The sequence below is a fragment of the Burkholderia anthina genome, assembly GCF_902498995.1.
Lineage (GTDB): Bacteria > Pseudomonadota > Gammaproteobacteria > Burkholderiales > Burkholderiaceae > Burkholderia > Burkholderia anthina.
The window spans coordinates 115,344-230,686 of record NZ_CABVLY010000005.1 but is presented as its reverse complement, the minus strand read 5'-3'; the positions used below and the strand labels follow the sequence as shown (position 1 = coordinate 230,686).

Sequence of the window (115,343 nt, the reverse complement as noted above, 5' to 3'; positions counted from 1 at the left end):
GACGACGAAAAGGCGGGGGCCGCGCAGACGATCCAGAAGGCCTGGTCCGAACTGACGGCCAAGGTGATCGACGAGTTTCGCATCAACGGCTTCAGCGAACGGGACGTGATCCTGCGGCCGGGCTTCCGGATGCAGTACATGGGCCAGCTCAACGATCTCGAGATCGAATCGCCGATCGCGAGCGCGTCCGGTGCGGACGACTGGGACAAGATCGTGACCGCCTTCGAAGACACCTACGGCCGCGTGTATGCGAGTTCCGCGCGCTCGCCGGAACTGGGTTTCTCGGTCACGGGCGCGATCATGCGCGGGATGGTCATCACGCAGAAGCCGGTCTTGCCGGAAGACCCCGTTGCCGGGCCGACGCCGCCGGCGGACGCCCGCGGCGGCACGCGGCGTCTGTACCGCAACAAGCGGTGGCACGACGCGGTGATCTGGCGGATGGAGTCGCTCAAGCCGGGCAACGAGATTACCGGCCCCGCGATCATCGAATCCGACGCGACGACGTTCGTCGTCCCCGAGGGCTTCGCCACCACGCTCGACAAGCACCGCCTCTTCCACCTCAGGGAAGTCAAGTAAGGAGACATGCGATGAACATGATGTCCAGCCAGGAAGTCGGTTTCGCCGATCTGCTGAAGAACGGCCAGACGCTCAAGCAGTTCCGCGACGGCATTCTCGAGCGCACCGAGCGAACCGGCCACTACAACGGGCTCGAGCGGCTCGAGCTGCGCGAGCGCGATCCGATCCGCTACGAGAAGATGTTCTCGAAGCTGCGCGGCGGCCTCGTGCATGCGCGCGAAACGGCCAAGAAGATCGCCGCGAGCCCGATCGTCGAGCAGGAAGGCGAGCTGTGCTTCACGCTTTACAACGCGGCGGGCGACTGCGTGCTCACGTCGACCGGGATCATCATCCACGTCGGCACGATGGGCGCGGCGATCAAGTACATGATCGAGAACAACTGGGAAGCCAACCCGGGCATTCAGCCCGGCGACATGTTCACCAACAACGACTGCTCGATCGGCAACGTCCACCCGTGCGACATCGCGACGATCGTGCCGATTTTTGCGCACGGCAAGCTGGTCGGCTGGGTCGGCGGCGTCACGCACGTGATCGATACCGGCGCGGTGACGCCGGGCTCGATGTCGACGGGCCAGGTGCAGCGCTTCGGCGACGGCTACATGATCACGTGCCGCAAGACGGGCGTGAACGATACGCCGCTGCGCGACTGGCTGCACGAGAGCCAGCGCTCGGTTCGCACGCCGAAGTACTGGATTCTCGACGAGCGCACGCGCATCGCCGGTTGCCACATGATCCGCGACCTGATCGAGGAAGTGATCGCCGAGGAAGGCCTCGACGCATACGAGGAATTCAGCTACGAGGTGATCGAGGAAGGGCGCCGCGGCCTGCAGACGCGCATCAAGGCGATGACGCTGCCGGGCAAGTATCGCAAGGTCGCGTTCGTCGACGTGCCGTACAACCATCCGGACGTGCAGACGTCGTCGGCATTCGCGAAGCTCGACTCGATCATGCATTCGCCGGTCGAGATGGAGATCCGCAAGGACGGTTCGTGGCGGCTCGATTTCGAGGGCGCGAGCCGTTGGGGCTGGCACTCGTACAACGCGCATCAGGTCGCGTTCACGAGCGGCATCTGGGTGATGATGACGCAGACGCTGGTGCCGACGCAGCGCATCAACGACGGCGCGTATTTCGGCACCGAATTCCATCTGCCCAAGGGCGCGTGGATGAACCCGGACGACCGCCGCACCGGGCACGCCTACGCGTGGCACTTCCTGGTGTCGGGCTGGAGCGCGATGTGGCGCGGCCTGTCGCAGGCGTACTTCAGCCGCGGCTATCTGGAGGAAGTCAACGCGGGGAACGCCAACACGTCGAACTGGCTGCAGGGCGGCGGGATCAACCAGGACGGCGACATCCATGCGGTGAACAGCTTCGAGGCCTCGTCGTGCGGCACCGGCGCGTGCGCGATCAAGGACGGCCTGAATCACGCGGCCGCGATCTGGAACCCCGAAGGCGACATGGGCGACATCGAGATCTGGGAGATGGCCGAGCCGCTGCTGTACCTCGGCCGCAACGTGAAGTCGAATTCCGGCGGCTACGGCAAGTACCGCGGCGGCTGCGGATTCGAGACGCTGCGCATGGTCTGGAAGGCGCAGGACTGGACGATGTTCTTCATGGGCAACGGCTACATGAACAGCGACTGGGGGCTGATGGGCGGCTACCCGCCCGCCACCGGCTATCGCTTCGAAGCGCATCGCACGGGCCTCGAGGAACGCATCGCGCGGGGCGAGAGCCTGCCGCTCGGCGGCGATACGAATCCGGACCTGCCGGACTACGAAAGCCACCTGAACGCCGGCGCGCTCGTCAAGCGCGACCAGCAGTGCATGACCACGGAGGACTGCTACAGCAACTACGATCTCTACCTGAACTACCTGCGCGGCGGCCCCGGCTTCGGCGATCCGCTCGACCGGGAAATCGACGCGATCGAACGCGATCTCAACAATGCGGTGCTGCTGCCCGAATACGCGCAGAAGGTCTACGGGGCGGTCGCGACACGGGATGCCAACGGCATCTGGACGGTCGACCCGCAGGCGAGCGCGCTGCAGCGCATCGAGATCCGCAACGCGCGTCTCGCGCGCTCGCAACCGACCCGCGAATGGATGAAGGGCGAGCGCGAACGGATCCTGCTCAAGCACGCGTCGACGCAGGTGCAGCATATGTTCGCGACGAGCTTCGGCCTGTCGGAGAAATTCGAGCAGCAGTTCCGCACGTTCTGGGAGCTGCCGGACACGTGGACGCTCACCGAGGACGAACTCGACGTGCCGACCTACGGTTCGAAATTCCGCATGGACCTGTCGAAGATGCCCGACGTCAATACGGTGGTGCTGGTCGAGGAGTGAACCAGGCGCCCCCAAGCACTATCATCCACATGGAGAACCGAGGATGTCTACCTACACCAAGGAACAGATCAGGAACATGGTCGACGGCAAGCTCGACTGGGACACGACGTTGCGCATGCTGTCGATGCCGAAGGACGGCGAGCGCTTCCGGATGTATGTCGAGGCGCTGCAGCAGAAGCTCGGCTGGAAGGACCGCATCGTGTTGCCGCTCGGCCCGCACCTGTACATCGTGCAGCAATGGGCGACCAAGCACTGGGTCACGCAGTGCGACTGCGGCCACGTGTTCTGCGATTACCGCGAAAACTGGAAGCTGCACGCGAACGTCTTCGTGCGCGAATCCGACGAGGCGATGGACGAGGTCTATCCCCGCCTGATGGCGCCCGATACGCAATGGCAGGTCTATCGCGAATACTACTGTCCGACCTGCGCGGCGATGCACGACGTCGAGGCGCCCACGCCGTGGTACCCGGTCATTCACGACTTCGAACCCGACATCGATGCGTTCTACGCGGAATGGGTGCATCTGCCGGTTCCGGAGCGTGCGCAATGATCTGACAGGCGAGTCCGTTCGCAGGGCCCGGCATGCGCCGGCCCTGTCGGCCCGGCTCGCGCCAGGCGTTCGATTTCCGGCCGTTCGATTTTCGAACGGCCGGTTTCTTTTCGGTCGCCGGTTTCCGGCGGCGCACCGCGCCATATGACGGCCTGCGGGCCACCGCCGGCTGGCGCGCGCATTGCTTGCAGTGGCGTGTATCCGGACGGCCGCCCAAGCGCCGTAACGGAGTACGATAGTCCCCACGCCCACCGCCGGTTGCGGTCGGGCACCCCGCAAAGTCGACAAAAAGGGCCGCTACGACGGCCTTGCGGTTCGTGTCATGACGAAACCGCCAGGAGACAGACATGCAACAGAGAGGCACGCCGATGGACTGGTTTCCCAGTCCACACCACGACGCGAGCATCATGGCCGCATGGGAGCATCTGCTGACCGGCAGCGAATGGCGTTCGCCCGACGTACGCGGCGTGGTCGACGATTCGTGGCAGCGCTGTCTCGTCAGCCATGTCGATCCCGGCGTCGATCGCGCGCCGCCGCCGCTCGACGAAGACGGGCTCGTGCAGCGGCGCAGGTCGAACGGCCGCCTCGTCGACGCCAGCCTGCCGCTGATGCAGCAGACCCGGGATTTTCTGGCGCAGACGGGCACGGTGATGCTGCTGGCCGATCCGAGCGGAATGATCCTCCAGCACGAAGGCGACATGCGGATCGTCGAGCCGGCGCGCGAGGTCGGCCTCATTCCCGGCTGCGAGTGGACCGAGCTGAATTGCGGCACCAATGCGATCGGCACCGCGCTCGCGCTCCGGGAGCCGGTCCAGATCCATGGCGCGGAGCATTTCTGCGCGGGCATCAAGCGCTGGACCTGCTCGGCGACCGTCATCCAGGATCCCCGCGACGGGCACGTCCTGGGCGTGATCGACATTTCGGGGCTCGCGCAGACCTACAACCCTTACAGCCTTGCGCTCGCGGTATCGCTCGCGGGCCGGATCGAAAGCCGGCTCGCGAAGGAGGGCATGGCGCGCCGCCTGAGCCTGCTGGACCGCTGCGCGTCCCGCTTCGGCGCGTCGTCCGCCGATGCGGTGATCGTCGTCGACGAACGCGGCCGCCTCGTCAAGGCCAATGCGCAGGTCGTCGCGGTGCTGCGCCGGCTCGGATTCGACATCCGGTGCGATGCGGCGTTCGCGGTGCCGGAACTCGAGCGCTACGCGGACGACGGCCGGCTGCCGGCGAGCGCGCCGGCCTGGCTGTCGAGCAGCCACGTCGAAACCGTGCGCGACGGCGCGGACGTGCTGGGCTACATGATCGTGACGCCGGGTATCGCGAATCCTCGCGGCGCCGTGCCGATCGCGCGCGGACGGGAACGGCATGGCGGCGAGCCGCGCGGGTTCGAGCGCATCGTCGGCGATAGCGCCGCGCTGCGGGAGGCCGTGAATCGCGCGCGCCAGCTCGCGCCGTCCCGGGTGCCGGTGCTGCTGCTCGGCGACACCGGCGTCGGCAAGGAACTGTTCGCGCAGGGTATCCACCGGGCGAGCGATCGCGCCGACGCGCCGTTCGTCGCGCTCAACTGCGGCGGGTTGTCGAGAGACCTCCTCGCCAGCGAGTTGTTCGGCTACGCGGAAGGGGCCTTTACCGGCGCGCGCAAGTCCGGCGCCGCGGGCAAGATCGAAGCGGCCGACGGCGGCACGCTGTTTCTCGACGAGATCGGGGAAATGCCGCTCGACATCCAGCCGCATCTGCTGCGGGTGCTGGAGGAGAGCGAAATCTACCGCCTCGGCGAGAACACGCCGCGCAGGGTGAATTTCCGGCTGGTCGCGGCGACGCACCGCGATCTGAAGGATGCCGTCGCGAAAGGCCGGTTCCGGATGGATCTGTACTACCGGATCGCGGTCACGACCGTGTCGATTCCGAGCTTGCGCGAGCGCGGCGAGGATCTGCCGGCACTGATCGCGCATTGGCTCGGACATCTGTGCGAATCCTATGGACTGTCCCCGCGCGCGTTCGACGACGACGCGTACGAGCGGCTGCTGCGCTACGCGTGGCCCGGCAACGTGCGTGAACTGCGGAACGCGATCGAGGGGGCGCTGCTGCTGTCGGACTGCCCCGTGATCACGGCCGACAAGCTGCCTGCCGAGATCGGCATGGCGGCCTCGATCGATGTCGATGCGTATGCCGCGCGGCCCGTCGATGCGCTCGTGCCGGACCCCGGCGAGTCGTTGCGGAAGGCCGAGGCGGAATCCATCCGGCGCGCGCTCGCGCGTCATGCCGGCAATCTGACGAAGGCGGCGAGTCAGCTCGGCATCGCGAAGAGTACGCTCTACGAAAAGATCCGCAAGTATCGCTTGCTCGACGCGGTGAGCGACGTCCGCCGGAGTCGCGCGAAGTCGGTCGCGGCAGGCCGCTGACCGCTGACCGCGCGGATAAACCAGGTTCCTCGCCCGGATTTCCCGTCCTCCCGGGCCGCACGAATCGTCATTTTGCAAAGAATGACGATGTCGCCGGCCTGATTGCCCGCTCCATGCTTCATAATTTTTACGATAAGACGTCGGCGCCGGCAAAGCAGCGCGTGTGCCAGCCTGTCATCCGGGTGCCGCGTCCGTCATGTGTCGACAGGCCCGCGCGGTAGCGCGGGCCGACCGGGCCGCGCCGTGCGAGCGCGAGCCGGCGGACCGGAATCAATCGCCTGGCGGGGGCTGTCCCGTCGGCGCAACGACAAGAAAGGGAGGGGCCGGCAATGAGGCTGGACGACGAAAGAGAAAGCGTGAACGTGGAGGATCGCCGCGGCGGCGGCGGTTTCGTGGGCGGACGCGGCGCGACGATCGGCATCGGTACGATCGTGGTCGCGTTTGCCGCCTCGTATTTCTTCGGGATCGACCCGCGCGTGATTCTGGAGGGCGCGTCGGCGCTGCAAGGTGGGCAGCAGCAGGCGCAGCCCGCGCCCGCGCAGCGCCAGGGCGCGCCGGCGAACGATCCCGGCGCGGTGTTCACGCGCAAGGTGCTCGGCAATATCGAGCGCACGTGGACGAGCGTCTTCAATAGCCAGTTGCACGCGCAATACGAGCCGCCGAAGCTCGTGATGTTCACGAACTCGACGCCGACCGCGTGCGGCACCGGCCAGACCGCGATGGGGCCATTCTACTGTCCGGCCGACCGCAAGGTGTATATCGATCTCGGCTTCTACGACGAGCTGCGCAAGCGGTTCGGCGCGGGCGGCGATTTCGCGCAGGCCTATGTGATCGCGCACGAAGTCGGCCACCACGTGCAGAACCTGCTCGGCATTTCCGACAAGGTCGACGCCGCGCGCCGGCGTTCGAGCGAGGCGCGCTCGAACGCGCTGTCGGTGCGGATGGAACTGCAGGCCGACTGCTTCGCCGGCGTGTGGGCGAACAATGCGCAGCGCGCGAACCAGCAGCTCATGGAGCCGGGCGATTTCGAACAGGGGCTGAAGGCGGCCGCCGCGATCGGCGACGATCGGCTGCAGCAGCAAGGGCAGGGCTACGTCGTGCCGGAGAGCTTCACGCACGGCACCAGCGAGCAGCGCGTGTACTGGCTGCGGCGCGGAATGGAGTCGGGCGAGGTGAGCGCCTGCGATACGTTCGCCGCGAACGCGCACTGATGTAGCGCCGCGCCGGTGTTGCAAGCCGGCGCGCGCGTCTCGATCGAGGCCGGCCCGATCGTTCCGATCGGATGCCATCGGTGCATGCGACGGTTTGCGCCCCATTCGGCGTTCGTCGTCGATGGCGCGATGCCGCCGCGCGGTTTCCGCCGCAGATTCCCTCGTCGCGACACGGCAGGCGGCTTTTCCCTCCGCCGCCCGAAGCCGATTTGCCGATTTGCGCTCACCGGCGCATTTCGGCGCCGGTAGGCTGGCCCGAACTTCGACGCGTCCGGCCGCCCGCCGATTCCTCCATGCCGACCTCATCCGTTCCCGCCGATCACGAAGCCGCCGACTGGCAACGCGCACTGCGCGCGTGCGTCGACGCGTTCGACGCATTCGCGAGCCCGTCCGCGATCGTGTTCTATCGGCTCGACCAGAGCGGCGAGCCGGCCGATTTCGAGCTGTTCGGCATGCCGGAATCGATGCATCGCACCTACATCGCGCGCTACCGAATGCTCGATCCGCTGCATCCGTCGCGCTGCGCGGCGGGCGTTCGCGCGGTCGTGACGCTCGCCTCCCAATTGCCTGACGAAAGACGCGAGGCGTCCGCGTACTGGACCCGCTTTCTGCGGCGGCACGATGTGGCCGATGTCGTTGAAATCTGGCTGCGCGACGAAGCGGGGCGGACGGTCGGCGCGTTTTCGCTGCTGCGCTTCGGGAACGGCGATGCCCACGGCAGCAGCACGGCCGGACGGTTCGCGCCGGGCGAGATCGATGCGCTGGCGCGGCTGCAGCCGGTTGCCGAGGCCGCGCTGGGCCCGCTGCTGCGCGCGCGGCGCGGGATTCACCGGATCGGCTGCGAGGCGCGGCTGACCTACCGCGAGGAACAGATCGCGCGGCTCGTGCGCGACGGCTGTTCGAACAAGGAGATCGCGCGCGATCTCGCGCTCGGCCAGCCGACCATCAAGACCCATCTGATGCGCATGTATCGCAAGCTCGGCGTGTCGAATCGCACCGAGCTGGTCGGCGCGCTGTTCCTGTGATCAGGCGGATAACTTCGGTCCGGACATCGACCCTTTCGGGATCGCAGATTCATGAATACCAAATCGCTTCTGGCTAGGCTGTTCGTCTTGCCCGGTTTCTTCTCTTCGGCCTTTGCGCAGGCGGGCGACTGCGAGCGCGATGGGAGGCTCGACTTCCTTCTGGTATTCGAAAGCGAAGTGGCGCCGGTTCCTGCAGTTTCCGTCGGGCCGGGCCGACGGCAAGGAACTGGCCGACCGTCCGGTGTGCAGGTGACCTGCCCTCGGTTTTAGTCCGGACTGTAGTTAGAGTCCAAGGTTAAAAACTGCTGCTTTGCCTCGTGCGCCAAGGCGAACTGCACTGGCGTCAGATAGCCGAGTGAGCTATGAGGCCGCTCGGTGTTGTACTCGATACGCCATTCCTCAATCAGCCGCTTGGCGTGGCGCATTGAGACGAACCAGTGCTCGTTCAGACATTCGTAACGGCATCGCCCGTTGAAGCTCTCGATATAGGCATTCTCCACCGGCTTGCCAGGCCGAATGAACGACAGCGTGACACCGGTTTCGTAGGCCCATGCATCCAGCACCTTACCAGCGAACTCCGGCCCATTGTCGACCGTGATGGATGCGGGTAAGCCTCGCATCTCCTTGAGCCGCTCAAGCGCTTGCTGCACGCGTAGGCCCGGCAATGAAGTATCGACCTCGATGGCCAGGCACTCGCGCGTATAGTCGTCGACCACGTTCAGGCATCGAAACCGCCGACCATAGGCCAGTCCGTCAGAAACGAAGTCCATCGACCAGCTCTGATTCGGGCCTGTTGGTAACGGCAGCGGCGTGCGCTCGACAGCCGCAATACGCTTGTGTCGTCGCTTGCGCACGCTCAGCCCCGCCTTGCTGTACAGGCGCCAGATGCGCTTGTGGTTGGAAGCAGCCATCCCGCTGCAACAACACGTGAATCCGGCGATAGCCGTAACGGCGCTTCTGCGCGGCGATGGCCATCATCCGGCCAGTCAGCGCTTCGTCGTCAACTCGGCGGCGTGATTCGTAGTGGAACAGCGAGCGCGAAATCCCTACCAGCCCGCAGGCCCGGGTAACACCCATGGCGCGTTCGGTCATCAAGGTTCGGACCGCTTCGCGCTTGGCCCGCGGGCTTGCTACTTTCGGGCCAACAGGTCCTTCAGCGCGGCGTTGTCGAGCATTGATTCGGCCAACAGGCGCTTGAGCTTGTTGTTCTCCTGCTCCAGTTCCTTCAAACGCTGCGCTTCGGAGACCGTCATCCCGCCGAACTTCGCTTTCCAGTTGTAGTAGGTCGCTTCCGAGAATAAAACGTCGCGTCGCCGATCCCCATCTTGCGGCAGACCTCCGCGATCGGCGTGCCCAGCTCGGCCTGCTTCAACGCGTATGCGATCTGCTCATCGATGAACTTGCTCTTCTTCACGGCATGACCTTCTGATCTCGATTACAACGTCATGCCGGAATTTTCCACTTCCAAGTGGGACAGTTTTGTGGGCTAGGGTCACCACGTTGTGTTCTCGAAGTCGTCGCCGTTATCCGATCGTGCGTCGTTGTGGTAGTGCATGCCACCTGAATATATGAGAAATCTAAATAAAATTAATACGGGGCATCATATATATGATTTTGGTGCAAACCCTTATTCAAAAATTTAATTTTGCGACGCAAACTTGTATATACAAATTAAGGCATTCGGCGGTGAGATAGTTTGTGTGTGCGGGGTTCTATTTTTTATTTCTGAAGGATGGGTATGGCTCATCCGATTTTAATATCGATGTTTTTATGTCGTGAGGTGCTGCGTGGCTGAGTGCCTGTATTTATTGCTTTGATTTATATTTTCGCTGATTTATGTTTGCGCATTGGGAGCGCAAAATTATCAAGAGGGAGGGTATATGAAATTGTTTATGGTGTATGTTGGCGGAGCTTGCGCAAATTCAAATGTCGAATTGCACGATGTTCGTTTTACGATCGGTGAGTCGATCGAGGATTGTTATGACGATCTGCGCAAGCAATGGTGGGGCGATCCTAGCCGGTTGCATCTGGACTGCTGGGGAGAAGTAGAGCAAGCAGACGGTTACGAGGTGACGATTGCCGCGCAAGGAGCGCATGAGAGCCCAGGAACGCTGTTTCTTGTCAATCTCGGTGGATACGATCCCGAGCAATTCACCGAACTTCACCAGAACGTGTTCGTGATTGCTCCAGACTGGAAAACGGCGGCGCGACGAGCGCTTACGCTAGTTGGACATTGGAAACTCCCGCATCGCGATAACGTTTTCGAGGTTGAAAAAGTGATCAACGTCAGCGACACGGTCCGCGAGCGTGGCCAAGCGATCGTCATGACGAAGGCAACGAGTGAAAAGCCGTTTCGGTTTACTTGCGATTATCGACCTATCGGGGAACACCGCGACGAAATGATTTGATCGAATTGGTTTAAGCGTGATATGGATAGGTGTGCGTGCCCAGGAAGTTCGGGCGTGCCATGACAAAAACCAGCGGGAACTTGAATTTTGGGCGCAACATCAGATCGGGAAATTGATCGCGTCATCTACTTATGAATGAGTAAGTCAGTTTTTTGTGGGGCATTATTTCCCTGATCCGTATGGGCAACCGGTGGCGAACGCGCGCCTTCTCGCGGTAAGGGTAGCGTTCGCGCCAATGTTTCATTCACTACTACTTTTCCTGAATCATCCTATTTCTGTGATTAAGTTTGGAGTTATCAATGAGGGAAAATGACGCCGGTGCAGATCGCGAGATCGACGGAAGTATCAATGCCGGTCTCTTTAAATTAGGGATGCGTAGGCTCGCGGCCAGTGTATGTCTCATTACTGCCGGTAAAAGCGAAGAGGAGCGCGTCGGACTGACCGCTACTGCGGTTTGTTCTGTTTCAGCCGACCCTCCGACCGTTCTCTGCTGCGTGAACCGGTCAAGCGCGTCGTACGGCACCATATTGAAGACGGGAGCCTTTGCCGTGAATGTTCTGACCCTGGCGGATCAAGGGTTGGCGGACAGATTCTCGAGCGGCATTCCCGCAAAGGAGAAGTTCACGGGTGGGTCATGGATTCAAGGCCTGTCGCCGACCCTGGAAACTGCGTTTGTGAGCTTTGACTGTCGAATCGACAGTCACGTAGAAATCGGTACGCACGGGATCTTGTTTGGTCGAGTTGAGAGGCTTTCGCTTCTGACTGATGGAGGACAGTCGTTGCTGTATGCCCACGGCCGATATGGCTCTTTTGCTATCCCGAAAGCAACTTGACGCGGTGACGTGGCGAGAGAGGTGCGACCGTGTGTGGTAATCGGCTATTTTCGCTGACCGGAGAGCGGGGCGCGTTTGTCTGAGCGACTGCTCTGGTGGAGCGAGGCTGCTGAGCCAGATTTAGGGTGACGCAAGGTGAGTTCATCGATAGCACAGAGATCGAAAACTCGCTTGCTGTTTTTCGACAGCTGCCGTACGTTGGGAAATGGCGCGATATGAAGCGGCCGAAAATTATTTGTATGATTAATTCTGGTGGATAATGTAATCGCGGATTTCGCATGAAGACAATTGTTCCTCCACTCTCTCAATTGTTGGCTTTTGAGGCAGTTGCCCGAACGCTCAGTTTTACTGTTGCGGCGCAAGAGTTAAGCGTGACGCAAGGCGCGATTAGTCGGCAAATCAGTGATCTGGAAGAAAGTTTAGGGGTGCTTCTTTTTTATCGTACTACGCGTCGATTGGCAATCACATTGGATGGGGAGCGGTACGTGTCAATCGTTCGCTCCGCCTTACAAGATCTCACGGACGCGACTAAATCACTGAAGGAAGGAGGGGGGCAAGAGGTTCGTGTCGCGGTGGCAACGGCTTTTGCCATTCACTGGATTTATCCGCGATTCGCTTCATTGAAAAGTCAGCATCCGAATCTGAAGGTGCAGTTGCTTCATTATCTTGGCGAAGCGTCTGCGCTTGAGAACTGCGTGCAAGCACATTGCGCAATCTATCTTGGAAACGGATCGTGGGAAAAGCAGATGGCAGACTATCTGGGGGGCGATGACTTTGTTATTGCTTGCAGCCCGGAGTATTGGGTTTCCCGACTTGTCGATCCGAAACACCTGCCCCGATGTGATCTTTTGCACCATCAGTTTGTACAAGACATATGGATGCATGTTTTTCGTGCTCTAGATCTGAGTTACGAATTGCCATCAAATCGCGTTTGTCTAGAGAGCTTTGCATTGCTCGAACAGGCGGCGATTGCGGGGCAAGGGGTTGTGGCTGCTCCCGTGGAGGTGTTGACTCAGTCATTGAAAGCTGGGGTTCTTGTAAATGTGCTTGGTTATGAGATTAAGCTTCCGATAGGATATTACCTGATCTATAGCGAAAGTTTTCTGAGGCATTTGCCATTTTCAATATTTAGAAATTGGCTTTTGAGTATTCGGGCGAGTGCTGACTCATGATTGAGGTGGTTGGTGTGAGTGCAGGGGTGTGATGTGTATTTCGTTGATTAATTTATTTTCGGATTGCTGTTGATGTGATTGTGCGATGCCGGATAATTGAAAGTTGCCGAATGAGCAATATTATTTTAATCAGCCTGTTGCAATTTTCTGCCGAAAAGCTTCTTTGGGGTGATGACATGGTTTCATGTTTTAAGAAGATTATTTTTTTGTTCGCATTCTGATCGATTAATTTATAAGGGAATGTCATGAAGAAGCTGATATTGAGTCTTGCCCTCGCCTGTGCGACCCTCGGGGCATATGCCAATAATTGGTCGACTATTCGGTTCGGCACTGATCCCAACTATCCCCCGTTCGAGGTCAAAGGACCGGATGGAAAAGTTTCCGGGTTCGATGTTGATCTTGGTAACGAAATCTGTCGCCGTCTCAATGCGGCGTGCGTATGGGTTGAAAACAGCTTCGACGGCATGATCCCGGCCTTGCGTTCTCGCAAGTTCGACGGTGTGCTTTCGTCGATGACGATGACGCCAGCGCGGGCACAGGTTATTTCGTTTTCGGAAAAAATCTATAACACGCCGACACGGCTGGTTGTTAGAAAGGGTTCAGGCGTAATATCGGATGCAAATGGAGTCCGTAACAAGCGTATCGGCGTTGATCAAGGATCGATCCAGGAAGCGTTCGCGAAGGCCAATTGGGCGCCTGTCGGCGCGACTATTGTTCCATATCAAAACCAGGAACTCGTTTACCAAGATTTGATCTCGGGTCGGCTCGATGGCGCGCTAACCGACGCCGTGCAGGCGGAGATTGGCTTTCTCAAAAGGCCGCGCGGTGCAAACTTTCAGTTTGCGGATGGATATGTATCGGATCCGAAGACGCTTGGCGACGGTGCTGGTATCGGGTTGCGCAAGGAAGATACGGATCTGAAGGCAAAGATCGATAAAGCAATCTCCGATATGCGTAAGGACGGCACCTATGACAGGATCGCAAAGAAGTATTTTTCGTTTGACGTGTACGGGAAGTAACTGAGGCTAGCCCCAGCGACCTTGCCAGGGACTGGGACGTCACCCTGATCGAGCAGCATTGCTGACGCTGCGACCAGATCGTCTAGGTCGAGCTGCTTGCGGGTCTCGTCGAACGCTACCAGGCGAATACGTCGACAGGGCGCAGATTGTGCCTGATACCGTAGGTGTATCGGTTTTCACTCATTCGTTTTTTCTTCTGATCCAGCAAGGGCGCTGCTCTCCCAGCGAGTGTCCGCCTGCAAAGGCGGCACTTTATCGCATCGCCTGGAACAGCCCGGCCGGCAACGCTGACCGGTCCCAACTGTATATGATCAGTTCGCCGCGCGAGGTATCGCGGCCGCGCTTGCCGACTGTGTAGCTCAGGCTAGTTTCTTCCATCTCGAACCCATCGAATACGCGTCGGATGCCCGGTAAGCCATGCCAACTGTTGGTGTGCGATGCTCTTCATGCAGAAGGCAGCATGATGAAATGCTCGCGACCGATCCGCAGTCGGCGCTAGGAGTTCAAGCTGAAGACTGTATGGGGCGCGGCCACGGTCACGCTGTTGTCGCTCCTGCAACTCGAAGTGCTTCCCCTGTCCCAGTTCGCCAAATCCAGCCAACGGCCGACGGAATCCCTGATTTATCGCACCAATCTCCTTGAATTTTTCTCACTCCCCATCATCTCACGGTGGGAAGTCTGGTTGCACCCGTCACCCGCTCCGCGGGGTTCGAACTCGCCGCTACCCCAGCGCGCTCACGCGCTGCCAATTTGCGCTCACCCGGCGCGTTCCCCCGTCGATACAGTGGCCTGAAGCCCGCATGCCCGAGCGCATGCGGCCAGCCACGACAACTATCGAGACGCCCATGAGCAACACGAACTTCGTCGCCGTCAGCGACACCGTGCGCACTTTCGTCGCGCGCGACTTCGGCCTTTTCATCGACGGTGGCATGCAGCCCGCGCACTCGCCGGCCCGGCTCGACGTGTACGACCCGGCGACGGGCGAACGGCTCGCGACGGTCGCCGATGCCGACGCGCACGACGTCGACCGCGCGGTCGCCAGCGCGAAGCACGCATTCGATTCGCGCGTCTGGCGCGGGCTGCGTCCGGCCGACCGCGAGCGCATCCTGCTGAAGCTCGCCGACCTGATCGAAGCCGACGCCGAAACGCTCGCGCAGCTCGAAACGCTGAACCAGGGCAAGTCGATCCACGTGTCGCGCGCGGTCGAAGTGGGCGCGAGCGTCGAATACGTGCGCTACATGGCCGGCTGGGCGACCAAGATCACCGGCCAGACGCTCGACGTGTCGATTCCGTTTCCGCCCGGCGCGCGCTATACGGCCTATACGCGCAAGGAGCCGGTCGGCGTGGTCGCCGCGATCGCGCCGTGGAATTTCCCGCTGATGATCGCCGTGTGGAAGCTGATTCCCGCGCTCGCGGCCGGCTGCACGATCGTGCTGAAGCCGTCGCCGGAAACGCCGCTCACCGCGCTGCGCCTGGCCGAACTGGCCCGCGACGCCGGCGTGCCGCCGGGCGTGTTCAACGTCGTCACCGGCGGCCGCGCCTGCGGCGCCGCGCTGTCGGGCCACCCGTCGATCGCGAAGATCTCGTTTACCGGCTCGACCGCGACCGGCAAGCTGGTCGGCGCGGCGGCCGTGCAGAACATGACGCGCTTCTCGCTCGAGCTCGGCGGCAAGAACCCGATCGTGATGCTCGACGACGTCGACGTCGCGCAGGCGCTCGACGGCGTCGCCGCCGGCGCGTTCTTCAACCAGGGGCAGGTGTGCGCGGCCGCATCGCGCATCTACGTGCACCGCAGCAAGTTCGCGCAGCTCGCCGACGGCCTCGCGGGCGTCGCGCAGTCGATGAAGCTCGGCGCGGGCCTCGACACGACCGCGCAGATCAACCCGCTCGTCTCCGCGCACCATCGCGACAAGGTCGTCGAGCACATCGAAGGCGCGCGCCGCGCGGGCCTCACGTTCCTCGCGGGCGGCACGCCGGCCGACGACTTGCCCGGCTACTACGTGAAGCCGGCGGTGATCGCCGATCCGCATCCGGACAGCGCGATCGTGCACGACGAAGTGTTCGGCCCGGTGATCGTCGTCGTGCCGTTCGACGATGCGGCCGACGCGGTCCGTCTCGCGAACGCGTCGCCGTACGGCCTTGCGGCGAGCATCTGGAGCAACGACCTGAAACGCGTGATGAATCTCGTCCCGCAGATCGAGGCCGGCACCGTCTGGGTGAACTGCCATATCCCGCTCGATCCGTCGATGCCGTTCGGCGGCTACAAGCAATCGGGCATCGGCCGCGAGTTCGGCCAGTACGCGATCGAAGGCTTCACCGAAACCAAATCCGTCTGCATCGCGCACTGACGCGCGGCGCCCATTCCGAACACCTGAACACCCTCAAGACCTCGACCCGGAGCGATCGAGGTTCAAACGATCCGAAAGTGGAGACTGCAATGAGCTACAACGAAGCGAAGTTCTGGCACCCGATGCTGCACCCGAACGAAATGAAACAGCGCAAGCCGATCCGCATCGTGCGCGGCGACGGCTGCTACGTGTTCGACGAAGCGGGCAAGCAGCTCGTCGACGGCGTCGCGGGCCTGTGGAACGTGAACGTCGGGCACAACCGCCAGGAAGTGAAGGACGCGATCGTGCGCCAGCTCGACGAGCTCGAATACTTCCAGCTGTTCGACGGCATCTCGCATCCGCGCGCGGAAGAACTGTCGAAGAAGCTGATCGACATGATGGAGCCGGAAGGCATGCGCCGTGTGCTGTACAGCTCGGGCGGCTCCGATTCGATCGAGACCGCGCTGAAGATCGCGCGCCAGTACTGGAAGGTGCGCGGCCAGGCCGATCGCACGAAGTTCATCTCGCTGAAGCAGGGCTATCACGGCACGCACTTCGGCGGCGCGTCGGTGAACGGCAACACGGTGTTCCGCCGCAACTACGAGCCGAACCTGCCCGGCTGCTTCCACGTCGAGACGCCGTGGCTGTACCGCAACCCGTTCACGCAGGATCCGGAGGAACTCGGCCGCATCTGCGCGGAAATGCTCGAGCGCGAGATCCAGTTCCAGAGCCCCGACACGGTCGCCGCGTTCATCGCGGAACCGGTGCAGGGCGCGGGCGGCGTGATCGTGCCGCCGGCCAACTACTGGCCGCTCGTGCGCGAGGTGTGCGACCGCTACGGCGTGCTGCTGATCGCCGACGAAGTCGTGACCGGTTTCGGCCGCAGCGGCAGCCTGTTCGGCAGCCGCGGCTGGGGCGTGCGCCCGGACATCATGTGTCTCGCGAAGGGCATCTCGTCCGGCTACGTGCCGCTCGGCGCGACGGCCGTGAATGCGCGCATCGAGGACGCGTTCGCCGCGAACGCGGATTTCGGCGGCGCGATCATGCACGGCTACACGTACGCGGGGCACCCGGTCGCCTGCGCGGCCGCGATCGCGAGCCTCGACATCGTCGTGAAGGAAGACCTGCCGGCGAATGCGGCGAAGCAGGGCGCGTATCTGCTCGAAGCGCTGCAGTCGTTCCCGGAGCGCTTCGCGGCGGTCGGCGAGGTGCGCGGCAAGGGGCTGATGCTCGCGCTGGATCTCGTCGCGAACAAGACGACGCGCGAGCCGATCGATCCGCTGTCCGGCTACGCGAACGCGGTCGCGGAAGTCGCGCGCGAGCACGGCGTGCTGGTGCGTCCGGTCGGCACGAAGATCATCCTGTCGCCGCCGCTCGTGATCCAGCGCGAGCAGCTCGACCGGATCGTCGACGCGCTCGCGGCGGGCTTCGAGGCCGTGCCGTTCGCGTGAGCGCCTGACGGCACGCTCGCGTGACGACGAACCGGCGGCGGGCAGCGAGGCTGCCGCCGCCGGTTTGCCGATTTGGGCTATGACCGGATTATTTTGCCTGCGTATTTTTTCGACATCGGATCGAGTTTGAATGGACAGGGGCCGGGGTGCCGAAGCGCTGAAGCGCCGGCCCGGGCGCGACCGCGAAGCAACGAACCGGAGCGGGCGCCGAAGCGCCGCCGCCGGTCGACAAAGGAAGGAGACGACGATGTCCGGATGGTCTGGAGTGACCGGCGCCGCGGGCGATACGCCCGCCGGCACGCCGGTGGAGGCGGGCGGCGGCACGGTGCTGACGGCAGGCGCGGTCGGCTTTCCGACCGCGCTGGCGAGCGCCGTCGGCCTCATCATGGCGAGCCCGGTGATCCTCACCGCGACGTCGGGTTTCGGGATGGGCGGCTGGGCGTTCGCGGTCGCGATGATCATCGCGTTCGTGATGATGCAGGCGCAGGCGACCACCTTCTCCGAAGCCGCGGCGATGCTGCCGACGGCGGGCTCGGTTTACGATTACCTGTCGTGCGGGCTCGGCCGCTTCTGGGCGATCACCGGCACGATTTCCGCGTATTTCCTCGTGCACGTGTTCGCCGGCACGGCGGAGACGATCCTGAGCGGCATCATGGCGCTCGTGAACTTCGAGTCGCTGAACGCCGCGTTCGAGAAGCACAACAGCTCGTGGCTCGTCGGCGTCGGTCTCGTGGTCACGTTCGCGATCACCAACATCATCGGCATCAAGGTGTTCAGCAAGCTGGAGATCGTGCTGACGGCCGGCATGTGGCTGTCGCTGATGATCTTCGGGATCCTCGGGCTCGCGGCCGCGCCGGCCGTGCACCTCGACGGCTGGTTCGGCGGCTCGGAAGTCGGCACGTCGGTGTCGGCCGTGCTGTCGCTGGTCGGGATGGCGATGTTCATGTTCGTCGGCTGCGAGTTCGTCACGCCGCTCGCGCCGGAAATGAAGGCGCCGGGCCGCACGATTCCGCGCGCGATGGCGCTCGGCCTCGTCGGCGTCGCGATCTGCATGTTCCTGTACGGCGCGGCGATCCGCCGCCAGGTCGCGAACGTGCCGGTGAGCCCGGACGGCCTCACGCATCTGCTCGACACGCCGGGCGCAATCCCCGCGTTCGCGCTGCAGGTGCTGGGGCCGTTCGGGCGCGTATGGTTCGGCGTCGCATTCCTGTGCGCGGGCGCCGCGACCATCAACACGCTGATGGCCGGGCTGCCGCGCATCCTGTACGGGATGGCGATCGACGGCGCGCTGCCGCGCTGCTTCGGGTATCTGCATCCGCGCTTCAAGACGCCGGTGGTCGGCATCGTCGCGGCGGCGATCGTGCCGATCTTCCATGCGTGGCTGATCAACGGCAATCTCGACAGCATCCTGCACCTCGTGCTCGCCGCGACCTGCGCGTGGGGCACCGCATATCTGCTCGTCACCGCGTCGGTCGTGATGCTGCGCATCCGCCGCCCGGACCTGCCGCGCCCGTACCGCTCGCCGCTGTTCCCGCTGCCGCAGATCGTGTCGAGCGCCGGCATCGTGCTCGCGATCTGGTACATCACGCCGCCCGGCATGAACGCACGCGACATCTACGTGCCGTTCGGCGCGATGCTCGGGCTCACCGCGCTGTACGCGCTGTTCTGGACGGTCGTCGTGCAGCGCCGGCATCCGTTCAAGCCGGTGCCGGTGGAAGAAGTGCTGCGCAACGAGCATGTCGCATCGTGAGGGCCGCGCTCGCCCGCTGGCGCGCGGCGCCCGATACGCCGCCGCCCGGCCATCGGCCCGGTGCGATCGCCGCCCGCGTGCTCGCCGACCTGGGCGCCGCGCGCGATGCGCACGGCACGGCCGGCGACACGACGGCGCGGCTGCCGAACGGCGTGCGCGTGCGCGTCGACGAGCGGGTCGACCGGCAATTCCTGATGCATACGGTCAGCGTGGCGGTCGCGGTGGCCGCGCGCGGGCCGGCCGCCGAGGGCAGCGCCCGCGTGCTGCAGACCGGCTGGCTGCGGCGCACCGGCGTCGCGGCCGAACCCGCGCCGGGATGTGCCCCCGAATTCGTGCGGACGGTGGCCGCGCTCGTCGCGGAACCGTCGCTCGCCGACGCGCTGCGCCCGCTGCACCTGACCGACTGCACGATCGCCGCGCGCGACGGGCGCTGGACGCTCGCCATCGTGCCGTTCGGTGGCAGCGAAGTCGTGAACCGGATGCCGTCGTTTCGCCGCTACGTCCGGCTGACCGGCGAGCAGGCCGCCGCGCTGTCGGCGGCCTGTCTTGCATTCGAAACCGCACTACGCGGAATTTTGCGGGGGTAAGCTGTGACGTCGCGCGCCGTGCGAACCCGGCGGGCGCGATGAAGAGTCAGGGTTTTACCGGAGATGCCGATGCTGTTCCAGTCACGCTCACACGAAGACGTGCACGACCACGGGCTCGCGATCGCGGGCTGGCATCAGGTCTACCGCCAGATGACGCCGGGCCGGTTCAAGGGCACCGTCACCCAGGTGCTGTACGACGACTTCCATTTCTTCCGCGAGACGACCAACCGCCGCGTCGCGCAAACCGGCCTCGCGCCGGGCGGGCGCACGTCGCTCGCGGTGCCGCTGTCGGTGCCGCTCGCCGGCACGTTCCAGGGCCAGCCGATCGACGGCTATGCGCTGCTCGCACTGCGCGCCGGTGAAGATTTCGAATTCCATACGCCGGAAGGGATGGGGCTCGTCGGGATCAGCGCCGCATCCGACATGGTCGATGAGTTGTGCGAAGCGGAGTTCGGCGCGGCCGGCGCGCGCAAGCTGCGCCATGTCACGCGGCTGTCCGACGCGCAGGGCGTCGCGCTCGGCGCGCGGTTGTCGGCGCTGATCGACGACGCGCAGCGCAATCCGGCCTGCCTCGAATACGCGGCCACCCGCAAGATGTTCCGCGACGCGATGCTCGGCATGTTCCTCGATGCGCTCGACCAGGGCATCGGCGTCGAGCGGCGCGACATCACGCATGCCACTTACAGCGATATCGTCAGCCGCTGCGAGAAGCATCTGCGCGAGCGGCCCGAGGAGCCCGTCACCGTGCTCGAGCTGTGCCGCGCGCTGCGCTGCAGCCGCCGCACGCTGCAGACGAGCTTCCAGCGCGTCGCCGACGTCACGCCCGTCGGCTATCTGCGCACCATCCGGCTGAACGCGGTGCGGCGCCTGCTGCGCACGACGTCCGCGCAGCAGCTCGGCGTCGGCGAGGCCGCCGCGAGCTGGGGCTTCACGCATCTCGGTTATTTCGCCCGCGAGTATCGCGACCTGTTCGGCGAGTTGCCGTCGCAAACCTTGCGGCCCGAGTGATGTACGAACCGTCGCGACGGCGTCGTCGAGCGCCGTCGCGACCCGTCTGCTTCACCATTTGCTGATTTGGGATAGAGGTCCCGAATTTTCGCTGGATAGAGTCCTGTCACCCATATCGACAACTCCATCGGTCTGCACTGCGAATCGATGACAACAGAGGGCGGGACATGAAGATCGGACGACGACTGGCCGCGGCGGCGGCTACGCTGGGTTGCATGCACGCACACGCACAGACCGCCGGCAGCGTCACGCTGTACGGCACGGTGGACACCGGCATCATCTATTCGACGAACCAGCAGTTCACGCGCGCCGACGGCAGCACGAGCGGCGGGCATGCGTGGCAGATGGGCGGCGGCAACCTCGTGCCGTCGCGCTTCGGCTTCCAGGGTGACGAGCCGCTCGGCGGCGGCCTCAGCGCGGTGTTCTCGCTCGAGCAGCAGTTCCTGTCGGGGAACGGGCAGGCGCTGCAGGGCGGCACCGCGTTCAGCCGGCAGGCGTGGGTCGGGCTGCGCAAGGACACGATCGGCACGCTCGGCCTCGGCCGGCAATACGACTCGTACACCGACATGCTCGGCGCGTATGCATCGAGCAACAACTGGGCGACGCCGTACGGCTCGCATCTCGGCGACGTCGACAACCTGAATGCCGCGTTCAACTTCAACAACGCGGTGAAGTTCACCAGCGCCGACTTCAACGGCCTGACGGTCGGCGGCACGTTCAGCTTCGGCGGGCAGGCCGGCGACTTTTCCGCGAAGCGCGGCTATTCGGTCGCGGCGACCTACAACCGCGCGCCGGTCGCGTTCTCGGTCGGCTATCTCGACCTGCACCAGCCGCTCGACGCGGCGCTCGGCGGCGCGAGCGGCTATATCGGCGACTTCGCGTGCAGCAACCCCGGTGCGATGTACTGCCTGCTACAGGACGCCGGCTCGATGCGCGCGTTCGGCGCGGGCGGCTCGGTGACGCTCGGCGCGGCGACGCTCGCGCTGACCTACACGCACACGCGGCTCGGCGACAGCCGCTACTTCTCGACCGACGCGCAGCCGCGCACGCAGGCGTTCACGTTCGACATCGGCGAGCTGAACGTCACGTACATGTTCACGCCGGCGCTGCAGGGCGGCGTCGCATACATCTTCAACGCCGCGCATACCGACGGGCGCGGCACCACGCGTTTCCACCAGGTGAACATCGGCACGAACTACAGCCTGTCGAAGCGCACCGCGCTGTATGCGGTCGCGATCGGCCAGATCGCGAGCGGCACGGGGCTCGGCACCGATGCGGACGGCAACGCGGTGAACTACGCGCAGATTCCGGTGCTCGCGAACAGCAATTCGAGCCGCCAGCTCGCGGTGATGGCGGGCATTCGCGTGAACTTCTGACCGGGAACGGCGGGGCGGCGGCATGCCGGTCGCGTGTCGCCGTCGACGTCTCATGTACAGGGGGCGGCACCGGTCAATTGATGGAAAGCCATGCTTGAAAAAAATCGTCCGTATGCTTAACTGAACGGGCTGGATGGACAGAAACTGAATATGGCAGGCAATGGCGCGAAGGATCGGGGACGGTCTTTCCGCCATTTTCATCAGGAACCGGATCGTTGCGCCCGATGCGGTATCGGGCGCAAGGGACGCGTGCCTTGTGGCATCCGGCTTGCCGCTTGCCACAATACCTTCACGGTCTGCGTGAACAATGGCGACGCTTCAGGCGACCCGAAGTGTGGCCGGCGTTGCACACGTGTGCAACGCATGGCCGTTCCGCTACATCCGTCGATCGAGAGAGACCTCATGACCCTGCTGAGCCGCCTGCGCGCGCTGTCCGCCGCCGTTGCGCTGTCCTTCGCCGCCTCGCACGCCTTCGCGGCGGATCTCGTCATCGCTGGCCGCGACGACATCTACGGCAAGGGGCTGGCCGACGCCGTCGCCGGTTTCAACAAGCTGCATCCCGGCACCGACATCGAGCTGCTCAAGCTGCCGAACGCGAACCTGTACCAGAAGCTGAAGCTGTCGATGCGCGAAAGCACCGGCACCTACGACCTCGTGATGATGGACGACACGTGGGCGCCCGAATTCATCGGCAACGGCTGGCTGAAGCCGCTGCCGGCGTCGCTGGCGGACGCCGATCTCGTGCCGTCCACGGTCGCGCTCGGCCGCAACGCGGCGGGCGCGCTGTACGCGCTGCCGATCGTCGGCAACGTCGAGATGTTCGCGTACCGCAAGGACCTGCTCGCGAAATACAAGCTGCAGCCGCCGCGCAACTGGGACGACGTGCTGAAGATCGCGCAGACCGTCGGCGGGGCGGACAAGGGCATGTCGGGCGTGGTGTTCCGCGGCACGAAGGGCAACCCGATCGTGACCGGCTTCCTGCCGATCCTGTGGGCATACGGCGGCGACGTGTTCGACCGTGCCGGCAACGTGACGATCGACTCGCGCGAGTCGCAGGCCGCGCTGAAGACTTTCCTGGCGCTGAAGGCGTCCGCGCCGAAGGACGTCGACGTATACGGCGCGGCCGAAGTGCGCGATGCGCTGCAGCGCGGCACGGCCGCGCAATCGATCGAGGTGTGGCCTGCGTGGATTCCGGCGCTCGACGATCCGAAGCAGTCGCGCGTGGTCGGGCAGATCGCGCTGCAGCCGCCGCCCGGGCAGACCGCCGGCCCGGCGCCGATGCTCGGCATCTGGCAGATGGGCATCCCGAAGGACGCGCCGCACGCGAAGCTCGCGCAGGACTTCCTCGCGTACCTGACCGCGCGCGATACGCAAACGCGCCTGGCCGGCATCGGCATTCCGCCGACGCGCCGCAGCGTGTTTGCCGATCCTGCGCTGGTCCGCCAGTACCGCTGGTATCCCGATCAGTTGAAGGCGCTCGAGGCCGGCCGTGCGCGGCCGCGCGTGAAGGACTGGCAGCAGGTCGAGAGCATTCTCGGCGACCAGCTGCAGCTCGCGCTGACCGGGCAGGCCGCGCCCGACGCCGCGCTGCGTCAGGCGCAACAGAAGATCACGCAGGCGATGGCCGCGGCCGGCAAGTGACGGCCCGCCGTCACGCATCGTCCGGAATCCGCGCATGAAATCGCTCGGCCGCGGCCTGCCGTTCGTCGCATTGCTCGGCCCCGCGCTGCTGGTGCTGGCCGCGCTCGCGCTGTATCCGGTCGCGCAGGTGCTGATCGATTCGTTCTGCCGGGTCGACTATGCGGCCGGTCATCGTGCGTTTGCCGGGCTCGCGAACTATCGCGCGGTGCTCGGCGACGACGCGTTCACGGCCGGCTTCGGCAACACGCTGCGCTTCACGATCGTCGCGTCGCTCGTCGAGGTCGCGCTCGGCTTCGGCCTCGCGCTGCTGTTCGTGCGCGCATTCCCGGGGCGGCGCATCGCGCTGCCGCTCGCGATCCTGCCGATGATGCTGTCCACGCTCGTGTGCTCGGCGATCTGGCGCAACTGGCTGAACTTCGACGGCTTCCTGAACGCGCTGCTGGCGACCTTCGGCATCGAAGGCGTGCGCTGGCTGTCCGATCCGCATCTCGCGCTGTGGTCGCTCGCGCTCGTCGACGTGTGGCAGTGGGCGCCGATGGCGTTCCTGATCGTGCTCGCCGGGCTGCAGTCGATCCCGCAGGAGCTGTACGAAGCCGCGCGCACCGACGGCGCGAGCGAGTGGCAGTGCCTGCGCGACATCACGTTGCCGCTCGCGGCGCCGCAGATCGGCCTCGCGATGCTGCTGCGTTCGATCGACACCTTCAAGCTGTTCGACAAGGTCTATGCGCTGACGGGCGGCGGCCCCGGCAACGCGACGCAGACGCTGTCGACCTATATCTACGACACGGGCTTCCGCTTCTTCAACGTCGGGCCGGCGAGCGCCGCGTCGGTGCTGATGCTCGCGGCGTCCGCGCTGCTGGTTTCGGGATACGTATGGCAGACGGTTCGCAAGCGGCGCGCATGACGGGCGCCGCATTCGGTCGCACGGTGCCGTGGGCGCTGCGCGTCGTCGCGCTCGCGCTGTTGCTGCTGCCGTGCCTGTGGATGGCCGGCGCGGCCTTCATGCCGACGCTCGAACGCCTCGATCATCCGCTGCGGCTCTGGCCGGCCGCGCCGACGTTCGAGCATTTCGCGTCGGTGTGGTCGAACGGCATCGGCGCGCCGCTCGCCAATTCGCTGCTGGTCGGGTTTGGCACGACGCTGCTCGCGCTGGCGCTCGCGTTTCCGGCCGCGTATGCGCTCGTGCGGCTGCGCTTTCCGGCGCGGCTCGACCTGCTGTTCCTGATGCTCGTGCTGGCATTGAAGCTGATGCCGCCGATCACGATCGCGGTGCCGCTGTTCGCGCTCGCGAAGCGGCTGCATCTGCTCGATTCGACGTTCGGCCTGATGCTCGCCTACCAGATCTACGCGCTCCCGATGGCGATCTGGATGCTGCTCGCATTCGTGCGCGACGTGCCGGTCGAATATGAAGAGGCCGCGTGCATCGACGGCGCGGGGCTCGCCCGGCGGCTCGTGCAGATCGTGCTGCCGCTGTGCGCGCCGGGGCTGATCGCGACCGCGATCTTCGTGTTCATCGCCGCATGGAACGAGTTCCTGATCGCGCTGCTGTTCGTGTCGACGCCGAGCCGCTTCACGCTGCCGCTCGCGATTGCCGGCTACGTGACGGAGAACGGCATCGACTGGGGCGACCTGATGAGCGCGGGGCTGCTGGCGTCGCTGCCGACGCTCGCGGTGGCCGGCTACGTGCAGCGCTACCTGTTGCGCGGATTCGCGGGCGGACTCAAGTGATGCGGCGCGTCATGCGCAGCTATGCCGCACCACGTGCGTAACCGGCACCACGCGCGTGCGCGACGCGCCGTCGAACGTCTGGATCCGCTCGGCGAGCATGTCGACGGCCGCGTGCGCGAGGCCCTGCGTGTCCTGGCGCAGCGTCGTGAGGCGGTACGCGTCGTATTCGGCGGCGGGAATGTCGTCGAAGCCGATCACGCGCAGGTCGTCGGGCACGCGCAAGCCGAAGGCGTTGCGCGCGGCGTCGATCACGCCGAGCGCGAGCAGGTCGGACGAGCAGAACACGCCGTCCGGGCGGTCGCCGGACGCGAACAGTTGCCGTGCGGCATCGAGCCCGCATGCGTGGGTGTCGGATTGCGTGTCGAGCACGCGCACGAGCGTTGCATCGAACGCGTCGCCTTGCTTCAGCGCGTGTGCGAACGCTTGCGCGCGCGAGCGTGCGCTGTAGCTCGCCGTGCGCGGCCCGACGAACGCGAGCCGGCGCGCGCCGGCCCGCACCAGCCGCTGCGCGGCGTGGGCCGCGCCCGCCGCGTTGTCGCTGACCACGACATCCGCGCCCGGCAGGTTCGCCGCGCGGTTGATCATCACGACGGGAATCCGGTGTTCCAGATACTGCCGCGCGACCGACAGCGGCGGCGACGCGGACGTCATCACGAGCCCCGCGATCCGGTAGCTCAGCAGCCGTTCGAGCGATTGCCGGACCTGGCGCGGATCTTCCGCATTGGTCACGAGCGGCGTGAACGCGCGCTGCCCGAGCGCGGCCATCAGGTCCGACAGCAGCCGCGCGCGGAACGGATTCTCGAAGCCGGCCGTCACGACGCCGATCATGCTGCTGCGCTGCGTGATCATGTCGCGTGCGATCAGGTTGACCTGGTAGCCCAGCGCACGCGCGGCCACCATCACGCGTTCGCGCGTTTCAGGGGCGATGCTCGCCGTCGGCGAGAATGCGCGCGACACCGCGGAGCGCGACACGCCGGCCCGCACCGCGACATCCGACGCGGTCACCCACGTTTTTCTTTCCTTGTCCGTCATCGACTCATGATTCCTTCGCGACACGAAGCACACACGCCGCTGGCCGACTGGATGTCGGCGCTCGACGACACGCGGCCGCTGCATACGCTGACCCTACCGGGCAGCCATGACACCTGTGCGTATACCGTCGACGATACGCTCGTGCGCACCCAGCGTGCGCCGCTCGCCGCGCAGCTCGAGCACGGCGTGCGGCTGCTCGACATCCGCTGCCGGCACCGGCGCGATACGTTCGACATCCACCACGGCGGGATCGCGCTCGGGATGACGTTCGACGACGTGCTTGCAGACTGTACGCGCTTTCTCGATGCGCATCCGCGCGAATGCATCGTGATGTCGGTGAAGGACGAGTGGCCCGCGCACGCGTGCACGCGCAGCTTCGATGCGACGTTCGACGCGCATCGTGCACGGCATCCGCGGCTGCGCTGGCATGCGGGCGGCGCGCTGCCGGCGCTCGGCGACGTGCGCGGCGCGGTGGTGTTGCTGCGGCGGTTTCGCAGCAGCCGGCCGCTCGGCATCGATTTGACCGCGTGGCCCGACAACGCGACGTTCGCGATCGATCATCCCGATGCGGCGTTCGTGATCCAGGATGAATACCGGGTGCCGGTGGCCGGGTCGATTGCGTACAAGTGGCGGGTGATCGATGCGCTGCTGAGCGCCATGCCGTCGCCGCCCAGCGGCCGCTGGGCGATCAATTTCTGCAGCGGCACGGGGATGGGCGCGAATCCGTCGGTGGTCGCGCACGGCGACGGCAGGGTGGAGGGGATTCACGCGCGGCTCGCCGAACGGTTGCGCGAGCAGCCCGGGCCGTGCGGCGCGATGCTGCTCGATTTCTGCGATGACGATGACTGGGCGCTGGTGCGGGCATTGGTGGGGTGTAATGAGCATGCGCCGGGGGCGGGCGGCTGGCGCAGACCGACGGGGTGCTAGTGCAAGGGCAGGTCAAGCATGGCGCCAATACCGGCTCGCTGTTCGTCACGTCGACTGCTTCCTGACGCAGCGGAGCGACGTCACGCTCGTGCGCGGACAGTCTCGTACGCATCACGAAGCCGTTTGACGCCTTCTTTCATGTTCGCGACAGGCGGCGCTGCGAACGAAAGATGCAGTGTCCTTGTGTCGGGATCATCCGCGCGAAACCCCGCGCCCGGTACGAAAGTCACCTTGTGCGCGATGGATGCCTTCAGCAGTTCAGCCGCTGTGAGATCGCCGTTGAGTTTCGCCCGGATGCGACGCCTCGAGAGGCCATGAGGCGAATGATCTCCTGTTTCATTTTGGCGATCCCTTCCGTACCGCCGTACCGCAGGCACGACAGGCTAGCCCGCTGGCCCACTTGGAAGTGGAAAATTCCGGCATGACGTTGTCATCGAGACCAGGAGGTCATGCCGTGAAGAAGAGCACGTTCACCGATGAGCAGATCGCACGTGGGTTGAAGCAGGCCGGCCTTATCCACCCGCGCATCCGAAATTCATCAGACGAAAATCCGGCGACAGCGCGTTGTTGCGGCCCGTGGATAGCGTTTGCCTTGGCTGGATAACGCTTCCTTCGCCACCGATCTATCTTTGAATTACCTCGATGACATCGAGGATTTCAGCGGCCCGACCAAACGATGAAGCCATTCACGTTTTCATTCCCGGGTTGCGGCGGAGTTGGCGATGAGCATGGTCAAGAGCGGTATGGACGATCTCGGTGGCGCGACAGGTGCGCTGCGATCCGTCGTGGAAAAGTGGCTTGGCGCGAGTGGCGCTGCAGATATGCAAATCACGGGCGGCGGCGGAACCGGAAGGTATCCGGGACGGTATGTCCGCATCGAATCACCGTGCCGAAATGACGGAGCCGCGATGTCGACGCACTTGTTCGCTGCGTGAATCGATTGAAATACCTGGAGCATGAGCCATGGACGTCCTGAGTATCGCCCAGCACTGCGGAATGCAATTGACGCTTGATGCGCGAATAGGCCGAGAAGAGTGTCGAAGCGCGCACGGCTCGGTGGAAGCGCTCGAGCGATTTGCCGAAGCACTCGTCGCCTCGCTCGGCTGCGGCGAATCGGGACGTGCCGGACTGGCCGAGCGTGGAGCGCCACACACCCGCCGCGCGTAACCGTTGCCGCGTCACTTTCTTCGTTTCCGGGATGTCGATTGCCTGAACCGGATTTCCAATGAAATTGTGACCCCCGACGATATGGACAAACAAGGGGGCGGCAGCCACGCGTCACGATGACCGATGCTGCTGCATACGGACGTACAGAAGAGGAGCGATGCTATGAAGGACAACAGCCGGAGTGTGGCGATCGAGGATCATGCGCTTGAGCGCGTACCGGACAGCGAACGAAAGGGGTGGCTTGCGTTGTCGTGGAACACGGCGGGGATCGTGACGACCCTCGTTCAGCTATTCCTCGGCGCGCTGGTCACTTTCGTCGCGGGATTCAAGATCGCGATTCTCGCGGGAGCGACCGTCACGATCGCCGGCGGACTGCTCGGCTGGGCGTGCGGTCACGTTGCATACCGGTCCGGGCTGTCCAGTACCGTCATGTCCCGTTACTTCGGCTTCGGGCAGAAAGGATCGATCATTTCGTCGTTGATCTTCGCTTTCATGATCATCGGCTTTCTCGCGCTGGAAAACGCGTTGCTGTATCGCGGTTTCATCTTCTATTTCGGCATCGCCGACACGACGCTTGCCCGAATCGTCATCTACGGCCTGCTCAGCGCGGCATGGGTGCTGTTGACCGCTTACGGATTCGCGTTGGTCGCACGGGTATCGTCGATCACGCTGGTCCTGTTTCTGGCCGTACTTGCTTACATCGCACACGACGTCATTTCGGGTACGGGCCTTGCCGCCACGGATCTCTTCTCGTTCGGCTCGCAGTTTCCGGCGAGCGTTCTTCAGTCGATGGGCGTGGAAAGCGATCTGCAAAAATTCATCTTTGCCGTCAACGTGCTCGTCGGGTCGGCCGGTGCGCTCGCGCTCGTGGATGCCGATCTCGGCCGCTATGCGCGCAGATCGCGCGATATCGGGTATGCGGCGCTGATTGGCAACCTGATGATGGATGTCCTGATGCTGGGGCTCGGCGGCATCATCATGTATGCGGGGATCCCGGCGCTCGTGCAATTCTATATGCACACCGCCGGCATGACGCATGAAGCGGCCATGCATGCGTCCCTGCAGAGTCCCGACAGCGTCACCGCTGCATTCGTCGTGTTTGGCGGTGCGCTCGGCGCTTTGCTGATGGTCCTTGCGCAAAGCAAGGCACAGGTCATCAATACTTATAGCGCGTCGCTGTCCCTGTCCAATCTTTTCGATGCGATCAACGTGCGGCCAGGGCGCCTGACATTCGTCATCGTGGCCAACGTCATCGGCCTGCTGATGCTCTACGGGAAGATCCTCGCGCTGGTCAATTCATGGATCACGATTCTCGGCGTTCTGACGACGGCATTCGCAGGCATTATCGTCGCGGATTTCTTCATCGTCCGCCGCTTCTCGCGCGAACTCGATACGAATCTGAACGAACCCGCGGAAGCGGTCAACTGGGCGGGTGTCATCACGTCGATCGCGGCGGTGGTTGCTTCCCACTACTTCCTCGGGCGCTTCGTGCCGGTGGAAGCGATCGCCACGATGGGAATCTGTGTCGTGCTGTATCCGGCGCTGCGTCTCACGGTGTTCAGACCCGCCCGAACCGGGCGAGCGGTTTCCGCAGGCCTGTGAGGCGACTGTCCGCACGACACGAACGAAGGGGCGAATGCGGCGTGCCCCTTCGGCATGAACCACATCGGATCGGAGAATCGAGAATGACACGCAAGAGTTTGCCGGGCGTGATGCACGTCGACCATGTCGCATTGACCGTACCGAACCTGGATGCCGCGGTTCACTTCTATGGCGAGGTGCTGGGTGCGATCGAACTTTACCGGATGGGCCCGTTCGATGCCGAGGCGTTGCCTGCGATGCCGGACGGCACTGACTGGACGGCAGCGCATCTGAACATCGCCGGGGCACGACTGAATTTCGTGATGATGGCGCTCGGCAGGAACCTGATGCTGGAACTGTTCCGCTATGAGCGGCCGGACGACGCAAGACAGATACCGCCCCGCAATTGTGACATCGGCGCGAGCCACATCGCGTTAAAGGTCGAGAATCTCGACGACGCGCTCGCCTTTCTTCGGGAGCGTGGCGTGAAGGTGATGGCGGGACCGATTGTGATCGACAGTGGCCCGTGTGCCGGGCTGCGGGTGAATTACTTCCTCGATCCGTTCGGGAATCAGCTGGAACTGGTCGAGTACAAGCACCTGCCGTTCATGGATGAGACCGACGCGCCGTTGTACGCCCGTCGATCGTAGTGCAACAGAGAGAGCTATCAGATGCAAGAAGATACCGACGTCGTCATCGTTGGGAGCGGGATGAATTCGTTGGTCTGCGCCGCAATATTGTCGAAGCGCGGGAAGCACGTCACGGTGATCGAGCGCAATACCGAACTGGGCGGATGTATTCGCAGCCAGGAGCTGTTTCCGGGCTATACGCACGATGTGCTTTCTTCGTGGTATCCGCTCTTCGTCGGGAGTCCTGCATACGCGGAACTCAAGAGCGATCTCGAAGCGGCGGGACTCGCGTTCGCGCAGTGTGACTACGCCACCGGCGTCGTGACGCCGGATGGGCGCGCGATGGCGTTCCGGCAGAATCTGGAAGATACGGTGCGCCGTCTGGATGCGGCCTGTGCGGGAGACGGCGCGGCGTTCGGCGCCATGGCGCAGCGCCTGTTCGGCGAGGATGCCGGCCTCACCTTCGGCTTGCTCGGGGAGAATCCGTATGGCTGGAACATGGTCAAGCTGATGTGGCGCGAATGGCGCCGGCGGGGGACGGACGGGCTTGTCGCGTTCGTCGGCGGAGCGCTTGAAAACTTCCGACGCTGGGGCAACCGCACGCTCGGCTCCGATCTGGCGCGCGCGGCGATCGCTCCATGGGCGTTGCATACCGGGCTTGGGCCGGACGATGCCTGCTCCGCGTTGATCGGCAAGCTTACGTTCGCGGCCGTGATCGCCGGTGGCATGCCGGTCGTGAAGGGTGGCAGCGGCAACATCGTCAAGGCATTCAGGACGATCATCGAGCGCAGAGGCGGGACGTTCGTGACCGGCGTGGATGTCGAGCGGATCGTCCTGGAGCGGGGGCGAGCCGTCGGCGTGAGCGCCGGCGGCCGAACGTGGCATGCCCGGGAGGCAGTGGTGTGCAACGTCACGCCGAAACAGCTGTACGGCCGTTTGTTGCCTGACGCACCCGAGCCGTGGCGCGAGCGCGCCGACGGCTATTTCTTCGGCCGTGGCGATATGCAGATCCACTTCGCACTTTCGTCGCCTCCCGACTGGTGCGATGCTGAGCTTGGACGTGTCCCGCTCGTGCATTTGACGGAGAGCATGGAGACGGTTTGCCTGTCCGTTACGCAAGCCAACAATGGCCTGATTCCGGCGCAGCCGACGATCGCCATCGGCCAGCCGACAGTTGTCGATCCGAGCCGCGCACCTGCGGGTGGCGCGATACTTTGGCTCCAGATGCAGGAGATGCCGTCGAGATTGCGCGGCGATGCGCTTGGCGAGATCGCCGTACCGGCCGATGGCCGGTGGACCGACGCCGTGCGCGAAAAGGTTGCCGATCGGGTGCAACGTCGCCTGGAAACGGCGATGCCGGGCCTGTCGAACAAAGTGGTCGGGCGTCGAGCCTACTCGCCGGCCGATCTGGAGGCGCTCAACTGCAACCTGGTCGGCGGGGATCCCTATTCCGGCGTTTGCTCGCCCGATCAGTTTTTCTGGCTGCGGCCGATCGCGGGGTCCAAGGGGCGCCGAGGTCACGAAACCCCATTTCGCAACCTGTACCAGATCGGTGCATCGACGCATCCCGGGCCGGGGCTTGGCGGCGCATCCGGCTGGATGATGGCCAACCGGCTAAGTTGAGTCGCGATTCCGACGAGACGGGCAGGGCTCAAGCCGACGGATCGCTGAGCGTGTGTACGACGAGGTTTCTGAGCCATCGATTGGCCGCGCGGTCGTCGGCGTCGGCATGCCAGTGCACGGTCACGGTAACGTCCGGAATGTCGATCGGCAAGTCGTAGACGGCGAATGCGCCGTCCGGATTGAGCCATTGGACGGTGCGCCGTGGTACCGTCACGATCCAGTCCGTTCTCGCCAGAATGTGCGGCACGACCGTGAAGTGCGGGACACGCAATGCGATCTGCCGGTGGATGCTCTTTTCCCGGAATTGCGTCTCGATCTGATGATGCGCGCTCTCGAGCGAGCCGACCAGGATATGGGGCAGTGCAAGGTATTGAGCGAGCGTCAGTTCGGCTCCCGGCAAGGTATCGCGCCGCCGGGTCATGCAGACGTAGTCCTCGTGAAACAGCGGCTGATAGCGAGTACGGCCGATCAACGACGGTAGATTGCCGATTGCAAGATCCAGCTTGCCTACCCGGAGCGCGTCCTCGATGTGCGTGACAAGCACCGATTGAATGTCCAGCCGCACGTGCGGCGCACATTGCTCCAGTGCGGCACACAGCGGGGGCAGGAATGCCAGCTCACCGATGTCGGACATGGAGATGCGGAAGACCCGCGTGCTGGTCGACGGATCGAAGGGCCCCATCATCTGGATTGCGTGTTCGGCCGCCGCCATCGCCTGCTGCAGCGGTTCGCGCAGTTCCAGTGCCGCTGACGTGGGTTGCATTTCGTTGCCGGCACGGACAAACAGCGGATCGTCGAGCAGTGCGCGCAGTCGACCCAGGGAATAGCTGACCGCGGGCTGGGACAGGCAGAGCCGGCCGGCGGCGAGTGTCAGGTTCCGCTCTTCCAGAATGGCATGGAAGACGCGCAGGAGGTTCAGGTCGATGCGGGCGGTGTCCATGGAAAGCACGTGTAGGTTGGGCGTGTCGGGTTGCAATGGCCGGTCATTGCGACGCCATCCGCCACGATAAGCCATTTTATTCGGTCGCAGGATATTGATCGATTCGGATAATCGATCCCCTGTCGTTACACTGCATCGTGCCATTAGTACTGCGTCGCGTGAAGGCGTGAAGATATGAACACTCATCCCCAGTTCTTCGACGGCACGCCGGATGCGTTCCGTCATTTCCATGTCGAATTCCAGGGCAGCCGGATGGATCCCGACCATGTCATCGACGGGGTAGGGCGAGCATTCAAGCCGCACCGAATGTCGGTGACCGGCGCGGATCAGTCGCTCGACGCTGCATTCCGTTCGTTGAAGATCGGGAATCTGCAGATCTTTTACCTGCAATATGGCGCGGAAGTCCGCGTCGATCCTGGCGAGCTGGGTGACTTCACGCTCGTCCAGATGCCGATTCGCGGTGCGGGACACTACACCTGCGGCGCACATCATGTGTCGGGGGGGCGAGGGGTGGCCGCAGTGCTGTCGCCGCAAGAATCGACCCAAATGGCGTTCTCGAACGAACTCCGGCAGATCATCGTTCGCATCGAACAGGCGGCCATCGACCGCGCCTGTGTCGAACATATCGAGCTGCTTCCGGAAAAAGGCCTGCGCTTTCAACCCGAACTGGATCTCAACAGTCCTGCGGGACGTGCATGGTGCGGCGCATTGACCTATATTCTCGAGGGCAGCGTCGCGTTCTCCGAGCTGCTTCGCACGCGTGCATACGCGGAGCATTGCGAGCGCATGCTGATCGATACTCTTCTTTTTTCGCACGCCAGCAACTGCTCCGAAGCGCTCGCGGCGATGCCGATGCGCAAGGCAGTCAGGCCGGCCTATGTGAAGCGGGCCGAGGACTACATGCGTGCACATCTTCCCGATGTCACGTCGGTCGAGGAGATTGCCCGCACGGTCGGCGTCAGCCCGCGAGCGTTGTTCTACGCATTCCGGCAGACCTACGATCAGACGCCGATGGCGTACCTGCGGGAGTTGCGTCTCAAGGCGGTACATGCCGAACTCAAGACCGGCGATCCGACGATGCGCCTGACGGATGTCGCGATGCGCTGGGGATTCGCGCATTACGGCCATTTTGCATCCCATTACCGACGCCGGTTCGGCGTGCGACCGCAAGACACGCTGAATGCGTCGTGCGCCTGATGGCCTCGATGTAGCCGCGTAAGAACTAGAACGTACTCCTCTTCGTCAATCGGACGAGCGCTGCAGGAATCGGATAGCCGGACGACTTTTGGACTTCGATGATCCAGTCGTGCTGACTGACATTCGCGAGGATGTCGGACGCAAGGTGAAAGCGGTTCAATTCAGCGTGAGGAGATCAGGTATGAAGGGGGGGAACGTAAAGCGCCGGTCGGCTGTGCCGATTGTATGCGCGGCCGTATCGTTGGCGTGTTGCGCGGTTGCCGCGCATGCGCAAAGCAGTGTCACGATGTATGGGGTGATCGACTCGGGCATCGACTATGTGACGAATGTAGGCGGGAAGCGTCAGGTGTCGCTCGGAACCGGCGTTCTGGCGCCGAACCTTTTCGGTTTTCGAGGAAAGGAAGATCTGGGTGCGGGTCTTGCCGCCATCTTCGTGCTCGAAGGGCAGTTCAACGCCGGCAACGGTGCGTCGATCGGCAATCTTTTCGGTCGCCAGGCATATGTCGGATTGTCCGACAGCAAGTGGGGAACGCTGACCGCCGGAAATCAGTATGACTTCATGTTCACGTCGCTGGCCGTCAAGCGTTATGGACCCGAGTTCCCGTTCATTTCGCTCCAGAACCTGAGGCAAGGCCCGTTCAATGCGCTCGGCATTCCGAATCAACCGAGTGGCGGGTTCGATTTCGACCGTGTTGCAGGGGAGCACATTTCGAATTCGGTCAAATACGAGAGCCCGAACTTCAACGGCTTGAGCTTCGGCGGGATGTATGGGTTTGGTGGCGTGGCGGGCGCTATTTCGCAGAACAGCGCCCAGAGTTTTGCGATCGATTACGGCAACCAGCTGTTCAATATCGACGCTGCGTATACCTACGTGCGCTATCCGGGCATCAACGGCGGGAATGCCGGGATCCGCAACTTTGGCATCGGTGGCGGTGTGTTTCTCGGCCCGGCGTATGTCGACGCACTTTATACCTCCACGAGAAACACCTTCACGGGCGGGCGAGTGGACGTCTATGAAGTGGGTGGCATGTATCGATTCAACCCCGCGTTCCGTGCCGCCGCCGCCTATCAGTTCATGGACGGCAATGCCGCGCTCGACGGTAACAAGGCGCACCAGGTCAACCTGACGCTCGATTACTCGCTGTCGAAGCGTACGGACGTCTATACGAGCGTCACGTACCAGCGCACGAGCGGCAACGGCGCGCAGGCTCAGGTTGTCTTGTTCGAGCCGTCGAACGGCCGGAATCAGATGGTATTGCGCGCCGGTCTCCGACATCTCTTCTGAACCCCGCAGCGATCTCGGCATGCGCCGCTCCGATGGGGCGCATGCCGCGCACTTCGGGCCGCGGTGGACGCGCGGCTCCGGATTCTCCCGGCGCGCCGTGGAATTGGCCCGGCGAGCGTTTGAACGCGAGCGGGTTCATGCTCCGACGCGCACGGTCATGTATGCAATGCGTTAACTGAAGGTGAAACGATGAGACGAATCCTGTCCTCAAGCGACTTTATTCTCGGCACATTCGCGACGAACTGCTCGGGCGGCATGTCGGTCACGAAAATTCCGGAGCGCTGGAACAATTCGTGGGAGAACAACGAGAAACTCGCCATCATGCTCGACGAGGCGGGCATCGACTTCATGCTGCCGATTGCACGATGGATCGGTTATGGCGGCGAGACGGACTTTCACGGTTCCGTGCTCGAAACGACAACCTGGGCCGCCGGTATCCTCGCGAAGACGCAGCACCTGACCGTCTTCGCCACAGTGCACACCGCCGCAAACAACCCTGTCGTTGTCGCGAAGCAGATTGCCACGCTCGATCAGATCGGCCGCGGTCGGGCCGGACTGAATATCGTCGCCGGATGGAACCGGCCGGAGTACGAGGCACTCGGTCTTGCACTGTCCGATCGTCACGACACGCGCTATGCGTACGCGCAGGAATGGTTCGACATCGTCGGCAAGCTTTGGAGCAGCGACGGTGCGTTCGATTGGCGAGGCGACGCATTCTCGTTGAAAGGCGCATATGGCCTGCCGGCGCCATGGGGCGGCGACCGTCCGCCGATCCTGAACGCGGCGGGGTCGGGAGAGGGGCGCGAATTCGCCGTCCGCAACGCGGATTTCCTTTTTACGCCTGCGATCGATCTGGAGCGTTCTCGTACCGAAGTGGCCGAGATCAAGGCGCGCGGTCGACAGAGCGGGCGAGATGTGCAGGTGTTGACGTTTTCGCACGTCGTCTGCCGACCTACCGAACAGGAAGCGCGCGATTACCTGCGGCATTTCGCACAGACGAATGCGGACTGGGAGGCGGTCGACAACCTTGTCGCGCTGCAATTCGCCAATGCCCAGTCGTTCCCGCACGATTTGCTGTCGATGATCCGCGACCGCATGGCCGCCGGTCACGGTGGATTCCCGCTCGTCGGTACGCCGCAGCAAGTGGCCGATGGCATCCAGGCTTTGGCCGAGGCCGGTTTCAAGGGCACGACGCTGTCGTTCGTGGACTACATCAAGGAGTTTCCGTATTTCCGCGATGAAGTGCTGCCGTTGCTGGAAGCGCGCGGATTGCGAAGCGCGTCCCGTCTGGTGAGTGTCGTATGAGAAAAACGCACGTCGACGCCAGACGTCGAGCCTGATCGGACGAACCGGAAGCCCGGCTTCCGGCAACCGCAAGGAGACCACCGCGCATGAGTGAGATACGAGGAACGGGGTTTGCCGCCGTACGCGGGCATACACGGTCGGATGCACCGGAAATGCCGCATTGGGTGACGGTGCGCGTGATTGCCCTATGTTTCTTCGCCATTCTTGCCGAAGGGTACGACGTCGGCATCTACGGTGCCGTGTTGCCGGCCCTGGTCGACGAGCGGGCATGGGGGCTCACACCCACGCAGTTTGGTGTGCTGGGTAGCTATGCGTTGATCGGAATGCTGGTGGGAGCCGTGCTGGTCGGCGCCTTATCCGATGTGAGTGGCCGAAAGAAGACGCTGATTGCATGTATCGGGGTTTTTTCAATCACGATGGCCTGGGCATCCTTGGCGCGGACGCCAGCCGAGTTCGGGTGGTGCCGATTCATTGGCGGCCTGGGGCTGGGCGGGGTGATACCGACGGCTTCGGCGCTCACGATCGAGTATTCGCCCGTTCGTCGTCGGTCGTTCAACTACGCGCTGATGTATTCGGGCTATGCATTGGGAGGGGTCCTCATCGCGTTGCTCTCGCTCTGGTTTGTGCAGGAATCCGGCTGGCGCGCGCTGTTCCGGATTGGGGCGTTCCCGCTTCTCGCGATACCCGTGATGGTGTGGGGCTTGCCCGAGTCGATCACCTTTCTGCGCAGCCGGGGACGAATGCGGGAAGCCGACGAACTTGCGGCGCGTCTCGGCATTGTCGTGCTTGATCAGGATTCCGGCGCTTCGGTATCGAGAGCGCCGCGGCTGATTGAAAGGATCGGTAGTCTGTTCGGGCCGTTCAGCATCCGCGCCACGCTGTTGTTCTGGATTGCGTTCTTCATGGGTTTGCTGCTGATCTATGGGCTCAATACCTGGCTGCCGCAGATGATGCGCAGCGCGGGCTATCCACTCGGTTCGAGCCTGGCGCTGCTTCTCGCGCTCAACCTGGCCGCGGCGATCGGCTCGCTGGTATCGGGTGCCGCTGCCGACCGCTGGGGATCGCGGCGCGTGATCGGAATCTCGTATCTGATCGCGGCGTGCAGCATCGCGCTGCTCGCGACCCGCCCGGGCACGCTTTTCACCTATGCCCTGGTCGGAATGGCGGGCGTCGGTTCCATTTCGACCACGCTGGTGATGAACGCTTACGTGGCGAAGTATTTCCCTCCGGGAGTGCGTGCCACGGCGCTTGGCCTCGCGCTCGGATTCGGCCGGCTGGGCGCGATTGCCGGACCGCTGCTCGGCGGCGTCCTGGTCAGCCATCACGTCAGCGTGGCGTCCTGCTTTCACGTGTTCGCAGCGGCGGGAGTCATCGCCGCACTGGCCGTTTTTCTGATCCGGGATCGCGCCTGACCACGTGGCGATCGGCGTCGCTCAATACCCGCAGACTGCGGATAACCATTGCGCGATGCGGATACACCCAGGTCGATTTGGCGAGCCATTATCGAATCAAGCATACGGATGTTCATGGAGGCTGTTTCATGCTCGATCCGACGGCGGCGCTGACTTGATGTCCTGCAGCCCGCGACGTCTGAACCGTCGAGCGATTCTCGTGTCCGTTGCAAAAAAAGTGTCATTTCCTCGAGCAAGGTGGACTCACATGAAAGATCTTGAAGGCAAGGTAGCCATCGTCACGGGTGGCGCGACGATTATCGGGGCGGCCGTGGTCGACGTGCTCCGCAGCTACGGCGTCAAGGTAGCGGTGTTCGACATCGATGCGGCGGGAGGCGCGCGCGTGACGTCGACCGATCCGCTGCACACGCGCTTCTGGCAGGTCGACATCGTCAATGACGAGCAACTCGAACAGGGGATCGCCGCCGTGGCGGAGCATTTCGGCCGCGTGGATTTTCTCGTCAACCTGGCGGCAACCTACCTCGACGACGGCGTGCAATCGGGACGCCGCGACTGGCTGACGGCGCTCGACGTGAACGTGGTCAGTGCGGTGATGGCGGCGCGCGCGGTCAAGCCGTACATGGTGCAGGCCGGCGGCGGCGCGATCGTCAATTTCACGAGTATTTCGTCCAAGGTCGCCCAGACGGGACGTTGGCTGTATCCGGTGTCGAAGGCTGCGCTCGTCCAGCTTACGCGGAACATGGCCATGGATTTCGCGACGGACGGCATTCGCGTGAACTCGGTATCGCCGGGCTGGACCTGGTCGCGCGTCATGGACGAGTTGACCCATGGCGATCGCGAGAAGACGGATCGGGTGGCCGCGGATTATCACCTGCTCGGGCGCGTCGCCGACCCGTCCGAGGTAGCCGATGTCGTCGCGTTCCTGTTGTCGGGTCATGCGTCGTTCGTCACCGGTGCCGACTATGCGGTCGATGGCGGCTATTCGACGATGGGTCCGGAGCAGGCACGGCCTGCCATTCCGCGGCTCGCGGAATAAGCGGCATCCCGGAACCAGTCCGATATTCATCAAGGAGAACTTCGATGCGTCGAATCGCAATCGTGGGTGGAGGCCAGGCAGGTTTGCCGTTGGCAATCGCACTGCTGGACAAGGGTTATGAAGTCACCGTCGTCACCAACCGTACGCCGGACGATATTCGTCGCGGCAAGGTGATGTCGAGCCAATGCATGTTCGATCCGGCGCTTCAGATCGAGCGGGACCTCGGCCTCGATCAATGGGCAGACGCGTGCCCGCCCGTCGAAGGTATCGGCTTCGCGGTGTGTCATCCGGAACCGGCGGGGGCGAAGGTCGTCGACTGGCGCGCACGACTGGACCTTCCGGCACAGTCGGTCGATCAGCGTGTCAAGATGCCTGTCTGGCTCGAGCTGTTCGAGTCGCGCGGCGGGCGGGTACTGATTCAGGATGCGGGCATTGCCGAGCTGGAAGCGCTTGCAGACGATCACGACCTCGTCGTCCTGGCTGCGGGCAAGGGCGAAGTCGTCCGCCTGTTCGAGCGCGACGCTGCGCGCTCGCCGTTCGACAAGCCGCAGCGCGCGCTTGCACTGACCTACGTGCATGGCCTCGAAAAAACGTCTGACTATTCGCGCGTGTCGTTCAATCTGATTCCCGGCGTAGGCGAGTATTTCGTGTTCCCGGCGCTGACGCTCTCCGGTCCATGCGACATCATGGTGTTCGAGGGGGTGCCGGGCGGCCCGCTGGATTTCTGGCGAGACATTCGTACTCCGGCCGAGCACCTGGCGGTAAGCAAGGGATTCCTCGAGTCGTACCTGCCGTGGGAAGCCGACCGCGCGCGGCATGTCGAACTGACCGACGACAACGGCATCCTGGCCGGCGCGTTCGCGCCGACGGTCCGCAAGCCGGTGATGACGCTGCCGTCCGGCCGGCTCGTGTTCGGGCTCGGCGATGCAGTCGTGACTAACGACCCGATTACGGGGCAAGGCGCCAACAATGCGACCAAGGCCTGCAAGGTTTATCTCGATGCGATTCTGGCCCACGGTGAGCAGCCCTATACACGCAAGTGGATGGAGCAAACCTTCGAGCAATTCTGGGATTACGCGCAATGGGTCGTCCGGTGGACGAATTCGTTGCTTACGCCGCCGCCGCCGCACGTATTGAAGCTGATCGGCGCAGCGGCCGGTTTGCCGTCGCTGGCAAGTGTCATTGCCGACGGTTTCAACCATCCGCCGTCCTATTTCCCGTGGTGGGCGGACGCGCAAGCGTGCGAGCACTTCCTGTCGCGCCACGAAGCCGTCTCGGCGATGTCGTAAGGAGAACGATATGTCTCAGTGTATTGCGTCCCCGGGCGCCGGTTCCGCCGAGGCTCCCGTATGGGGAAGCCTCGATCTGCAGCCCCGGACGCTGCGTAATCTGCTCGGCAGCTATCCGACCGGCGTCGCGATCGTCACGACGCGCGCGCCGGGCGGCCGGCCGGTCGGATTGACGATCAATTCCTTCGCGGCGCTTTCGCTGGACCCTCCGCTGATCTTGTGGAGCCTGGTCGACCATTCGCCCAACCTGGCCGCCTTCCGTGACAGCAGCCACTTCGCGATCAATATTCTGGCCAGCCAGCACGAGGAACTGGCACGTCGTTTCGCCACGTCAGGAATGCCCGACAAGTTCGCGGATGTCGCATGCCAGGACACGCCTGAAGGCGTGCCGGCACTCGACGGCGCGATGACGACGCTGATTTGCGCCCATGATCACAGTCGACACGCAGGCGACCATCTGTTGTTGATCGGGCGCGTGGTACGAACCGCGAGCCGACCGGGTACCCCGCTGGTGTTCCACGCCGGGCGATTCACGTCCGTGCACGCGACCTCGTAGCCCGTCGTCGCTTCCAATCAAATCGCTGAGGAGCCTTTTCATGGCACATACGAATCCATCATTGCTGCCGACTCTGGTCGAGCGGCTGGCGCACGGAACCATTCGCGTCGTCGATCTCACACAGACGCTGTCGCCGTCATTCCCGGCACTGCAGCTGCCGCCGCAGTTCGGCCAGGTCAAGCCGTTCACCGTCGAGCGCATTTCCCACTATGACGAGGCCGGCCCTGCCTGGTACTGGAATAATTTCACCTGCGGCGAGCATACGGGCACGCATTTCGATGCACCGGTCCATTGGGTGACGGGCCGCGATTATCCGCGTAACAGTGTCGACACGATCGAACCGGAGCACTTCGTTGCCCCAGCCGTCGTGCTGGACGCGAGCGCCGAGGTGGCTCGTAACGACGACTGGCTGTTGACGGTGGATTTTCTGGAAGCGTGGGAGCAGCGGCATGGCCGCATTCCAGCGGGTGCGTGGGTGCTGCTTCGCACGGACTGGTCGTTGCGCGTGAACGACGCGAACGCGTTTCTCAACTTGCGGGATGACGGGGCGCACACGCCGGGCCCGACTCGGGAAGCGGTCGAGTGGCTGATCCATCAACGCGCGGTGCATGGCTTCGGTGTGGAAACGATCAATACCGATGCCGGGCAGTCCTATGCATGGCCGCTTCCATACCCATGCCATACCCTGATGCACGGTGCGAACCGCTACGGATTGCAGTGTCTGAAGAACCTGGACCAGTTGCCTGCCCAGGGCGCGCTGATCCTGTCGGCACCTTTGAAGATCGAGGGGGGATCCGGAAGCCCGCTGCGCGTGCTCGCATTGGTGGAGTGATTCGGCCGCGAGGTGCGCGGAGCAAGCCGTTTGAACGCCGCCGGTATCGAAGCTTCATGCTTCGACCGGCGACTTTCGTGTGCCGGTATGAGAAGGCGAACGGACGCTTTTCGTTCGATGCCGTCGTGATGGCCGTCAGCGTCGCCGCAACGTCTGGCTCGGCGACTCGCCGTAGCGCTGCTTGTAGTCGTTGCTGAAACGACCCATATGCGCGAAACCCCAGCGTAGCGCGACGCCGGCAACGTTGCTGGCCTCGCCGGTCATCAACTCGGTGCGCGCACACTCCATGCGCAGATCGCGCAGATACTGCATCGGGCTGACACCCAGATACTCCTTGAAGCCGGCGTAAAGGCTGCGCATGCTGACGCCGGCAACCTGCGCGAGCTGATCTGCCGAAATGGGTTCGTGCGCGTGGGCCTTCACGTAGTCCTTCGCGCGCCGGATGTGGCGCGGCAGGATCGTACCGCGGCGCGCGGGCGGGGCATCACTGTAGTTGTGTCGTTGCGTGGAAAGCAGCGTGGACGCGACCAGTTGCTCGATGTGGTTGACAACGAGCTTGTGTTCGCCCAGAGCTGGGCACTGCACTGAGCAATCCATCAGATAATTCAGCAGGCATTGCCAGAGCGGGGTGTCTCGCCAGCGGAAACCGAGCTCGAAGTGCAACGGACTTTCAAGGGGATGATTCAGCTGGCCTACCAGTGTCCGTTCCAGCAACGACCGCGAAATACGCAGCATGAGCTGGTCGTTTCCGGTAGCCCATCTCATGACCGTTTCATCGTCGGGACTGAGGACGGACGCTAGCTCCGGGAACGAGTCGATATGCTGCGCTCCGCTGTCGATCGCCGCACTTCCGATCAGGGGCATCTGCACCAAAAAGAAATCTTCGAGCGGACCGGGGTCGATCTCCACGGCAGAGCCGTAGCGCAGCCGGCTCACGGATACGTCGCCCAACGGCATGAAATGCATACGCGCATCCAGCCGCTCGCTGCCGCCGGTGATCTTGAGGCTGTGCGGTTTCATGACGCGCCCCACCATCGACCGAACCTCGTCGATGTCTCCGGACGCGAACAGCAACCGGCCTGGGTCATTCAGGCCGCGTTCCAGCGGCGCGCCCGGCCGGGAAGGGGACGAGGTGGACGTGACGTGCAACATAACGGATACCTTTTCGAGAGCCGGCATGTCGACAAGCGCAGGTCGTTTCGCTGAACCGTGATCTTGTCGGGGGCGGACCGGAATATGCTTGCCGACTCGCATGAAATGTCATGCAAGAACCGCTTCCCATCCCGATGTTGCAAGCGCCGCGGCGGCCGTTCGTTGCACCCGAAGATCGAAGTCCGGAACGGGCGCGTCACGATCGCGTGACGCCATCGGGAATGGGCTGTCAGAAGAATAGTACTTCCACCTATACGCTGCCGAAACGCAGGAAAACCCCGCCCTGAAATGCGTCGGATATCCCGTTTCTGCAATGGATATCCGGGGCCTGCGGAAAGTGAAAGTACATGATTATTCATGTATTGACGGAGGGGGTGTGGCGAACGAAAGTGAGGTCCATGGGCACTGCGTGCCGTACGAACCACATTGAGGAAGGCAATGGCCGAGCGATCGTTTGTGCAAGAGGTGAAGAAGTTGCGTCTGGGTGCGGGCGAGCTGTTCAGCGGCGAGGGGATTCTCGCCGTGACCAAGGCGCTGCTGGAATCGGGTGTCGGGTACGTGGCGGGCTACCAGGGAGCGCCGATCTCGCATCTGATGGACGTCCTTGCCGATGCGCAGGATATTCTCGGTGAGTACGGGATCCGCTTCGAGAACAGCGCGAGCGAAGCCACGGCCGCCGCGACGCTGGCTGCGTCCGTCAACTACCCGCTGCGCGGCGCCGTTACGTTCAAGGCGACGGTCGGTACCAACGTCGCGTCGGATGCGCTCGCCAACCTGGCGTCCGGCGGCGTGCTGGGCGGTGCGCTCATCATCGTCGGCGAAGACTATGGCGAAGGTTCGTCGATCATGCAGGAGCGCAGCCATGCATTTGCGATGAAGTCGCAAATGTGGTTGCTCGATCCGCGCCCGAACCTGCCGTGCATCGTGCAGGCGGTCAAGGACGGATTCGATCTGTCGGAAGCGAGCAGCACGCCGGTCATGTTGCAGATGCGGATCCGCTCGTGTCACGTGCATGGTCAGTTCGTCACATCGGAAAATCGCCGCCCCGCATTTACGGTCAAGGATGCACTCGACAATCCCACACGCGATCTCAGCCGTATCGTCCTGCCGCCGGCCAGCTTTTTGCACGAAAAGGAAAAAGTGGAGGCACGCTGGCCCGCCGCGATCCGTTTCATCCAGGAGCGTCAGCTCAACGAATTTTTCGCTGATGGCGCGGCCGACGTCGGGATCGCGCTGCAAGGCGGCAACTACAACACGCTGATCCGTGCGCTCGAGAAGCTCGGCCTGGCCGACGTCTATGGCGAATCGAAGATCCCGCTGTACGTGATGAACGTCGCTTATCCGCTCGTCGACGCGGAATTCGAGCGGTTCTGCCAAGGCAAGCGCGCCATTCTGGTGCTTGAGGAAGGGCAGCCGAACTTCGTCGAGCAGAACGTGGCGAACATCCTGCGTCAACTTGGCGTCGATACCGCGCTGCACGGCAAGGACCTGCTGCCGATGGCCGGCGAATACAACACGGCGACGGTGCTCGCGGGTGTGCGTGCGTTCCTCGAGCGATACGGGGTCGTCGAGCCGAAGCCGGTTCAGGTACCGGTGCGGCGTGTCATCCCGCTTGTGCCGGCGCCGGTGGATTCACCGTCCGATGCGAAGGCGGTTGCGCTTGCGGACACGGCCGACGGAAGCGACGTCGACGAGCCGGGTGCGCTGGATCGCGAGGTTCACGCTCGTCCCCCGGGGTTTTGTACCGGTTGTCCCGAGCGGCCGATCTTTACCGCGATGAAGCTCGTCGAACGCGAATTGGGCCCGCACCACGTCAGCGCCGATATCGGATGCCATCTCTTTTCGATCTTGCCACCGTTCAACCTCGGCAATACGACGATGGGATATGGCCTGGGCGGTGCGGGCGCCGCCGCGCTGAACGCGCCGTCCGGCAAGCGCGCGATTTCGGTGATGGGCGATGGCGGCTTCTGGCACAACGGCCTCACCAGCGGCGTCGCGAATTCGGTTTTCAACCGCAGCGACAACCTGACCGTCATCATCGACAACAGCTACACGTCCGCGACCGGCGGACAGGACATCCTGTCGTCAGCCGCGCTCAATCCGACCCGAAGCACCGGGCATGCGATCGAGAAGGCCGTCAAAGGCGTCGGGGTCGAGTGGGTTCGCACCATCAAGCGCACTTATGACCTGAAAGCGATGACCGCGACGTTGCGGGAGGCGCTCACCACAACGGTCAAGGGGCCGAAGGTGCTGATCGCGCAAAGCGAATGCATGCTCAACAAGCAGCGCCGCGAGAAGCCGAAAGTGCGCAAGGCCATCGCGGCCGGCGAGCGCGTGGTGCGGGAGCGGTTTGGTGTCGATCCTGATACCTGCACCGGCGACCATTCGTGTATTCGCCTGTCGGGCTGCCCGTCGCTGTCGATCCGCGAGAATCCGGACCCGTTGCGACGCGATCCTGTCGCGACCGTGATGGACAGCTGCGTCGGATGCGGTCTGTGCGGCGAGGTTTCGCATGCGGCAGTGCTTTGCCCGTCGTTCTACCGAGCGGAGATCGTCAGTAATCCGACCCGTATGGATCGCTTGCGTCAACGGGTGCGCGGCGCGGTGATCGGCTGGCTGCAGAACGGCGACGCGCGGCGTCGTGCCCGATATGCGTTCTGACCCGTCGCCGTCAGTGCAATGGCCCTGCAAGGCGGGCTACACACGAGTCAGGCGGGTGCCGGCACCCGTCGTTGCTTCAAGAGGAAATCAGGAATGAATGCTGAGCCGATCAAGATCGCCATTCTCGCCATGGGCGGTGAGGGCGGCGGCGTGCTTGCCGACTGGATCGTCGATCTGGGAGAGGCAAATGGCTATTTCGCCCAGACAACGTCGGTGCCCGGCGTGGCGCAGCGCACCGGCGCGACGATCTACTACGTCGAGATGTTTCCGGGTGCAGACGCTGCGGTGCCGCGTACGCCGGTCCTTGCGCTGATGCCGATGCCGGGCGACGTCGACATCGTGCTGGCCTCGGAACTGATGGAAGCGGGGCGTGCGGTGCAGCGCGGCATCGTGACGGCGGACCGGACGACGCTCGTCGCATCGAGCCATCGCGTCTACTCGATCGGGGAGAAGGCTGCGATGGGAGACGGTCGCGTCGACAGCGATACTCTCGTGCGTCAATCCCGGCGCGCGGCGAAGCGATTCGTGCATTTCAACATGGCCGACGTGGCCGAGCGAACCGGCAGCGTCATTAGCGCCGTGCTGTTCGGTGCGCTGTGTGCTGCCGACGTGCTGCCGTTTTCGCGCGAACAGTTCGAGGCGACCATTGAGCGTGGCGGGGTGGGCGTCAAGCCCAGCCTCAAGGCATTCGATGCCGGTTTCAAGCGGGCTCGGCAGGACCACGCGGAGGCACCGCCGGCCGTCTCCCCGGCGGCAGCCGAACTCGCAACTCCCCGTCACCAGGCGGTTGCGGCGCTGGTCGAACGGGCGCGCCGTTACCCCTGCGATGCATCGACGCTCGCGATCGAAGGCGTTCGCCGCCTGATCGACTATCAGGATGTCGCGTACGCCGGGTTGTACCTGGATCGTCTCGATACGCTGCGCGCAACGTCTGGCGGAAGCGATACCAAGCTGTTGGGAGAAGCGGCGCGGCATCTGGCGCTCTGGATGTCATACGAGGACACGATTCGCGTGGCCGACCTGAAGACGCGTGCCAGTCGTTTCGAGCGTGTACGCGGCGAAGTGCGGGCGAAGACGGATCAGATTCTGCAAATCAACGAGTTCATGCACCCGCGCGTCGAGGAAATCGCCGAGACACTGCCGGCCGCGCTGGGTCGATGGTTGTTGCGCCCGCACGCGATGCACCGTTTCGTCGGGCGGTTCGCCCGGGAAGGGCGTGTGGTCAGCACGAGTTCGCTCGGCGGGTTCCTGATGTTGTATCTGCTGGCGCGCTGGCGTCGCTGGCGTCGCGTCACGCTGCGCTTCGCACTCGAGAACCAGCGTATCGAGACGTGGCTCGCGCGCGTTCGCGCGTTGGCGGCAACTGACCCGGCGCTCGCGCTCGAAACGGCGCAGTGCCAGCGGTTGGTGAAGGGGTATGGCGATACGCATGCAAGGGGGCTGCGCAACTACGAGACCTTGATGGCGGTCGTCGATCGTCATTCGGCTTCGATGAAGCCGGCCACGTTGCGCGAACTCCGCGACGCGGCACTGGCAGACGAACACGGCAACGCGCTGCGCGCGTGCATCGAGCGTCACGCACTTTCTACCGGAGGACAGACACGATGAATCCGCGCAAGCTGACACAAAAGCATCGAATCCGCTTTGCCGAATGCGATCCGGCCGGCATCGTGTTCTATCCGCAGTATTTCGTGATGTTCAACAACTTGCTTGAGGCGTGGATCGATGGTCTGCTGCCGGAGGGGTTCGCGGGATATATCGGCAAGCAGCGTTTCGGTTTGCCCACCGTTCGTCTCGAAGCAGATTTTCGCGCGATCAGCCGCATGGGAGACGATGTCGAGCTAAGCCTCGAAGTGCTGCGGCTTGGCGGAAAGTCGCTGACGTTGTCGCTCGCTTGTATCGGCAGCGAAGGCGAAATTCGAATGAGCGTGACGCAGGTGCTGGTTTCGACCTCGCTCGACACGCATCAGGCGATCGACATTCCAGACATGCTGCGTCGGGCACTGAGCTCGGAGCCCGTCAACGAGTAAAGGAGACAATTGTGAAAATCGTCTGTATCGGCGGGGGACCCGCTGGATTGTATTTTGGTCTGCTTATGAAATTGCAGGATCCGGACAACGAAGTCGTCGTGATCGAACGGAACCGTCCGTACGACACGTTCGGATGGGGTGTCGTTTTCTCGGATGCGACGCTGGACAATCTTCGCGAAGCCGATCCGGTATCCGCGCAGAAAATCGCCGACGAGTTCAGTCGCTGGGACGACATCGATATCCACGTCAAGGACCAGGTGGTCCGTAGCGGCGGGCACGGCTTCATCGGGATCGGCCGCAAGAAGCTCCTCAACATCCTGCAAGCCCGGTGCGAGGAGGTGGGCGTACGGCTGGTCTTCGAAACCGAGATCAAGGATGATCAAGCCGTCGCGAAGGAGTACGGCGCGGATCTCGTGATTGCGTCGGACGGGATCAACAGCCCGATCCGAACACGCTATGCGGACACGTATCGGCCCGACATCGACCAACGTCGCTGCCGCTTCGTCTGGCTCGGAACGAGCAAGATCTTCGACGCGTTCACGTTCATCTTCGTTCAGACCGAATACGGATGGTTTCAGGCACATGCATACCGTTTCGAGGAAGGCCGCTCGACGTTCATCGTCGAGACGACCGACGAGGCATGGCACGCGGCCGGCATCGACGAGATGTCCCAGGTAGAGGGGATTGCGTTCTGCGAACGGATTTTTGCACCGTGGCTGCAGGGAGAGCGGTTGATTTCGAATGCGTCGCACCTGCGCGGCTCGGCGATCTGGATTCGATTCCCGCGTGTGATCTGCGAAAAGTGGGTTCAGTGGAGCAAACCGGACGGCGAAGCAGGGCGTGACGTCCCGGTCGTGCTGATGGGCGATGCCGCGCATACCGCGCACTTTTCGATTGGCTCCGGCACGAAACTCGCGCTCGAAGACGCCATCGAATTGTGCAACACGCTGAAGGGCAGGTATGGCGATCTTCGCGAGGGGCTGGCGCACTATGAGGATGTGCGCGGCGTCGAAGTGCTGAAGATCCAGAACGCAGCGCGCAATTCGACGGAATGGTTCGAGAACGTGGCGCGCTACGCGGCGCTCGAGCCCGAGCAGTTCGCCTATTCGCTGCTTACCCGTTCGCAGCGCATTTCTCACGAAAACCTGCGGTTGCGCGATCCGGAGTGGCTTGCCCAATACGAGAACTGGCTCGCGGCGCGCGCGGGTGCACCGACCGCGCCAGGCAACCTGCCGCGCCCGCCGTTGCTTGCGCCGTATGCCGTGCGCGGGGTGACGCTGAAGAATCGTGTCGTCGTGTCGCCGACGCTGCTGTATATGAGCCGCGATGGCATCCCCGACGCGTTTCACATGGTTCACCTCGGCAGCCGCGCACTCGGCGGCGCGGGGCTGCTGTTCACGGAGGCCACCGCGGTGTCGGCGGACGGGCGCATGACGCCGGGATGCCCGGGCTTGTGGAATGACGGGCAGGTTCAGGCATGGAAGCGCATTACCGAATTCGTGCATGCGCACAGCGATGCGCGAATCGGTGTCCAGTTGAATCACGCGGGCCGGCGAGGCTCGACTCAACTGGGTTGGGAAGAGCCGGACCGTCCGCTCGTCGCAGGCAACTGGCCGCTCGTTTCCGCAAGCGCGCTTCCTTACTTGCCTGGCATATCGCACGTTCCGAGTGAGGCCAGCCGCGACGATCTGATTCGAATTCGGGATCAGTTCGCGGATGCGGCGCGCCGCGCCGCGGTGGCCGGCTTTGACTGGATCGAGATCCAGGCGGCTCATGGCTGTTTGCTGTCCAGCTTCATCTCGCCGCTGACGAATCGCCGCGACGACGAATATGGCGGCTCACTCGACAATCGCCTGCGCTTTCCGCTGGAAGTCCTGGCTGCGGTGCGCGACGCATGGCCGGCGGATCTGCCGATTTCCGTGCGCATTTCTAGCACCGATTGGGCGGAAGGCGGAACGACGGTCGACGAGGCCGTGGAAATCGCGAAGCGCCTGCATCTTGGCGGTGCGGATCTGATCGATGTGTCGTCGGGTGAAGTCACGCCGGATCAGAAGCCGGTGTATGGGCGGATGTATCAGACACCGATGGCCGATCGTATCCGCAACGAAGCCGGTGTGCCGACGATCGCGGTGGGTGCGATCACCGAGGCGGACCAGATCAACGGAATCGTCGCGTCCGGGCGCGCGGATCTCTGTGCGCTGTCGCGCGCCTACCTGGCGAACCCGGCCTGGCTGCTGCATGAATGTGCGAAGCAAGGATGGAGCAACGTTGACTGGCCGGCCGCCTATCTGACAGGCAAGGACCAGCTCGAGCGCAGTCATGCGCGCAACCGGACCTGATATCGGACGCCCATCCGATCGAGACAAGGAGATCATGTCGTGACAAAGACCGTATATGACCAGCATCGCGAACATACCGCCGGACGCGCCGACGTCGAGGACACGCCGGAGCTTGTCGCCTACTACCAGCAACTGGCCAGCATGAAAACGGGCGCGTTGTGGACCGTGGCCAACAAGATCGAGCCGTGGCAGCCGAAGTCGGAGTCGCTGCCGGTGCTCTGGCGCTACCGCGACTTGCGGGAACATGTGCTTCGCTCGGTGGAACTCGTGACGCCGGAAAAGGCGGGGCGACGTGTCATTTACCTCGATAACCCGGGACGCCAGGATGTCTCGGCGGCCGTGGGCTGGCTGTATTCGGGGCTGCAGGTGATGCATCCGGGCGAGATCGCGTCCGCGCACGCCCATTCTTCGTCCGCGCTTCGTTTCATCATGGAAGGCGCCGGCGCTTACACGATCGTCGACGGCCACAAGATGACCCTCGGAGCCAACGATTTCGTGCTGACACCGAACGGCACGTGGCACGAGCACGGCGTGGAGTCGGACGGGCTGCCTTGCATCTGGCAGGACGGTCTCGATATTCCGCTCGTCAATGCACTCGAAGCGGGCTTTTATGCCGTCCATCCGGACCTCCACCAGGCGATTACCTATCCCGTAGACGACTCCGTTGCCCTGTGGGGCGCACCCGGCTTGCGTCCCCAGGACGCTGGCTGGCGCAAACCCTACTCGCCGCTTTTCAAGTATCAGTGGGAGCCGACCTACGAGGCATTGCAGCGCTATGCGAAGGTCAGCGACGGGAGTCCGTTCGACGGGCTGCTGATGCACTACACCAATCCGGTGACTGGCGGTCATGTCATGTCGACGATCGGCGCGAGCATGCAGCTATTGCGTCCGGGATTCGTCGGTAAAGCACATCGACACACCGGCAGCTTTCTCTATCAGGTTGCCAAGGGCCAGGGGTACTCGATCATCAATGGACACCGGTTCGACTGGAACGAGCGCGATATTTTCTGCGTGCCGTCGTGGTCGTGGCACGAGCACGTCAATACCAGCACGACCGAAGACACGTGTCTGTTCTGCTTCAGCGATCTGCCGGTGATGGAGAAACTCGGACTGTATCGAGAGGAGGCGCTGGCCGAGAACGGCGGTCACCAACCGGTGAACTGAGCGGATATCACTGCGGCAACTCGCAACGACCTTACATCTTTCTGGAATCTGGATTATGAAACTCGTTACCTATCGTGCAAACGTGAATGCGGCATCCCGTCTCGGGGCCATCGTCGGCGATACCGTGATTGATCTGGCGCATTTTGGCGCACATGTCGGCCATGCGCTGCCGGACAACATGCTCGATTTCATCGACCTCGGGCCGCATGCCGTGACGTTGACGACTTCGCTGCTTGACGAATTCGAAGGCAATTGGCCGCTCGGCAGTGCCGCGCCGCTCGCGAACGTCAAGCTGCTCGCGCCGATTCCGCGCCCGCGGAAAAACATCTTCGGCATCGGTCTGAACTACGTCGAGCATGTCGCGGAATCGAGCCGCACGCTGGACACCTCCAAGGAATTGCCGAAGCAACCGGTCATCTTCAGCAAGCCGCCGACCACGGTGATCGGGCCGGACGATGCGATCGAGCATAACGAGGCCATTACGAAGCAACTCGACTGGGAAGTCGAACTCGCGGTGATTATCGGTACTCGCGCAAAGCGTGTCGATGAACGTGACGCGTTGGACTACGTGTTCGGCTACAGCCTGCTGATCGACATGAGCGCGCGCGATTGCCGTCGTGCGGGGCAGTGGATCTACTCGAAGGGGCAGGACACCTACGCGCCTTTCGGGCCGGTCATCGTCACGGCGGACGAAATTCCGGATCCGCACGTGCTCGATCTCGGCCTGACGGTCAACGGGGTGACCAAACAGAGCTCGAATACCCGCCACATGCTGTTCAAGGTGCCTGCGTTGATCGCGGACATCAGCGCAGGCATTACGCTGGAACCGGGCGACATCATCGCGACCGGCACGCCGGAAGGCGTGGGTGCAGGCCGCAATCCGCAGGAATGGGTCTGGCCTGGCGACATCATCGAAGCCCGTCTGGAGAAAATCGGCGAGCTGCGGCACCCGGTGGTGGCAGTCGGCGGTGTACCGCGGGCCCGCAAGGTTCAGGGCGAGTGAGTCGACGGAAGACGGAAATCGGAGGGATTCGAAAATGCTTGAACTTCCTAAATTCAAGGTCGCCGCGGTGCAAGCGGCACCGGTCTTTCTGGAAACGGACGCAACCGTTGCAAAAGTATGTCGGCTGATCGAGGAAGTGGCCGACAACGGCGCGCGCCTGGTGGCCTTTCCGGAGGTTTTCGTCGCGGGCTACCCTTACTGGAGCTGGATCATGAATCCGGTCGAGGGCAGTCCGTGGTTCGAGAAACTGGCACGCTCGGCGATCGAATTGCCGGGGCCCGAGATCGCGAAAATCGCGCAGACCGCGGCACGGCATCGCATCAACGTCGTGATTGGCGTCAACGAGCGCAACCGGTACGGCATCGGGACGCTGTACAACACGGTCGTGACCATTGGCGATGATGGCCGCATTCTCGGTCGTCATCGCAAGCTCGTACCCACCTGGGCCGAGAAGCTGACCTGGGCGCCGGGTGACGGCGCCGGGCTCCGCGTGCACGAGACAAGTATCGGCCCGCTCGGCGCGCTCGCATGCGGCGAGAACACGAACACGCTCGCACGTTTCGCGTTGCTGGCGCAAGGCGAACTCGTGCATGTCGCGAGCTACATTTCGCTACCGGTTGCACCGGCCGATTACGACATGGCCGAAGCGATCAAGGTCCGTTCCGCGGCGCATTGCTTCGAGGGCAAACTGTTCACGATCGTCTCGTGCTCGACGATTTCGGAGGAGATCATCGAAGCGATGGCTGCGTCTCATCCGCAGGCGCGCGAGATGCTGTCGCGCCGGAACAGCGCGTTCTCGGGCGTTCTCGGACCGGACGGTCGCGTGATCGGCGAGCCGCTCATCGACGACGAGGGCATCGTGTACGCGGATATCGATCTGTCACGCTGCATTCAACCGCGCCAGATGCACGACATTACCGGCCACTACAACCGGTTCGACGTATTTGACCTGCACGTCGATCGTCGTCCATTGCAGGCCGCGCGCTTCGACGATCTGCCGGCGACGGACCCGACCGCGGTTCCCGTTGAAACGGCAATCGAACTGAATCAGGAGACACAGTCTTGAGTAACAATCGACCATATCGCGTTGGCCAGATCGTGCCGTCGTCGAACACGACGATGGAAACGGAGATTCCTGCGATTCTGCGCGCACGCGAGGCATTTCAGCCGGAGCGGTTCACGTTCCATTCCAGCCGGATGCGGATGAAGCACGTGACCAAGGAGGAACTGGCCGCCATGGATGCGGACAGCGACCGCTGCGCGCTGGAACTGTCGGACGCGCAGGTCGATGTCCTGGGTTATGCCTGCCTCGTCGCGATCATGAGCATGGGGCATGGATACCACCGGGTATCGGAGCACCGCTTGCATGGACGTACCGTCGAGAACGGCGCGCCGGCACCGGTCGTGACGAGTGCCGGCGCCCTGGTGGACGGCCTGCACGCGATCGGTGCGAAGAAGGTTTCGATTCTTGCGCCGTACATGAAGCCGTTGACGCGACTGGTGATCGACTACATCGAGAGCGAGGGCATTGAAGTCGTCGACAGCATCTCGTTGGAGATTCCCGACAATCTGGAGGTCGGACGCCAGGATCCGCTGGCCCCCGCCGAAATCACGAAGCGGTTGAAGACGACGGGAGTCGACGCTGTCGTGGCATCGGCATGCGTGCAGATGCCGTCGCTGGGATCCATTCAGCTCATCGAGGACCGGGTCGGTCTGCCGGTCGTATCCTCATCGGTGGCAACCACGTTCATGATGCTGAAGCGCCTCCGGCTGAATACCGCCGTGCCGGGCTTCGGTTCGTTACTTTCGGGCAAGTTCTGATCGTGCGGGGCTGGGCCGGCGATCCCTCTTCGCCTTCGGAGAGCGAGGTAGAATCCTTGCTGTTTCTTGAAGACGAAGAGGCGGCAAGGGGAATGACGAAGACCAAAGCGTTTGTCGACAACTACTTGCCGGCCCTGTTGGGCCAGGCGTGGCACCTTGTCTCGACGGAGTTCCATGCCGTGGTGGAACGGCATGGCCTTTCCGTACTCGAATGGCGGGTGTTGTCCACGCTCGCGAGCAACGGTCCGATGACCATCTCGGCCTTGGCGCAAACGACGGTCAGCAAGCAGCCTACGGTAACGCGGCTGTTGCTGCGCCTCGAGGCGCAAGGGCACGTGGAGCGTTCGACCAGCCGTGACGACCGGCGATATACCCTCGTCAAGGTCACCCGCAATGGGCGGCGGCTCGTGACGGGTCTGATCGCTCAGGCCGAAGCGCATGAGCGCGCGTTGCTGAAGCCCTTCAGTGTGCAGAAGATCGATTCCCTCAAGGAAATCCTCCGCGAGCTGATCGACCGGCATCGTCCGCCGGTCTGATCCCTGTCGACACGCTCATTTAGGGCGATACATCGAAAATTTCCCGGCGGGAAGGACTTCGAAATAGTCCGCCGGCCCGCCGCCGCGCAAGATCGGTTGCGCGAGCGCGGTATCGTAGATGCCGTCGCGCAGCAACGCGCGATCGATATGAACGGCGACGACTTCTCCTATTACCATCCACGTGTCCAGAAGCCCGGAGTCGATGGACGAGAGTTGCTGCACGTGCGTGACCACACATTCGAGTGCGACCGGGCTTTCGGCCACGCGCGGGGCCGCCACGATCATTGATGGCGCAGGCGTGAGACCCGCCAGTTCGAATTCGTCGATATGCGGCAACGCTTCGATGCTCGTGTGATTGACTTTCTCCGCCAATTTGCGCGTAGCCAGGTTATAGACGAATTCCCCCATTGTTTCCGCATTTCTGACCGTGTCTTTCTTGCCGACACTCGAAAACGCCACCAGCGGCGGTCGATAGTTGAAGATATTGAAGAAGCTGTATGGCGCGAGATTCAGCTTGTCATGCGCGTCCTGAGTGGAGATCCAGCCGATCGGACGAGGCCCGAGAATGGCGGGAATGGGATCGTGCGGCAGGCCATGGCCGTCGGTCTGCCGATAACTATGAATGTTGTCCGGGATCATCGTCGTCATCGAAGCGTGGTTTTAGTGACTGAAACGAGATTACCGCCGGCAGTCGGTACCTGGAATCCCGCCCCCTCAATTTCTGGCGCTTGCCGGATGCCATACGCAGGAACCGGATAGTGTGGCTGGCTCGGCGAAGATCGGGAGCGAATGACTTGCCGACAATGCGAGCGGCGCGGACTTCGACCGTAGTTGCAGTAACCGGACGACGAATGCAGGAACCGGCTGCAGAAGCGGTCACGGCAACCCGTTAAGCATGGTGACTTGCGGTGAACCTTTTGAACGATCTGCAAGGGCGGATGTGCCGGCGGCGCCTCATCGAGCGAGGCCGGTGCAACGACTGCGACCGGACTTGTCCGTTGGTCCGGGCCGTCTCATGGAAACAATGGAATATATCGACCGAGGCAAGCTCATGAAAATCGGCAGGTTGAAGATGCGTACGCGCCTGACATTGGCGTTTGGTGCGCTGATGATGTTGTTTGTGACAGGAGGACTCGTATCCTTGAGCCAGCTCAGAGAAGCGAACGCCAGGATCAGCGAGCTCGTGGATGACGGAGACGTCAAGCTCGCGTTGGCTGAGAATCTGTCACGTCAGGTCTATATCGGCGTGGATTCCATAAAGACGGTATTGCTGGTGACGGATGGCGATGCGATAGAGGCGTTGGTCAAGCGCGGTTATGCGGCAAAACAGCAATTCATGCGCGATCGCGAAACGCTGCGCGTGCTGAATCGAGGTTCGGCCGAAGCGAGTAAGCTGGTCGACGCCATATTCGAGACGAACGACAAACGCACCGTCGCCGACTTCGACCAGTTCGTTACGCTCGCGAAGCAGGGGCAGCACGAAGCCGCGGGGCAGTGGCTGGTCAGCCGGGCGGCCCCATCCATGCAGGCACTGCAGGACACGATCTCGCGTTTCATCGAGTTCCAGCGCGCACGCAATGCTGAGCTGAAGTCGAGCAGCGCAGCAGACTTCGAGCGATCGAAGCTCGTGTTGGCGGCGGTTCTGATGATGTGCCTCATCGCCATCGCGGGGATCGGCGTTGTGTTGACGCGTAGTTTGCGGCGTGAGTTGGGCGTGGAGCCGTCGGAGGCCCGTGATGTTACAAGTGCGGTCGCGCAAGGCGATTTGTCGTGCCCGGTGCCGGTTCGAGGTGCGCCCGCCGGCAGCCTCATTGTCTCGATGGGCGAAATGCAGGCGGGCTTGCGGCGCGTGATTGAAAGCGTTCGCCACCATGCCGAAAGCGTGACCTTTACCAGTCGCGAGATCGCCCTGGGCAACAACGAATTATCGGCCCGCACCGAGGAGCAGGCTGCGTCTCTCGAAGAGACGGCCGCGAGCATGGCTCAACTCACGGAGACCGTGAAGCAGAATGCGGACAACGCACGGCAGGCCAATTCGCTCGCGCTCCACGCGTCCGGGCTGGCCGATTCGGGTAACGAGGCGGTAGCGGAAATGATCCGTATCATCAAGGAGATAAATAAGCAATCGGTGCAGATGTCGGAGATAACCAGCTTGATTGAAGGCGTCGCGTTTCAGACCAATCTCCTTGCGCTCAACGCGGCAGTAGAGGCAGCGCGAGCGGGTAGCCAAGGTCGCGGTTTCGCTGTCGTAGCGAGCGAAGTGCGCGGCCTGGCACAACGCGCTGCGACTGCCGCGAAGGAAATCAAGGCACTGATCCTGTCGTCCGTTGCGATGGTTCAGGACGGCGTAAAGCAGGCCGGCGATGTCGGGGGGACGATGAGCGATGTGGGCACGGCCATCAAGCGGGTGTCGGATATCGTCGGCGAAATATCCGCTGCGTCTGACGAGCAAAGCCGTGGTATCGAGCAAGTTCATCAGGCGGTCTCGCAACTGGACGAGGTAACGCAGCATAACGCGGCGCTCGTCGAGCAGGCGGCCGCAGCGGCGCAGTCGCTCGATGAGCAGGCGTCAAATCTGAAAGTGGCAGTGTCGGTCTTTCGACTCGAAGCAAGAGTCGATTGTTCGATCTGATCCCTCGTCTTCTCGATCTTCCTCCGGGTCGCATGCTCCGCCCTGAAGGGCGCTGCACGGGCCGGAACCGTCACCCAGGTGATCGCGAGGGCAACTTTGGACGCACGTTGCCGGGAATTTGCCCGGAGGTCGCTTTGCCGGCAAGGCATTGAGGCCAATATTGGATTGCAGCCGGACAAGTATGGGTAGGATCGTGGGTCGGAAGCCATCTACGATCGAGGGAGTCTTGCCTGGCGCGTCTCCGCGAGCGGTGGTTGGAGTTGGCTGCCTTCCGCCACAAGGCTTTCTTTCGGCTTGTGCCCGAGAAACGGCGCCTCAACCGACTCACCGCGTCGCGATCGCCACCGCCGCACCGGCCATCGCGGTCGCGCTCGTGCGGTTCGCGATCCGTTTCGCACGCGCCGACGTCAGAAAAGCCCGCGCGCGCACGGCGAGCAGCGACCAGAAGCAGTCGGCGAGAATCAGAACGGCGAGCATCGTGCCGACCAGCTCGGCCCATGCGAGCACGCCGACATGCGTCAGATCGACGATCGTCGGCAGCAGCGCCAGATAGAACAGCATGATCTTCGGGTTGCCGAGCGTGACCAGCGTGCCCGCGACGAACATGCGCCACGGCGACTGGCCGCGCGGCAGGTCGTCGGCCTGCGTGTCGGTCGGCGCGGTCCACATCTTCCACGCGAGGAACAGCAGGTACGCGACGCCGAGCAATTTCAGCACGAGCAGGCCCGTCTCGAACGTGCGCGCGAACGCGGACAGCCCGGCCACCGCCAGCGTGAGCCACAGCGCTTCGCCGATCCACATCGCGGCGAGGAACGGCAGCACGTCTCGCACGCCGTTCGTCAGCACGCGCGCGACGAGCGCGGCGACGCTCGGGCCGGGCGTGCCGGCGGTGACGAGCAGGGCGATGGCGAACACGGCGAGCGCGGACAGCGTCATGGCGAACCTCGTGGAAGGGGCGTTCGAAAGATATGAAGTTTCGATTATAGTGACGGCCGTTCCCGCCTGCCTACCTCTACCTCGTCGTGATGACAGCATCGATCCGGATTCGCCGCGCCACGCGCGAAGACGCGGCCGCCATGGCCGCAGTGGAAGTCGCCGCCGCACAGCGCTTTCGCGACATCGGCATGGCCGACATCGCCGACGGCGAGCCGACCGATGCGGCCGACGTGCTCGTGCGCATCGACGGCGGCCGCGCGTATGTCGCAACCGATGAAGCGGGCGTGTGCGTCGGCTTCGCGTTCTACCGGCTGCTCGATGCGCAGCGGCTGTATCTCGAGGAACTGGATGTCGCGCCGTCGCATGCCGGGCAGCGGATCGGCGCACGCCTGATCGAGCAGATCGTCGCGCGCGCGGCGCAGGACGGCATCGCGCAGATCGTGCTGTCGACGTTTCGCGACGCACCGTGGAATGCGCCGTACTACGCGCGCCTCGGCTTTCGCATCGTCGACGATGCATCGCTCGACGACACGCTGCGCGCGATCCGCGCGCACCACGTTGCCCGCGGGCTCGACGAGACGCAGCGCGTGTTCATGCGCGCGGACGTGCGCGCATGAACGGGGGGCCGGCCGTCAGGCCGCGTCGCTGAGCGCCGGGTAATCGGTGTAGCCCGTTTCGCCTTCCGCGTAGAACGTCTCCGGCACCGGCTTGTTCAGCGGTGCGTCGAGTTCGAGGCGGCGCGGCAGGTCGGGGTTCGCGATGAACAGCTTGCCCCACGCGATCGCGTCGGCGTTGCCGCTCGCGAGCGTTGCCTGCGCGGATTCCAGCGTGAACTGCTCGTTCGCGATCAGCGGGCCGCCGAACGCTTCCTTCAGACGCGGGCTCAGATGGTCGCCAGAATACGATTCGCGCGTGAAGATGAACGCGATCTTGCGGCGGCCGAGCTCGCGCGCGACATAACCGAACGTCGCGGCCGGATCGGAATCGCCCATCGTATGCGCGTCGCCGCGCGGTGCGAGGTGCACGCCGACACGGCCCGCGCCCCACACGTCGATGGCCGCGTCGACCACTTCGAGCAGCAGGCGCGCGCGATTTTCGATCGGGCCGCCGTATGCGTCGGTGCGGTGGTTGGTGCTGTCCTGCAGGAACTGGTCGAGCAGGTAGCCGTTCGCACCGTGGATCTCGACGCCGTCGAAGCCGGCCTGCTTTGCGTTCTCCGCGCCCTTGCGGTATGCGGCGACGATGCCCGGAATTTCATCGAGTTCGAGCGCGCGCGGCGTCACGAACGGACGCGGCGGGCGCACGAGGCTCACGTTGCCGCCCGCGGCGATCGCGCTCGGCGCGACCGGCAGGTCGCCGTCCAGGAACACCGGGTCGGAAATCCGGCCGACGTGCCAGAGCTGCAGCACGATGCGGCCGCCGGCCGCGTGCACGGCTTGCGTCACGCGCTTCCAGCCTTCGACCTGCTCGTCGGACCAGATGCCCGGCGTGTCCGCGTAGCCGACGCCCTGCGGCGTGACCGACGTCGCTTCGCTGATGATGAGGCCGGCCGACGCGCGTTCGGCGTAATAGCGGGCCATCAGGTCGTTCGGGACGCGCCCGGCGCTTGCGCGGGCACGGGTGAGCGGCGCCATCACGACGCGGTTCGGCAGGTTCAGGTCGCCGAGGGTAACGGGATCGAACAGGGTGGGCATGGCAGATAACCTCTTCACGAAAAACGGGAGAGCCGGTGCCGGGCACACGGCCGATACCCGTATGGCCGATTCGGCCGGTGGCTAGAGTTCGCGGCGCAGCGCGTCGTGAAATGCGTCGATGACGGCCTCGTTGCGCCGGAAGAACGCCCACTGCCCGATCCGCGTCGACGTCACGAGCCCCGCGCGCTGCAGCGTCGCGAGGTGCGCGGAGACGGTCGACTGCGACAGCCCGCAGCGCGCGTCGATCTGGCCCGCGCAGACGCCGTGGTCGTACGGCAGCGTCTGCGCCGGGAAATGCGCGTCGGGCGTTTTCAGCCAGACGAGGATTTCCCGGCGCACGGGGTTCGAGAGCGCTTTCAGGATCGCGTCGATGTCGAGTTCGGTCGGCATGGAAAGGGCGGGTGGTCGGGCGTTCGGTCAGGTGAGCCGGTGCTGGCGAGGTATCGTCGATGGTCGAATCATATATCGGAAATTTACGATATTCATGGAAGGCACTGACGCCAATGGGGTTGATAGGCGCTGCCTTATGGAAGGGAAGGCAGTATTTCGGGGCCGGATGGTTTCCGGAGCGCTTCCGGCATGCTCGCCCGTCACAGTCAATTTATCTTCCGACCGTAAGTAATCTTTCCGTTCAAATCGAATACGGCGTTCTGCCGTGCTGACCGCGCATGCCCGCCGGACAAGGGTTCGCGGGTTAGTTGAAGCTTGGCACGGGCTTTGCAGTACTAGAGCGCAAATGAACCGGAGGAGTCCGCCCGATGCCAGCGAAACGTGCGACGGTCTCGAAAGCGATGGAGACGCCGCAGCCACGCGAGCGTTGTCGCCGCGGCGCAGCGCCGTGCGATCCCGACGTGCTGTCCATGTCCGCCTTGATGGGCCTCGTGGAAGCCGCATGCGTCGACGCGATGTGCGACCGAGTGCGGAGCGATGAGTGGTCGATCGGCCGCATGACGCATTTCACGCATCTGGTGCCGACGCGATCGGACGTCCCGGTTTTCGTCACCGCGACGTTCCGGACGTTCGACGGCGAACGGTACTGGTTCGATGTCGTGGCGACCGATGCGGCCGGTCCGGTGGCGAGCGCGAGCCACGCGCGCTCGATCGTGGAGCGTTCCGCACTCGAGTTTCAGTGTGCAAGCCGTCGCGGCCGTGCCGGCGATATGGATTCGTCATGCTAAAGGAAACGAGAACATGAAAGTGGAGTCGTCAATCAACGCAAACAACGCGCTTTTCGACGAGGCATTCGAAACCCTGCCGCCCGGGCAGGTGCGCCGGCATCAGGACGGGCTATGGTCGCCCCAGTGGGACTACATCCGTTCGATGTCGACGTTCTATCGCGGGAAACTGTCGCGCTGGATCGACCGGGAAGTGACGCTGGATTCGCTGCAGGAGCTGCCTTTCACCGAGAAGGACGAGCTCCGGATCAGCCAGGAGGCGGCTTCTCCATTCGGCGACTACGTGGCTTGCGGCGAGGCGGGCGTGTCCCGCCTTCATCGCACCTCCGGGACGACCGGGCGCCCGTTGATTCTGGCGAACAGCGCGGCCGATGCGTACCGGGTCGCCCGGGTCGGCGCGCGGTCGATGTGGGCCGCCGGGTTGCGGCCGACGGATCGCGTGGTTCACTGCCTGAACTACTGCATGTGGACCGGCGGCTTCACCGATCACACGATTCTCGAGGCGACCGGCGCGACGGTCGTGCCGTTCGGCGTGGGCAATACGCGTCTGCTGATCGATTCGATCGTCAATCTCGGCATCAACGCGATTTCGTGCACGCCGTCGTATCCGGGGCTCATCGAGCAGATCCTGCGTGAATCGACCGATCTTCGCCCCCGCGACCTGAAGCTGACGTTGGGCCTGTTCGGCGGCGAGGCCGGGCTCGACAACCTGGATCTGCGCAACGCGATGGAAGAGAAGTGGGGTTTCAAGATCCGCAACGCCAACTTCGGTCTGTCGGAAGTACTGAGCATTCTCGGCGGACAAACCGACTGGACCAACGATTTGCTGTATCACGCGAGCGACGTCGTCTTTGCCGAAATCGTCGATCCCGCCACGTTGCAACGCCTGCCGATCGAGGCGGGGACCGTCGGTGAACTGGTCTGTACGCACTTGCAGAAGGAATGCCAGCCGCTCGTGCGCTACCGCACGCGAGACGTCGTCACCGTGACCGGCGTCGATCGCGGGCCGGACGGCCGCACGGCGTGGCGATTCCGTGTCACCGGCCGCACCGACGACATGTTCAACGTGCGCGGCATCAACGTGTTCCCGAGCGCCGTTCGCGTGGCCGTCGAATCGCTGCCGCAATGGGCGTCGGGAATCTTCCGGATCGTGCTGAAGGGGGACGGGCCGTACGACCGGATCACGATGACGGTCGAAGCCGCGCAGGGATTGCCGGCCGCCGACTGGCCGAAGGCCAGGGAGCAGGTCGAGGCGGCGATCCGCACGCGGGTCGGTTCGACGGCAGACGTGACGATGGTGCCGTTCGAACATTTCCCGCGCACCGAAGGAAAAACCCGCTGGGTCGAAAAGGAGGCGTGATGAGCTACGCAAGAATCGAGAAATCGGGAGCCGTGTCGACGGTGATCCTCAATCGCCCGGAGCGGCTGAACGCGATCAGCGGCGACCTGCTGGACGATCTTCATCGGGCGCTGGTGGAGGTCAATGCCGATGACGGCTGCAATGCGATCGTATTCACGGGCGCGGGACGGGCCTTCTGCGCGGGCGACGATCTGAAGGAGTTCGACAAGCAGACCGAGAGCGATGCCAGCATCCGCAGTCACGTCGAACGCATCCAGCAGATCACGCGCGACCTGATGTTCAACGGCAAGCCGGTCATCGGCGCGGTGCACGGGTTTGCCGTCGGCGGCGGATTCGAGTGGCTGCTCAACTGCGATCTGGTCGTGGCGTCGGACGACCTGGTGTGCTTTTTCCCCGAAATGGAGTGGGGGCAGTTCGTCACCGGGGGCGTGACGCAGCTCCTGCCGCAGAGCGTCGGCCATCAGCGCGCGATGGAGCTGTGGCTGCTGGGCGAGCGCCAGTCGGCTCGGCAACTGCATGCGCTGGGTCTCGTCAATCGCGTCGTCGAACCGGGGAAGGTCGTCGACACCGCGCTGGAGCTCGCCGCGCGTGTCGCCGAACGTTCGGTCTTCTCCGTATCGAGACTGAAGCGTCTGCTGACGATGGAGCTGTCGACCGAGTTGACCCGCAGTCTCGAGCTCGAGCAGTCCGCAACCGTGGCGGCGTTTGCGACACCCGACGCCGCCCGCCGTGTCCAGGCCTTTGCCGCGAGGAAATGACCATGACTATCAAAGCACTGACGTTCGACTATTTCGGCACGCTGGTGGATGTCGACAAGGGGGGCATGGCGGGGATTGCCGAAGTCATGCGCATTCTCGGCGTCGCTTCTTCGCGCCCGGTATTCGACGTGTACCTCGACTGGGACATGCGCAACGTGCAGACCTATCGCGGCGGCGCGTACCGCAGCTATCGCGCGGTCGCGCAGGACGCACTGACCGGCTGCCTCGACACGCTGTTCCCGAACGCGCTCGACGGCCACGACGTCGAGGCGCTCACCGACGTGCTGCTCACGCACCTCGTCGAGTCGTCGCCGCCGCACGCGGATGCGCTCGAGTTTCTCGACTGGGCCGGGGCGCGCTATCCGCTGATGCCGATCACGAACATGGACAGCGATCTCTGGCGCAGAAGCCAGCTCACGCGCTATTTCGAGCATGTCACGACGGCCGAGATGGCCAAGGCGTACAAGCCTTCGCATCTGATATTCAGCCTCGCGCTGGATCGCCTCGGGCTGGACGCGCACGACGTGCTGCACTGTTCGCTCGCCAGCTGGGCGGATATCGACGGCGCGAAGCCGCTCGGCATGCACGTGGCATGGATCAACCGCGCCGCGGACACGCTCGGCCCGTGGCAGCCGCGTCCCGATTTCGAGTTCGAGACGCTGTCGCCCGTTCGCGATGTCCTGACCCAGTCGCAGTCCGCCACTTCGGGGGAATTGAAATGAAACGCACGATCCTGATGTTTGCCGTCACCGTCGTCGGTGTCGGCGTGACCGGATTTTCGTCCGGTGCGAGCGCCGATACCGTCGTCAAGATCGGCGCGGCCGGCCCGCTGACGGGCAGCTCGGCCCAGAGCGGCAAGGACGACGAACGCGGCGTGCAGCTGGCCATCAACGAGCTGAATGCCCGCAAGCTGGTGATCGGCGGACAGCCGGTCAAGTTTCAACTGGTGTCGGTCGACGATCAGGGCGACCCGAAGGTGGGCGTGAACGTCGCGCAGAAGCTGGTCGACGGCGGCGTGGCGGCCGTGATCGGACATTACAACTCCGGCGTGAGCATTCCGGCCGCGCGGATATACAACGATGCGCACGTCGTGATGATCACGGGCGCGTCGTCGAACCCGGAGCTGACCCGGCTGGGATTTCCGTACGTGTATCGTCTCGCGACGAACGACAACGTGATGGGCCGGCGCATGGCCGATTACTCGGCCAACGTGCTGAAGCTCAAGCGCGCGGCCGTGGTCGACGACCGGACCGCGTACGGCACCGGCGTGGCGGACGTGTTCGTGAAAACCGCGGAGAAGGACGGCATGACCGTCGTCGCGCGTGAATACAGCACGGACAAGACGACGGACTTCAAGGGCATCCTTACGCACATCAAGGCGACCAATCCGCAGGTCGTGTTCTACGGCGGCTATTACGCGCAGGCGGCGCTGCTTGCGCGCCAGATGGTCGATCTCGGCATCAACGCGGTGCTGGTCGGTGGCGACGGCATCTGTTCGCCGGAGTTCAGCAAGCTGTCGAACAACGTTCTCGACAACAAGATGTTCTGCGCGCAGGGCGGCGCGCCGCTCGACAGCCTGCCCGACGGCAAGCGTTTCAGGAGCCGGTTCAAGAGCACGTTCGGCGCCGACGTGGATACCTATGCGCCGAGCTTCTATGCGGCGACGCTCGTCGTGGCCGATGCGATGCAAAAGGCCAATTCGACGTCGCCCGAGGTGTATTCGAAGGTGATGCGCGAGCAATCGTTCACCAGCATGCTCGGGCCGGTGAAGTTCGACGCGCAGGGCGACTGGGTCGATGCGCCGGTGACCGTCTACAAGCTGTCGGGCGGCACCCTGACGCCGGTCGGCGTGCAGTAGCGAACGCGGCGTCGAAGCCCGGTTCGAGGCGGCGCCGTGGTCGCGCCGGGCCGGGCATCGATGCCTGGATGAACGGCCCGACGCCGTTGCGATTCAGCCGCGCGGCATCGGCATCGCGGCAATGATTTGACCGACAAGGAGATTTCATGATCCATTCCGGAGCGACGGCGACCCTGACGCGTCGGGTCGCCGTGCAGGACCTGGCTTCCGCCTTCGGCAACGATTCGGATGAAGCGTATCCGGACGTGATGTCGACGCCCGCGATGCTCGGTCTCATGGAGCGGGCATGCGCGGAAATCATGCGCGGCGAACTGGAGAACGGGCAGTTGTCGGTCGGCGTCACGACGCAGCTGACGCACTCGGCGCCCACGCCGGTCGATGCGCAAGTGAGCGCCACGGCCAGCTTCCGCGGGCGGGAAGGCAGCCTGTTCGTATTCGATGTCGTCGTGCACGATCCCAAAGGGCAAGTCGGCAGCGGAACACATGCGCGCGCGATCGTCGATCGCGCCGCCATCGAGAAGAAGGCCGCGTCGCGCCGTTGATCGCGGCAATGGCCGGCCGTGGCCGGCAGTGGCGCGAGCGTTCGTCGCACGGGCGGCAGCGGGGTTCAACATGAACGGTTTTTGCGCTGGTAAGCTGGGCGGATCTGCCACCGTGCTGCGAACGATAATGGACGAGCGAAGTCTGGGCGCTGCCGACCGATCCGGCGATCTCCGGTCGGCGATCGATACGGCTTGCTGGCGCGATGCAAGACGTGTTGCGGCGCAGCGGTTCGGCGCATACGTGCTGACGTTGGACGACGACGCGGTTCCGCTCGAAGCGGCGGACGACGCTGCGCGCGCGCTGGCCGCGCAGTGCGGCATCGACGTCGGCGCGCTGGCGCTCGACCGGCTGCTGCGCGACGTCCGCGATGCGTTGCGGGAAGGCGGCGCGACGGTCGATGTGCCGCTCGCCGCCGTGGACGGCCTGCACTGCGCCGCGACCTGCGTGCCGGCCGGATCCGCCAGGGTCTACCTGCTCGCATTGCGGCGAGCGGAACGCGACGCGCGATCGCTGCACGACATGCTCGCGCTGCTCGACATCACGCTGGGCGTCTCGCTGAAAAGTCATTTCGACCTCGTCGCGCACCAGACGCTGGTGGAGGAGCAGAAGGCGATCATCGACCACATCGGCGACGGGCTGATGGTGCTCGGTCGAGGCGGCATCGTGCGTCATGCGAGTACCGTCGCGGGACGGATTCTCGGGATCGATCCGGTGGCCAGCATCGGGCGGCCGCTCGAGGCGCTGATCGACTTCGAGCCGATCATTGCGCCGATCTTCACGACCGGCGTGGGCTACGTCGATCGCGAACTCATCATCGACTCGCCCGCCCGTCACCTGCACCTGATCGACACGGCGATTCCCGTCAAGAACAGCTGCGGGCAGGTGGTTTCCGTCGTCAACACGTTCCGCGAGATCAAGCGCGTGCGCAGCATCGCCGGCAAGTATGCGGGCAACTACGCGCGCTATACGTTCGAGAACATCGTCGGGCAGAGCGACAGCCTGCTCGACGCGATCGGCGCCGCCCGCAAGGCGGCGCACGGTTCGGCGAATCTGCTGCTCAGCGGCGAAAGCGGCGTCGGCAAGGAGGTTTTCGCGCAGTCGATCCACAACGCGAGCGCACGCCAGGCCCAGCCGTTCATTGCGATCAACTGCGCCGCGCTGCCGCACGACCTGATCGAAAGCGAACTGTTCGGGCACGCGCCGGGCAGTTTCACCGGGGCGACCAAGGAAGGGCGGCCGGGGAAATTCGAGTCCGCCGACGGGGGCACCGTCTTTCTCGATGAAATTTCGGAGCTTCCGATCGATGTGCAGGCGAAGCTTCTGCGCGTACTCCAGGAACGCGAAGTGACCCGGCTCGGAGATACCAAGGGGATCCCGATCGACGTGCGCATCATCTGTGCGAGCAACCGCGATCTGGAAGCGATGGTGGCGGCGAAGGAGTTCCGGGAGGATCTGTACTATCGCTGCAACGTCATCGAGATCTCGATTCCGCCGTTGCGATCGCGCAAGGCCGACATCACGGCGACCGCGAACTTTTTCCTGAGCAAGTACGCGACGCTGCTGAACAAGAAGATATTCGGGTTCAGCAAACGGGCGCTCGATCAGATGCATGCCTACGCATGGCCGGGCAATGTCCGGGAGCTGGAGAATCTCGTCGAGCGCACCGTGAACCTGAGCGACGAAGGCATCATCGACGACGTGTCGGCTTTGTTGCGGCCGCCGCGCGGCGCGGGCGGCATGTCCGATCCGATACCGGCACCCGGCATGCAGCGAAAGCCCGGCACGCAGGGCGATCAGGCGATTCAATCGCTGAGGGACGTCGAGCGCGACGCGATCCATCATGCGCTGGCCGCGTGCCGATTCAACGTGACGCGTTGCGCGGCCCTGCTCGAAATCTCGAAGCCGGCGTTGTATGCAAAGGTGAAGCGATACAACATCAAGCTCGAACGGCCGTTGCATTAGCCGGCTCCGGCCATTCGGCGCGTGGATCGCTGCCGACGCCGGTGCCGATCGGCGCGGCTGGTCGAGCCGGGGTGGGCCGCCGCCATGCCATGGCGGCGTGAGTGCGAGTGCGAGTGCGTGTGCGTGTACGCGCGTGCCTTCGATGCTGCGCGACGGGCGATCCGCGCGGCGATACCGCGCGCCGCATCGGCATCAGCCATGCCGCTCCCCGATCCGGTTCTCGTCCGGGCTCCACACGCTCAATCCTTCCGTCGGCGCCATCGGAATCTCCCACGGCCGCGCGGCGATCGTCTGCATCGTCGCCTCGAACCCCGCCTGCCGGCGCGCCGCAATCCCGGCCGGCGTGAAATCGATGTCCTTCCACTGGTCGTCGCCGTCGAGCCGCGGCGCCGCGAGCTTGATCACGCGCATCGTCGTCTGGCAGCCCCACGCGGCGAGCGCCTGCACGTCGGCCGACGTGCGCTCCGCTTCCGGCAGCCGCGTGACCAGTTCCTGGATCACGTGCCGCAGCCGGTGAATCTGCTGTTGCCGCGCGATATGGCTGTCGGTGCGGCTCGCGTACTGGATGTCCTTCTGCCGCTCCGACACCTGCCAGATGCTTTTCGGCTCGGGTCCGACCGGATTCCACATCTGCACCGAGAAGATGATCGAGCTGCGGCGCGGCGCGTCGTCCAGCACGACCTCGACCGGCGTATTCGAATAGATGCCGCCGTCCCAGTACGGCGCGCCGTCGATCCGCACGGCCGGAAACGCGGGCGGCAGCGCGCCCGAACTCATCACGTGCTCGATGCCGAGCGGCAGGTCGCGCGAATCGAAATAGCGCATCGCGCCGGTGCACGCATCGACCGCGCCGACGGTCACGCGCGGCCGGCCCGCGTTCAGCCGGTCGAAATCGACGAGCGAGGCGAGCGTGGCACGCAGCGGATCGACCACGTAGTACGACGCGTGCTCGACGCCGACGTGCGCGAGCGGCCCGAGCCACGCGGCCGGGTTCGGCCGGAAAAATCCCGGGATGCCCGCGCCGATGACGCCGAGCTCGGCGCCGATCTTGTCCCAGCTCGTCGGGAAGCCCGGCACGTCGAGCGCGGGCTGTCCGGTGACGCGGCGCCAGAACTCGGCCATCCGTTGCGCGCGATGTCCCGGCGCATTGCCGGCGATCAGCGCCGCGTTGATCGCGCCGATCGACGTGCCGATGATCCAGTCGGGCTGGATGCCGGCCGCATCGAGCGCCTCGTAGACGCCGAGCTGGTACGCGCCCAGCGCGCCGCCGCCCTGGAGGACGAGCACGACTTGCCCGGGCAGTTTCGCAGGTGCGGATTGATTCGCCGTCATCGCTGGCCTCGTGGTCGGTCACGGCCGGAGGCGCCGGCCGGATGGAATCAGTGTAGGCGATCGGCGGACGGTTCTCGTGCGGGAATCGGGCGTTGCGGGCCGCGTGCATCCATGCCGGTTATCGGTTATCGAGCGCGAGCCGGCGCGGATTCGGGTGCGGCACGGCGTGCCGATCCGGCCGCGTTCGCGGCCGGCGTTGCGACCAGGCGCACAGCCCGCGCGCCGCGTATCGGCATGTGCCGCACGCTCATTCGACGGTGATCGTCTCCTTCATATAAGGATGGATCCCACAGAACACCTTGTATACGCCCGGCTTGTCGAAGCGGAACGAATAGGTTTCGTCCTGGTCGAGCGCCTTCGAATGAAAGATCCCCGCGTCGTTGACGACGGTATGCGGTTCGGCGTCGAGATTCTTCCACGTGATCGTCGTGCCGGCCTTGATCGTGGTCGACATCGGCGAAAACATGAAATTGCGGATCGTCACGAGCGAGTCGGCCGGGCCCTGCGCGAACGCGGCGAGCGGTGTGCCGCCGATCGCCGCACACAGGAACAGCGCGGCCGGCAGCGCCGGTTTCCCGAAGCGGTTCATGTCGGTCTCCCGGTACGTCATGCGAGCGTCGCGTCATGCAGCGACGATGCGAGCGGATGGCCCGAGAAGTCGACCGTCGTGACGCCGAGCATCGCGGGCAGCCGGTCGCGCGGCACCGTGAGCGGCACCGGGCCCGGCCCGTTGCCGGCCGTCGGCTGCGGGAACGCGGTGGAGCGCGCGGTATGGAACGTCACGTTGCCCTCGACCTTCGACACGATCTGGTGGATGTGTCCGTTCAGCACGGTGACGGAACCGAAGCGGCGCAGCAGCGCCATCGTCTGCGGCGCGTCGCCGGTGCCCCAGCCCCACGGTTCGTAGATGGTCCACATCGGCATGTGCGAGAACACGACGATCGGCGTGCTCGACGACTGTCCCTTCAGGTCTTGCGCGAGCCATGCAAGCTGATCGTCGCCGAAGCTGCCGAGCCCGTTCGGTTTGAAGTGCATCACGTTGACGAGCGCGACGAAGTGCACGCCCGCGTGATCGAAGCTGTAGTAGCCGCGGTTGTTCGACGCGCTGCCGAACCGGCTGAAGTACTCGGCGCCCGACCCGTCGGTGACGTCGTGTTCGCCGGGCACCGTGTGCAGCTCCGGCACGCGCAGCGCGGACAGCAGTTGCGACGCGCGGTCGAATTCCTCCGGTTTGGACAGGTGCGTGATGTCGCCGGTGTGGATGGCCAGCGCGGGCGCGGCGGACATGCCGTTGACGAGATCGATGGTCTGCCGCAGCGTCGCCGCGACGTCGGGATTCGCGTCCTTGTTGAAGCCGATGTGCGTGTCGCTGATCTGCACGAACAACGGCCGGCCCGCATCGGCGGAGGGGCGCTCGCCGTTTTGCGCGAGCGCGAGGTCGAACGGCGTCAGGATGCCGCCCGACAGCGTAAACAGCGTACCGAGGCCGCCGAACGCCATGCATTGCAGGGCTTTGCGGCGCGACGGGCGGGTGGGAGTCGATGAAGACATGTGAGCCTCGCAATCGTATGACGGAACCGGACGGCCGGATCGTCCGGAAATAAACCGGCGTCGTTCGCTTGCGATACCGATGCGGCGGCGGATTTATTCCCGCGTGTTACGAGGCGGAACCCCGGTGCTCGCGGCTTGCGAGCCGAGACGGGGTCATAGCAGGATGACCTGTCAATGTCCTGTAAGTGACATGTCACATTTGCGTCATGGCCGCCCGATAGCCTGCGACACCGAATCACCTCTCCGGAGCCCCTCATGCCGAATCTCGCGGCAACGGAAACCAGCGGTGCCGCCAGCCATCGCACACGCACCATCAGCCTCGCGCTGTTTTTTCTGATCATTGCCTGCGGTATCGTCTACGTGGGCGTTCACCTGAGCGCGGATCTCGGCCCGGTCAAGGAAAGCTCGATCCTGCCGTTCCTGCTGCTCATCGTCGCGCTGCTGATCGCGCTCGGCTTCGAATTCGTGAACGGTTTTCACGACACCGCGAACGCGGTCGCGACCGTCATCTATACGCATTCGCTCGATCCGCACCTGGCGGTGGTGTGGTCGGGGCTGTGGAACCTGTGCGGCGTGCTCGTCTCGAGCGGCGCCGTCGCGTTCGGCATCCTGCAGTTGCTGCCGGTCGAACTGATCCTGCAGGTCGGCAGCGGGTCGGGCTTCGCGATGGTGTTCGCGCTGCTGATCGCGGCCGTCACGTGGAACCTCGCGACCTGGTATTTCGGCCTGCCGTCGTCGAGCTCGCATACGCTCGTCGGCTCGATCATCGGCGTCGGGCTGATGAACCAGATCGTCAGCGGCCCGTCGGGCACGAGCGGCGTCGACTGGAACCAGGCGCTCGGCGTCGGCAAGGCGCTGCTGTTCTCGCCGCTGGTCGGCTTCGTGCTATCCGCGCTCGTGTTGCTGCTGCTGAAGGCGCTCGTGCGCGTGCCGGCGCTGTATCAGGAGCCGAAGGGCAACAAGCCGCCGCCGTTCTGGATCCGCCTGCTGCTGATCCTCACCTGCACCGGCGTGTCGTTCGCGCACGGGTCGAACGACGGGCAGAAGGGCATGGGTCTCATCATGCTGATCCTGATCGGCGTGATGCCGACCGCCTATGCGCTGAACAAGGCCGTGACGCCCGACCAGACGAGCACGTTCGTCGCGGTCGCGCGCCATGCATCGACGACGCTCGTGAAGTACGCGGACCCCGCCGCGCAGTCGGGCGACGCGCGCGCCGACGTCGAGGCCTACGTGCGCACCCACAAGCTGGCACCCGCGACGATTCCCGCGCTGCGCAAGCTCACCGACACGATCGCCGACCAGGTCGCGCAGGCCGGCGGCATTGCGAGCGTGCCGCAGAACCTCGTCGACAACGTGCGCAACAACATGTACGTCGCGTCCGAGGCGATCCGGCTGATGGAAAAGGCGAAGGCGCCGGCGTTCTCCGCCGAGGATGCGAGCGCGCTCGACGCGTTCAAGCAGCAGATGGACCGCGCGACGAAGTTCATCCCCACGTGGGTGAAGGTCGCCGTCGCGATCGCGCTCGGTCTCGGCACGATGGTCGGCTGGAAGCGGATCGTCGTGACGGTCGGCGAGAAGATCGGCAAGTCGCACCTCACGTACGGGCAGGGCGCGTCCGCCGAAGCCGTCGCGATGCTGACGATCGGGATGGCCGACGCATACGGGTTGCCGGTGTCGACGACGCACGTGCTCGCGTCCGGCGTGGCCGGCACGATGACCGCGAGCGGCGCGGGGCTGCGCTGGGACACGGTGCGCAACCTCGTGCTCGCGTGGGTGCTCACGTTGCCCGCGTCGATCGCGCTGTCCGCCGTCCTGTACTGGGCGCTGCACGGCCTGTTCTGAACCGCGTCGGCTGATGCCGCGCCCGGCCGCGCGTCATGCGGCCGGCCCCATCGATTTTCAATTCGACCAAGACGCTACCGATGGATATCAGTTTCGATCCGAACCGCACCGCGAACGCCTCGGCGTGGCGCGTGCTCCCCAACCGCTGGGATGCCGTCGCGTTTCCGCTGATCATCTGCCTGCTCGCGATGGCGATCGTCGGTTTCCATCAGACGATGGCGCCGATCGGCGTGCTGCAGACGCAGAAGATCTCGCTCGATCCGTCGAACCTGCCTGAATACGCGCTGCGCACCACGCTGCGGATGCTCGCCGCGATGGTCGCGTCGCTCGTATTTACGCTCGTCTACGGCACGCTCGCCGCGAAAAGCCGCCGCGCGGGCATGGTGCTGATCCCGATCCTCGACATCCTGCAGTCGGTGCCGGTGCTCGGCTATATCTCGTTTACGGTCACGTTCTTTCTCGCGCTGTTTCCGGGGCGCGTGCTCGGCGCCGAACTCGCGGCGATCTTCGCGATCTTCACGAGCCAGGCATGGAACATGACGTTCAGCTTCTACCAGTCGCTGCGCACCGTGCCGCGCGACCTGAGCGAAGTGTCGCGCGGCTTCCACCTGACGTCGTGGCAGCGCTTCTGGAAGCTCGAGGTGCCGTTCTCGATGCCGGGCCTGATCTGGAACATGATGATGTCGATGTCGGGCGGCTGGTTCTTCGTCGTCGCATCGGAGGCCATCACCGTCGGCAACCAGATCATCACGCTGCCGGGCATCGGCGCGTATCTCGCGCAGGCCATCTCGGACAAGAACCTCGGTGCGGTGGGCTGGGTGATCGTCGCGATGTCGGTCGTGATCCTCGCGTACGACCAGTTCCTGTTCCGTCCGCTCGTCGCGTGGGCCGACAAGTTCCGGATGGAGAACACCGCGTCGGGCGATGCGCCGCAGTCGTGGCTGCTCGACATGCTGCGCCGTACGCACCTGATCCATCAGTTGCTGGTGCCGGCCGGCTGGCTGCTGTCGCAGGCGGCTCGCGTGCCGCTGCGCGTGCCGTCGTTCAAGGGTGTCGGTGCGCGCGTCGCATCGAGCCGCCGCTCGTCGCGCATCGGCGACATCGTGTGGGGCGCGTGCGTGATCTTGCTGACGGTGTACGTCGTATGGCGCGTCGTCAGTTTCGTCGCGACCGGCGTGACGATGGCCGAAGTCGGTCACGTGCTCGTGCTCGGGCTCATCACGCTGCTGCGCGTGCTGGTGCTGATCGCGATCGCGTCGTTGATCTGGGTGCCGCTCGGTGTGCTGATCGGACTGCGCCCGAAGCTGGCCGAGAAGATCCAGCCGCTCGCGCAGTTCCTCGCCGCATTCCCCGCGAACCTGCTGTTCCCGGTGTTCGTGATCGTGATCGTTCACTTCCACCTGAACGCGGACATCTGGCTGTCGCCGCTGATCGTGCTCGGCACGCAGTGGTACATCCTGTTCAACGTGATCGCCGGCGCGATGTCCTACCCGAACGACTACAAGGAAGCGACGAAGAACTTCCGCATTCGCGGCTGGCAGTGGTGGCGGCAAGCGATCCTGCCCGGCATCTTCCCGTACTACGTGACCGGTGCGATCACCGCGTCGGGCGGCGCGTGGAACGCGAGCATCGTGTCCGAGTTCGTGCAATGGGGCGACACGAAGGTCGTCGCGCACGGCCTGGGCGCATATATCGCGCAGACCACCATCGCTGGCGATTTCCCGAAGATCATCCTGGGCATCGCCGTGATGTCCCTGTTCGTTACCTTGTTCAACCGCCTGCTGTGGCGTCCGATGTACGCCTATGCGGAATCCCGGCTCCGTCTCGATTGAGAGTAAGCACGATGCAAAATTCGACCGTCATCAACGCCCCTGCCCAGGCGCCGCTCCAGCCGCCGCGTCTCGGCGAGGAAATCCTGCGTGTCGAGCACGTGAACCGCGGCTTCAACAAGTCGCAGGGCGAATTGCTCGTGCTCGACGATGCGAACCTGTCGCTGCGCGAAGGCGAGATCGTCGGGCTGCTCGGCCGTTCCGGGTCGGGCAAATCCACGTTGTTGCGCATCATCGCCGGCCTGATCGAGCCGACCGGCGGCGACGTGACCTATCTCGGCAAGCCGCTGCGCGGCCCGGCCGAAGGCGTCGCGATGGTGTTCCAGACCTTCGCGCTGTTCCCGTGGCTGACCGTGCTGCAGAACGTGGAAGCCGGGCTGGAAGCGCTCGGCGTCGGCGCGCGCGAGCGGCGCGAACGCGCGCTCGCGGCGATCGACCTGATCGGTCTCGACGGTTTCGAGAACGCGTATCCGCGCGAGCTGTCGGGCGGGATGCGCCAGCGCGTGGGCTTTGCGCGCGCGCTCGTCGTCGATCCGACGATCCTGCTGATGGACGAGCCGTTCTCCGCACTCGACGTGCTGACCGCGGAAACGCTGCGTACCGACCTGCTGGACCTGTGGACGCAAGGCCGGATGCCGATCAAGTCGGTGCTGATCGTCACGCACAACATCGAGGAAGCGGTGTTCATGTGCGACCGGATTCTGGTGCTGTCGTCGAACCCGGGCCGCGTGATCGCCGAGATCAAGGTGCCGTTCAAGCATCCGCGCAACCGGCTGGATCCCGATTTCCGCAAGCTGGTCGACGACATCTACGCGAAGATGACCGCGCGCCAGACCAACGAGGCGACGAAGAAGGGGCTCGAACTCGGCAGCTGGCTGCCGCAGGTGTCGACCAACCTGATGGCCGGCCTGATCGAGACGCTCGCGATGGCGCCGTACCATGGCCGCGCGGACATGCCGGAAATCGCGCGCACGCTGCATCTCGAAGTGGACGAACTGTTCCCGATCGCCGAAGTGCTGCAGTACCTCGGTTTCGCGGACGTGCGCGAAGGCGACGTGTTCCTGACGCCGCCGGCGCGCGTGTTTGCCGAGTTCGGCACGCAGGAGCGCAAGCTGATGTTCGCGGATCACCTGCTCAAGCATGTGCCGCTGGCGGCGCGGATCAGGAAGGTGCTCAACGAGCGCCCGGGCCACCGCGCGCCGCGCGTGCGTTTCGAGCAGGAGCTGGAGGATTTCCTGTCGGATGAAGCGGCCGAGGAAACGCTGGATGCGGTGATCGACTGGGGGCGTTACGGCGAAGTCTTTTCGTATAACGACAAGACGGAGGTGTTCAGTCTCGAGGATGTCGAAAGCTGACCCCCACGCCCGAATGGCGACTGCCGACCGTCACTCGGGCAAATCCCGCAGGTTCGTATCCTGCTCGATGCCGCCGTTATTGAGCCGCTCGATCTTCTCCATCCGCTGCCGCGCGAGTTCCGGAAGCTGGTTCGTCACGCCGATCACGAGCGCTTCGGCGAGCGCCAGCGCAGGCACGTTGGTCTGCAGCATCGCGAACGGACGCCCGAGGATCCGCAGCACGATCTCCGCGAACGCGCTGATCGGCGAGCGCCATTCGTCGGTGATCAGCAGCACCCGCGCGCCGAGCCGGTGCGCGGCCTGCGCGAACCGGATGCTGTCCTTCTGGTAGCGGCGAAAATCGAAAATGACCAGCACGTCGCCGGGCCCCATGTCGGCCAGCGAGACGGACGCGAGATTCACGTTCGGCTCGACGTATTGAACCTGCGGCCGCGCATATGCGAGCGTGAACGAAAACAGCGAAGCGAGCGGCGCGGTATACCGCCCGCCGCCGCAGAACACGCGGATATCGGGATCGGCCAGCAGCGTTACCGCTTCGTCGAACGCCGCGGCGTCGAGTCCTTCGATCGTCGTCGCGAGCGATTGCGAAAGCCGCTGGAAGATCGCCGCATGGCTGTCGCGCATCCCGGATTCCGAATGGAACGCATCCATGCGCGCGAGCGGCGAGTTCATCGCCGTGTCGATCTCGTCGTGCAACGCCTGCTGGAACGACGAGTAGTTCGGGAAGCCGATCCGCACGACGAAGCGGAACACGGTCGGGTCGCTGACTTCGGCTTGCTTCGCGACGCTCGCGATCGGCCCGAGCCCGAGGCTCGGGTAGCGATCCAGCAACGCTTGCGCGACCTTCTGTTCCGACGGCGTAAAGCTATCCATCTGGGATAGCAGCAACGCCCTGATGCTTGTCCCCATCGGGCACTCCGGCTTTCTCGTATCTGAATGACAAACGGCAGACATGCGTCTGCCGGCGACTCCACGCATGTTAGCCGATCGGCGCGCCGCGGGCCGCGCGCGGCTGCCGATTGGAGGGACGCATCATCCGGCGCCTCATTTCGCCTGATTTGTAATGAAACAAACATAACGAGTCACCTGGCGGTACAAGCGCTCGCGCAAAAATTCAGTGAATACCCTAGGTTTTGACATGAAAATGCCAATGCTATGATCGCGGCCTTGCTGAAATGTATCGTTCATTACATGTCGAATCAGCAGCGACGCCCAGTCCGTCGACTGGGCGCGCATCCCCGGTGTGGCCCGGTTATCTGAATTGTCTGGAGGATTCCGTCATGAGGCGGCTCGTAGTACTCACCCTGTTGTCGGCCATGAGCGTGTGCGCGTTCGCGGCGTCGGAACCCGCGGTCGAAGCGAAGAACGGCATGGTCGTGTCGTCGCAGCATTTCGCGTCGCAGATCGGCGTCGACATCCTGAAGGAAGGCGGCAACGCGGTGGACGCGGCGGTGGCGGTCGGCTACGCGCAGGCCGTGACCAACCCGTGCTGCGGCAACATCGGCGGCGGCGGTTTCATGACCGTTCACCTGGCCGACGGCCGCGACCGTTTCATCAACTTCCGCGAAACGGCGCCGGCGGCGGCTTCGGCGAACATGTACCTCGATGCGAAGGGCAACGTCATTCCGGACGACAGCCTGTACGGCTATCGCGCGGTCGGCGTGCCGGGCACGGTCGCGGGCCTCGATCTCGCGCAGCGCAAGTACGGGAAGCTGACGCGCAAGCAGGTGATGGAGCCGGCGATCCGGCTCGCGCGCGACGGGTTCGTGCTGACGCGTGCCGATACGGACATCCTCGACACGACGATCGACCGCTTCAAGAAGGACCCGGACGCCGCGCGCATCTTCCTGCGTCCGGACGGCACGCCGCTGCAGCCGGGCGACCGCCTGGTGCAGAAGGATCTCGCGCGCACGCTCGAGCGCATTGCAGAGCAGGGCCCCGACGCGTTCTATCACGGCGAGATCCCGAAGATCGTCGAAGCGGCGGCCAGGCGCGGCGGCGGGCTGATCACGGCGGCGGATTTCGCGTCGTATCGCGCGCAGGACATGGCGCCGCTGACCTGCACGTATCGCGGCTACGAGTTCGTGTCGGCGCCGCCGCCGAGCTCGGGCGGCGTGACGATGTGCGAGACGCTGAACATCCTCGAAGGGTATGACATGCGCAAGCTTGGCTACCATTCGGCCGCGTCGATCCACTACATGACCGAAGCGATGCGCCACGCGTACGAGGATCGCAACACGCTGCTGGGCGACCCGAACTTCATCGACAACCCGATCGCGAAGCTCACGAGCAAGGAATACGCGGCGCAGATCCGCCAGAGCATCCACGCCGACACGGCAACGCCGTCGGTCGACGTGCAGCCGGGCGTCGGCGTGCACGAGAAGCCGGAAACGACGCATTACTCGATCATCGACCACGACGGCAACGCGGTGTCGACGACGTATACGGTCAACGGCCGCTTCGGCGCCGTGGTCATTGCGCCGGGCACGGGCTTCTTCCTGAACGACGAGATGGACGACTTCACGGTCAAGGTCGGCGCGCAGAACCTGTTCGGCCTCGTGCAGGGCATGCGCAACTCGATCGCGCCGGGCAAGCGTCCGCTGTCGTCGATGGCGCCGACCATTGTGAAGAAGGACGGCAAGGTGTTCATGGTGGTCGGCTCGCCGGGCGGCTCGCGGATCATCACGATCACGCTGCAGACCGTGCTGAACGTGATCGACTACGGGATGGCGCCGCAGGACGCGGTCGACGCACCGCGCATCCATCATCAATGGCTGCCCGACGAGGTCTATTACGAAACCTACGGCCTGTCGCCCGACACGCTCGCGATCCTGCGCAACATGGGCTACAAGATGGTCGAGCAGACGCCGTGGGGTGCCGCCGAGCTGATCCTGGTGGGCCTGCCGGGCACCGAAGCGGCGAGCCGCCAGAGCTCCGGCAACGACTCGTCGGTCTCCGGCAACGTGCGCGTCGGCTTCGTGTACGGCTTCAACGATCCGCGCCGCCCGGCCGGTTCGGCGATCGGGTACTGATCCCGGGCGCGCTGGCGCGCATCACGCTGCACGGCTGCAGCCGGCGTTCGCCAGCGCGTCCGTTCGCGCGCTGTCGCGATCGCTTTCGCAGCAGCAAGCGCGGCGGCGGCCCGGCATGCCGGGCACGACCGACCCGCAACACGCGCGCCGCGGCACGGCACCGGCGTGCGCTTTTCGCCCTTCAATTCCTGCCCCGTGCGTCGAATTCCGCTATGAACAAACGAATGTCCGCAGCAGTCTGGATCCTGCTCGCGATGGCGGCCGGCATCCTCATCGGCTACCTGATCTACACGCAGTTTCCGAACAAGCAGTCGGCCGTCGAGATCGCCGGCTACATCTCGCTCGTGTCCGACGTGTTCCTGCGGCTGATCAAGATGGTGATCGGCCCGCTGGTGTTCTCGACGCTCGTCGTCGGCATCGCGCACATGGGCGATGCGTCGTCGGTGGGGCGCGTGTTCGTGAAGGCGCTCGGCTGGTTCGTCACCGCGTCGCTGATCTCGCTGCTGCTCGGGCTGCTGATGGCGAACCTGCTACGGCCCGGCGAGAATCTCGGCCTGCCGCTGCCGGACATCGGCGCGTCCGCGCATCTCGCGACGTCGAAGTTCACGCTGAAGGATTTCGTCGGTCACATGGTGCCGAAATCGTTCGCCGAGGCGATGGCCAACAACGAGATCCTGCAGATCGTCGTGTTCTCGATGTTCTTCGGCGTCGCGCTGTCGGCGCTCGGCGAGCGCGGCAAGATTCTCGTCGCCGCGATCGACCAGCTGGCGCACGTGATGCTGAAGATCACCGGCTACGTGATGAAGCTCGCGCCGCTCGCGGTGCTGGCGGCGATGGCGTCGACGGTTGCGATCAACGGGCTGTCGATCCTGCTGAAGTTCGCGGTGTTCATGGGCGACTTCTACGTGAGCCTGTTCCTGTTGTGGAGCACGCTCGTCGCCGCCGGCCTGCTGTTCCTCGGCCGCCGCGTGTTCAAGCTGCTCGTGCTGATCAAGGAAGCGTTCATGCTGTCGTTCGCGACGGCGAGCTCCGAAGCCGCATACCCGAAGATCCTCGACGCGCTCGACCGCTTCGGCGTGCGGCGCAAGATCTCGAGCTTCGTGATGCCGATGGGCTATTCGTTCAACCTCGACGGGTCGATGATGTACTGCACGTTCGCGTCGTTGTTCATCGCGCAGGCGTACGACATCCACCTGTCGCTCGGCACGCAGATCACGATGCTGCTGATCCTGATGCTGACGTCGAAGGGGATGGCCGGCGTGCCGCGCGCATCGCTCGTCGTGATCGCGGCGACGCTGCACCAGTTCGACATTCCGGAAGCCGGGCTGCTGCTGATCCTCGGCGTCGATACCTTCCTCGACATGGGGCGCTCGGCCACCAATGCGGTGGGCAATTCGATCGCCAGCGCGGTGGTCGCGAAGTGGGAGGGCGAGCTGATGTCGGAAGCCGAGGCCGCGGCGCATGCCGCGCATCTCGACGCCGAACTGGAGCGGCAGATCGACGGGCCGGCGCCTGAGGCCGGTCGGGCAAGCCTGACCTGAGCGTGTGCCGGCGACGGTGCATCACGCGCCGGGAGAGCCGGCGGTTCGCGAGGTTGCCGCGCATCGCGGCAACCTCTGGCGGCTACATTGCGTTCATGCCGTCAGTCACGGCTGCCGCGGCGAACGTTCGGGCGGCAGGCCGTCGGGCGCCACGCGGCGCGCGCGGCGTCGCCGGATCATGATCCCGAATACGATCAGCAGCACGACAACCACCGGCGCCGCCAGCATCAGCGGCCGGGCCCGCGCGAGCAGCGGAACCGGCCCGCCGCTGCGCGCGACGGCCACATCGTCCGGCGTCACGGTCACGTCGGCATTGCCGTACTGCGCGAGCACATAGTTCGCGATCGCGGCGATCTGATCATCCTTCAGCGGCTGGACGTACGAATCCTCGCCGAACGACGGCATCAGCACGTGCTGGCCGCCTGCGTCGCGGTCGACGCCGTACAGGATCGCGGCAATCAGGTTCGACGGATTGCGCGAGCCCGTGGCGGTGTTGTTCGACAGCGACGGATACGCCTGACTCGGGCTACCCTTGCCGTTGGCCTGGTGACAGCTCGCGCAGTAGCCGCTGAACAGCGCCGCGCCCGTCGTCAGCGAGCCGTTCGCATTCAACGCGGACATGCCGCGCAACGTTGCTTCGCTGCTGACCGCGCGACCGTGCGTGAATGCCGGGGCAGACTCGTGCGCGTCGCGGATCGGCTTCGTGCTGCGCAGATACGTGACGATCGATTGCAGATCCGCGTCCGACAGATACTGCAGGCTGTTCTGCACGGCTTCCGCCATCGGGCCGGCCGCCTGGTTCTTCCCGAGGGCGCGGCCGGTCTTCAGGTACGACACCAGTTCGTTGTCGGTCCACGCGCCGATCCCGCTCACCGGATCCGACGTGATGTTCGGCGCATACCACGCGCCGAGCTGTGCGCCACCCAGGTTGCGGCCGAAGTCTTCGGCCATCAACGCGTTGCGCGGCGTGTGGCACGCGCTGCAGTGCGCGAGCACGTTGGTCAGGTACGCACCGCGATTCCACTGCGCGTCGTGCGCCGGGTCGGCCTCGAAACGCTTGTTCGTCAGGAACAGCATGTTCCAGCCGGCCATGGCGGTGCGCATGCCGAACGGGAACGGCAGGTTCGTCACGGGGGCGGGATCGTCGACCGGTTTCACGGCGTGCATGAAGTATGCGTAAAGCGCGAGCACGTCGTCGTCGGTGAGGCCGCTGTACGACGTATACGGCATCGCCGGATACAGGCGTGCGCCGTCCGCGCGCACGCCTTCGCGCAGCGCGCGGGCGAACTGCGCCTCGGTGTAGTTGCCGATGCCGGCCGTTTTCGACGGCGTGATGTTGCTCGAATAGATTTGCCCCATCGGCGACGCGATGCCGTATCCGCCCGCGAACGGCTTGCCGCCGTCGAGCGCGGTATGGCAGGCCATGCAGTCCGCCGCGATCGCGAGCTGATGGCCTTTTTCGATCAGCGCGGCATCGGCCGATGCCGATGTCGATGCCGTTTGCGCGAACGCGGGCATGCTGCCGGCTATGCCGAGCAGTCCGAGTGCGATGGCCGCGCGGTAGCCGGCGGCGCGCAGCGTGCGAAGTTGTCGTTGGATCGTGTGTTTCATCGCATCAACCCTTCGCGAGGCTGGCGGAAATCGAATCCGCGGCTTTCAGGCCGAGGGCCGCCATCGACAGCGTCGTGTTGACGACGGACGCCGACGGCATCGCGCCGCCGCCCGGCAGCCACAGGTTCGCATGGTCGTGCGCGCGGCAGTCGCCGTCGACGACCGAGCTCTTCGGATCGGCGCCCATGATGGTGCCGCCCATGATGTGATTGTTCGCGTTCAGCGACGTCGTGATGTTGAACTCGACGGCGTCGAACAGGCTGCCGATATGCGTGAGCTGCTTGCATGCCGCGTCGTAGCCGCGCCGCACGTAGTCGCCGACGTCGTAGTGGATGTCGGGGCACGCGAGGCCGAGCGGATCGACGCGCGTCTTGCTGAGCGTCAGGCGGTTGTTCGGATCGGGCAGCGGCTCCAGGCTGATCGACAGGTCGACGCCGTAGATCGCGCGGCGCCGGATTTCCTCGTCGAGGGCCTTGCCGACCAGGCCGAGCTTCAGCGCCTGCTGCGTGGCCGGCCCGACGCGCGAGATGTTGTTCAGGATCATCTTGTTGGCCGAATACTGCCCGCGGAAATCGCCGTCGCGCGGGCCGACGATGCAGCTGCTCTGCGCGGGGCCGCGGCCGAGCCACATCGGCTCGTTCGCGAGGAACGTGCAGTGGAAGCCCGAGTGATCCATCATGTTGCGGCCGACCTGGTCCGAGCCGTTCGCGATGCCGCGCGGATTGCGTTCGTTCGCGGCGAGCAGCAGCAGGCGCGGCGTCTCGATGCCGTTGCACGCGAGCACGAACATCTTGCCGCTCGCCTTGTGCGACTTGCGCGACGTGTCGTACCAGTGCACGGCCGTCACGCGATTGTTCGCATCGGTGTCGATCTTGTAGACGACCGATTCGGCGAGCACCTTCGCGCCCTTGCGCTCCGCGCGCTCGATGTGATGGATGCCGTTGTACATCGCGCCGATCGGGCAGATCGGCTGGCAGTTGTTGTTGCCGCAACAGACCGGGCGGCCGTGCCACGGCCGCGTGCTGCGCGCCTGTGGAATCGGGATCGATTGGTAGCCATGCGCGTTGACGACTTCGGCGAAGCGCCGGTCGCCATGGCCCCACGGCACCATGTCCATCGGATACGGGCGGCTGCGCTGCGACGGCGACTGCATGGCCGGATCGCTCGGCCCGGCGACGCCCATCTGCTCTTCCGCGCGGCAGTAGTACGGCTCGAGCTCGTCATAGGAGATCGGCCAGTCGCGGCCGACGCCATACGTCGACTTCATCCGGAAATCGACCGGCAGGTGGCGCCAGCTCGACGCGGCCCAGTGCCACGTCGTGCCGCCGACCGTGCGCAGATAGCCCTGCTGGAAACTCTGGCCGTCCCGGCCGCTCAGGCCGACGTAGTCGTTCTTCGGAAAATACAGCGGGGCCGGCGCGTTCGGCGCCTGCGGGTAGAGCCCCTGGAAGTCCGAGCCCACGCGATTGTCGAAGGGCATGTTGCGCCAGTTCTCGACCGCCTGCGCGCGTTCGATGCGCAGGCCGGATTCGATGATCAGCACCGAATGGCCCTGGCTGACGAGTTGATCGGCGATCAGGCCGCCCACCACGCCGGAGCCCACGATCACGACGTCGGCCGACACGTCGCCGTTCGATTCAAATTCAGGAGTTCTCATGGGATTCAGGCGTGCTTTTGCTGGAGCGGGGTAGTTGCTGGCGCAACCGTTTTGCGGGGCGGCGCGACATCGGCCGGCGGCGGTTCGGCGGTCCACCACAGCGGGCCGTTCGAACAATAGGTCGGCGCGCTCATCCCGTCGTGGACGGTGTCGTACATCAGCGCATCGGCATAGGCGACCATGACGGCCTTCTGGCCATGTCCGACGGTGCCCGTGTACCACGCGGCGACGATCGCGAGCGCCGTGTCGTGCAGGCCGGCGCCGTCGGCATCGGCCAGCAGTTGCGCGGGTGTCTGGCCGGCGCGGACGCGTCGCGCCAGCGCGGTCGCACGCGCGGCAAAACTGGCATCCGTGCGACTGAAGGCGTCGACCAGGCGCGAGGCCGTCGTCGGGTCGAGATTCGCATGGCCTGTCAGCGCTTTCGACAGCGCGAGAAAGGTTTTGCCGTCGAGCGACGGCTGCTGTGCGAAGGCGGATCCGGGGGCGGCGGTCAACAGCCCGACTTGCGTCAGCGCCGCCGCCATCACTTTCAGCGCCGTTCTCCGGGTAACGCCGGCGCGCGCTGTGACGCGCCTTTCATGATCGTGTGGGGCCATGTCGTTTTCGTCTTTTAGCGAGAGATATTTTCTTTCTTAGAAGATTCCGCGAGGGGAGTCGCTCCCGGTCGCAACGACCGGAATGTCTTCCTTCACGGCATTGCGTCATGCATCCGAACACACCGGCAAACGATCATGACCGGCGGAACGGAGAATGCCACATGCCGTGAGAATCAGCTTTTTATCTGTCAAGGCGGGGCATCATCCGGGGACGCGAAAATGGAACCGGTTCCATTTTCGCGTCCAATAACCCCGTTCAAATTTTCATCGTGAGGGGGAGTGTATCGATATTGCCGGGATCGCGTATTTTCGCGACGGAATCGGGCGTCGAATTCCGGCCGGCACGCTGTGAATCCGCCGGGCTGCAATTGACCTCGGATACGTGAAAACCGGCTGTAATTGAAATGTCAGAAAAGACTATTCAGTTGAAGGAATAATCGATTCGTCGAGAGCCTGCCTGTTGTGCGCGATTTACCTGATTGCCGCCGCACCGGCGGCCGCGATCACGCTGTCCTGCACGCCCGCGCCGCCGCTGGTGCCGATCGCGCCGATCAAGTGCCCGCCGATCACGATCGGAATGCCGCCTTCGCCGGCGAGAATACCCGGAATGCTGAGGTTGCCGGTCGCGCCGCCGTTGTTGATCGCATTCTGCATATCCTTGGTCGGCCTGCGAAAACGTACCGACGCACGCGCCTTGGCTTCGGCGATCTCGACGGACGCGAGTTGCGTGTCGTCCATTTTGTCGCACGAAATCAGATTGCCGCCGCTATCGACGACGACGACCGCGTATTTCCAGTTTCGGTGCCGCGCCTCGGCTTCGGCCGCCGCAATGACGGTACGCGCTTGCGCGAGCGTAATGGGCGGGCCATACGGAATGTCGTACGGGAGCCGTTCGGGAACCGGTGTCGGCGAGGTGGATTGGGCTTGGGCATGAGCCGCGAAAATGGCGGCAGCCGCAATGAGGATTCGGGATTTCTTTGCAAGCATACGTCGCTGATACGGTTAGGCCGGGTTTATTTCAGGCGTCGGTCGGTGGCGAAGGCGCGACGCTTTCGCAATTGAAGGGATGCCGGGCTCGATGGCAGGCACCCTCGGCGGATGCGACGGAAATATATTGCATTCCCGGCCGGTTTGCAGCGACGCGAGATGGGCGGCGGTATCGATACGCGCCATGCCCGGTCACGCCATCGCGTGCATGACGGATCGTGGCCGATCGTCGCCGACAACGACGAATCGGTCGTTCAGGTGCTCGCCGGCCTGCGCGTCACGCATCGGCCGTCGCGGAAACGGCGGTATCGATGCACGCCGCGAGCACCATCGCGGCGGCATTGCCCGGCGCCGAGCCGAGCAATTGCGGTGCGTAGACGCTGTCGCCGGCCAGGATCGGCCGCCCCGACAGCGCACAGACGCCGCGCTTGCGCGTCGTGAACAGCCGCCACTTCTGATAGCCGTAATGTCCGGTGCACGCATCGCACCACGAAATCATCACTGTGTCGGCCGTGGGCCGTTCGAGCACGCTGATGGTCGGCTTGCTTGCCGGGTCCCACGACGGCAACCGGTCGCGCGTGATGCTGCGCCGCCGCGGGCCGCCCCACGAGACGGGTGGCATGTCGAAGCTGCCGATCGCGGCAACGGTCATGAGCCAGGGCGCTGCACGGTCGTTCATGTCTGTTTTCCTCGAAACGTTACGCGATGCCGCGACGCGTGGCATCACGACAGGCGGATGCGCGGCTGCACGCAGCCGTTGATCCGTTCGGCGATCCACAGCAAGGTCGCCTTGGAGAATCCGTGCAGCGCCTGCTGGTGCCGCCGGTACAGCATCAGGTGGCTGAATTGCGCGAATCGCCCCTGGATGAATCCGCCGCGAAAGAACCCGAACTGCCCGAGCGTGCCGAACGCGTCGTAGTCGCTGATCGACACGAGCGCGCCGAAATCGTGGAACGCGAACGGCGGCATCGGCTTGCCGTCGAGCCACGCGGGCAGGTGCTTCGCGAGATGCTCGGCCTGCTGCGTCGCGACCTGCGCGGTCGGCGGCAGCGGCCGTTCCTGGCCGTCGGGCTGCAGGCTCGCGCAATCGCCGATCGCGAACACGTGCTCGTCGGTCGTGGCCTGCAGCGTGGGCCGTACCAGGACCTGGTTCGCGCGGTTCGTGTCGAGCCCGCCGAGCGCCTGCATGAAATCGGGCGCCTTCACGCCGGCCGCCCACACCATCAGATCCGCTTCGGCGAACGAACCGTCGCCATAGTGGAACCCGTTCGCGTCGGCGGCCGTCACGCGCGTCGACGTCAGCACATGAAAACCGATCTGCTCGAGCCGCCGCTGCGCGGACGCGGAAATCTTCGGCGGAAACGCGGCAAGGATGCGCGGGCCGCTTTCGAGCAGCGTAAGCCGCAGCCGCTCGCGCACCGTCGCATCGCCATAGGCCTGGGCCACTTCGAGCAGGCGGCTCAGTTCCGCCGCCAGTTCCACGCCCGTTGCCCCGGCGCCGACGATCGCGACGCGAAACGGCTCGTCGCGCGCGATGCTGCGGAACACCCGCATGCGCAGCGCTTCGTTGAAGGTTTCGGCCTGCTGCTGGCTGTCGATGAAGTAGCAGTGCTCGCGCACGCCCGGCACGCCGAAATCGTTGGCCTGGCTGCCGAGCGCGAGGATCAGCACGTCGTATTCGATCTCACGCGCGTCGATCACGCGCTCGCCGTTCTGCGAGCGAATCTCGCCGAGCTGCACGCGGCGGCGCGCGCGATCGAGCCCCTTCAGCTCGCCGGGCTGGTACGTGTAGCCGTGATCGCGTGCGTGCGCGAGGAAGATGACCTGCTGTTGCTGCACGTCGCGCGTGCCGGCCGCGATCGTATGCAGCATCGGCTTCCATACGTGGGTCGGGCTGCGGTCGACGACGGTGACTTGCGCGCGCCCGGAACGGCCGAGGCGCTCGCCCAGGCGGGTCGCGAGCTGCAATCCGGCGATCCCGCCGCCCACGATCACGATGCGAGTAGGGGTTGTCATGAATAAATCATCACGTGATGAATAAGGTATGATCGTAGCGCCTCTCGACTTCGCGTGTCAACGGAGCGTGGCAGGCAGCCCGGTGGCGAGCATGCGAAACCGGGGCTCGAACATGGGCATTCGATTCATTCAACGGGAGCAGGAAAACGTGGCTGAAGTCACTGAGCGCGCGCCGTCGAAGCGGCGTACGCGCGGGCGGCCGCTGGCGGACGCGTCCGTCGGTCCGGACGTGATATTGCGGGCCGCGCGCCGCACGTTCGCGAAGCGCGGCTACGATGCGACGAGCGTGCGCGAAGTCGCGCGCGAGCTGGGCATCGACGCGGCGCTGATCGCCCATCATTTCGGCACGAAGGAAACGTTGTGGCTGGCCGTCGTCGAGCAGATCGTCGATCTCGCCCAGCCGCAGTTCGACGCGTTGCGCGCGCTGCGCGAGTCGTCATTGCCGCATCGCGAGCGCGTGCGGTGCGCGATCGAGCTGTGCGTCGATCACGAATTCGACGAGCCGGACATCGGCATGTTCTTCTCGACGGCGGCGACCGAGGAGGGCGCCCGGCTCGACTGCCTGCAGCAGCGGATCGTGCGCCCGTATCACGACGCGATGTTTCCGCTGCTGGCGGAGGCGGTCGAGGCCGGCGAGATCCGCCCGGTCGATCCGAACGTGCTGTTCTTCATGATCGCGAGCGCGGTCGGCACGACGGTGTCGTATAGCCACATGATGCTGGAGTTCACGTCGCTGCCTACGCGGCGGGATGCGTTCCGCCAGGCGGTGCTCGACGTCGCGCTCAGCATCCTGCGCGTCTGAGCGCTGAGCGCGTCGTGCGCACGTCATGTGCGCAGTCACGTCGCCGCGACGAGCCCCAGCGTGTCGACCGCCCGCCGCGCGGTCTCGCGCAACGCATCGACGAGCGGCGACGGCGTCCGGTACGCGATCGCCAGTTCGTACGCGAGCGGGCTGCCCGCACCCGTCAGTTCGCAGAACGTAATGCCTTGCGGCCGCATCGGCACGAACAGCCGCGGCATCAGCGCGACGCCGATGCCGCCCGCGACGAGCCCGGCCGTCGTCTGCATCTGGCGCGGCTGCTGAACCACGCGCGGCGCGAAGCCGGCCTGCGCGCAGGCGGTCACGATCAGCGCATGCATGCCGGGCCCGTGATGCGGGGCGAACAGCACCCAGGGTTCGTCCGCCAGCTCGGCCAGCGCGATGCGCCGGCGGCGCGCGAGCCGGTGGCTGTCGGGCAGCGCGGCGACCATCCGGTCGCGCAGCAGCGGCTCGACGTGCACGTCGGCGGCATCGGCAACCGGCAGCACGACGAGGCCGACGTCCGTGCGGTCCTGCCGCAGCGCGAGCACCTGTTCGGCGGTCGTGCCTTCTTCCAGCTGGAAAGCGACGTCCGGATGCCGCTCCTGGAACGCGCGGAGGATCAGCGGCAGCAGCGCGTTGACCGTGCTGTCGACGAACCGCAGCCGCAGCGTGCCGCCGAGGCCGGCGCCCGCGCGCCGCGCGACGGCTACCGCGCGCTCGGCCTGCTCGATCGCGCGCCGCGCTTCGAGCAGGAACGCGTCGCCGGCCGGCGTGAGCGTCGAGCCGCGGTTGTCGCGTTCGAACAGCGCGACGCCGAGCGCGTCCTCGAGCTTGCGGATCGCGGCGCTCAGCGGCGGCTGAGCCATATGCAGGCGCTCGGCGGCGCGCCGGAAGCTCAGCGTTTCGGCGACGGCAATGAATTGCCTGAACTGGCGCAGATCGATCATGCGATACCTTTTTCGTATCAGTAGGTCATCGAATTCGTATTTTACCTATCGCCATGCGTTGTCCAGACTGCCAGTGTCACCAATCGTCAACATCGAGGAAAGGAGGGCAGGACATGACGGGCAGCGAACGGCGGCGAACGGCGATCGTCACGGGCGGGTCGAGCGGGATCGGCTTTGCGATCGCGAGCAGGCTGGTGGAAAGCGGATATCGCGTCGCGATCGTCGGGCGCGACGCACGAAGGCTGGACGCCGCCGTCGCGCGGCTCGGCGACGCGGCGATCGGGCACGCGGCCGACCTGAGCCGGCGGCCGGACGCGACGGCGGCCGTCGGCGCGATCGTCGCGCGGTGGCCGCGCATCGACGTGCTGGTCAACAACGCGGGGCTGACGGGGCGCGTCGGCGCGGACACGGAGGCGGCCGATGCGGAAACCGTGTGGGACGCCGTGCTCGATGCGAACCTGAAAAGCGCGTTCGTCGCGACGATGGCCGTGTTGCCGCACCTGGCCGACCGCGCTGCGCGGATCGTCAACATCGGATCGATTGCGGCGCGCGCCGGCAGCCTGCTGCCGGGCGGCCTCGCGTATGCGGCGGCGAAGGCGGGCATCGAAGGGTTCACCGTCGCGCTCGCGCGCGAGCTCGGGCCGCGCGGCGTCACGGTCAATACGGTCGCGCCCGGCTATATCGCCGACACGCGCTTGTTTGGCGACGGCGGCGTCGCGCCGGCCATCGCGGCGACGATCCGCGAGCAGACGCCGGTCGGCCGCGCCGGGCATCCGGACGATGTCGCGGATGCCGTTGCGTGGCTCGCCGGGCCGCGCGCGGCGTTCGTCACCGGCGCGACGATCGCGGTGAACGGCGGCTGGCGGGTGGGGTGACAACGAACGCCGGCGCGGCGCCGGCCGCCTGCGTCAGTCGAGATCGGGCGGCGTATCGCCGAGCCAGCGCCGCGCGCCGGGCCCGTTGCGGCCCGCGCGGTCCTCGGGGTTGGTCAGCTTGCAGCGTTTCAGCGACAGGCAGCCGCACCCGATGCATTCGTCGAGATTGATGTAGAGCCGCTGCAGCTCCTCGATCCGGCTTGCGACGCGCTGCTTCCAGCCGCGCGACAGCCGCTGCCAGTCCTTGTTGGTCGGCGCGGCGTCTTCCGGCAGGCTCACGAGTTGTTCGGCGATCTCGTCGAGCGAATAGCCGATCTTCTGCGCGAACACGATGAATGCGATCAGCCGCAGCACCGCGCGCGAGTAGTGGCGATGGCTCGAACCGTTGCGATGCGACTTGATGAGCCCGCGCGTCTCGTAGAAGCGCAGCGTCGACGCCGGTACGCCGCTGCGCGCGGCCACTTCGCGGATCGACATCAGCGGCCATTGCGGTGTTTCGTCGATACCCATGACGCCCTCCGGGAAAGCTTGACTTGAAGTTAACTTCAACTTTTATGCTACGCGGCAGTTTAACCCGTCGCGAGGCACCATGCTCTCCTTATCCCTACGCAGGACGTCGCCTTTGGGCGCGGCCTGCGCTCTGCTGCTGGCGTTGTCGGGCTGTCACGACGGCAAAGACGCATCGTCGGCCCATCCCCTTCCCGAAGTCGGGGTGACGACCGTCGCCCCGCGCACGATCCGCCTCGCGGACGAATTCAACGGACGCGTCGAAGCCGTCGACGCCGTCGAATTGCGGCCGCGCGTGAGCGGCTATCTGCAACGCGTCGCGTACAAGGAGGGCGACCTCGTGGCGGAGGGCACCGTGCTGTTCGAGATCGACCCGCGTCCGTACCGGATCGCGCTCGACCGCGCGAACGCGCAGCAGCAGCGCGCACGCGCGGCCGCGAGCCTCGCGAACGTGCAGCTCAAGCGCGTGCAGACGCTGATCGATGCGCATGCAACGTCGCAGGAAGAACTCGACAACGCGCGCGCGACCGCCGAGCAGGCGCGCGCGGACCTGCAGGCGGCCGACGCGGCCGTCGCCGATGCGAAGCTCAATCTCGGCTTTACCGACGTGCGCGCGCCGATCGCGGGCCGTGTCGGCCGCGCGATCGCAACGGCGGGCAATCTCGCGCGTGCGGACGACACGCTGCTGACCACCGTCGTGTCGCAGGATCCCGTCTACGTGTATTTCGACTGCGACGAGCAGAGCTATCTGCGCTACAACGCGCGGCGTGCCGATCCGACGCATCGCGCGATCGGCGCCGATCCGGTACGCGTGGGCCTCGCGAACGAGACGGGCTTTCCGCACGCGGGCACCGTGGATTTCCTCGACAACCGGCTCGATCCGCAAACCGGCACGATCCGCGCGCGCGTGCGGCTGTCGAATGCCGACCATACGTTCACGCCGGGCCTCTATGCGCGCGTGCAGCTCGTCAGCGGCCGCGACCAGGATGCGCTGCTCGTCGACGACAAGGCCGTGCTCACCGACCAGGATCGCAAGTACGTCTATGTGATCGGCGCCGGCGACAAGGCGCTGCGTCGCGACGTGACGATCGGGCGCGAGCTCGACGGCGAGCGGATCGTCGAGAAGGGGCTGCAGTCGGGCGACCGCGTGGTCGTCGATGGCGTGCAGCGGATCTACTATCCGGGCGCGCAGGTCAAGCCGAAGGCGCTACCCGCGCGTGCGGAGGCGGGCGCCGGCACCGGCCCGGGCAGCGGCACGCAGGCCGTCGCCAACGCGGACGCCGGCGCGCCGGCCGCGCCGGCCGTGCAATAACGGGAGACTGACGATGGATTTCTCCCGATTCTTCATCGACCGCCCGATCTTCGCGGTCGTGCTGTCGATCGTGATCTTCGCGATCGGCCTGATCTCGATCCCGATGCTGCCCGCCGGCGAATATCCGGAAGTCGTGCCGCCGAGCGTCGTCGTGCGTGCGACGTATCCGGGCGCGAACCCGAAGGAAATCGCCGAATCGGTCGCCGAACCGCTGGAAGAGGCGATCAACGGCGTCGAAGGGATCATGTACATGAAGTCGGTCGCGGGCTCGGACGGCAGCCTGCAGGTCGTCGTCACGTTCCTGCAGGGCGTCGATCCCGACACGGCCGCGGTGCGCGTGCAGAACCGCGTGAGCCAGGCGCTGTCGCGTCTGCCCGACGAGGTGCGCCAGTACGGCGTGACCACGCAGAAGCAGTCGCCGACGCCGCTGATGTACGTGAGCCTCTATTCGCCGGACAACAGCCGCGATTCGCTGTACCTGCGCAACTACCTGACGCTGCACGTGAAGGACGAGCTGTCGCGCCTGACCGGCATCGGCGACGTCGGCGTGTACGGCTCCGGCGACTACGCGATGCGGCTCTGGCTCGACCCGAACCGGCTCGCGTCGCGCGGGCTGACCGCGAGCGACGTGATCGCCGCCGTGCGCGAGCAGAACGTGCAGGTGTCGGCCGGCCAGCTCGGCGCGGAGCCGTCGCCGAAGAAAAACGACTTCCTGGTATCGATCAACGTGCGCGGCCGGCTGCGTACCGTGCAGGAGTTCGGCGACATCGTGCTGCGCAACGGCGACGACGGCCAGGTCGTGAAGCTGTCCGACGTCGCGCGCATCGAACTCGGCGCGGGCGACTACACGCTGCGTTCGTATTTCAACGACAAACATTCGGCGGTGGTCGGCATCTTCCTGTCGCCGGGCGCGAACGCGCTCGACGTCGCGAAGGCCGTGTATGCGAAGCTCGACGAACTGTCGAAGCGCTTCCCGCCGGGCGTCGCGTATCGACCGGTGTGGGACCCGACCGTGTTCGTGCGCGAGTCGATCCGCGCGGTGCAGCACACGCTGATCGAGGCCGTCGTGCTGGTCGTGCTCGTCGTGATCCTGTTCCTGCAGACCTGGCGCGCGTCGATCATCCCGCTCGTCGCGGTGCCGGTGTCGGTGGTCGGCACGTTCGCGTGGCTCTATCTGCTCGGCTATTCGATCAACACGCTGACGCTGTTCGGGCTCGTGCTGGCGATCGGGATCGTCGTCGACGATGCGATCGTCGTCGTCGAGAACGTCGAGCGCAATATCGCGCAGGGCCTGAGCCCGCGCGATGCCGCGCACCAGGCGATGCGCGAGGTGTCGGGGCCGATTGTCGCGATCGCGCTCGTGCTGTGCGCGGTGTTCGTGCCGATGGCGTTCATGTCGGGCGTCACCGGCCAGTTCTACAGGCAGTTCGCGGTGACGATCGCGATCTCGACGGTGATCTCCGCGATCAACTCGCTGACGCTGTCGCCCGCGCTCGCCGCGAAGCTGCTGCGCCCGCACGGCGCGCCGAAGGATGCGCTTACGCGCGGGCTCGACCGTGCGTTCGGCTGGCTGTTCCATCCGTTCAACCGGTTCTTCGAGCGCAGCGCCGATCGCTATCACGGCGTCGTCGCGCGCACGCTGAAGCGGCGCGGCGCGGTGTTCGTCGTCTACGCGGCCTTGCTCGCGGCCACCGCGCTGCTGTTCAACGCGGTGCCGGGCGGCTTCATCCCCGTGCAGGACAAGCTGTACCTGTTCGCCGGCGCGAAGCTGCCGGAAGGCGCGTCGCTTGCGCGCACCAGCGCGGTGACCGAGCAGATGACGAAGATCGCGCTCGGCACCGACGGCGTCGAGATGGTGCCGGCGTTTGCCGGGCTCAATGCGCTGCAGGGCGTGAACACGCCGAACATCACGAATTCGTACGTGATCCTGAAGCCGTTCGACCAGCGCCACCGCAGCGCCGCGCAGATCAACGCGGACCTGAACGCGCGCTTCGCGGCGATCGGTGGCGGCATCACCTATGCGCTGATGCCGCCGCCGATCCAGGGCCTCGGCAATGGTTCCGGCTATTCGCTGTATCTCGAGGATCGCGGCGGGCTCGGCTACGGTGAGCTGCAGAACGCGTTGAGCGCCTTCCAGGCGGCGGTCGCGAAGACGCCCGGGATGAGCTATCCGGTCAGCTCGTACCAGGCGAACATTCCGCAGCTCGAGGTGAAGGTCGACCGGCTCAAGGCGAAGGCGCAGGGCGTCGCGCTGACCGACCTGTTCAATACGCTGCAGGTCTATCTCGGCTCGATGTACGTGAACGACTTCAACGCATTCGGGCGCGTGTACCGCGTGATGGCGCAAGCCGAAGCCGGGCACCGGCAGACCGCCGCCGACATCGCGAACCTGCGCACGCGCAACGCGAAGGGCGAGATGGTGCCGATCGGCTCGATGGTGACGGTCGCGCCCGCGTACGGGCCGGACCCGGTCGTGCGCTACAACGGCTATCCGGCCGCCGATCTGATCGGCGATGCGGACCCGAAGGCGATGTCGTCGTCGCAGACGATCGCGAAGCTGCAGCAGATCGCGAAGGACGTGCTGCCGCCCGGCATCACGCTCGAATGGACCGACCTCAGCTACCAGCAGGTCACGCAGAGCAACGCGGCGATCGTCGTGTTCCCGCTCGCGGTGATGCTCGTGTTCCTCGTGCTCGCATCGCTGTACGAGAGCTGGACGCTGCCGCTCGCGGTGATCCTGATCGTGCCGGTGTGCATGTGCGCGGCGCTGTTCGGCGTGTGGCTGTCCGGCGGCGACAACAACGTGTTCGTGCAGGTCGGTCTGGTCGTGCTGATGGGGCTCGCATGCAAGAACGCGATCCTGATCGTCGAATTCGCGCGCGAGCTCGAAATCCAGGGCAAGGGCGCGATCGAAGCGGCGCTCGAAGCGTGCCGGCTGCGGCTGCGCCCGATCGTGATGACGTCGGTCGCGTTCATTGCCGGTTCGGTGCCGCTGCTGATCGGCAGCGGCGCGGGCAGCGAAGTGCGCGCCGCAACGGGCGTCACCGTGTTCGCGGGGATGCTCGGCGTGACGCTGTTCGGGCTGTTCCTCACGCCCGTGTTCTATGTGGCGATCCGCAAGCTCGCGGGCGGCACGCCGGCCGTCTGGAGCGAACAGCACGGCACCCTCGAAGGAGAAAACCGATGAGCGCCGCTTTCCGTCTTTCCGCGCTCGCGATGTCGGTGACGCTCGCCGCCTGCGCGGTCGGCCCCGATTTCAAACGGCCCGACACGGCGACCGCGGCGCGCTTCGCGCGCGACGCGCATCCGGCCACGCAGGATACGTCGCCGCCGGATGCGTCGGCCGCTGCCGACGCCACGTTCTGGCGCGGCTTCGGCGATCCGGCGCTCACGCAGCTGATCGATGCGGCGCTCGCGGCGAACCAGGATCTGCAAGTCGCGATGTCGCGCTACGACGCGTCGAACGCGCTGCTGTCGCAGGCGACGTTCGATCGCTATCCGACGCTCACCGCGAGCGGGCAGATCGGCCATCAGCTGATGAGCAAGGATCAGGCGTTCGGCGCGCCGCGCAGCCAGCGCGATACGCCGGTTTCGAGCGTCGGGATCAACGCCGCATGGGAGCTGGACCTGTTCGGGCGGGTGCGCCGTTCGATCGAGTCGCAACGCGCGGAAACGGCGGCCAGCGCGGCCGACGTGCGCGCGGTGCGCGTCGCGATCGCGGGCGAGGTCGCGAGCACCTACGTCGATCTGCGCGGTTCGCAGGAGCGGCTGCGGATCGCGCGCGAGAACGCCGACAACCAGAAGCAGACGCTCGCGCTGATCAATGCGCGCGTCGGCGCGGGCCGCGGCTCCGAACTCGATGCGGCACGCGCGCGTGCGCAGTACGAGTCGACGACGTCGCGGGTCGCCGTATACGAAGCGGCGATCGGCGTCGACGAGCACCGGCTCGCGGTGCTGACCGGGCAGACGCCGGACGCGCTGATCGGCCGGTTCGACGTGCCGAAGGGCGCGACGGTGCCGTTGCCGGCGCTCGCCGCCGACCTCGATCCGGGCACGCCGGGCGATCTGCTGCGCCGGCGCCCGGATGTGGCGGCGGCCGAAGCGCGGCTGCATGCGGCGACCGCGCGGGTCGGCGTCGCGACGGCCGACCTGTTTCCGCGCTTCACGCTGTCGGGGTTGCTCGGCAGCGCGACGAGCAGTTACGGGTTCTTCCGCTCGGGCAGCGACACGAACCTGATCGCGCTCGGCATCGACTGGTCGTTCCTCGACGTCGGCCGCGTGCGGGCACGAATCGCCGCGAGCGACGCCGAAGCGGCCGGCCAGCTCGCGCAGTATCGGCAGACCGTGCTCGGCGCGCTGGAGGAAACCGAGAACGCGTTGCTGCGGGTTGCGCGCACGCGCGACGAGACCGCCCATCTGGGGCGTGCCGCGGACGACAGCGCACGCGCGGCGCAGCTCGCGCAGACGCGTTTCTCGGCCGGCGCGATCGACTACTACGAAGTGCTCGACGCGCAGCGGACGTTGCTGCAGGCGCAGGACGCGGCCGCCGACGGGCAGATGCGCAGCGCGGCGTCGACGGTCGCGCTGTACAAGGCGCTCGCGGGCGGCTGGCCGGCGGGAACGGCGCAGCAGATACCTGGCTCGCTTGCGCAGTCGCGGCCGTAACGCGGAGCAGGGGCCGCGCGGCAGGCACCTTCGTTTTCGCCCGCCGCGCGGCCCGGCGCGCACGAAGCTTGCGACGTGCGCGCACGCGCTTACACCGTTGCCGGGTCGACCTTGTCGATGTCGATCCCGTAACGCCGGATCGCCTCGCCAACCTGCGCGCGCGCAATCGTGCCGTCGTCGGCGAGCGCCTTCAGCGCCGCGATCGCGATGAAGTGCCGGTCGACCTCGAAGAACGTACGCAGCGCTTCGCGCGTATCCGAGCGGCCGAAGCCGTCGGTGCCGAGCGACACGAAGCGCCGGCCGTCGACGAAGCCGCGGATCTGGTCGCCGACGATCTTCATGTAGTCGGTCGTGACGACTACGGGCCCGGCGCGGCCGTCGAGGCATTGCTGCACGTAGGGCACGCGCGCCGGCGCGTCCGGATGCAGCAGGTTCCAGCGCTCCGCGGCGAGCCCGTCGCGACGCAGCTCGGTCAGGCTCGTCGCGCTCCACACATCGCTCGTTACGCCGAAGTCCTGCGCAAGCAGGTCGCTCGCCGCGATCACCTCGCGCAGGATCGAACCGCTGCCCATCAGCTGCACATGCGGCGTATCCGCACGCGCCGCGCCGTCCCGCAGCAGATAGAGGCCCTTGAGGATGCCGGCTTCCGCGCCGTCGGGCAGCGCCGGATGCGGGTAGTTCTCGTTGAGCAGCGTGATGTAGTAGTACACGTCTTCGTGCTCCGCATACATCCGTCTCAGCCCGTCGCGCACGATCACCGCGAGTTCGTACGCGTAGGTCGGGTCGTACGACACGCAGTTCGGAATCACCGACGACAGCACGTGGCTGTGCCCGTCGTCGTGCTGCAGCCCTTCGCCCATCAGCGTCGTGCGTCCCGACGTCGCGCCGAGCAGGAAGCCGCGCGTGCGTGCGTCGCCGGCCGCCCACGCGAGATCGCCGACCCGCTGCAGCCCGAACATCGAATAGAAGATGTAGAACGGAATCGTCGGCAGCCCGTGGTTGCTGTACGCGGTGCCGGCCGCGATCCACGACGCGATCGCGCCCGACTCGTTGATGCCTTCCTGCAGGATCTGCCCGTCCTTCGCTTCCTTGTAATAGCTGAGCTGGCCGGCGTCCTGCGGCGTATAGAGCTGGCCGAGATGCGAATGGATGCCGATCTGGCGGAACAGGCCTTCCATCCCGAACGTGCGCGATTCGTCCGGCACGATCGGCACGACGAGCTTGCCGACATTCGGGTCCTTCAGCAGCGTGCCGAGGATCCGCACGAAGGCCATCGTCGTCGACAGCCCGCGCTCGCCGCTGTCCTTGAGCTGGCCGTCGAACGCGGCGAGCGGCGGCACCGGCAGCGGCGCGACGTCGCTGAAGCGGGCCGGCACGTGGCCGCCGAGCGCCGCGCGGCGTTCCGCGAAATAGCGCGCTTCAGCGCTGCCGGGTTCCGGCTTCAGGTAGGGCAGTTCGTCGAGCTGCGCGTCGCTGACCGGCAGCGCGAAGCGGTCGCGGAATGCGCGCACGGCATCCGCGCTCATCTTTTTCAGTTGATGGTTCATGTTCTGGCCTTCGCCGGCTTCGCCCATGCCGAAACCCTTGACCGTCTTCGCGAGCACGACGGTCGGCCGGCCGTCCGCGCGCATCGCCTGCGCATAGGCCGCATGCACCTTCTCCGGATCGTGGCCGCCGCGCGCCAGTTTCCAGATGTCGTCGTCGGACAGGTCGGCGACGAGTTCGAGCAGTTCGGGATACTTGCCGAAGAAGTGCTCGCGCACGTATGCGCCGCTCTGCGACTTGAAGGTCTGGTAGTCGCCGTCGACGCATTCCATCATCCGCTGGCGCAGCAGGCCGGTCGTGTCGCGTTCGAGCAGCCGGTCCCAGCCGCTGCCCCAGATCACCTTGACGACGTTCCAGCCGGCCGCGCGGAACGTGCCTTCGAGTTCCTGGATGACCTTGCCGTTGCCGCGCACCGGGCCGTCGAGGCGCTGCAGGTTGCAGTTCACGACGAAGATCAGGTTGTCGAGCCGCTCGCGTCCGGCGAGCGAGATCGCGGCGAGCGATTCGGGCTGGTCCATTTCGCCGTCGCCGAGAAACGCCCAGACCTTGCGGCCCTGATGCGGTTTCAGCCCGCGATATTCGAGGTAGCGCATGAAGCGCGCCTGATAGGCGGCCGTGAGCGGGCCGAGCCCCATCGAGACGGTCGGGAACTGCCAGAAGTCGGGCATCAGGCGCGGATGCGGATAGGACGACAGACCGTCGCGTCCCGCTTCGCGGCGGAAGTTGTCGAGCTGCGCATCCGTGATGCGGCCTTCGAGATACGCGCGGCCATAGATGCCGGGCGCCGAATGCCCCTGGATGTAGACCATGTCGCCGTCGAACGTGTCGGTGCGGCCGCGGAAGAAGTGGTCGAAGCCGACGTCGTACAGCACCGCGGCGGACTGGTAGGTCGCGATGTGGCCGCCGACGTTCGAATGCCGGCCGGCGCGCAGCACCATGACCATCGCGTTCCAGCGGATCATCGCGTTGAGCCGCCGCTCGAGCGCGAGATCGCCCGGATAGGCCGGCTGCCGCGCGCGCGGCACGGTGTTCACATAGGCGGTGGTCACGCGGCCGTGCAGGTCGCCGTGGCGGGCCGCATCGAGATCGGCCAGCCGGTCGAGCAGGTAGTGCGCGCGCGGACGGCCTTCGAGCGCGATGACGGATTCAAGCGCATCGAGCCATTCACGGGTTTCCTGCGGATCGATGTCGGGTAGCGCGAGAGGTGCGGTCATGCAGTGTCTCCAGAAGCATCAGGCTGCGCGGGGCGACGGTCGTGGCGCCGCCCCGCGCGACGGAAGGGCCGCCGATGGGCGGCCATATAGTTGCAATTGCAATCGTATCGAAGTCCATTGTATCGAGGTAAAATTTAATTGCAACTGCAATTTAACGAGAGGAACGACCTGACATGAGCGCACCCGAACCGGATCTGTGGTTCTCGTTTGTCCGCGCGCACCGCACGATGATTCGCGAGATCGAGCGGCGTCTCGCGGACGCCGGCCTGCCCGCGTATGCGTGGTACGACGCGTTGTGGGGGCTGGAAAGCGGGCCCGACGGCACGCGTCGCATGCACGAACTGGCCGACGTGCTCGCGATCGAGCGCTACAACCTCACGCGGCTCGTCGACCGGCTCGAACAGGAAGGGCTCGTCACGCGCGCCCGTTCGGCCGACGACGGCCGCGCGGCGTTCGCGAGCATCACCGACAAGGGGCGCACGCTGCGTAAAAAGATGTGGAAGGTGTACCAGTCGACGGTCGCGGAGCTTTTCCTCGACCAGTTCGGCGCGAAAGAGCAGGCGACGATGGCCGCCGCGCTCGATCGTGCGACGGCCGCTGCGCGCGACGCGACGGCCGGCGCGAAGTAGCGGCCGATGTCGCGCGTTTCAGCCGCGCGCATACCGCTGCATGGCCCGTGCGGCCCAGTCGGCCGGCACGCGACCGTCGTCGGCCAGCACGCGGATCGCGACCGCGGCGATCCAGCGCGCATCCGACGCCCGCGCGCCGGGGCCTGCCAGATCCGCGCCGAGCGCCGTGAAGCGGGCAGGGACGAACGCGCCGATCTGCGCGGCGACGTGCCGTGCATAGCCCGTGACCGCGAGCACCGGCGTGCTGCCTTCGCCGAGGCACGCGCTGACGTGCGCGATGCGCGGCGCGGCGTGCGGGTGCAGCAGGTTCCAGCGTTCGGCGGCGCGCGCATCGCGCGCAAGCCGCGTGTAGCTCGGACAGCTCCAGATCGTCGAATCGATGCGCCATTCGTCATGCAGCAGGTCGGCGGCTTCCATCACCTGCGCGAGCGTGCTGCCCGCGCCGCACAGACGAATCTTTGCGGCGGAGCCGGCCGCCGCGCGCCGGCCGGCCCGCACCATGCCGTTGAACGCGTCGCGGGCCGCCGTGGCGGAAAGGGGGCGTACGCCGGGCACGCAGCCGTCGTGGCTCGCGAGATAACAAAATCCGGGCTGGCCGACGACATAGAGCGCGCGCAGCGCGCCGCGCAGGATCGCGAGCGCCTCGTCGCCCGACGCGGGATCGTATGGCGTGCACGCGGGGTTCGCGGCCAGCCAGTGCGGGACGTCGGGCATCACGCCCTTGGGCCATGACGAGCGGAACGTTTCCGCGTCGTTCACGAAGATCCCGCGGCCGACCGTTTCGGCCGACGCCAGCCGCAGCCGGTCCGTCGCATGCGCTTGCAGCAGGTACAGCAGCGGCCGTTCGAACTGTCCGGCCGGGTCGAGAAAGCGCAGCGGCCACGCGCTGATGCGGCGAGGTGCGGCAGCGCGCGCCGTCGCGGCGGGTACGTCGGGGCGGACGATCCAGACGCGGCCCGCGGTTGCCGCATCGCGTTCGAGGCAGTCGGCGGCCGCGCGGATTGCGTCGAGCGGAGTCATCGCATCGCGCCGGGGCGAGAGCCGCCGGGTCGTCAGCCGTTCGACGCAGGCCGCCGCGGCGCGGCGGGTGTCGGGCGTCCGCACGGGCGGACCGGATCGCGCAGTCTGCATGTCCCTCTTTCGAGTACTGGCATGTTGCCGGGGTGTCGATCCCGGCATAGGATTGCAATTGCAACGATTGTAGTTGCAATGATAACCGGATGACAAGGACCGACATGACATCGACGCACACACTCACGTTCCATACGGCCGACACGCCGAACGGGCACAAGATCGCCATCTACCTGGAGGAGGCCGGGCTGACGTACGCGCGCGTGCACGTGAACCTGTCCGCTGGCGAGCAGCGCAGCCCGGCGTTCCTCGCGATCAGCCCGAACGGCAAGATCCCGGCCATCGTCGATCACGACACCGGCCTGGCCGTGTTCGAATCCGGCGCGATCCTCGGCTATCTCGCCGAGAAAACGGGCTGCCTGCACCCGGAAACGCTGGCCGAGCGCACGGCGGTCCAGCAATGGCTGCATGTCCAGATCGGCGGCATCGGGCCGATGCTCGGCCAGCTCTGGTGGTTCCTGCATGCATCGAAGACGGTCAATGCGGAGGCGATCGACCGCTATCGGAACGAGGCGCGGCGCCTCTATGGCGTCGCGAACGGGCGATTGTCGGAATCGCCGTATCTCGCGTCGTCGCGGTATTCGATCGCCGACATCGCCGCATTCCCGTGGCTGCGCACGGCGGCCGAACTCGATATCGACGTCGCCGGCTATCCGCACGTCGAGCGCTGGCTCGCCGACATCGAGAGCCGGCCGGCGGTTCAACGGGGCCTGATCGCCTGCCGCGCGCCGGCGGCCATGCCCGCGCACTGACGTCGCATCGCCCGCGCCGCAGCGACGGCGCGGGATCCGGCGGATGCCCTGCCGCAAAACATTGTTCTCCTTCGTCGTAAACGTCTCGAATGCGTGATATTTGCGCCGCCTGATCCGGTTTAGAGTGGCCGCGAATTGATGACGATGTGTCGTATGGCCGCAGTCGCGGGCCGTGCCGACGCACCAGAGGAGCTGGAGACAAATGAGTGAAGGCAGGATTACGCAAGTCGAATCGTTCGGTTTCGAACGCATTCCCGACGTATCGCGCTATGCGCGTCCGATCGATCTGTTCCGGCTGCTGTTCGGCGGCTGCAATACGTTTTCCACATCGGTGCTCGGCAGCTTTCCGGTGCTGGTCGGGCTGTCGTTCAAGGCGGGTGTTGCCGCGATCGTGCTCGGCGTCCTGGTCGGCACGTGCATCCTCGCGCCGATGAGCCTGTTCGGCCCGCGCAACGGCACGAGCGATCCGGTCTCGTCCGGCGCGCATTTCGGCATCCACGGCCGGATCGTCGGTTCGTTCCTCGCACTGCTCACGTCGATCGCGTTCTTCTCGCTCGCGGTGTGGAGCTCGGGCGACGCGCTCGTCGGCGGTGCGCACAACATGGTCGGCGTGCCGGTCAACGGCTTCACGCTCGGCGCGGCGTACATGGTGTTCGCGGTGCTCGTGCTGATCGTCTGCATCTACGGCTTCCGCTTCATGCTGTGGGTCAACAAGATCGCCGTGTGGGCCGCGAGCCTGCTGTTCGTCGCCGGCCTGTTTGCGTTCGCCGGGATGTTCGACGTGAACTACGCGGGCACGCTGAACCAGGGGAGCGCAGGCTTCTGGGCCGCGTTCGTCGGCGCGGTGCTGGTCGCGCTGAGCAACCCGGTGTCGTTCGCGTCGACGCTCGGCGACTGGGCGCGCTACATTCCGCAGCACACGCCGAAGCGGCGCGTGATGGGCGCCGTGTTCGCCGCGCAGATCGCGACCTTCGTGCCGTTCTTCTTCGGCCTCGCGACCGCGACGATCATCGCGTCGAAGGCGCCCGCGTTCATTGCATCGAACGACTACGTCGGCGGGCTGCTCGCCGTGTCGCCGCGCTGGTTCCTGCTGCCGATGTGCCTGATCGCGATCATCGGCGGGATGTCGACCGGCACGACCGCGCTGTACGGCACGGGCCTCGACGTGTCGAGCATGTTCCCGCGCTTCCTGAACCGCGTGCGCGCGACGCTGCTGATCGGCACGATCGCGATCGCGTTCATCTTCGTCGGCCGCTTCTGGTTCAACCTCGTCGAAAGCGTCGCGACGTTCTCGACGCTGATCGACACGTTCAGCTGCCCGTGGATGGCGATCATGGTGATCGGCTATGTGACGCGCCGCGGCTTCTATCTCGCCGACGACCTGCAGGTGTTCAACCGCGGGCTGCGCGGCGGCCACTACTGGTTCACGCACGGCTGGAACCTGCGCGCGATGGGCGCATGGCTGCCGGCGGCGTTCATCGGTCTGTCGTTCGTGAACCTGCCGGGGCAGTTCGTCGGGCCGCTCGGCAATCTCGCGGGCGGACTCGATCTCAGCGTGCCGGTATCGCTGGCGGTCGGCGGGCTGCTGTATTTCGTGCTGCTGACGCTGTATCCGGAGGCCGACGGCGTGTACGGCCCGCGCGGGCGCTGCCTCGCGCGCGGCGGCAAGCACGGCGCGCGCGGTGTCGGCGCACCGGCGATCCAGCCGAAGGGGTACTGAGCGCCGTTTCGCTTCGGAAGACACGATGCCGCCGCGCGGGAGAATCGCCGGCGGCATTGTCGTTTTTCGATGATTTATTAGTGATGCATATGACAGGCCGGACCTGACTGTCTACTTCGCCCGGCCGAAAATGAAAACACCCGCCTGGCAGGCGGGCGTATGTCGACCGACGCGCGAATCAGTGGAACGTGCTGCCCGCGAGCAGCCCGCCGTCGACGATGAATTCCGAACCCGTGCAATACGCGGATTCGTCGGAGGCGAGGAACAGCACGAGGTTCGCCACTTCATCCGGCTTGCCGATGCGCGCGATCGGCAGCCCGCCATAGATCGACGACGGGTCGAAATCAGCGTATTCCGGCGGGCGCGCCATCACGGTGTCGATCCCGCCCGGGTGCACCGAGTTCACGCGGATCCCGTAGCGGCCGAACTCGAGCGCGGCGGCCTTGGTCATCCCGCGCACCGCGAACTTGCTCGACACGTATGCGCTGCCGCCCGCCACGCCCTCCATCCCGGCCGTCGACGACACGTTGACGATCGCGCCTCCACCGGCATCCTTCAGCGCGGCAAGCGCCGATTTCATGCCGAGCCAGCAACCGACCTGGTTCACGTCGATCACCTTCCGATAGTCGTCGAGCGAACACGATTCGATCGGCACGAGCTTCAGGATCGCCGCGTTGTTCACGAGGATGTCGAGCCGGCCGAAATGCGCGAGCGTCGCATGCACGGCGGTGTGCCAGTCGTCTTCGTTCGTCACGTCGAGATGCTGGAAACGCGCGGCGTCGCCGAGTTCGGCCGCGACGCGCCGGCCCGCGTCGTCGAGCACGTCGGCGATCACCACGCGCGCGCCTTCGGCGACGAACCGTCGCGCTTCCGCCTCGCCCTGGCCGCGGGCGCCGCCCGTGATCAGGGCCACTTTGCCTTCGAGTCGTTTCATCGTGATTGCTCCTGTGAGTGAAGTGGAACGCGTGCGGGCCCGCTCATGCGGCGGCCGACGCGTCGATGATGCGGTCGAGATCGGCGACCACGTAGCCGATCTGGTCGATGGGGCCGAGGACGGGGTCGTGCATGGTGTCTCCGTGGCGAGGGCGCGCGCTGAATGACGGCCATGATCGCAACAAAGCCCGCGTTTCGTGCCACCCAAACGGACTAGCTGCGGCGTGTCAGTGTCATGGCGAGGTGGCGTGCCGTTCATCGTCACGTGGCTCACGCGCGCGAGCGGGTCGCCCGGCGCGCCCGCGTGGTACGTGCTGTTCGCGGCGTCGTTCGGGCACGCTGCGGCGGGGTTCATGCACGACGGCGCGCCGTGCGTGCTCGCCCGCCGGCAGTTTCGGGCCGAGCCGCCGAGCGTCGACCAGCGGCTCGCGGTCCGGGCCGGGCCGGTCGGCCATCGGCGCGCGCGCCGGGCAGGGCATCGGCGTTGCCGATGGTCAGTATCGCGGGCGGCGGCCTACCGGCGCCGCCGCCCGCCCATTACGCTTGGGCGATCATCCACTCCGTCCGGAAGATCGCCATGTCCCGGCTCGATTACACGCTGCTCGGCCCCTGCCTGCTCGCCATCGCGATCGACGCGATGGGCTTCGGTCTCGTCTACCCGATGATGTCCGCGATCTTCAGCGATCCGCATGCGGGCATCCTGCCGGCCAACGCTGGCCAGCACGCGCGCAATTTCTACCTCGGTCTCGGCTACGGGATCTATCCGTTGTGCATGTTCTTCGGCTCGTCGCTGATGGGCGAGCTGTCGGACCGCTACGGCCGCCGCCGGATCCTGCTGCTGTGCCTGCTCGGTCTCGCGGCGGGCTATGCGCTGATGGCGGCCGGCGCCTGGCACGCGTGCGTCGCGCTGCTGCTGGCCGGACGCGGGCTCACCGGCCTTACGGCCGGCTGCCAGGGCATCGCGCAAGCGGCCATCACCGACTTGAGCACGCCCGAGAACAAGGCGTACAACATGAGCATCATGTCGCTCGCGTTCAGCGCCGGCGTGATCGTCGGCCCGGTGCTCGGCGGCGTCACGTCCGACCGGACGATCTCGCCGCTGTTCGACTACGGCACGCCGTTCGTGCTGGTTGCGGTACTGTCGCTGATCTGCGCGGGCTGGACCTGGGTGTCGTATCGCAATACGGCCATGCCGCGCGGCGACACGCGCATCGATTTGCTGCTGCCGCTGCGGATCGTCCGGGAAGCCGTGAGCCAGCGCAACGTCGCGTTCCTGTCGGTGGTGTTCTTCCTGATGCAGGTCGGCTACGGGCTCTACCTGCAGACCATCATGCTGTTGCTGCAGACGAAGTTCGGCTATACGAGTGCGCGGCTCGGGCTGTTCAGCGGCGTGATCGGCGTCTGCTTCGTATTCGGCCTGCTGTTCGTCGTGCGGCTGATGTTGCGCGTCTGGCGCGTGGTCGACATCGCGAAGACGGGGCTGCTCGTCGCCGGTCTCGGCCAGATCCTGTCGGCGCTGTCCCCGCACGAGCCGGTGCTGTGGGCGCTCGCGATGGTGGTCGGCTGCTTCGACATGGTCGCGTACACGACGATGTACACCGCGTTCTCCGATGCCGTCAGCGAGGACCGGCAGGGCTGGGCGCTCGGCGTCGCGGGCTCGGTGATGGCCGTCGCGTGGGTCGTGACGGGCGCGCTCACGAACCTGTTGCCGGTGTTCGGCGAGATCGGGCTGCTGCTGATCGGCGGCGCCGGCTTCCTGCTCAGCTTCGTGATGATGGCGTTCTACGGACGCAAGCAGGCCGGGGGGCGCGCGGCACTGTCGTAGGCGGTCGCGCACAGGTTGGCCCGATCCTGTCGGACGTTGTCCTGCGGGCTGCTGTCGCACGCGGCCGTGCGGCCCGACACTGGCGCTGCGCGGTCACGGCAGCGCCCGCCACCGGCGGCAAACCGGCCGCAGGACCGCGTTCGGCGGGCGCTGGCTCGACCGTACCGCCGTTCCGTTCGATGTGCCAACCTGGAGTAGAGAGCGACCCATGCAACATCCGACCATCCGCACCCTGGCCGGCGCGAGCGCGCCGGCGTCGATCGACGCTGCCCGCACCGCGCTGCTGGTGATCGATTTCCAGAACGAGTATTTCAGCGGCCGCCTGCCGATTCCGGAAGGGCCGCGCGCGCTGGGCAATGCGCAGCGCGTGATCGCATTCGCCGATCGCGCGGGCATTCCGGTGTTCCACGTGCAGCACGTCGGCGCGGCCGGCGGCCCGATCTTCGCGGACGGCAGCGACGGCTTCCGCTTTCATGCCGACCTGCAACCCGCGCCGCAGCACACGGTCGTGAAGAAGACGTCGGTCAGCGTGTTTCCGACGACCGACATCGACGCGCGCCTGAAGGCGGCCGGGATCGACACGCTGATCGTCACCGGGCTGATGACGCATGCATGCGTTGCCGGCGCGGCGCGCGATGCGGTGCCGCTCGGCTATGCGGTGATCGTCGTCGACGACGCATGCGCGACGCGCGACCTCGATGTCGCGGACGGCAGCACGGTGCCGCACCGCGACCTCCATCGCGCGACGCTGGCCGCGCTGTCGGACACGTTCGGCGACGTGCTGACGACCGATCAGGTACTCGCGCTCGACGTCGCCTGACGCGCGCCTGGCCTGTGTCCGGCAGGCGCTGGGCCGGTGCTCAATCGGCCCAGCCCGGCGCGGCATACACGACTTCGCCGCGGAAGCAGGTCTCGAGCACGCGCGTTTGCGCGAACGCGCCGACCGGGTGGTCGAACGGATTGCGGTCGAGGATCGCGAGGCTCGCGTCCTTGCCCGCTTCGAGCGAACCCGTGCAATCGTCGAAGCGCAGCGCATACGCAGTGTTCACCGTATAGGCCTCGAGCATCGTGAGCAGGTCGAGACGCTCGTGCGGATTCCACGGCAGGCTGTCGGGCTGGTCGATCAGCCGGTGCGTGACGCCGGTCTGGATGATCTGCATCGGGTCCATCGTGCTGACCGACCAGTCGGAACCGGCCGCGAGCATCGCGCCCGCGTTGCGCAGGCTGCGGAACGGATAATTGCGGGCGGTGCGCTCGGCGCCGAGCAGGTCGCGGTAGAGCTGCTGCTGCTCCTCGCGCGCGGCCGTCCACAGAGTCTGGACGCTCGCGATCGCGCCGAGCCGGTTGAAGCGGCCCATGTCGGCCGGATCGACGAGCTGCAGGTGCGCGAGCTGCGCGCGGCGATCGCGCACGCCGTTGCGGATCTGCACGTATTCGAGCGCGTCGAGCGTCATGCGCACCGCGCGATCCGCCAGCGTATGGAAGTGCAGGTCGAAGCCGGCCGTATCGGCGAGCAGGCAGATTTCGTCGAGTGCGTCCTGGCGCCACAGCGCGAGGCCGCACTCGTCGGTGCCGGCGTACGGTTCGAGCAGCGCGGCGGTTTTCGATTCGGGCACGCCGTCGACGAAGATCTTCACCGTATGCAGGCGCAGGTTGTCGCGCTCGTACTCGCGCCGCCACGCGACGAAGCGCTCGATCTGTTCGCGCGGATCGCGGCGCGGGTTCGCGTAGAGGCCCGCGCTCATGTACGTCTTCAACTGGCCGGCACGTTGCGCGGCGGCATAGGCCTTGAGCTCGGCCTCCTCGACGCGCGCGTCGAACCAGCCGGTGATTCCGTAGCCGTGCGCCATCGCATGCGCTTTCGCGAGCGACTTCGGATAGCCGGCCGGACTCAGTTGCGGAATGATCGGACAGACGCGGTAGAACGCCGCTTCGTGCACGACGCCGTTCGGCGCGCCCGACGCATCGCGCTCGTACACGCCGCCGGCCGGATCGGGCGTATCGGCCGTAATGCCGGCCGCTTCCAGCCCCTTCGTATTGAGACAGCCGCTGTGCACGTCGAAGCCGACCACGAGCAGCGGCCGGTCGGGCACGATCCGGTCGAGCAGTTCGCGGCCCGGATATGCGCCGAACGCGGCGAGGTTCGCGCCGCCGAGATAAACCCACGGCTCGTTCGGCGTCGCGTCGGCGCACGCGCGGATGCGCTGCAGGATCGCATCCGGGTCGTTGATCCCGGACAGATCGAAGTCGCCGAGAATCTGATGACCTTCGAGCGGGTGCACATGGCCGTCGATCAGGCCCGGCAGCATCAGCCTGCCGGCCAGATCGACCATGCGCGTCGCGGGGCCGGCGAGCGGGCGGATGTCGTCGTCGCGACCGACGGCGACGATCTTGCCGTCCTTCGTGGCGAGCGCCTGCGCGAAGCGGCGCTGTGCGTCGCCGGTGTAGAGCAGGCCGTTCAGATAGACGGTGTCGGCATGTTGCATGTGTCTCCTCCGGATCGGGGAATCTGACGGGCGCACGCGGCCAGCGGACGAGCCGTCGGGCGCGTCCGGTCGCGTGGACCCGGTCGGGTTGGAGTGGAATGAAATGAAGGGCGTTATGCCCGCGTGCGGCGCGGTGCGCGATGCCGGTTTTGCCGACCGATATGCGTCACCCCGTCGCCGCGGGACGCATGCTTGGCCGCGCGGGCGGGCGTCCGTGGTTTGGCATGGCGTGTCTCCGTTGCATCCGACGCGCCGCTGTCGTCGGGTGAGTCAGATACTAGGAGCGGGCCGGCCGGCTGTCTGTCATCGTTTTAAGGACAAGCGCGACAAAGGCGACAAGGCAGGAAGGTGCGGACGGGAACGATGCTCTAACGCTCGCCGGCGGCCGGCGCGTCTTCGTCCGTTACACACCACGCGAAGAGCCCGGCCCGGTTCGCGATGCCGAGCTTCGTGAGCGCACGGCCGAGGTAGGTGCGCACGCTGCTCGGCTTGAGCGCGAGCGTGTCGGCGATCTGCGGAACGGGCCGGCCTTGCAGCACGGCGCGGCACACGAGCCGCTCGCGCTGCGACAGCGCCGCGCCGCTGGCCGTCAGCCGCTGCTCGAACCGCTGCAGCAGCGCGCCGTCGTCCTGGCGTGGCGTGAGGCGCGCCAGGCGCGCGTGCTGGATCAGCAGCGGCAGCACGAAATCGCCGAGCTGCCGCAGCAGGCTCAGTTCGGCCAGCGTATAGGACGGCTGGCCGCGCCGCCGGAACAGCGAGAACGCATAGACATAGTCGCGCTCGCTGCCGAGCAGCGTGCAGTCCTCGCCGAGATCGCCCAGCGCGAACTGGCGCCCGTACTCGGTTGCCGTGTCGATTTCCTCGTTGCACGAGAACACGAGCTGCGAATCGGTGACGCGTTCGATGTGCGGGAGCAACGTGTCGTTGCGCCAGTCGCCCTGTGTATACAGATCGAGCGCATGGCGCGTGCCGCCGGGATCGTCGCCGCCCGCGAAGAACAGCACGTCGACGCCGTCGACCGCCTGTGATCCCGCGCCGCGCCGGTAACGGGTCGCGACGCTGTAGTGGGACTGCGGATCGACTGTTTCGCGCAGCCATGCCCAGAGCCGGGCGGGGAACTGCGGGCTGCCGAGGCTGGCGACCAGGTCGCCAGCGCTATTCAGGGAAATGTGGGCGGGGCTCATCGTTGACACCATCTTCGCGAACGGCCGCCCGCGCCGGCCGTGCTGCGCGCACAGTGGCGCGCGGACGGATGACGGCCCCGATCCGGTGATGCGAGCCGGGGCGGCGCGGCGGCGATGCACGATTGTAGGTGACTTCGCCGGCGCCCGGCGATCATGCCGTTTCGCGAGGTGCCGGCCGCGCGCCGATGCGCGGCCGCGGCCGGTCAGAACATCGTGTTCGCGTTCGCGGACTTTTCCGGTACCGGCTGGATCACGTCCCAGTGTTCGACGATCCGGCCGTCCTTCATGCGGAAGATGTCGACGACCGCCTCGCCGCGATCGCCCGGATGTTCGGTCGCATGCACGTGCAGATAGACGAGATCGCCGTCGGCCGCACTGCGGACGATGCGTGCGCGCGATGCCGGGTTCTTCTGAAATGCGCCGACGAAGTACGACACGAACGGCTTCTTGCCGTCGGGCACGTGCGGGTTGTGCTGCTTGTAGTCGTCCGCGACGACAGCCGCGGCCGCGACTGCTTCGTGCTTGTTGAAGAAGCGGTCGTAGAACGTCAGCACGAGCTGGCGGTTGGCTTCCTCGGCGGCCACGTCGCGCGTGGCGGGGCCGGCGGCCAGCGCGGCCGTCGACGCGGCGAGCAGCACGAACGCGGCGATGGTGCGAACGGGGAAGCGGAGCGATGACATGTCGGGGTTCCTTGTCTGGCGATTCGTGGATGGCGCGCGGTGCGCGACTGCGGGTGCCGCCGATCGCGAGGATCGGCGTGCGGATGGGTACCGCTGGGTGCCGCTGGCGCGCGGCGCCGGCGTGCAGCCGCATGCTTCGGAGAACTGGCGAAACCGTGCGGCCCGTCGGGTCGCTCGAATGGTACAGTTGCCGCGAACCCGTCACAAGAAGTCACTGCGGTGTGAACAGGTCACACCGCAGTGACCTCGTATTGCCCGTGAAAGAGAATCCCGCCATGCCGTCCCCGTTCCCGTCTCCGTCCGCCGACGACTCCGTCGAACTCGATCAGCCGTGTCCGATTCGCGATGTGCTCGACCGTATCGGCGATCAGTGGAGCCTGCTCGTGCTCGAAGCGCTGTCCGGCGGCACGTTGCGCTTCAACGAACTCGGCCGCGCGATCGGCGACGTGTCGAAGCAGATGCTGTCACGCACGCTCAAGCGGCTCGAGCAGGACGGCTTCGTCAGCCGCACGCTGTACGCCGAAGTGCCGCCGCGCGTCGAATATGCGCTGACCGAGCTCGGTCGGTCGTTCCTGACGCCGATGCACGCGATGATCCGCTGGGCCGATGAACATCACCGTGCGATTTGCGCTGCGCGTCGTCGTGCGCGGGAGCTGGAGGGTAGTGGGCATTGAGCGGAGCGCGGCACGCCGGGGCGCCATCCCGATGCGTGGCGAACCGGCGCGTATGCGCTTGCTTTGGTATCGGATGATTTCGTCATCCGAATTTTTCCGGTGAAACGGATAGGCCGCGCGTGTGCTATTGCGAAGGCGCGCGTACGCGCCGGCGAACCGAGCGGCGGCCAAGGTGTTGGTTCGCCGCGATCGTGGCGGGACCGGAATGGCCTCCGCCGGATCGTTCACGTGGTGAGCGGGCTGCCCGCGATGCATTGATTGCGGCGCGCGCTGAGGCGGCGATTTCGTGTCGCGGTGCGATGCGCGGAGGGGGAGGCCCGTGAGCGTCGATCGTTGCGGATCGACGTGGCCGGGATGTCGCGAAAGCCCAATACATGCGTTGTGCCGCGGGACGTATGACCGATCGCCGTTCCGGTTCGGATGGGCGTTCGTGCTCGGGGGATATCGGCCGATGCCGGTATTTGCCGCCGGGCAGGATCGTCCGGCAGCCGGACGGCGCGGAACGGCCCGCCGTCCGGCTGCGTAGCGCAGGGCCATCGCCGACGCGTCTGCTGTCTATCGCCAGGCGCCGTCGACGTAGATCCATACCTGACCCTGGCGCCGCCAGTAGCCGGGGACCCATCGATGCCCCGGGCGACGGGCGACCCACCGGCCTGGCACCCATATATAGCGGCCGCGCTGCCAGCGCCAGTAGCCGTCGGTCCACACGTAGCCGTGCGACCTCGGTGGCGGCGGGCGGCGGTCGTGTCGCGGCGCGGGCGGCGCAAAGCCCGGGCGAGCCGGATAAGGCGGCCTGCCGGGCCCGTGGTTCGGACCCGGCGGCCGGTATCCCGGCGGCGGCGCGGGCTGAGCCGAGGCGGTACGCAACCAGCCGCCGGTGGCGGCGAGGGCGGCGGTCAGTCCGATGGCGCGCAACAATGAGCGTCGATTCATGGCGGAACCTCTTCTGTAATAGGGGTTGCCTTACATTAATCTGCCAGTCTCGCGGCCGCGTTACGGCGGGCGTTAAGGCTGTTACTGCATGTCACGACGGCGGCCGTCGCCCGTTGCAGGCGCTTGCGCAGGCGAATGGCGGCTGCAGCAGCGGTGTCACCCTTCGTTTACTGTTGTTTACCAAGCAGGCGTTGCATTTTTAGTCGGTCAAACCCGGTATTCGCGATGAAATCGGGTAAAAATTGCCGATTTTGTTGTGACGCCCCATCCCGCTTGTTGTTTCTATGCAACCGTCAAGCGGGTGACATGAAAGAATGGTGGGATGAAAGCCTCCAAAAAGCACGCGTCAAGAATCCAAAAAAATAAGTTAAAACAAATACTTATAACGCGGCCCCATTTCTATTATTTCTAGTTCTGGAAAAGCTTATTTCTTTATTTGCGGATCGCTCCCCTAGGGTACACCCCTAAACTCACGGTTCCCAAACGGGCAACTATCCGGGCGCAGCCAGCAGTACCGATGGCGTTTCCGGGCGGTTGCAGACCGTTTATGAACAAGGTCGCGAGACCTGCCTCTTTTTAGAAGGGAGCTCCACGAATGAACAAGACTCTGATCGTTGCAGCAGCTGCAGCATCGTTCGCTACCGTCGCTCACGCGCAAAGCAGCGTCACGCTGTACGGCGTGCTGGACGCAGGCATCACCTACCAAAGCAACGTCCAGAACGCAGCCGGCCAAGGCAAGTCGCTGTGGTCGATGGGTTCGGGCATTGACCAGAGCCGCTTCGGCCTGCGTGGTTCGGAAGACCTCGGTGGCGGCCTGAAGGCAATCTTCACGTTGGAAAGCGGCTTCGGCATCGGTAACGGCAAGTTCGCGAACGGTGGCAACAACACCATTTTCAACCGTCAGGCATTCGTCGGTCTGTCGAGCCAGTACGGCACGGTTACGCTGGGCAAGCAGTATGACTCCGTTCAAGACTACCTGGCTCCGCTGACCGCAACGGGTTCGTGGGGTGGTACGTACTTCGCTCACGTCGGCAACAACGACAACCTGAGCACGAACGGCGGCTACTCGAACAACAACTCGATCAAGTTCACGAGCGCTAACTACGCTGGCCTGCAATTCGGCGGCACGTACTCGTTCTCGAACGACACGAACTTCGGCAACAACCGTGCATACAGCGGCGGCGTGTCGTACCAGTTCCAAGGCCTGAAGCTGGGTGCAGCTTACTCGCAAGCGAACAACCCGAACGCAACGTCGTCGGGCGCAGTCGTGTCGGATAACGCACTGTTCAACGGCCAAGGCCGCCTGCGCACGTACGGCGCGGCAGCTGCATACGCATTCGGCCCGGCGCAAGTTGGCGCAGCATGGACGCAATCGCGTGTCGACAACCAAGCTAACGGCGGCGGCACGTTCCACGCTGACAACTACGAAGTCAACGCAAAGTACAACCTGACGCCGGCTCTCGGCCTGGGTGCTGCTTACACGTACACGAGCGCGAAGGTTGACGGCAGCAGCGCGCACTGGAACCAGTTCGGTCTGCAAGCTGACTACTCGCTGTCGAAGCGCACGGACGTGTACGCACAAGCTGTGTACCAACGCGCATCGAAGAACGCAGGCGGCGCGTCGATCTACAACGGCGACCCGACGACGGCAGCAAGCTCGTCGATCAACCAAACCGCAGCAACGGTTGGTCTGCGTCACCGCTTCTAAGCGTGACGGCTGGGTAACCAGCTTCGCAGCATCAAAAAAGGCGCCTTCGGGCGCCTTTTTTTTGTCTATCGACGGCCGAAACGGCTGAAGCGATGGGGGTGCCGGAGGGGCATGGCGTCAGGACGCAAAAAAGCGAGGCCTCGTGCCTCGCTTTTTGCGTTTTGCGCCGTGACAGGGTGCGCCGGCGCGGTCGCGTCAGCGCGTGTATTCGCCGTTGGCTTCCGGCTGGAACACGATGGCGGAGACTTTCATCAGCTTCTCGGCGCCGCTCGGCTGCATGACTTTGACGAGCTGGCCGCGTTGGGTACCCAGCAATGCCATGCCGACCGGCGAGAACACGTTCAGGCGCCCCAGTTCGAGATTGGCGGCATCGGGATAAACAATCGTCCACGTGGCCTGTTCCTGCGACGCTTCGTCGAGCAGCGTGATCTGCGAGTTCATCGTGACGACGTTGGCCTTCACGGCGTCGGGCTGGACGATGTCGGCGCGCTCGAGCAGCGTGTCGAGCATCGTCTGGAATCGGGGATTGTTTTCGGCGTGCTTCTCGAGGCGGGCGACGTCGAGCTCGGTCAGCTGGTAAAGGCGTTGTTTCATGGAAGTTCTCCAAATGATCGGCATGGGGCAGGCGTGGCGTGCCTATGAGGATCGCCCGGAGCCCGTCTGACGTGGCTCCGGGGAGGAGGACCAGTCCGTCAGATCAGGCGCCGGGCGGCGGCGAGCGGCGCCTGGGCCGTGCGTCGAGCGTAGGGGTGCGCCGGATGGCCGACGCGCGCACGCACGCCGGCCGGACCGGACGGCGAAACGGAAAGGGGCGTGAGCGCGTACATGACGGATCGAATATCGAAGGGTGAATAAAACCTTACGATTCTACAACATAACCTTCCGGGACAGTGATTCGGGTGTTGGCCTTTCGTCAGCCATTGTTGTGGAAATGGTTTAAGTGATAGCGATCTTGTGGACGGGAAGCGGTCAATATTTGTCAAAAATGCAACGCTGTATGTCCAAACCAAGGGTTTCCCCTTGGTATTGCGAGAACTACACTTCTTCCATCGCTTCAGACAGTTCTGCCGGAAGCGAGGTCAAAAGAGAACATATTTCGGAGGTCCACCATGAAGTCGATCATCTACGCAGCGATCGCTGCATCCGTCCTTGCCGCCCCGATTGCATCGTTCGCACAGTCCGACCAGGGCTTGACCCGCGCACAGGTCCGGGCCGATCTCGTGCAACTCGAACAGAACGGCTACAAGCCGCTCGCGAGCGATGCGCAATATCCGCAGAATGTCCAGGCCGCAGAACAACGCATCCAGCCGAACCAGCCGATGCTCGCGCATGCCGATACGAGTGGCTACGGTGCGGTGGCGACCGCCGCCGGCCAGTCTGGCCGCCGCATGACGCGCGAAGCCCCGAACCCCGTGAATTCGGTTTACTTCGGCAACTGAACACCCTGGGTCTGCCCGAGCACGGCATATGACCGACGGGACGCGCGCCATCCGCGCGCGTCCGCGTCAGCAGAGCAGAACCTCCGTCGCCGCATTCCGGCGGCTTTTCCGCCCAGACGCTCGCGCGTTTGGGCCTTTTTTGCTGGGGTGGGTCAGGCGGACGTGACCGTGGGCGTGCCGTGGATGTAGTGTTCGAGC

The 115,343-nt window shown here is 65.1% G+C and carries 96 protein-coding genes and 3 pseudogenes (2 of these 99 cut by a window edge); 68 read left to right on the top strand and 31 right to left on the bottom strand.

What is annotated here, in order from left to right:
• The 6 genes from BME24068_RS09500 to BME24068_RS09475 all read left to right on the top strand — a co-directional run.
• Nucleotides 1-576, top strand: the final stretch of a protein-coding gene (locus BME24068_RS09500; RefSeq protein WP_174925893.1) for a hydantoinase/oxoprolinase family protein. Its footprint begins 1,569 nt before the window's first position; the window shows 576 of its 2,145 coding nt (coding positions 1,570-2,145); its start codon lies off the left edge, out of view; it ends in the stop codon at nt 574-576.
• An 11-nt stretch (nt 577-587) separates the two neighbouring features.
• Nucleotides 588-2,912: a hydantoinase B/oxoprolinase family protein gene (locus BME24068_RS09495; RefSeq protein ID WP_096501404.1), complete on the top strand. Its 2,325-nt coding sequence runs from the start codon at nt 588-590 to the stop codon at nt 2,910-2,912.
• A gap of 43 nt (nt 2,913-2,955) precedes the next feature.
• The gene (locus tag BME24068_RS09490) at nt 2,956-3,462 is read left to right on the top strand and encodes an acetone carboxylase subunit gamma (RefSeq protein ID WP_096501402.1); all 507 of its coding nucleotides are present in this window, start codon (nt 2,956-2,958) and stop codon (nt 3,460-3,462) included.
• A gap of 347 nt (nt 3,463-3,809) precedes the next feature.
• A complete protein-coding gene (locus BME24068_RS09485) occupies nt 3,810-5,861 on the top strand; it encodes a sigma-54-dependent Fis family transcriptional regulator (RefSeq protein ID WP_239007786.1) in 2,052 nt (683 codons plus the stop codon).
• Nucleotides 5,862-6,190: 329 nt separating this feature from the next.
• Complete coding sequence (ypfJ, locus tag BME24068_RS09480) at nt 6,191-7,072, top strand: KPN_02809 family neutral zinc metallopeptidase (RefSeq protein WP_174925892.1); 882 nt, start codon at nt 6,191-6,193, stop codon at nt 7,070-7,072.
• A 293-nt stretch (nt 7,073-7,365) separates the two neighbouring features.
• Nucleotides 7,366-8,097 carry a helix-turn-helix transcriptional regulator gene (locus BME24068_RS09475; RefSeq protein ID WP_174925891.1) on the top strand — a complete coding sequence of 244 codons (732 nt, stop codon included), beginning with the start codon at nt 7,366-7,368 and terminating at the stop codon, nt 8,095-8,097.
• A gap of 266 nt (nt 8,098-8,363) precedes the next feature.
• On the opposite strand, the pseudogene BME24068_RS09470 reads toward BME24068_RS09475, so the two are convergent.
• Nucleotides 8,364-9,511: pseudogene (locus BME24068_RS09470) on the bottom strand (IS3 family transposase).
• 466 nt (nt 9,512-9,977) lie between these two features.
• Between BME24068_RS09470 and BME24068_RS09465 the strand changes: the two are divergent.
• The 4 genes from BME24068_RS09465 to BME24068_RS09450 all read left to right on the top strand — a co-directional run bounded on the left by BME24068_RS09465 (nt 9,978) and on the right by BME24068_RS09450 (nt 13,529).
• A complete protein-coding gene (locus BME24068_RS09465) occupies nt 9,978-10,505 on the top strand; it encodes a DUF1543 domain-containing protein (RefSeq protein WP_174925890.1) in 528 nt (175 codons plus the stop codon).
• A 299-nt stretch (nt 10,506-10,804) separates the two neighbouring features.
• Nucleotides 10,805-11,338, top strand: a complete 534-nt coding sequence (locus BME24068_RS09460; protein WP_174925889.1) for a flavin reductase family protein — start codon at nt 10,805-10,807, stop codon at nt 11,336-11,338.
• A gap of 278 nt (nt 11,339-11,616) precedes the next feature.
• Nucleotides 11,617-12,510 (top strand): LysR family transcriptional regulator, encoded by an 894-nt coding sequence (locus BME24068_RS09455; protein WP_174925888.1) that lies wholly within the window; start codon nt 11,617-11,619, stop codon nt 12,508-12,510.
• 245 nt (nt 12,511-12,755) lie between these two features.
• Nucleotides 12,756-13,529, top strand: a complete 774-nt coding sequence (locus BME24068_RS09450; RefSeq protein ID WP_174925887.1) for an ABC transporter substrate-binding protein — start codon at nt 12,756-12,758, stop codon at nt 13,527-13,529.
• Between the two features lie 5 nt (nt 13,530-13,534).
• Here BME24068_RS09450 and BME24068_RS35500 read toward each other — a convergent pair.
• Nucleotides 13,535-13,713 (bottom strand): annotated as a pseudogene (locus BME24068_RS35500) (STM2901 family protein); the annotation flags it as partial.
• A 661-nt stretch (nt 13,714-14,374) separates the two neighbouring features.
• Here BME24068_RS35500 and BME24068_RS09445 point away from each other — a divergent pair.
• The 9 genes from BME24068_RS09445 to BME24068_RS09405 all read left to right on the top strand — a co-directional run bounded on the left by BME24068_RS09445 (nt 14,375) and on the right by BME24068_RS09405 (nt 25,397).
• On the top strand, nt 14,375-15,877 hold the full coding sequence (locus tag BME24068_RS09445) for an aldehyde dehydrogenase family protein (RefSeq protein WP_174925886.1): 1,503 nt from the start codon (nt 14,375-14,377) through the stop codon (nt 15,875-15,877).
• 89 nt (nt 15,878-15,966) lie between these two features.
• Complete coding sequence (locus BME24068_RS09440) at nt 15,967-17,307, top strand: aspartate aminotransferase family protein (RefSeq protein WP_096501392.1); 1,341 nt, start codon at nt 15,967-15,969, stop codon at nt 17,305-17,307.
• A 247-nt stretch (nt 17,308-17,554) separates the two neighbouring features.
• Entirely contained in the window at nt 17,555-19,057 is a 1,503-nt protein-coding gene (locus BME24068_RS09435; RefSeq protein WP_096501390.1) for an APC family permease, read from the top strand.
• Nucleotides 19,054-19,644 (top strand): DUF3156 family protein, encoded by a 591-nt coding sequence (locus BME24068_RS09430; protein ID WP_096501388.1) that lies wholly within the window; start codon nt 19,054-19,056, stop codon nt 19,642-19,644. Before BME24068_RS09435 ends, BME24068_RS09430 begins: the two co-directional genes overlap by 4 nt.
• A 69-nt stretch (nt 19,645-19,713) precedes the next feature.
• Nucleotides 19,714-20,652 (top strand): helix-turn-helix domain-containing protein, encoded by a 939-nt coding sequence (locus BME24068_RS09425; RefSeq protein WP_096501538.1) that lies wholly within the window; start codon nt 19,714-19,716, stop codon nt 20,650-20,652.
• A gap of 167 nt (nt 20,653-20,819) precedes the next feature.
• Entirely contained in the window at nt 20,820-22,028 is a 1,209-nt protein-coding gene (locus BME24068_RS09420; RefSeq protein WP_174925885.1) for a porin, read from the top strand.
• 402 nt (nt 22,029-22,430) lie between these two features.
• Nucleotides 22,431-23,669, top strand: coding sequence for an ABC transporter substrate-binding protein (locus BME24068_RS09415; RefSeq protein WP_174925884.1), 1,239 nt, complete (start codon nt 22,431-22,433; stop codon nt 23,667-23,669).
• A gap of 34 nt (nt 23,670-23,703) precedes the next feature.
• Nucleotides 23,704-24,573, top strand: a complete 870-nt coding sequence (locus tag BME24068_RS09410; RefSeq protein WP_096501382.1) for a carbohydrate ABC transporter permease — start codon at nt 23,704-23,706, stop codon at nt 24,571-24,573.
• On the top strand, nt 24,543-25,397 hold the full coding sequence (locus BME24068_RS09405) for a carbohydrate ABC transporter permease (RefSeq protein WP_096501380.1): 855 nt from the start codon (nt 24,543-24,545) through the stop codon (nt 25,395-25,397). The genes BME24068_RS09410 and BME24068_RS09405 overlap by 31 nt, the downstream gene beginning before the upstream one ends.
• A 9-nt stretch (nt 25,398-25,406) precedes the next feature.
• Here the strand turns inward: BME24068_RS09405 and BME24068_RS09400 are convergent, their stop codons facing one another.
• A complete protein-coding gene (locus BME24068_RS09400; protein ID WP_174925883.1) occupies nt 25,407-26,429 on the bottom strand; it encodes a LacI family DNA-binding transcriptional regulator in 1,023 nt (340 codons plus the stop codon).
• 6 nt (nt 26,430-26,435) lie between these two features.
• On the opposite strand from BME24068_RS09400, the gene BME24068_RS09395 reads away from it, so the two are divergent.
• Nucleotides 26,436-27,356, top strand: coding sequence for a phosphatidylinositol-specific phospholipase C (locus BME24068_RS09395; protein ID WP_174925882.1), 921 nt, complete (start codon nt 26,436-26,438; stop codon nt 27,354-27,356).
• Between the two features lie 828 nt (nt 27,357-28,184).
• Here BME24068_RS09395 and BME24068_RS09390 read toward each other — a convergent pair.
• Nucleotides 28,185-28,631: a hypothetical protein gene (locus tag BME24068_RS09390; protein ID WP_174925881.1), complete on the bottom strand. Its 447-nt coding sequence runs from the start codon at nt 28,629-28,631 to the stop codon at nt 28,185-28,187.
• Between the two features lie 54 nt (nt 28,632-28,685).
• On the opposite strand from BME24068_RS09390, the gene BME24068_RS09385 reads away from it, so the two are divergent.
• From BME24068_RS09385 to BME24068_RS09375, 3 genes are all read left to right on the top strand, one after another.
• Nucleotides 28,686-30,125 (top strand): purine-cytosine permease family protein, encoded by a 1,440-nt coding sequence (locus tag BME24068_RS09385; protein WP_174925880.1) that lies wholly within the window; start codon nt 28,686-28,688, stop codon nt 30,123-30,125.
• Nucleotides 30,126-30,208: 83 nt separating this feature from the next.
• The gene (locus tag BME24068_RS09380; RefSeq protein ID WP_096501372.1) at nt 30,209-30,754 is read left to right on the top strand and encodes a VOC family protein; all 546 of its coding nucleotides are present in this window, start codon (nt 30,209-30,211) and stop codon (nt 30,752-30,754) included.
• Between the two features lie 21 nt (nt 30,755-30,775).
• A complete protein-coding gene (locus tag BME24068_RS09375; RefSeq protein ID WP_174925879.1) occupies nt 30,776-32,356 on the top strand; it encodes a phytoene desaturase family protein in 1,581 nt (526 codons plus the stop codon).
• 28 nt (nt 32,357-32,384) lie between these two features.
• Here the strand turns inward: BME24068_RS09375 and BME24068_RS09370 are convergent, their stop codons facing one another.
• On the bottom strand, nt 32,385-33,296 hold the full coding sequence (locus BME24068_RS09370; protein WP_174925944.1) for a LysR family transcriptional regulator: 912 nt from the start codon (nt 33,294-33,296) through the stop codon (nt 32,385-32,387).
• 174 nt (nt 33,297-33,470) lie between these two features.
• Between BME24068_RS09370 and BME24068_RS09365 the strand changes: the two genes are divergently transcribed.
• The 8 genes from BME24068_RS09365 (at nt 33,471) to BME24068_RS09330 (ending at nt 42,208) form a co-directional block, all read left to right on the top strand.
• Nucleotides 33,471-34,493 (top strand): AraC family transcriptional regulator, encoded by a 1,023-nt coding sequence (locus BME24068_RS09365; protein WP_096501366.1) that lies wholly within the window; start codon nt 33,471-33,473, stop codon nt 34,491-34,493.
• Between the two features lie 109 nt (nt 34,494-34,602).
• On the top strand, nt 34,603-35,778 hold the full coding sequence (locus BME24068_RS09360; RefSeq protein WP_244110688.1) for a porin: 1,176 nt from the start codon (nt 34,603-34,605) through the stop codon (nt 35,776-35,778).
• Nucleotides 35,779-35,967: 189 nt separating this feature from the next.
• Complete coding sequence (locus BME24068_RS09355) at nt 35,968-37,083, top strand: LLM class flavin-dependent oxidoreductase (protein ID WP_174925878.1); 1,116 nt, start codon at nt 35,968-35,970, stop codon at nt 37,081-37,083.
• An 86-nt stretch (nt 37,084-37,169) separates the two neighbouring features.
• Complete coding sequence (locus tag BME24068_RS09350; RefSeq protein WP_239007788.1) at nt 37,170-38,495, top strand: MFS transporter; 1,326 nt, start codon at nt 37,170-37,172, stop codon at nt 38,493-38,495.
• A 247-nt stretch (nt 38,496-38,742) separates the two neighbouring features.
• The gene (locus BME24068_RS09345; RefSeq protein ID WP_174925877.1) at nt 38,743-39,531 is read left to right on the top strand and encodes an SDR family oxidoreductase; all 789 of its coding nucleotides are present in this window, start codon (nt 38,743-38,745) and stop codon (nt 39,529-39,531) included.
• A 44-nt stretch (nt 39,532-39,575) separates the two neighbouring features.
• The gene (locus BME24068_RS09340) at nt 39,576-40,820 is read left to right on the top strand and encodes a styrene monooxygenase/indole monooxygenase family protein (protein ID WP_174925876.1); all 1,245 of its coding nucleotides are present in this window, start codon (nt 39,576-39,578) and stop codon (nt 40,818-40,820) included.
• 10 nt (nt 40,821-40,830) lie between these two features.
• On the top strand, nt 40,831-41,376 hold the full coding sequence (locus tag BME24068_RS09335; protein WP_096501354.1) for a flavin reductase family protein: 546 nt from the start codon (nt 40,831-40,833) through the stop codon (nt 41,374-41,376).
• A 40-nt stretch (nt 41,377-41,416) separates the two neighbouring features.
• A complete protein-coding gene (locus BME24068_RS09330; RefSeq protein WP_096501352.1) occupies nt 41,417-42,208 on the top strand; it encodes a cyclase family protein in 792 nt (263 codons plus the stop codon).
• A gap of 135 nt (nt 42,209-42,343) precedes the next feature.
• Here the strand turns inward: BME24068_RS09330 and BME24068_RS09325 are convergent, their stop codons facing one another.
• On the bottom strand, nt 42,344-43,360 hold the full coding sequence (locus BME24068_RS09325; RefSeq protein ID WP_096501350.1) for an AraC family transcriptional regulator: 1,017 nt from the start codon (nt 43,358-43,360) through the stop codon (nt 42,344-42,346).
• 438 nt (nt 43,361-43,798) lie between these two features.
• Between BME24068_RS09325 and BME24068_RS09320 the strand changes: the two genes are divergently transcribed.
• From BME24068_RS09320 to BME24068_RS09280, 9 genes are all read left to right on the top strand, one after another.
• Complete coding sequence (locus tag BME24068_RS09320; protein WP_174925875.1) at nt 43,799-46,021, top strand: thiamine pyrophosphate-dependent enzyme; 2,223 nt, start codon at nt 43,799-43,801, stop codon at nt 46,019-46,021.
• 93 nt (nt 46,022-46,114) lie between these two features.
• Complete coding sequence (locus BME24068_RS09315; protein ID WP_174925874.1) at nt 46,115-47,629, top strand: indolepyruvate oxidoreductase subunit beta family protein; 1,515 nt, start codon at nt 46,115-46,117, stop codon at nt 47,627-47,629.
• Nucleotides 47,626-48,051 carry an acyl-CoA thioesterase gene (locus BME24068_RS09310; RefSeq protein ID WP_096501344.1) on the top strand — a complete coding sequence of 142 codons (426 nt, stop codon included), beginning with the start codon at nt 47,626-47,628 and terminating at the stop codon, nt 48,049-48,051. Before BME24068_RS09315 ends, BME24068_RS09310 begins: the two co-directional genes overlap by 4 nt.
• Nucleotides 48,052-48,062: 11 nt before the next feature.
• Nucleotides 48,063-50,390 carry a bifunctional salicylyl-CoA 5-hydroxylase/oxidoreductase gene (locus tag BME24068_RS09305; protein WP_174925873.1) on the top strand — a complete coding sequence of 776 codons (2,328 nt, stop codon included), beginning with the start codon at nt 48,063-48,065 and terminating at the stop codon, nt 50,388-50,390.
• Nucleotides 50,391-50,429: 39 nt separating this feature from the next.
• Nucleotides 50,430-51,554: a cupin domain-containing protein gene (locus BME24068_RS09300; protein WP_096501340.1), complete on the top strand. Its 1,125-nt coding sequence runs from the start codon at nt 50,430-50,432 to the stop codon at nt 51,552-51,554.
• Nucleotides 51,555-51,609: 55 nt separating this feature from the next.
• Nucleotides 51,610-52,557: a fumarylacetoacetate hydrolase family protein gene (locus BME24068_RS09295; protein ID WP_174925872.1), complete on the top strand. Its 948-nt coding sequence runs from the start codon at nt 51,610-51,612 to the stop codon at nt 52,555-52,557.
• Nucleotides 52,558-52,591: 34 nt separating this feature from the next.
• Nucleotides 52,592-53,623 carry a carbon-nitrogen hydrolase family protein gene (locus BME24068_RS09290; RefSeq protein ID WP_174925941.1) on the top strand — a complete coding sequence of 344 codons (1,032 nt, stop codon included), beginning with the start codon at nt 52,592-52,594 and terminating at the stop codon, nt 53,621-53,623.
• Nucleotides 53,624-53,676: 53 nt separating this feature from the next.
• The gene (locus BME24068_RS09285) at nt 53,677-54,378 is read left to right on the top strand and encodes a maleate cis-trans isomerase family protein (protein ID WP_174925940.1); all 702 of its coding nucleotides are present in this window, start codon (nt 53,677-53,679) and stop codon (nt 54,376-54,378) included.
• A gap of 92 nt (nt 54,379-54,470) precedes the next feature.
• On the top strand, nt 54,471-54,914 hold the full coding sequence (locus tag BME24068_RS09280; RefSeq protein WP_096501334.1) for a MarR family winged helix-turn-helix transcriptional regulator: 444 nt from the start codon (nt 54,471-54,473) through the stop codon (nt 54,912-54,914).
• A gap of 15 nt (nt 54,915-54,929) precedes the next feature.
• Here the strand turns inward: BME24068_RS09280 and BME24068_RS09275 are convergent, their stop codons facing one another.
• The gene (locus BME24068_RS09275) at nt 54,930-55,562 is read right to left on the bottom strand and encodes a flavin reductase family protein (RefSeq protein ID WP_420887537.1); all 633 of its coding nucleotides are present in this window, start codon (nt 55,560-55,562) and stop codon (nt 54,930-54,932) included.
• 376 nt (nt 55,563-55,938) lie between these two features.
• On the opposite strand from BME24068_RS09275, the gene BME24068_RS09270 reads away from it, so the two are divergent.
• On the top strand, nt 55,939-57,546 hold the full coding sequence (locus tag BME24068_RS09270) for a methyl-accepting chemotaxis protein (RefSeq protein ID WP_162826187.1): 1,608 nt from the start codon (nt 55,939-55,941) through the stop codon (nt 57,544-57,546).
• A 324-nt stretch (nt 57,547-57,870) separates the two neighbouring features.
• Here BME24068_RS09270 and BME24068_RS09265 read toward each other — a convergent pair whose 3' ends face one another.
• Nucleotides 57,871-58,482, bottom strand: a complete 612-nt coding sequence (locus BME24068_RS09265; RefSeq protein WP_096501330.1) for a LysE family translocator — start codon at nt 58,480-58,482, stop codon at nt 57,871-57,873.
• Between the two features lie 89 nt (nt 58,483-58,571).
• Between BME24068_RS09265 and BME24068_RS09260 the strand changes: the two genes are divergently transcribed.
• Nucleotides 58,572-59,099, top strand: a complete 528-nt coding sequence (locus tag BME24068_RS09260; RefSeq protein ID WP_174925871.1) for a GNAT family N-acetyltransferase — start codon at nt 58,572-58,574, stop codon at nt 59,097-59,099.
• A gap of 15 nt (nt 59,100-59,114) precedes the next feature.
• On the opposite strand, the gene BME24068_RS09255 is transcribed toward BME24068_RS09260, so the two are convergent.
• Together BME24068_RS09255 and BME24068_RS09250 are read right to left on the bottom strand one after the other, a co-directional pair.
• A complete protein-coding gene (locus BME24068_RS09255) occupies nt 59,115-60,176 on the bottom strand; it encodes an alkene reductase (RefSeq protein ID WP_096501326.1) in 1,062 nt (353 codons plus the stop codon).
• Nucleotides 60,177-60,257: 81 nt separating this feature from the next.
• Nucleotides 60,258-60,566: an ArsR/SmtB family transcription factor gene (locus BME24068_RS09250; RefSeq protein ID WP_096501324.1), complete on the bottom strand. Its 309-nt coding sequence runs from the start codon at nt 60,564-60,566 to the stop codon at nt 60,258-60,260.
• Between the two features lie 401 nt (nt 60,567-60,967).
• Here BME24068_RS09250 and BME24068_RS09245 point away from each other — a divergent pair, with 401 nt between their 5' ends.
• The 7 genes from BME24068_RS09245 (at nt 60,968) to BME24068_RS09215 (ending at nt 67,832) form a co-directional block, all read left to right on the top strand.
• Complete coding sequence (locus BME24068_RS09245; protein WP_239007789.1) at nt 60,968-61,354, top strand: thioesterase family protein; 387 nt, start codon at nt 60,968-60,970, stop codon at nt 61,352-61,354.
• 13 nt (nt 61,355-61,367) lie between these two features.
• The gene (locus tag BME24068_RS09240; RefSeq protein WP_096501320.1) at nt 61,368-62,711 is read left to right on the top strand and encodes a phenylacetate--CoA ligase family protein; all 1,344 of its coding nucleotides are present in this window, start codon (nt 61,368-61,370) and stop codon (nt 62,709-62,711) included.
• A complete protein-coding gene (locus BME24068_RS09235; protein ID WP_174925870.1) occupies nt 62,711-63,469 on the top strand; it encodes an enoyl-CoA hydratase/isomerase family protein in 759 nt (252 codons plus the stop codon). Before BME24068_RS09240 ends, BME24068_RS09235 begins: the two co-directional genes overlap by 1 nt.
• 2 nt (nt 63,470-63,471) lie before the next feature.
• Nucleotides 63,472-64,191: an HAD family hydrolase gene (locus BME24068_RS09230; protein WP_174925869.1), complete on the top strand. Its 720-nt coding sequence runs from the start codon at nt 63,472-63,474 to the stop codon at nt 64,189-64,191.
• A gap of 14 nt (nt 64,192-64,205) precedes the next feature.
• Nucleotides 64,206-65,327: a branched-chain amino acid ABC transporter substrate-binding protein gene (locus BME24068_RS09225; protein WP_420887540.1), complete on the top strand. Its 1,122-nt coding sequence runs from the start codon at nt 64,206-64,208 to the stop codon at nt 65,325-65,327.
• Nucleotides 65,328-65,473: 146 nt separating this feature from the next.
• A complete protein-coding gene (locus BME24068_RS09220; protein ID WP_096501312.1) occupies nt 65,474-65,869 on the top strand; it encodes a thioesterase family protein in 396 nt (131 codons plus the stop codon).
• Complete coding sequence (locus BME24068_RS09215) at nt 65,811-67,832, top strand: sigma-54 interaction domain-containing protein (RefSeq protein WP_338138576.1); 2,022 nt, start codon at nt 65,811-65,813, stop codon at nt 67,830-67,832. Before BME24068_RS09220 ends, BME24068_RS09215 begins: the two co-directional genes overlap by 59 nt.
• 192 nt (nt 67,833-68,024) lie before the next feature.
• On the opposite strand, the gene BME24068_RS09210 is transcribed toward BME24068_RS09215, so the two are convergent.
• The 3 genes from BME24068_RS09210 to BME24068_RS09200 all read right to left on the bottom strand — a co-directional run bounded on the left by BME24068_RS09210 (nt 68,025) and on the right by BME24068_RS09200 (nt 70,715).
• Entirely contained in the window at nt 68,025-69,164 is a 1,140-nt protein-coding gene (locus tag BME24068_RS09210; RefSeq protein WP_174925867.1) for a patatin-like phospholipase family protein, read from the bottom strand.
• Between the two features lie 247 nt (nt 69,165-69,411).
• Nucleotides 69,412-69,774, bottom strand: coding sequence for a cupredoxin domain-containing protein (locus tag BME24068_RS09205; RefSeq protein ID WP_420887538.1), 363 nt, complete (start codon nt 69,772-69,774; stop codon nt 69,412-69,414).
• Entirely contained in the window at nt 69,771-70,715 is a 945-nt protein-coding gene (locus BME24068_RS09200; protein ID WP_174925866.1) for a metallophosphoesterase family protein, read from the bottom strand. Before BME24068_RS09200 ends, BME24068_RS09205 begins: the two co-directional genes overlap by 4 nt.
• Before the next feature lie 255 nt (nt 70,716-70,970).
• Here BME24068_RS09200 and BME24068_RS09195 point away from each other — a divergent pair, with 255 nt between their 5' ends.
• The 3 genes from BME24068_RS09195 (at nt 70,971) to BME24068_RS09185 (ending at nt 75,744) form a co-directional block, all read left to right on the top strand.
• Nucleotides 70,971-72,560 carry an inorganic phosphate transporter gene (locus BME24068_RS09195; RefSeq protein WP_096501306.1) on the top strand — a complete coding sequence of 530 codons (1,590 nt, stop codon included), beginning with the start codon at nt 70,971-70,973 and terminating at the stop codon, nt 72,558-72,560.
• Nucleotides 72,561-72,640: 80 nt separating this feature from the next.
• On the top strand, nt 72,641-74,392 hold the full coding sequence (locus BME24068_RS09190) for an ABC transporter permease (protein ID WP_174925865.1): 1,752 nt from the start codon (nt 72,641-72,643) through the stop codon (nt 74,390-74,392).
• Nucleotides 74,393-74,403: 11 nt separating this feature from the next.
• Entirely contained in the window at nt 74,404-75,744 is a 1,341-nt protein-coding gene (locus BME24068_RS09185) for an ABC transporter ATP-binding protein (protein ID WP_174925864.1), read from the top strand.
• 30 nt (nt 75,745-75,774) lie between these two features.
• Here BME24068_RS09185 and BME24068_RS09180 read toward each other — a convergent pair whose 3' ends face one another.
• Nucleotides 75,775-76,653: a MurR/RpiR family transcriptional regulator gene (locus tag BME24068_RS09180; protein ID WP_174925863.1), complete on the bottom strand. Its 879-nt coding sequence runs from the start codon at nt 76,651-76,653 to the stop codon at nt 75,775-75,777.
• Between the two features lie 371 nt (nt 76,654-77,024).
• Between BME24068_RS09180 and ggt the strand changes: the two genes are divergently transcribed.
• Both ggt and BME24068_RS09170 read left to right on the top strand, forming a co-directional pair.
• Nucleotides 77,025-78,776 carry a gamma-glutamyltransferase gene (ggt, locus tag BME24068_RS09175; protein ID WP_096501298.1) on the top strand — a complete coding sequence of 584 codons (1,752 nt, stop codon included), beginning with the start codon at nt 77,025-77,027 and terminating at the stop codon, nt 78,774-78,776.
• A gap of 212 nt (nt 78,777-78,988) precedes the next feature.
• Nucleotides 78,989-80,317, top strand: coding sequence for a dicarboxylate/amino acid:cation symporter (locus BME24068_RS09170; RefSeq protein ID WP_174925862.1), 1,329 nt, complete (start codon nt 78,989-78,991; stop codon nt 80,315-80,317).
• Between the two features lie 105 nt (nt 80,318-80,422).
• Here the strand turns inward: BME24068_RS09170 and BME24068_RS09165 are convergent, their stop codons facing one another.
• From BME24068_RS09165 to BME24068_RS09140, 6 genes are all read right to left on the bottom strand, one after another.
• Complete coding sequence (locus BME24068_RS09165) at nt 80,423-81,928, bottom strand: cytochrome c (RefSeq protein ID WP_174925861.1); 1,506 nt, start codon at nt 81,926-81,928, stop codon at nt 80,423-80,425.
• Nucleotides 81,929-81,932: 4 nt separating this feature from the next.
• The gene (locus BME24068_RS09160; protein ID WP_174925860.1) at nt 81,933-83,585 is read right to left on the bottom strand and encodes a GMC family oxidoreductase; all 1,653 of its coding nucleotides are present in this window, start codon (nt 83,583-83,585) and stop codon (nt 81,933-81,935) included.
• Nucleotides 83,586-83,590: 5 nt separating this feature from the next.
• Nucleotides 83,591-84,181 (bottom strand): sugar dehydrogenase complex small subunit, encoded by a 591-nt coding sequence (locus tag BME24068_RS09155; protein ID WP_174925859.1) that lies wholly within the window; start codon nt 84,179-84,181, stop codon nt 83,591-83,593.
• 471 nt (nt 84,182-84,652) lie between these two features.
• The gene (locus tag BME24068_RS09150; protein WP_174925858.1) at nt 84,653-85,168 is read right to left on the bottom strand and encodes a GlcG/HbpS family heme-binding protein; all 516 of its coding nucleotides are present in this window, start codon (nt 85,166-85,168) and stop codon (nt 84,653-84,655) included.
• 277 nt (nt 85,169-85,445) lie between these two features.
• Nucleotides 85,446-85,847 carry a DUF3331 domain-containing protein gene (locus tag BME24068_RS09145; protein WP_096501280.1) on the bottom strand — a complete coding sequence of 134 codons (402 nt, stop codon included), beginning with the start codon at nt 85,845-85,847 and terminating at the stop codon, nt 85,446-85,448.
• A gap of 44 nt (nt 85,848-85,891) precedes the next feature.
• Nucleotides 85,892-87,184, bottom strand: coding sequence for an NAD(P)/FAD-dependent oxidoreductase (locus BME24068_RS09140; RefSeq protein ID WP_174925857.1), 1,293 nt, complete (start codon nt 87,182-87,184; stop codon nt 85,892-85,894).
• A 148-nt stretch (nt 87,185-87,332) separates the two neighbouring features.
• Here BME24068_RS09140 and BME24068_RS09135 point away from each other — a divergent pair, with 148 nt between their 5' ends.
• Nucleotides 87,333-87,986, top strand: a complete 654-nt coding sequence (locus BME24068_RS09135; protein ID WP_174925856.1) for a TetR/AcrR family transcriptional regulator — start codon at nt 87,333-87,335, stop codon at nt 87,984-87,986.
• A 35-nt stretch (nt 87,987-88,021) separates the two neighbouring features.
• On the opposite strand, the gene BME24068_RS09130 is transcribed toward BME24068_RS09135, so the two are convergent.
• Nucleotides 88,022-88,933, bottom strand: a complete 912-nt coding sequence (locus BME24068_RS09130) for a LysR family transcriptional regulator (protein WP_174925855.1) — start codon at nt 88,931-88,933, stop codon at nt 88,022-88,024.
• Between the two features lie 113 nt (nt 88,934-89,046).
• On the opposite strand from BME24068_RS09130, the gene BME24068_RS09125 reads away from it, so the two are divergent.
• The gene (locus BME24068_RS09125) at nt 89,047-89,808 is read left to right on the top strand and encodes an SDR family NAD(P)-dependent oxidoreductase (RefSeq protein ID WP_174925854.1); all 762 of its coding nucleotides are present in this window, start codon (nt 89,047-89,049) and stop codon (nt 89,806-89,808) included.
• A gap of 33 nt (nt 89,809-89,841) precedes the next feature.
• Here the strand turns inward: BME24068_RS09125 and soxR are convergent, their stop codons facing one another.
• A complete protein-coding gene (gene soxR / locus BME24068_RS09120) occupies nt 89,842-90,318 on the bottom strand; it encodes a redox-sensitive transcriptional activator SoxR (protein WP_096501272.1) in 477 nt (158 codons plus the stop codon).
• Between the two features lie 79 nt (nt 90,319-90,397).
• Between soxR and BME24068_RS09115 the strand changes: the two genes are divergently transcribed.
• The 3 genes from BME24068_RS09115 to BME24068_RS09105 are packed head-to-tail and all read left to right on the top strand — an operon-like array spanning nt 90,398 to nt 96,292.
• Complete coding sequence (locus tag BME24068_RS09115; protein ID WP_174925853.1) at nt 90,398-91,627, top strand: efflux RND transporter periplasmic adaptor subunit; 1,230 nt, start codon at nt 90,398-90,400, stop codon at nt 91,625-91,627.
• Between the two features lie 13 nt (nt 91,628-91,640).
• The gene (locus BME24068_RS09110; protein ID WP_174925852.1) at nt 91,641-94,814 is read left to right on the top strand and encodes an efflux RND transporter permease subunit; all 3,174 of its coding nucleotides are present in this window, start codon (nt 91,641-91,643) and stop codon (nt 94,812-94,814) included.
• Nucleotides 94,811-96,292 (top strand): efflux transporter outer membrane subunit, encoded by a 1,482-nt coding sequence (locus BME24068_RS09105; RefSeq protein ID WP_174925851.1) that lies wholly within the window; start codon nt 94,811-94,813, stop codon nt 96,290-96,292. Before BME24068_RS09110 ends, BME24068_RS09105 begins: the two co-directional genes overlap by 4 nt.
• 89 nt (nt 96,293-96,381) lie before the next feature.
• Here BME24068_RS09105 and aceE read toward each other — a convergent pair whose 3' ends face one another.
• Nucleotides 96,382-99,051: a pyruvate dehydrogenase (acetyl-transferring), homodimeric type gene (gene aceE, locus BME24068_RS09100; protein WP_174925850.1), complete on the bottom strand. Its 2,670-nt coding sequence runs from the start codon at nt 99,049-99,051 to the stop codon at nt 96,382-96,384.
• 173 nt (nt 99,052-99,224) lie between these two features.
• On the opposite strand from aceE, the gene BME24068_RS09095 reads away from it, so the two are divergent.
• A complete protein-coding gene (locus tag BME24068_RS09095; RefSeq protein ID WP_096501262.1) occupies nt 99,225-99,680 on the top strand; it encodes a MarR family winged helix-turn-helix transcriptional regulator in 456 nt (151 codons plus the stop codon).
• An 18-nt stretch (nt 99,681-99,698) separates the two neighbouring features.
• On the opposite strand, the gene BME24068_RS09090 is transcribed toward BME24068_RS09095, so the two are convergent.
• Nucleotides 99,699-100,700 (bottom strand): transketolase-like TK C-terminal-containing protein, encoded by a 1,002-nt coding sequence (locus BME24068_RS09090; protein WP_239007791.1) that lies wholly within the window; start codon nt 100,698-100,700, stop codon nt 99,699-99,701.
• A gap of 215 nt (nt 100,701-100,915) precedes the next feature.
• On the opposite strand from BME24068_RS09090, the gene BME24068_RS09085 reads away from it, so the two are divergent.
• Nucleotides 100,916-101,563, top strand: coding sequence for a glutathione S-transferase family protein (locus BME24068_RS09085; protein WP_096501258.1), 648 nt, complete (start codon nt 100,916-100,918; stop codon nt 101,561-101,563).
• Between the two features lie 202 nt (nt 101,564-101,765).
• Nucleotides 101,766-103,283, top strand: a complete 1,518-nt coding sequence (locus tag BME24068_RS09080) for a purine-cytosine permease family protein (protein ID WP_174925848.1) — start codon at nt 101,766-101,768, stop codon at nt 103,281-103,283.
• Nucleotides 103,284-103,461: 178 nt separating this feature from the next.
• Here the strand turns inward: BME24068_RS09080 and BME24068_RS09075 are convergent, their stop codons facing one another.
• Nucleotides 103,462-104,217, bottom strand: coding sequence for a glucose 1-dehydrogenase (locus tag BME24068_RS09075; RefSeq protein ID WP_096501254.1), 756 nt, complete (start codon nt 104,215-104,217; stop codon nt 103,462-103,464).
• A gap of 241 nt (nt 104,218-104,458) precedes the next feature.
• Between BME24068_RS09075 and BME24068_RS35365 the strand changes: the two are divergent.
• The 3 genes and pseudogenes from BME24068_RS35365 to BME24068_RS09060 all read left to right on the top strand — a co-directional run.
• Nucleotides 104,459-104,623: pseudogene (locus BME24068_RS35365) on the top strand (MFS transporter); the annotation flags it as partial.
• A 170-nt stretch (nt 104,624-104,793) separates the two neighbouring features.
• A complete protein-coding gene (locus BME24068_RS09065; RefSeq protein WP_174925847.1) occupies nt 104,794-106,041 on the top strand; it encodes an MFS transporter in 1,248 nt (415 codons plus the stop codon).
• 208 nt (nt 106,042-106,249) lie between these two features.
• On the top strand, nt 106,250-106,861 hold the full coding sequence (locus BME24068_RS09060) for a cysteine hydrolase family protein (protein ID WP_174925846.1): 612 nt from the start codon (nt 106,250-106,252) through the stop codon (nt 106,859-106,861).
• Nucleotides 106,862-106,901: 40 nt separating this feature from the next.
• Here the strand turns inward: BME24068_RS09060 and BME24068_RS09055 are convergent, their stop codons facing one another.
• The 3 genes from BME24068_RS09055 to BME24068_RS09045 form a co-directional block, all read right to left on the bottom strand.
• Nucleotides 106,902-108,527, bottom strand: a complete 1,626-nt coding sequence (locus BME24068_RS09055) for an amidohydrolase (RefSeq protein ID WP_174925845.1) — start codon at nt 108,525-108,527, stop codon at nt 106,902-106,904.
• Nucleotides 108,528-108,895: 368 nt separating this feature from the next.
• Entirely contained in the window at nt 108,896-109,711 is an 816-nt protein-coding gene (locus tag BME24068_RS09050) for a helix-turn-helix transcriptional regulator (RefSeq protein WP_239007792.1), read from the bottom strand.
• A gap of 203 nt (nt 109,712-109,914) precedes the next feature.
• Complete coding sequence (locus BME24068_RS09045; RefSeq protein WP_174925843.1) at nt 109,915-110,391, bottom strand: nuclear transport factor 2 family protein; 477 nt, start codon at nt 110,389-110,391, stop codon at nt 109,915-109,917.
• Nucleotides 110,392-110,666: 275 nt separating this feature from the next.
• Here BME24068_RS09045 and BME24068_RS09040 point away from each other — a divergent pair, with 275 nt between their 5' ends.
• Entirely contained in the window at nt 110,667-111,065 is a 399-nt protein-coding gene (locus BME24068_RS09040; protein ID WP_096501238.1) for a winged helix-turn-helix transcriptional regulator, read from the top strand.
• 555 nt (nt 111,066-111,620) lie between these two features.
• On the opposite strand, the gene BME24068_RS09035 is transcribed toward BME24068_RS09040, so the two are convergent.
• Nucleotides 111,621-111,998 carry a YXWGXW repeat-containing protein gene (locus BME24068_RS09035; protein WP_096501236.1) on the bottom strand — a complete coding sequence of 126 codons (378 nt, stop codon included), beginning with the start codon at nt 111,996-111,998 and terminating at the stop codon, nt 111,621-111,623.
• Nucleotides 111,999-112,593: 595 nt separating this feature from the next.
• On the opposite strand from BME24068_RS09035, the gene BME24068_RS09030 reads away from it, so the two are divergent.
• Nucleotides 112,594-113,706 carry a porin gene (locus BME24068_RS09030; protein ID WP_096501234.1) on the top strand — a complete coding sequence of 371 codons (1,113 nt, stop codon included), beginning with the start codon at nt 112,594-112,596 and terminating at the stop codon, nt 113,704-113,706.
• Nucleotides 113,707-113,901: 195 nt separating this feature from the next.
• Here the strand turns inward: BME24068_RS09030 and BME24068_RS09025 are convergent, their stop codons facing one another.
• A complete protein-coding gene (locus BME24068_RS09025) occupies nt 113,902-114,300 on the bottom strand; it encodes a GreA/GreB family elongation factor (RefSeq protein WP_096501232.1) in 399 nt (132 codons plus the stop codon).
• 515 nt (nt 114,301-114,815) lie between these two features.
• On the opposite strand from BME24068_RS09025, the gene BME24068_RS09020 reads away from it, so the two are divergent.
• Nucleotides 114,816-115,145, top strand: a complete 330-nt coding sequence (locus tag BME24068_RS09020) for a DUF4148 domain-containing protein (RefSeq protein ID WP_174925842.1) — start codon at nt 114,816-114,818, stop codon at nt 115,143-115,145.
• 152 nt (nt 115,146-115,297) lie between these two features.
• Here the strand turns inward: BME24068_RS09020 and BME24068_RS09015 are convergent, their stop codons facing one another.
• Nucleotides 115,298-115,343, bottom strand: partial view of a CBS domain-containing protein gene (locus tag BME24068_RS09015; RefSeq protein ID WP_096501228.1) — the final stretch only. It continues 416 nt past the right edge of the window; the window shows 46 of its 462 coding nt (coding positions 417-462); the start codon falls outside the window, past its right edge; it ends in the stop codon at nt 115,298-115,300.

Coding starts and splice junctions, on each gene's coding strand:
- BME24068_RS09495 (WP_096501404.1), top strand. CDS start 588: ATGAACATGATGTCCAGCCAGGAAGTCGGTTTCGCCGATCTGCTGAAG.
- BME24068_RS09490 (WP_096501402.1), top strand. CDS start 2,956: ATGTCTACCTACACCAAGGAACAGATCAGGAACATGGTCGACGGCAAG.
- BME24068_RS09485 (WP_239007786.1), top strand. CDS start 3,810: ATGCAACAGAGAGGCACGCCGATGGACTGGTTTCCCAGTCCACACCAC.
- ypfJ (WP_174925892.1), top strand. CDS start 6,191: ATGAGGCTGGACGACGAAAGAGAAAGCGTGAACGTGGAGGATCGCCGC.
- BME24068_RS09475 (WP_174925891.1), top strand. CDS start 7,366: ATGCCGACCTCATCCGTTCCCGCCGATCACGAAGCCGCCGACTGGCAA.
- BME24068_RS09465 (WP_174925890.1), top strand. CDS start 9,978: ATGAAATTGTTTATGGTGTATGTTGGCGGAGCTTGCGCAAATTCAAAT.
- BME24068_RS09460 (WP_174925889.1), top strand. CDS start 10,805: ATGAGGGAAAATGACGCCGGTGCAGATCGCGAGATCGACGGAAGTATC.
- BME24068_RS09455 (WP_174925888.1), top strand. CDS start 11,617: ATGAAGACAATTGTTCCTCCACTCTCTCAATTGTTGGCTTTTGAGGCA.
- BME24068_RS09450 (WP_174925887.1), top strand. CDS start 12,756: ATGAAGAAGCTGATATTGAGTCTTGCCCTCGCCTGTGCGACCCTCGGG.
- BME24068_RS09445 (WP_174925886.1), top strand. CDS start 14,375: ATGAGCAACACGAACTTCGTCGCCGTCAGCGACACCGTGCGCACTTTC.
- BME24068_RS09440 (WP_096501392.1), top strand. CDS start 15,967: ATGAGCTACAACGAAGCGAAGTTCTGGCACCCGATGCTGCACCCGAAC.
- BME24068_RS09435 (WP_096501390.1), top strand. CDS start 17,555: ATGTCCGGATGGTCTGGAGTGACCGGCGCCGCGGGCGATACGCCCGCC.
- BME24068_RS09425 (WP_096501538.1), top strand. CDS start 19,714: ATGCTGTTCCAGTCACGCTCACACGAAGACGTGCACGACCACGGGCTC.
- BME24068_RS09420 (WP_174925885.1), top strand. CDS start 20,820: ATGAAGATCGGACGACGACTGGCCGCGGCGGCGGCTACGCTGGGTTGC.
- BME24068_RS09415 (WP_174925884.1), top strand. CDS start 22,431: ATGACCCTGCTGAGCCGCCTGCGCGCGCTGTCCGCCGCCGTTGCGCTG.
- BME24068_RS09410 (WP_096501382.1), top strand. CDS start 23,704: ATGAAATCGCTCGGCCGCGGCCTGCCGTTCGTCGCATTGCTCGGCCCC.
- BME24068_RS09405 (WP_096501380.1), top strand. CDS start 24,543: ATGGCAGACGGTTCGCAAGCGGCGCGCATGACGGGCGCCGCATTCGGT.
- BME24068_RS09400 (WP_174925883.1), bottom strand. CDS start 26,429: ATGACGGACAAGGAAAGAAAAACGTGGGTGACCGCGTCGGATGTCGCG.
- BME24068_RS09395 (WP_174925882.1), top strand. CDS start 26,436: ATGATTCCTTCGCGACACGAAGCACACACGCCGCTGGCCGACTGGATG.
- BME24068_RS09385 (WP_174925880.1), top strand. CDS start 28,686: ATGAAGGACAACAGCCGGAGTGTGGCGATCGAGGATCATGCGCTTGAG.
- BME24068_RS09380 (WP_096501372.1), top strand. CDS start 30,209: ATGACACGCAAGAGTTTGCCGGGCGTGATGCACGTCGACCATGTCGCA.
- BME24068_RS09375 (WP_174925879.1), top strand. CDS start 30,776: ATGCAAGAAGATACCGACGTCGTCATCGTTGGGAGCGGGATGAATTCG.
- BME24068_RS09370 (WP_174925944.1), bottom strand. CDS start 33,296: ATGGACACCGCCCGCATCGACCTGAACCTCCTGCGCGTCTTCCATGCC.
- BME24068_RS09365 (WP_096501366.1), top strand. CDS start 33,471: ATGAACACTCATCCCCAGTTCTTCGACGGCACGCCGGATGCGTTCCGT.
- BME24068_RS09355 (WP_174925878.1), top strand. CDS start 35,968: ATGAGACGAATCCTGTCCTCAAGCGACTTTATTCTCGGCACATTCGCG.
- BME24068_RS09350 (WP_239007788.1), top strand. CDS start 37,170: ATGAGTGAGATACGAGGAACGGGGTTTGCCGCCGTACGCGGGCATACA.
- BME24068_RS09345 (WP_174925877.1), top strand. CDS start 38,743: ATGAAAGATCTTGAAGGCAAGGTAGCCATCGTCACGGGTGGCGCGACG.
- BME24068_RS09340 (WP_174925876.1), top strand. CDS start 39,576: ATGCGTCGAATCGCAATCGTGGGTGGAGGCCAGGCAGGTTTGCCGTTG.
- BME24068_RS09335 (WP_096501354.1), top strand. CDS start 40,831: ATGTCTCAGTGTATTGCGTCCCCGGGCGCCGGTTCCGCCGAGGCTCCC.
- BME24068_RS09330 (WP_096501352.1), top strand. CDS start 41,417: ATGGCACATACGAATCCATCATTGCTGCCGACTCTGGTCGAGCGGCTG.
- BME24068_RS09325 (WP_096501350.1), bottom strand. CDS start 43,360: ATGTTGCACGTCACGTCCACCTCGTCCCCTTCCCGGCCGGGCGCGCCG.
- BME24068_RS09320 (WP_174925875.1), top strand. CDS start 43,799: ATGGCCGAGCGATCGTTTGTGCAAGAGGTGAAGAAGTTGCGTCTGGGT.
- BME24068_RS09315 (WP_174925874.1), top strand. CDS start 46,115: ATGAATGCTGAGCCGATCAAGATCGCCATTCTCGCCATGGGCGGTGAG.
- BME24068_RS09310 (WP_096501344.1), top strand. CDS start 47,626: ATGAATCCGCGCAAGCTGACACAAAAGCATCGAATCCGCTTTGCCGAA.
- BME24068_RS09295 (WP_174925872.1), top strand. CDS start 51,610: ATGAAACTCGTTACCTATCGTGCAAACGTGAATGCGGCATCCCGTCTC.
- BME24068_RS09290 (WP_174925941.1), top strand. CDS start 52,592: ATGCTTGAACTTCCTAAATTCAAGGTCGCCGCGGTGCAAGCGGCACCG.
- BME24068_RS09285 (WP_174925940.1), top strand. CDS start 53,677: ATGGAAACGGAGATTCCTGCGATTCTGCGCGCACGCGAGGCATTTCAG.
- BME24068_RS09280 (WP_096501334.1), top strand. CDS start 54,471: ATGACGAAGACCAAAGCGTTTGTCGACAACTACTTGCCGGCCCTGTTG.
- BME24068_RS09275 (WP_420887537.1), bottom strand. CDS start 55,562: ATGACGACGATGATCCCGGACAACATTCATAGTTATCGGCAGACCGAC.
- BME24068_RS09270 (WP_162826187.1), top strand. CDS start 55,939: ATGGAATATATCGACCGAGGCAAGCTCATGAAAATCGGCAGGTTGAAG.
- BME24068_RS09265 (WP_096501330.1), bottom strand. CDS start 58,482: ATGACGCTGTCCGCGCTCGCCGTGTTCGCCATCGCCCTGCTCGTCACC.
- BME24068_RS09260 (WP_174925871.1), top strand. CDS start 58,572: ATGACAGCATCGATCCGGATTCGCCGCGCCACGCGCGAAGACGCGGCC.
- BME24068_RS09255 (WP_096501326.1), bottom strand. CDS start 60,176: ATGCCCACCCTGTTCGATCCCGTTACCCTCGGCGACCTGAACCTGCCG.
- BME24068_RS09250 (WP_096501324.1), bottom strand. CDS start 60,566: ATGCCGACCGAACTCGACATCGACGCGATCCTGAAAGCGCTCTCGAAC.
- BME24068_RS09245 (WP_239007789.1), top strand. CDS start 60,968: ATGGAGACGCCGCAGCCACGCGAGCGTTGTCGCCGCGGCGCAGCGCCG.
- BME24068_RS09240 (WP_096501320.1), top strand. CDS start 61,368: ATGAAAGTGGAGTCGTCAATCAACGCAAACAACGCGCTTTTCGACGAG.
- BME24068_RS09235 (WP_174925870.1), top strand. CDS start 62,711: ATGAGCTACGCAAGAATCGAGAAATCGGGAGCCGTGTCGACGGTGATC.
- BME24068_RS09230 (WP_174925869.1), top strand. CDS start 63,472: ATGACTATCAAAGCACTGACGTTCGACTATTTCGGCACGCTGGTGGAT.
- BME24068_RS09225 (WP_420887540.1), top strand. CDS start 64,206: ATGTTTGCCGTCACCGTCGTCGGTGTCGGCGTGACCGGATTTTCGTCC.
- BME24068_RS09220 (WP_096501312.1), top strand. CDS start 65,474: ATGATCCATTCCGGAGCGACGGCGACCCTGACGCGTCGGGTCGCCGTG.
- BME24068_RS09215 (WP_338138576.1), top strand. CDS start 65,811: ATGCGCGCGCGATCGTCGATCGCGCCGCCATCGAGAAGAAGGCCGCGT.
- BME24068_RS09210 (WP_174925867.1), bottom strand. CDS start 69,164: ATGACGGCGAATCAATCCGCACCTGCGAAACTGCCCGGGCAAGTCGTG.
- BME24068_RS09205 (WP_420887538.1), bottom strand. CDS start 69,774: ATGACGTACCGGGAGACCGACATGAACCGCTTCGGGAAACCGGCGCTG.
- BME24068_RS09200 (WP_174925866.1), bottom strand. CDS start 70,715: ATGTCTTCATCGACTCCCACCCGCCCGTCGCGCCGCAAAGCCCTGCAA.
- BME24068_RS09195 (WP_096501306.1), top strand. CDS start 70,971: ATGCCGAATCTCGCGGCAACGGAAACCAGCGGTGCCGCCAGCCATCGC.
- BME24068_RS09190 (WP_174925865.1), top strand. CDS start 72,641: ATGGATATCAGTTTCGATCCGAACCGCACCGCGAACGCCTCGGCGTGG.
- BME24068_RS09185 (WP_174925864.1), top strand. CDS start 74,404: ATGCAAAATTCGACCGTCATCAACGCCCCTGCCCAGGCGCCGCTCCAG.
- BME24068_RS09180 (WP_174925863.1), bottom strand. CDS start 76,653: ATGGGGACAAGCATCAGGGCGTTGCTGCTATCCCAGATGGATAGCTTT.
- ggt (WP_096501298.1), top strand. CDS start 77,025: ATGAGGCGGCTCGTAGTACTCACCCTGTTGTCGGCCATGAGCGTGTGC.
- BME24068_RS09170 (WP_174925862.1), top strand. CDS start 78,989: ATGAACAAACGAATGTCCGCAGCAGTCTGGATCCTGCTCGCGATGGCG.
- BME24068_RS09165 (WP_174925861.1), bottom strand. CDS start 81,928: ATGAAACACACGATCCAACGACAACTTCGCACGCTGCGCGCCGCCGGC.
- BME24068_RS09160 (WP_174925860.1), bottom strand. CDS start 83,585: ATGAGAACTCCTGAATTTGAATCGAACGGCGACGTGTCGGCCGACGTC.
- BME24068_RS09155 (WP_174925859.1), bottom strand. CDS start 84,181: ATGGCCCCACACGATCATGAAAGGCGCGTCACAGCGCGCGCCGGCGTT.
- BME24068_RS09150 (WP_174925858.1), bottom strand. CDS start 85,168: ATGCTTGCAAAGAAATCCCGAATCCTCATTGCGGCTGCCGCCATTTTC.
- BME24068_RS09145 (WP_096501280.1), bottom strand. CDS start 85,847: ATGAACGACCGTGCAGCGCCCTGGCTCATGACCGTTGCCGCGATCGGC.
- BME24068_RS09140 (WP_174925857.1), bottom strand. CDS start 87,184: ATGACAACCCCTACTCGCATCGTGATCGTGGGCGGCGGGATCGCCGGA.
- BME24068_RS09130 (WP_174925855.1), bottom strand. CDS start 88,933: ATGATCGATCTGCGCCAGTTCAGGCAATTCATTGCCGTCGCCGAAACG.
- BME24068_RS09125 (WP_174925854.1), top strand. CDS start 89,047: ATGACGGGCAGCGAACGGCGGCGAACGGCGATCGTCACGGGCGGGTCG.
- soxR (WP_096501272.1), bottom strand. CDS start 90,318: ATGGGTATCGACGAAACACCGCAATGGCCGCTGATGTCGATCCGCGAA.
- BME24068_RS09115 (WP_174925853.1), top strand. CDS start 90,398: ATGCTCTCCTTATCCCTACGCAGGACGTCGCCTTTGGGCGCGGCCTGC.
- BME24068_RS09110 (WP_174925852.1), top strand. CDS start 91,641: ATGGATTTCTCCCGATTCTTCATCGACCGCCCGATCTTCGCGGTCGTG.
- BME24068_RS09105 (WP_174925851.1), top strand. CDS start 94,811: ATGAGCGCCGCTTTCCGTCTTTCCGCGCTCGCGATGTCGGTGACGCTC.
- aceE (WP_174925850.1), bottom strand. CDS start 99,051: ATGACCGCACCTCTCGCGCTACCCGACATCGATCCGCAGGAAACCCGT.
- BME24068_RS09095 (WP_096501262.1), top strand. CDS start 99,225: ATGAGCGCACCCGAACCGGATCTGTGGTTCTCGTTTGTCCGCGCGCAC.
- BME24068_RS09090 (WP_239007791.1), bottom strand. CDS start 100,700: ATGACTCCGCTCGACGCAATCCGCGCGGCCGCCGACTGCCTCGAACGC.
- BME24068_RS09085 (WP_096501258.1), top strand. CDS start 100,916: ATGACATCGACGCACACACTCACGTTCCATACGGCCGACACGCCGAAC.
- BME24068_RS09080 (WP_174925848.1), top strand. CDS start 101,766: ATGAGTGAAGGCAGGATTACGCAAGTCGAATCGTTCGGTTTCGAACGC.
- BME24068_RS09075 (WP_096501254.1), bottom strand. CDS start 104,217: ATGAAACGACTCGAAGGCAAAGTGGCCCTGATCACGGGCGGCGCCCGC.
- BME24068_RS09065 (WP_174925847.1), top strand. CDS start 104,794: ATGTCCCGGCTCGATTACACGCTGCTCGGCCCCTGCCTGCTCGCCATC.
- BME24068_RS09060 (WP_174925846.1), top strand. CDS start 106,250: ATGCAACATCCGACCATCCGCACCCTGGCCGGCGCGAGCGCGCCGGCG.
- BME24068_RS09055 (WP_174925845.1), bottom strand. CDS start 108,527: ATGCAACATGCCGACACCGTCTATCTGAACGGCCTGCTCTACACCGGC.
- BME24068_RS09050 (WP_239007792.1), bottom strand. CDS start 109,711: ATGAGCCCCGCCCACATTTCCCTGAATAGCGCTGGCGACCTGGTCGCC.
- BME24068_RS09045 (WP_174925843.1), bottom strand. CDS start 110,391: ATGTCATCGCTCCGCTTCCCCGTTCGCACCATCGCCGCGTTCGTGCTG.
- BME24068_RS09040 (WP_096501238.1), top strand. CDS start 110,667: ATGCCGTCCCCGTTCCCGTCTCCGTCCGCCGACGACTCCGTCGAACTC.
- BME24068_RS09035 (WP_096501236.1), bottom strand. CDS start 111,998: ATGAATCGACGCTCATTGTTGCGCGCCATCGGACTGACCGCCGCCCTC.
- BME24068_RS09030 (WP_096501234.1), top strand. CDS start 112,594: ATGAACAAGACTCTGATCGTTGCAGCAGCTGCAGCATCGTTCGCTACC.
- BME24068_RS09025 (WP_096501232.1), bottom strand. CDS start 114,300: ATGAAACAACGCCTTTACCAGCTGACCGAGCTCGACGTCGCCCGCCTC.
- BME24068_RS09020 (WP_174925842.1), top strand. CDS start 114,816: ATGAAGTCGATCATCTACGCAGCGATCGCTGCATCCGTCCTTGCCGCC.